At 71.5% G+C, this 115343-nt stretch carries 99 protein-coding genes and 1 riboswitch (2 of these 100 running past the window's edge); of the genes, 30 read left to right on the forward strand and 69 right to left on the reverse strand.

Going from position 1 to position 115343, the window contains the following annotated elements:
* From HA039_RS34365 to HA039_RS09575, 11 genes are all read right to left on the reverse strand, one after another.
* A protein-coding gene (locus HA039_RS34365; RefSeq protein ID WP_167026663.1) for a chitinase crosses the window boundary here: on the reverse strand, window positions 1-1297 show its 5' portion. It extends 143 nt beyond the left edge of the window; 1297 of the gene's 1440 nt are visible here — the first part of the coding sequence; the start codon lies at window positions 1295-1297; its stop codon lies off the left edge, out of view.
* Window positions 1298-1574: 277 nt separating this feature from the next.
* Window positions 1575-2915, reverse strand: a complete 1341-nt coding sequence (locus HA039_RS09530) for an arsenic transporter (RefSeq protein WP_425086325.1) — start codon at window positions 2913-2915, stop codon at window positions 1575-1577.
* Window positions 2916-2965: 50 nt separating this feature from the next.
* Window positions 2966-4474: an Asp-tRNA(Asn)/Glu-tRNA(Gln) amidotransferase subunit GatB gene (gene gatB, locus HA039_RS09535; RefSeq protein ID WP_167026666.1), complete on the reverse strand. Its 1509-nt coding sequence runs from the start codon at window positions 4472-4474 to the stop codon at window positions 2966-2968.
* A 16-nt stretch (window positions 4475-4490) separates the two neighbouring features.
* A complete protein-coding gene (locus HA039_RS09540; RefSeq protein ID WP_161308315.1) occupies window positions 4491-4733 on the reverse strand; it encodes a hypothetical protein in 243 nt (80 codons plus the stop codon).
* Window positions 4730-6259, reverse strand: coding sequence for an Asp-tRNA(Asn)/Glu-tRNA(Gln) amidotransferase subunit GatA (gene gatA, locus HA039_RS09545; protein ID WP_167026669.1), 1530 nt, complete (start codon window positions 6257-6259; stop codon window positions 4730-4732). Before gatA ends, HA039_RS09540 begins: the two co-directional genes overlap by 4 nt.
* Before the next feature lie 6 nt (window positions 6260-6265).
* A complete protein-coding gene (gene gatC / locus HA039_RS09550) occupies window positions 6266-6562 on the reverse strand; it encodes an Asp-tRNA(Asn)/Glu-tRNA(Gln) amidotransferase subunit GatC (RefSeq protein ID WP_150487524.1) in 297 nt (98 codons plus the stop codon).
* Between the two features lie 199 nt (window positions 6563-6761).
* The gene (locus tag HA039_RS09555) at window positions 6762-8873 is read right to left on the reverse strand and encodes a putative bifunctional diguanylate cyclase/phosphodiesterase (protein WP_167026672.1); all 2112 of its coding nucleotides are present in this window, start codon (window positions 8871-8873) and stop codon (window positions 6762-6764) included.
* Window positions 8874-9163: 290 nt separating this feature from the next.
* Complete coding sequence (gene ligA / locus HA039_RS09560; RefSeq protein WP_167026675.1) at window positions 9164-11449, reverse strand: NAD-dependent DNA ligase LigA; 2286 nt, start codon at window positions 11447-11449, stop codon at window positions 9164-9166.
* A 22-nt stretch (window positions 11450-11471) separates the two neighbouring features.
* Window positions 11472-12497 (reverse strand): methionine synthase, encoded by a 1026-nt coding sequence (locus HA039_RS09565; RefSeq protein ID WP_167026678.1) that lies wholly within the window; start codon window positions 12495-12497, stop codon window positions 11472-11474.
* Complete coding sequence (locus HA039_RS09570) at window positions 12494-13192, reverse strand: SDR family oxidoreductase (RefSeq protein ID WP_167026681.1); 699 nt, start codon at window positions 13190-13192, stop codon at window positions 12494-12496. The genes HA039_RS09565 and HA039_RS09570 overlap by 4 nt, the downstream gene beginning before the upstream one ends.
* A gap of 55 nt (window positions 13193-13247) precedes the next feature.
* Window positions 13248-13787: an LOG family protein gene (locus HA039_RS09575; RefSeq protein WP_167026684.1), complete on the reverse strand. Its 540-nt coding sequence runs from the start codon at window positions 13785-13787 to the stop codon at window positions 13248-13250.
* A 152-nt stretch (window positions 13788-13939) separates the two neighbouring features.
* Between HA039_RS09575 and HA039_RS09580 the strand changes: the two genes are divergently transcribed.
* Both HA039_RS09580 and HA039_RS09585 read left to right on the forward strand, forming a co-directional pair.
* A complete protein-coding gene (locus tag HA039_RS09580; RefSeq protein WP_167036482.1) occupies window positions 13940-14269 on the forward strand; it encodes a DUF427 domain-containing protein in 330 nt (109 codons plus the stop codon).
* A gap of 68 nt (window positions 14270-14337) precedes the next feature.
* Entirely contained in the window at window positions 14338-15123 is a 786-nt protein-coding gene (locus HA039_RS09585) for an alpha/beta fold hydrolase (RefSeq protein ID WP_167026688.1), read from the forward strand.
* Between the two features lie 41 nt (window positions 15124-15164).
* Here the strand turns inward: HA039_RS09585 and HA039_RS09590 are convergent, their stop codons facing one another.
* Both HA039_RS09590 and mnmA read right to left on the reverse strand, forming a co-directional pair.
* A complete protein-coding gene (locus HA039_RS09590; protein ID WP_167026692.1) occupies window positions 15165-16097 on the reverse strand; it encodes an acetamidase/formamidase family protein in 933 nt (310 codons plus the stop codon).
* Window positions 16098-16217: 120 nt separating this feature from the next.
* On the reverse strand, window positions 16218-17351 hold the full coding sequence (gene mnmA, locus HA039_RS09595; RefSeq protein ID WP_167026695.1) for a tRNA 2-thiouridine(34) synthase MnmA: 1134 nt from the start codon (window positions 17349-17351) through the stop codon (window positions 16218-16220).
* 61 nt (window positions 17352-17412) lie between these two features.
* On the opposite strand from mnmA, the gene HA039_RS09600 reads away from it, so the two are divergent.
* Window positions 17413-18162, forward strand: coding sequence for an N-acetylmuramoyl-L-alanine amidase (locus HA039_RS09600; RefSeq protein WP_167026698.1), 750 nt, complete (start codon window positions 17413-17415; stop codon window positions 18160-18162).
* On the opposite strand, the gene HA039_RS34590 is transcribed toward HA039_RS09600, so the two are convergent.
* A complete protein-coding gene (locus HA039_RS34590) occupies window positions 18159-18947 on the reverse strand; it encodes a helix-turn-helix domain-containing protein (RefSeq protein WP_167026701.1) in 789 nt (262 codons plus the stop codon). The genes HA039_RS09600 and HA039_RS34590 overlap by 4 nt on opposite strands.
* Before the next feature lie 236 nt (window positions 18948-19183).
* Between HA039_RS34590 and HA039_RS09610 the strand changes: the two genes are divergently transcribed.
* Both HA039_RS09610 and HA039_RS09615 read left to right on the forward strand, forming a co-directional pair.
* The gene (locus HA039_RS09610; protein ID WP_167026704.1) at window positions 19184-19855 is read left to right on the forward strand and encodes a DUF4097 family beta strand repeat-containing protein; all 672 of its coding nucleotides are present in this window, start codon (window positions 19184-19186) and stop codon (window positions 19853-19855) included.
* A gap of 32 nt (window positions 19856-19887) precedes the next feature.
* On the forward strand, window positions 19888-20670 hold the full coding sequence (locus HA039_RS09615) for an alpha/beta fold hydrolase (protein ID WP_243869299.1): 783 nt from the start codon (window positions 19888-19890) through the stop codon (window positions 20668-20670).
* 40 nt (window positions 20671-20710) lie between these two features.
* On the opposite strand, the gene HA039_RS09620 is transcribed toward HA039_RS09615, so the two are convergent.
* The 10 genes from HA039_RS09620 to HA039_RS09665 all read right to left on the reverse strand — a co-directional run bounded on the left by HA039_RS09620 (window position 20711) and on the right by HA039_RS09665 (window position 32288).
* Window positions 20711-21874 (reverse strand): cysteine desulfurase family protein, encoded by a 1164-nt coding sequence (locus tag HA039_RS09620; RefSeq protein ID WP_167026707.1) that lies wholly within the window; start codon window positions 21872-21874, stop codon window positions 20711-20713.
* A gap of 455 nt (window positions 21875-22329) precedes the next feature.
* Complete coding sequence (locus HA039_RS09625; RefSeq protein ID WP_167026710.1) at window positions 22330-22968, reverse strand: trimeric intracellular cation channel family protein; 639 nt, start codon at window positions 22966-22968, stop codon at window positions 22330-22332.
* A 67-nt stretch (window positions 22969-23035) separates the two neighbouring features.
* The gene (locus tag HA039_RS09630) at window positions 23036-24256 is read right to left on the reverse strand and encodes an ABC transporter ATP-binding protein (protein WP_167026713.1); all 1221 of its coding nucleotides are present in this window, start codon (window positions 24254-24256) and stop codon (window positions 23036-23038) included.
* A gap of 14 nt (window positions 24257-24270) precedes the next feature.
* Window positions 24271-25371: an ABC transporter ATP-binding protein gene (locus tag HA039_RS09635; protein ID WP_167026716.1), complete on the reverse strand. Its 1101-nt coding sequence runs from the start codon at window positions 25369-25371 to the stop codon at window positions 24271-24273.
* A complete protein-coding gene (locus HA039_RS09640) occupies window positions 25368-26366 on the reverse strand; it encodes an ABC transporter permease (RefSeq protein ID WP_167026719.1) in 999 nt (332 codons plus the stop codon). Before HA039_RS09640 ends, HA039_RS09635 begins: the two co-directional genes overlap by 4 nt.
* Window positions 26367-26482: 116 nt before the next feature.
* The gene (locus tag HA039_RS09645) at window positions 26483-28261 is read right to left on the reverse strand and encodes an ABC transporter substrate-binding protein (RefSeq protein WP_167026722.1); all 1779 of its coding nucleotides are present in this window, start codon (window positions 28259-28261) and stop codon (window positions 26483-26485) included.
* A gap of 64 nt (window positions 28262-28325) precedes the next feature.
* Window positions 28326-29327 carry an ABC transporter permease gene (locus HA039_RS09650; protein ID WP_167026725.1) on the reverse strand — a complete coding sequence of 334 codons (1002 nt, stop codon included), beginning with the start codon at window positions 29325-29327 and terminating at the stop codon, window positions 28326-28328.
* A 468-nt stretch (window positions 29328-29795) separates the two neighbouring features.
* On the reverse strand, window positions 29796-30581 hold the full coding sequence (locus HA039_RS09655; RefSeq protein WP_167026728.1) for an enhanced serine sensitivity protein SseB C-terminal domain-containing protein: 786 nt from the start codon (window positions 30579-30581) through the stop codon (window positions 29796-29798).
* 227 nt (window positions 30582-30808) lie between these two features.
* The gene (locus tag HA039_RS09660) at window positions 30809-31543 is read right to left on the reverse strand and encodes an enhanced serine sensitivity protein SseB (protein WP_167026731.1); all 735 of its coding nucleotides are present in this window, start codon (window positions 31541-31543) and stop codon (window positions 30809-30811) included.
* A 40-nt stretch (window positions 31544-31583) separates the two neighbouring features.
* Window positions 31584-32288: an AAA family ATPase gene (locus HA039_RS09665; protein WP_425086409.1), complete on the reverse strand. Its 705-nt coding sequence runs from the start codon at window positions 32286-32288 to the stop codon at window positions 31584-31586.
* A gap of 249 nt (window positions 32289-32537) precedes the next feature.
* Window positions 32538-32636: riboswitch (glycine riboswitch) on the forward strand.
* 171 nt (window positions 32637-32807) lie between these two features.
* Between HA039_RS09665 and gcvT the strand changes: the two genes are divergently transcribed.
* The 5 genes from gcvT (at window position 32808) to HA039_RS09690 (ending at window position 38485) form a co-directional block, all read left to right on the forward strand.
* Complete coding sequence (gcvT, locus tag HA039_RS09670) at window positions 32808-33944, forward strand: glycine cleavage system aminomethyltransferase GcvT (RefSeq protein WP_167026737.1); 1137 nt, start codon at window positions 32808-32810, stop codon at window positions 33942-33944.
* A gap of 187 nt (window positions 33945-34131) precedes the next feature.
* Window positions 34132-34509 carry a glycine cleavage system protein GcvH gene (gcvH, locus tag HA039_RS09675; protein WP_167026740.1) on the forward strand — a complete coding sequence of 126 codons (378 nt, stop codon included), beginning with the start codon at window positions 34132-34134 and terminating at the stop codon, window positions 34507-34509.
* A gap of 17 nt (window positions 34510-34526) precedes the next feature.
* Window positions 34527-35795, forward strand: a complete 1269-nt coding sequence (gene glyA, locus HA039_RS09680; protein ID WP_167026743.1) for a serine hydroxymethyltransferase — start codon at window positions 34527-34529, stop codon at window positions 35793-35795.
* A 192-nt stretch (window positions 35796-35987) separates the two neighbouring features.
* Window positions 35988-37370, forward strand: coding sequence for an L-serine ammonia-lyase (locus HA039_RS09685; RefSeq protein WP_167026746.1), 1383 nt, complete (start codon window positions 35988-35990; stop codon window positions 37368-37370).
* A gap of 80 nt (window positions 37371-37450) precedes the next feature.
* Complete coding sequence (locus HA039_RS09690; protein WP_167026749.1) at window positions 37451-38485, forward strand: Gfo/Idh/MocA family protein; 1035 nt, start codon at window positions 37451-37453, stop codon at window positions 38483-38485.
* A gap of 112 nt (window positions 38486-38597) precedes the next feature.
* On the opposite strand, the gene HA039_RS09695 is transcribed toward HA039_RS09690, so the two are convergent.
* Window positions 38598-39851: a cytochrome P450 family protein gene (locus tag HA039_RS09695; RefSeq protein ID WP_243869302.1), complete on the reverse strand. Its 1254-nt coding sequence runs from the start codon at window positions 39849-39851 to the stop codon at window positions 38598-38600.
* 146 nt (window positions 39852-39997) lie between these two features.
* Window positions 39998-41017 (reverse strand): NADPH:quinone reductase, encoded by a 1020-nt coding sequence (locus HA039_RS09700; protein WP_167026752.1) that lies wholly within the window; start codon window positions 41015-41017, stop codon window positions 39998-40000.
* 123 nt (window positions 41018-41140) lie between these two features.
* Between HA039_RS09700 and HA039_RS09705 the strand changes: the two genes are divergently transcribed.
* Window positions 41141-41725: a CGNR zinc finger domain-containing protein gene (locus HA039_RS09705; RefSeq protein WP_167026755.1), complete on the forward strand. Its 585-nt coding sequence runs from the start codon at window positions 41141-41143 to the stop codon at window positions 41723-41725.
* 114 nt (window positions 41726-41839) lie between these two features.
* Here the strand turns inward: HA039_RS09705 and HA039_RS09710 are convergent, their stop codons facing one another.
* From HA039_RS09710 to HA039_RS09720, 3 genes are all read right to left on the reverse strand, one after another.
* Window positions 41840-42469, reverse strand: coding sequence for a response regulator (locus tag HA039_RS09710; protein ID WP_243870042.1), 630 nt, complete (start codon window positions 42467-42469; stop codon window positions 41840-41842).
* 62 nt (window positions 42470-42531) lie between these two features.
* Window positions 42532-43638 carry a histidine kinase gene (locus tag HA039_RS09715; protein WP_167036491.1) on the reverse strand — a complete coding sequence of 369 codons (1107 nt, stop codon included), beginning with the start codon at window positions 43636-43638 and terminating at the stop codon, window positions 42532-42534.
* 101 nt (window positions 43639-43739) lie between these two features.
* Complete coding sequence (locus HA039_RS09720; protein WP_167026761.1) at window positions 43740-44273, reverse strand: hypothetical protein; 534 nt, start codon at window positions 44271-44273, stop codon at window positions 43740-43742.
* Between the two features lie 201 nt (window positions 44274-44474).
* On the opposite strand from HA039_RS09720, the gene HA039_RS09725 reads away from it, so the two are divergent.
* Entirely contained in the window at window positions 44475-46175 is a 1701-nt protein-coding gene (locus tag HA039_RS09725; protein ID WP_243869304.1) for an amidohydrolase, read from the forward strand.
* A gap of 45 nt (window positions 46176-46220) precedes the next feature.
* Here the strand turns inward: HA039_RS09725 and HA039_RS09730 are convergent, their stop codons facing one another.
* Window positions 46221-47330, reverse strand: coding sequence for a hypothetical protein (locus HA039_RS09730; protein WP_243869306.1), 1110 nt, complete (start codon window positions 47328-47330; stop codon window positions 46221-46223).
* Between the two features lie 129 nt (window positions 47331-47459).
* On the opposite strand from HA039_RS09730, the gene HA039_RS09735 reads away from it, so the two are divergent.
* Window positions 47460-47843, forward strand: a complete 384-nt coding sequence (locus tag HA039_RS09735; RefSeq protein WP_243869308.1) for a BlaI/MecI/CopY family transcriptional regulator — start codon at window positions 47460-47462, stop codon at window positions 47841-47843.
* Between the two features lie 210 nt (window positions 47844-48053).
* Window positions 48054-49616, forward strand: coding sequence for an MFS transporter (locus HA039_RS09740; RefSeq protein WP_167026767.1), 1563 nt, complete (start codon window positions 48054-48056; stop codon window positions 49614-49616).
* A gap of 73 nt (window positions 49617-49689) precedes the next feature.
* Here the strand turns inward: HA039_RS09740 and HA039_RS09745 are convergent, their stop codons facing one another.
* From HA039_RS09745 to HA039_RS09770, 6 genes are all read right to left on the reverse strand, one after another.
* The gene (locus tag HA039_RS09745; protein ID WP_167026770.1) at window positions 49690-50181 is read right to left on the reverse strand and encodes a winged helix-turn-helix domain-containing protein; all 492 of its coding nucleotides are present in this window, start codon (window positions 50179-50181) and stop codon (window positions 49690-49692) included.
* Between the two features lie 122 nt (window positions 50182-50303).
* The gene (locus HA039_RS09750) at window positions 50304-51740 is read right to left on the reverse strand and encodes an amidase (protein ID WP_167026773.1); all 1437 of its coding nucleotides are present in this window, start codon (window positions 51738-51740) and stop codon (window positions 50304-50306) included.
* Between the two features lie 48 nt (window positions 51741-51788).
* Window positions 51789-52736: a ThiF family adenylyltransferase gene (locus tag HA039_RS09755; RefSeq protein WP_243869310.1), complete on the reverse strand. Its 948-nt coding sequence runs from the start codon at window positions 52734-52736 to the stop codon at window positions 51789-51791.
* Window positions 52720-53748 (reverse strand): hypothetical protein, encoded by a 1029-nt coding sequence (locus HA039_RS09760; RefSeq protein ID WP_167026776.1) that lies wholly within the window; start codon window positions 53746-53748, stop codon window positions 52720-52722. The genes HA039_RS09755 and HA039_RS09760 overlap by 17 nt, the downstream gene beginning before the upstream one ends.
* Window positions 53745-54962, reverse strand: a complete 1218-nt coding sequence (locus HA039_RS09765) for an acyl-CoA dehydrogenase family protein (RefSeq protein WP_167026779.1) — start codon at window positions 54960-54962, stop codon at window positions 53745-53747. Before HA039_RS09765 ends, HA039_RS09760 begins: the two co-directional genes overlap by 4 nt.
* 79 nt (window positions 54963-55041) lie before the next feature.
* A complete protein-coding gene (locus HA039_RS09770; RefSeq protein WP_167026782.1) occupies window positions 55042-55434 on the reverse strand; it encodes an SCP2 sterol-binding domain-containing protein in 393 nt (130 codons plus the stop codon).
* Window positions 55435-55913: 479 nt separating this feature from the next.
* Here HA039_RS09770 and HA039_RS09775 point away from each other — a divergent pair, with 479 nt between their 5' ends.
* A complete protein-coding gene (locus HA039_RS09775; protein ID WP_167026785.1) occupies window positions 55914-57068 on the forward strand; it encodes a PP2C family protein-serine/threonine phosphatase in 1155 nt (384 codons plus the stop codon).
* Between the two features lie 24 nt (window positions 57069-57092).
* On the opposite strand, the gene HA039_RS09780 is transcribed toward HA039_RS09775, so the two are convergent.
* The 11 genes from HA039_RS09780 to HA039_RS09830 form a co-directional block, all read right to left on the reverse strand.
* Entirely contained in the window at window positions 57093-57875 is a 783-nt protein-coding gene (locus tag HA039_RS09780; protein ID WP_167026788.1) for an SAM-dependent methyltransferase, read from the reverse strand.
* A gap of 136 nt (window positions 57876-58011) precedes the next feature.
* Window positions 58012-58743: a class F sortase gene (locus HA039_RS09785; RefSeq protein WP_167026791.1), complete on the reverse strand. Its 732-nt coding sequence runs from the start codon at window positions 58741-58743 to the stop codon at window positions 58012-58014.
* 125 nt (window positions 58744-58868) lie between these two features.
* Window positions 58869-59300 carry a hypothetical protein gene (locus HA039_RS09790; protein WP_167026794.1) on the reverse strand — a complete coding sequence of 144 codons (432 nt, stop codon included), beginning with the start codon at window positions 59298-59300 and terminating at the stop codon, window positions 58869-58871.
* A 160-nt stretch (window positions 59301-59460) separates the two neighbouring features.
* The gene (locus HA039_RS09795) at window positions 59461-60531 is read right to left on the reverse strand and encodes a L,D-transpeptidase (RefSeq protein WP_167026797.1); all 1071 of its coding nucleotides are present in this window, start codon (window positions 60529-60531) and stop codon (window positions 59461-59463) included.
* Window positions 60532-60710: 179 nt separating this feature from the next.
* A complete protein-coding gene (locus tag HA039_RS09800) occupies window positions 60711-61523 on the reverse strand; it encodes an MIP/aquaporin family protein (RefSeq protein WP_167026800.1) in 813 nt (270 codons plus the stop codon).
* Window positions 61524-61678: 155 nt separating this feature from the next.
* Window positions 61679-61894, reverse strand: coding sequence for an EF-hand domain-containing protein (locus HA039_RS09805; protein ID WP_161309364.1), 216 nt, complete (start codon window positions 61892-61894; stop codon window positions 61679-61681).
* A gap of 101 nt (window positions 61895-61995) precedes the next feature.
* A complete protein-coding gene (locus HA039_RS09810; RefSeq protein ID WP_167026803.1) occupies window positions 61996-62640 on the reverse strand; it encodes an ADP-ribosyltransferase in 645 nt (214 codons plus the stop codon).
* Between the two features lie 160 nt (window positions 62641-62800).
* Window positions 62801-63325 carry an ATP-binding protein gene (locus HA039_RS09815; RefSeq protein ID WP_208298576.1) on the reverse strand — a complete coding sequence of 175 codons (525 nt, stop codon included), beginning with the start codon at window positions 63323-63325 and terminating at the stop codon, window positions 62801-62803.
* Window positions 63326-63568: 243 nt separating this feature from the next.
* Complete coding sequence (locus HA039_RS09820) at window positions 63569-64339, reverse strand: enoyl-CoA hydratase/isomerase family protein (RefSeq protein WP_167026809.1); 771 nt, start codon at window positions 64337-64339, stop codon at window positions 63569-63571.
* 125 nt (window positions 64340-64464) lie between these two features.
* Entirely contained in the window at window positions 64465-65742 is a 1278-nt protein-coding gene (locus tag HA039_RS09825) for a L,D-transpeptidase (protein WP_243870044.1), read from the reverse strand.
* Window positions 65743-65886: 144 nt separating this feature from the next.
* Window positions 65887-67107 (reverse strand): L,D-transpeptidase, encoded by a 1221-nt coding sequence (locus tag HA039_RS09830; RefSeq protein ID WP_167026815.1) that lies wholly within the window; start codon window positions 67105-67107, stop codon window positions 65887-65889.
* A 367-nt stretch (window positions 67108-67474) separates the two neighbouring features.
* Here HA039_RS09830 and glgX point away from each other — a divergent pair, with 367 nt between their 5' ends.
* A complete protein-coding gene (gene glgX, locus HA039_RS09835; RefSeq protein WP_167036503.1) occupies window positions 67475-69658 on the forward strand; it encodes a glycogen debranching protein GlgX in 2184 nt (727 codons plus the stop codon).
* Here glgX and HA039_RS09840 read toward each other — a convergent pair.
* From HA039_RS09840 to HA039_RS09855, 4 genes are read right to left on the reverse strand one after another with little or no spacing between them, the layout of a single operon-like run.
* On the reverse strand, window positions 69655-70302 hold the full coding sequence (locus HA039_RS09840; RefSeq protein WP_167026818.1) for a response regulator: 648 nt from the start codon (window positions 70300-70302) through the stop codon (window positions 69655-69657). The genes glgX and HA039_RS09840 overlap by 4 nt on opposite strands.
* Window positions 70295-71593, reverse strand: a complete 1299-nt coding sequence (locus HA039_RS09845) for a sensor histidine kinase (protein ID WP_167026821.1) — start codon at window positions 71591-71593, stop codon at window positions 70295-70297. The genes HA039_RS09840 and HA039_RS09845 overlap by 8 nt, the downstream gene beginning before the upstream one ends.
* A 38-nt stretch (window positions 71594-71631) precedes the next feature.
* Entirely contained in the window at window positions 71632-72387 is a 756-nt protein-coding gene (locus tag HA039_RS09850) for an ABC transporter permease (protein WP_167026825.1), read from the reverse strand.
* 1 nt (window position 72388) lies between these two features.
* Window positions 72389-73324 carry an ABC transporter ATP-binding protein gene (locus HA039_RS09855; RefSeq protein ID WP_167026827.1) on the reverse strand — a complete coding sequence of 312 codons (936 nt, stop codon included), beginning with the start codon at window positions 73322-73324 and terminating at the stop codon, window positions 72389-72391.
* Between the two features lie 145 nt (window positions 73325-73469).
* Here HA039_RS09855 and HA039_RS09860 point away from each other — a divergent pair, with 145 nt between their 5' ends.
* Window positions 73470-75371, forward strand: a complete 1902-nt coding sequence (locus HA039_RS09860) for an ABC transporter ATP-binding protein (RefSeq protein ID WP_167026829.1) — start codon at window positions 73470-73472, stop codon at window positions 75369-75371.
* Entirely contained in the window at window positions 75368-77260 is a 1893-nt protein-coding gene (locus tag HA039_RS09865) for an ABC transporter ATP-binding protein (protein ID WP_167026831.1), read from the forward strand. Before HA039_RS09860 ends, HA039_RS09865 begins: the two co-directional genes overlap by 4 nt.
* 255 nt (window positions 77261-77515) lie before the next feature.
* Here HA039_RS09865 and HA039_RS09870 read toward each other — a convergent pair whose 3' ends face one another.
* The gene (locus HA039_RS09870) at window positions 77516-79345 is read right to left on the reverse strand and encodes an FG-GAP-like repeat-containing protein (protein ID WP_167026833.1); all 1830 of its coding nucleotides are present in this window, start codon (window positions 79343-79345) and stop codon (window positions 77516-77518) included.
* Window positions 79346-79412: 67 nt separating this feature from the next.
* Entirely contained in the window at window positions 79413-80141 is a 729-nt protein-coding gene (locus HA039_RS09875) for a hypothetical protein (protein ID WP_167026835.1), read from the reverse strand.
* A 371-nt stretch (window positions 80142-80512) separates the two neighbouring features.
* Here HA039_RS09875 and HA039_RS09880 point away from each other — a divergent pair, with 371 nt between their 5' ends.
* Window positions 80513-81607, forward strand: a complete 1095-nt coding sequence (locus HA039_RS09880) for a hypothetical protein (protein ID WP_167026836.1) — start codon at window positions 80513-80515, stop codon at window positions 81605-81607.
* Window positions 81608-81645: 38 nt separating this feature from the next.
* Window positions 81646-82146 (forward strand): hypothetical protein, encoded by a 501-nt coding sequence (locus HA039_RS09885; protein ID WP_167036506.1) that lies wholly within the window; start codon window positions 81646-81648, stop codon window positions 82144-82146.
* 52 nt (window positions 82147-82198) lie between these two features.
* Here the strand turns inward: HA039_RS09885 and HA039_RS09890 are convergent, their stop codons facing one another.
* A complete protein-coding gene (locus tag HA039_RS09890; RefSeq protein ID WP_167026838.1) occupies window positions 82199-83722 on the reverse strand; it encodes an NHL domain-containing protein in 1524 nt (507 codons plus the stop codon).
* A gap of 812 nt (window positions 83723-84534) precedes the next feature.
* On the opposite strand from HA039_RS09890, the gene HA039_RS09895 reads away from it, so the two are divergent.
* Together HA039_RS09895 and HA039_RS09900 are read left to right on the forward strand one after the other, a co-directional pair.
* Window positions 84535-86568 (forward strand): M4 family metallopeptidase, encoded by a 2034-nt coding sequence (locus HA039_RS09895; protein ID WP_167026840.1) that lies wholly within the window; start codon window positions 84535-84537, stop codon window positions 86566-86568.
* 112 nt (window positions 86569-86680) lie between these two features.
* The gene (locus HA039_RS09900; protein ID WP_167026842.1) at window positions 86681-87298 is read left to right on the forward strand and encodes a dihydrofolate reductase family protein; all 618 of its coding nucleotides are present in this window, start codon (window positions 86681-86683) and stop codon (window positions 87296-87298) included.
* Between the two features lie 83 nt (window positions 87299-87381).
* Here HA039_RS09900 and HA039_RS09905 read toward each other — a convergent pair whose 3' ends face one another.
* Both HA039_RS09905 and glgP read right to left on the reverse strand, forming a co-directional pair.
* Window positions 87382-88623, reverse strand: a complete 1242-nt coding sequence (locus HA039_RS09905; protein ID WP_167026844.1) for an alginate lyase family protein — start codon at window positions 88621-88623, stop codon at window positions 87382-87384.
* Window positions 88624-88834: 211 nt separating this feature from the next.
* Window positions 88835-91540, reverse strand: a complete 2706-nt coding sequence (gene glgP, locus HA039_RS09910; protein ID WP_167026846.1) for an alpha-glucan family phosphorylase — start codon at window positions 91538-91540, stop codon at window positions 88835-88837.
* A 460-nt stretch (window positions 91541-92000) separates the two neighbouring features.
* Here glgP and HA039_RS09915 point away from each other — a divergent pair, with 460 nt between their 5' ends.
* The 4 genes from HA039_RS09915 (at window position 92001) to glgB (ending at window position 100156) form a co-directional block, all read left to right on the forward strand.
* Complete coding sequence (locus HA039_RS09915) at window positions 92001-93989, forward strand: alpha-1,4-glucan--maltose-1-phosphate maltosyltransferase (RefSeq protein WP_167036509.1); 1989 nt, start codon at window positions 92001-92003, stop codon at window positions 93987-93989.
* Window positions 93986-95710, forward strand: coding sequence for a maltose alpha-D-glucosyltransferase (treS, locus tag HA039_RS09920; protein ID WP_167026848.1), 1725 nt, complete (start codon window positions 93986-93988; stop codon window positions 95708-95710). Before HA039_RS09915 ends, treS begins: the two co-directional genes overlap by 4 nt.
* A 201-nt stretch (window positions 95711-95911) precedes the next feature.
* Window positions 95912-97396, forward strand: a complete 1485-nt coding sequence (locus HA039_RS09925) for a maltokinase N-terminal cap-like domain-containing protein (RefSeq protein WP_167026850.1) — start codon at window positions 95912-95914, stop codon at window positions 97394-97396.
* Window positions 97397-97726: 330 nt separating this feature from the next.
* Window positions 97727-100156: a 1,4-alpha-glucan branching enzyme gene (gene glgB / locus HA039_RS09930; RefSeq protein ID WP_243869312.1), complete on the forward strand. Its 2430-nt coding sequence runs from the start codon at window positions 97727-97729 to the stop codon at window positions 100154-100156.
* A 217-nt stretch (window positions 100157-100373) separates the two neighbouring features.
* Here the strand turns inward: glgB and HA039_RS09935 are convergent, their stop codons facing one another.
* The 5 genes from HA039_RS09935 to HA039_RS09955 form a co-directional block, all read right to left on the reverse strand.
* Window positions 100374-102509, reverse strand: a complete 2136-nt coding sequence (locus tag HA039_RS09935) for a SpoIIE family protein phosphatase (protein WP_243869314.1) — start codon at window positions 102507-102509, stop codon at window positions 100374-100376.
* Between the two features lie 136 nt (window positions 102510-102645).
* Complete coding sequence (locus HA039_RS09940) at window positions 102646-105045, reverse strand: HelD family protein (protein WP_167026852.1); 2400 nt, start codon at window positions 105043-105045, stop codon at window positions 102646-102648.
* Window positions 105046-105191: 146 nt separating this feature from the next.
* The gene (gene trxA / locus HA039_RS09945; RefSeq protein WP_167026854.1) at window positions 105192-105524 is read right to left on the reverse strand and encodes a thioredoxin; all 333 of its coding nucleotides are present in this window, start codon (window positions 105522-105524) and stop codon (window positions 105192-105194) included.
* Window positions 105521-105973: a MerR family transcriptional regulator gene (locus tag HA039_RS09950; protein WP_167026856.1), complete on the reverse strand. Its 453-nt coding sequence runs from the start codon at window positions 105971-105973 to the stop codon at window positions 105521-105523. Before HA039_RS09950 ends, trxA begins: the two co-directional genes overlap by 4 nt.
* 104 nt (window positions 105974-106077) lie before the next feature.
* Window positions 106078-107025 carry a helix-turn-helix transcriptional regulator gene (locus HA039_RS09955; RefSeq protein WP_167026858.1) on the reverse strand — a complete coding sequence of 316 codons (948 nt, stop codon included), beginning with the start codon at window positions 107023-107025 and terminating at the stop codon, window positions 106078-106080.
* 170 nt (window positions 107026-107195) lie between these two features.
* Here HA039_RS09955 and HA039_RS09960 point away from each other — a divergent pair, with 170 nt between their 5' ends.
* Window positions 107196-108206, forward strand: coding sequence for an aldo/keto reductase (locus HA039_RS09960; RefSeq protein ID WP_167026860.1), 1011 nt, complete (start codon window positions 107196-107198; stop codon window positions 108204-108206).
* A 38-nt stretch (window positions 108207-108244) separates the two neighbouring features.
* Here the strand turns inward: HA039_RS09960 and HA039_RS09965 are convergent, their stop codons facing one another.
* From HA039_RS09965 to HA039_RS09975, 3 genes are all read right to left on the reverse strand, one after another.
* Window positions 108245-109099, reverse strand: a complete 855-nt coding sequence (locus tag HA039_RS09965; protein ID WP_167026861.1) for a class I SAM-dependent methyltransferase — start codon at window positions 109097-109099, stop codon at window positions 108245-108247.
* Window positions 109100-109189: 90 nt separating this feature from the next.
* Complete coding sequence (locus HA039_RS09970; RefSeq protein ID WP_167026863.1) at window positions 109190-109822, reverse strand: helix-turn-helix transcriptional regulator; 633 nt, start codon at window positions 109820-109822, stop codon at window positions 109190-109192.
* Window positions 109823-109941: 119 nt separating this feature from the next.
* Window positions 109942-110427, reverse strand: coding sequence for a MarR family winged helix-turn-helix transcriptional regulator (locus tag HA039_RS09975; RefSeq protein ID WP_167026865.1), 486 nt, complete (start codon window positions 110425-110427; stop codon window positions 109942-109944).
* 59 nt (window positions 110428-110486) lie between these two features.
* On the opposite strand from HA039_RS09975, the gene HA039_RS09980 reads away from it, so the two are divergent.
* Window positions 110487-110855: a VOC family protein gene (locus HA039_RS09980; RefSeq protein WP_167026869.1), complete on the forward strand. Its 369-nt coding sequence runs from the start codon at window positions 110487-110489 to the stop codon at window positions 110853-110855.
* Window positions 110856-110950: 95 nt separating this feature from the next.
* Window positions 110951-111295, forward strand: coding sequence for a hypothetical protein (locus tag HA039_RS09985; RefSeq protein ID WP_167026872.1), 345 nt, complete (start codon window positions 110951-110953; stop codon window positions 111293-111295).
* A gap of 54 nt (window positions 111296-111349) precedes the next feature.
* Here HA039_RS09985 and HA039_RS33905 read toward each other — a convergent pair whose 3' ends face one another.
* Complete coding sequence (locus HA039_RS33905) at window positions 111350-111739, reverse strand: DUF6221 family protein (protein ID WP_243870046.1); 390 nt, start codon at window positions 111737-111739, stop codon at window positions 111350-111352.
* Window positions 111667-112599 carry an aminoglycoside phosphotransferase family protein gene (locus HA039_RS09990; protein WP_167026875.1) on the reverse strand — a complete coding sequence of 311 codons (933 nt, stop codon included), beginning with the start codon at window positions 112597-112599 and terminating at the stop codon, window positions 111667-111669. The genes HA039_RS33905 and HA039_RS09990 overlap by 73 nt, the downstream gene beginning before the upstream one ends.
* Window positions 112600-112813: 214 nt before the next feature.
* Between HA039_RS09990 and HA039_RS09995 the strand changes: the two genes are divergently transcribed.
* Complete coding sequence (locus HA039_RS09995) at window positions 112814-113557, forward strand: dienelactone hydrolase family protein (protein WP_167026879.1); 744 nt, start codon at window positions 112814-112816, stop codon at window positions 113555-113557.
* 73 nt (window positions 113558-113630) lie between these two features.
* On the opposite strand, the gene HA039_RS10000 is transcribed toward HA039_RS09995, so the two are convergent.
* From HA039_RS10000 to HA039_RS10010, 3 genes are all read right to left on the reverse strand, one after another.
* Complete coding sequence (locus HA039_RS10000) at window positions 113631-114284, reverse strand: alpha/beta hydrolase (RefSeq protein WP_167026882.1); 654 nt, start codon at window positions 114282-114284, stop codon at window positions 113631-113633.
* A gap of 74 nt (window positions 114285-114358) precedes the next feature.
* Window positions 114359-114676, reverse strand: a complete 318-nt coding sequence (locus HA039_RS10005) for a DUF6234 family protein (RefSeq protein ID WP_167026885.1) — start codon at window positions 114674-114676, stop codon at window positions 114359-114361.
* A gap of 70 nt (window positions 114677-114746) precedes the next feature.
* Window positions 114747-115343 carry the 3' portion of a UDP-N-acetylmuramoyl-tripeptide--D-alanyl-D-alanine ligase gene (locus tag HA039_RS10010; RefSeq protein WP_167026888.1) on the reverse strand. The gene runs 795 nt beyond the window's last position, so the window shows 597 of its 1392 coding nt (coding positions 796-1392); its start codon lies off the right edge, out of view; it ends in the stop codon at window positions 114747-114749.

Below are 115343 nucleotides of genomic sequence, written 5' to 3' on the forward strand. Positions count from 1 at the left end.
GCCACTGCTGGGCGCCGGTGCCGTTGCAGTCGTACAGCTGCGCCTTGGTGCCGTTGGCCGTACCCGCCGCGGCCAGGTCGAGGCACTTGCCGAGCGCGCGGACCGTACCGTCCGTGCCCACCGTCCACCGCTGGGCGGTGGAGCCGTTGCAGTCGTAGAGCTGCACCGCGGTGCCGTTGGCGTTGCTCGCCGCGTTCACGTCGACGCACTTGCCGCCGAGACCGGTGATCTGGCCGGTCCCGCCGGTGGGCGGCGGGGTGGTCCCGCCGGAGCCCGTGACGCCGTTGACGATGGAGGAGAACTGCCAGGCGCTCTGCGAGGTGCCGCTGCACGTGTCGGACAGCGTGCCGGTGCTCGCGCAGGCCTTGTCACGGCCGAGCGCCCAGAAGGCCAGCTCCTGGATGCCCTTGGCCTTGGCGAAGGCCGTGAGGGTGTTGGCGTTGGCCGTGGTGAACACCTCGGCCGTGGTGTCGTTCACCCCGATCATCGGGGTGTTGCCCTCCATCGCCCACAGCTGCGCGTCGGTCTTGGTGGTCCAGATCCGGCCGAGCTGGGCGTGCAGCGCGGTGGCCGCGTCCGTGGCCGCCTTGCCCATGTCCATGGCGGGCCCGTAGTCCATCGTCATGAGGTTGACGAGGTTGACGGTGAGGTTGTTGTTCTTCGCGTTGGTCAGCAGGTCCAGCTGGTCCTGGGGCAGACCCGTGGGGTCGGTCGCCAGGGTGAACTGCACGTCCAGCTTCCGGCCCGCCGCCGCGTACTCCTGCTGGAGCTGGGCGAGGGCCTTGTTGCGGCGGTCGTTGGCCGCGGCGTCGTCGATGACGCCGTCACCCTCGATGTCGAAGTCGACCCGGGTCAGGTTGAGGCCGTCGATGACGCGCTTGTACTGGGTCTTGAGGGCGGCCACCGTGGAGCAGGCCTGGCCCAGTTCGGTACCGGAGGCCCCGCCGAAGGAGGCGATGACGTCTCCGCCCGCGGCACGGTCGGCGTTGATCGCCGCGGTCCAGCCGGCGTCGGTGATGGGGGTGTCACCGTTGTACGTGGCGTTGCAGCCGCCGCCGTCGATGACAAAGGCGAGGGTGAAGTACTTGAGCCCGGTGGCGTTGCGGGCGTTGGTCATCGCCGACGGCGAGGCGTAGGTCTCGATGTAGGGCGCCGCGTACTGGGCGGGGAAGCCGGGGCCCGGGTTGGCGGCGGCGACGGCGGCGGAGGCGCCGCCGGTGGAGGCGACGACCGCGGTGGCCGCGAGGGCGAGGACGGCCGGAACCGCGGCCAGCGCTCTCGTACAGGATCGGAACACGGGTACTCCTGTCATGGACGCATCAATTCACACGTGGGGGTGGAGCGCAGACAAGTAGCGGGACGAGCGAACGGGGATCGGCCGTCGGGGTTCAGAGGAACGAACGGAGACCGTTCACATGAACCGGCCGGTGTGGAACGAGTAAAGGACTAGACCAACGGGGCGTCAATGGGCTGCCCACCGACCACATGAGTTGCAGACCTGGTTTTTGACGGCTGTTTACCGTCGCGGGTCGGTCGGGCGGTCGGTCGCCGGGTCGGTCGCGTCGGTCGTGGGGTCAGCTTTCGAACGCGAGCAGCGACAGCCAGAGCCCCACCGTCGAGACCACGAGGGTGGCCGGCACGGTCAGCAGACCCAGCCGGGTGAACAGGCCCAACTCCGCTTCCGTGCGGTGCTCGTGCATGATCCGCCGCCACAGCAGGGTCGCCAGGGAGCCGACGTACGTGAGGTTCGGGCCGAGGTTCACGCCGATCAGCGCGGCCAGCACCGGGCCGGGCCCGGCGGGTCCGACGACCGGCAACAGGGCCAGGATCGCGGGGAGGTTGTTGATCAGGTTGGACAGGACGGCGGCGACGGCGGCGATCGCCAGCAGCGCGGCCAGCGACGAACCGTCCGGGAGCAGGCGCTCGATCCCGGTGTTGAGGCCGTTGTCCACCACGGCCTTGACCACCACCCCGAGCGCGAGGACGAAGAGGCAGAAGAGCGGCGAGGCGGCGCGGACCAGGCCGGGCACGGTCGTACGGCGCTGGACCAGGGCGCGGACGGCGAGGACCACCGCGCCGGCGAACGCCGCCCAGACGGGCTCGATCCCGGCGAACGAGGTGACGACGAACCCGGCGAGGGTCAGGGCGAGCACGACGAGGGTGAACACGGGGACGCCGGGGGTCTTCTCCCGGGTATCGCCCGCGGCCTCCGGCTCCGTGCCCGCCCCGGCGTCCGCGTCGAGGTCTTTCGCGAAGAACCGGCGGAAGACGACGTACTCCACGCCCACCGCCGCGATCCAGGGCAGGGTCATCAGCAGCGCGAACCGCGTGAACGACAGGCCGCTCGCCGTCAGCGCCAGCAGATTGGTGAGGTTGGAGACCGGCAGCAACAGCGAGGCCGAGTTCGCGAGATGGGCGCAGGCGTAGACGTGCGGCCGGGGCCGGGCGCCCAGCTTGGCGGCCGTCGCGAAGACCACCGGCGTCAGCAGTACGACCGTCGCGTCCAGGCTGAGGATCGCGGTGATGACGGCGGCGACGGCGAACACCCCGCCCAGCAGCCGCCGCGGCCGGCGCCCGCACACCCGCGCCACCAGCTCCCCCGCCGCCGTGAACAGCCCCTCGTCGGCGCACAGCTGGGCCAGGACGAGCACCGCCGCCAGGAAGCCGACCACCGGCAGCAGGCTGTGCGTCTGCTGCCACGCCTCGTGCGGCGACACGGCGCCGACCGCGACGAGGAGCAGCGCGGCGGGTACGGCGGCCACCGCCTCCGGCCACCCCCGGGGGCGTACGACGGCGAACGCCAGCACGGCCAGCAGCAGCGCGACGGAGACCGTTTCCGCGACGACGACGTTCAGGGCGCACTCCTGGAGGCAGCGGGCAAAGATCGGGGGTGGCGCACCCGTCGGGTGCGCCACCCCCGGTGGCATACGTACGGCAAGGGGTCAGCCCCCGCCCGGACCGAGGATCAGCCCTCGGCTCCCAGCTTCTCCAGGATCAGCTCGCGCACACGTGCCGCGTCCGCCTGGCCGCGCGTGGCCTTCATCACCGCGCCGACCAGCGCGCCCGCCGCGGCGACCTTGCCCGCCCTGATCTTGTCGGCGATCGCCGCGTTGCCCGCGATCGCCTCGTCCACGGCCAGGCCGAGCGCGCCCTCGTCGGAGACGACCTTGAGGCCGCGCTTCTCGACGACGGTGTCCGGGTCGCCCTCGCCGGCGAGCACGCCGTCCAGGACCTGCCGGGCCAGCTTGTCGTTGAGGTCGCCGGACGTGACCAGCGCCGCCACCCGCGCGACCTGCTCCGGGGTGATGGGCAGCTCGTCCAGCGCACGGCCCGATTCGTTGGCGTGCCGGGCCAGCTCGCCCATCCACCACTTGCGGGCCTGGTCGGCCGGGGCGCCCACGGCGATCGTCGCGACGATCGGCTCGATCGCGCCGGCGTTCAGCATCGACTGCATGTCGTGCTCGGTGACCCCCCACTCCTCGCGGAGCCGGTTGCGGCGCGCACGCGGCATCTCGGGCAGCCCGGCGCGCAGTTCCTCCACCCAGTCACGGGCGGGGGCGACCGGCACGAGGTCGGGCTCCGGGAAGTACCGGTAGTCCTCCGCGTTGTCCTTGATGCGGCCGGCCGTGGTCGACCCGTCCTCCTCGTGGAAGTGGCGGGTCTCCTGGACGACGGTGCCGCCCGAGTTCAGCACCGCGGCGTGGCGCTGGATCTCGTAGTGGGCGGCGCGCTCCACGCTGCGCAGCGAGTTGACGTTCTTCGTCTCGGAGCGGGTGCCGAACTCCTCGCGGCCGTGCGGGCGCAGCGACAGGTTCACGTCGCACCGCATCTGGCCCATCTCCATGCGCGCCTCGGAGACCCCGAGCGCCTTGATGAGCTCGCGCAGCTCGGCGACGTACGCCTTGGCGACCTCGGGGGCCCGGGAACCCGCGCCCTCGATCGGCTTGGTGACGATCTCGATGAGCGGGATGCCGGCGCGGTTGTAGTCGAGCAGGGAGTGGGACGCGCCGTGGATACGGCCGGTGGCGCCGCCGACGTGCAGCGACTTGCCGGTGTCCTCCTCCATGTGGGCGCGCTCGATCTGCACCCGGAAGATCTCGCCGTCGTCGAGCTGGACGTCCAGATGGCCGTTGAAGGCGATCGGCTCGTCGTATTGCGAGGTCTGGAAGTTCTTGGGCATGTCCGGATAGAAGTAGTTCTTCCGGGCGAAGCGGCACCACTCGGCGATCTCGCAGTTGAGCGCGAGGCCGATCTTGATCGCCGACTCGACCCCGATCGCGTTGACGACGGGGAGCGAGCCGGGCAGACCCAGGCAGGTGGGGCACGTCTGCGAGTTGGGGTCGGCCCCCAGCTCGGTCGAGCAGCCGCAGAACATCTTGGTCCTGGTGCCGAGCTCGACATGGACCTCCAGGCCCATGACGGGGTCGTACGTAGCGAGGGCGTCCTCGTACGGCACGAGTTCAGTGACGGTCACGGTGAAACATTCCCTCTCAGCCCAGCAGGACGTCGTCGTCGCCCAGGCGCTTCAGCTCGCGGTACAGGATCGCCAGGCCGGTCACGATGGCCGCGGCGGAGATGGCGGCGTCGACGAGGCGCAGCGTGTCCTGCTCGGTACGGGCCCTCTTGACCTGCTTGGCGACGCTGAGGGCGCTGAAGGCCGTGGTGGCCATGGACAGGTAGGTGCCGGACTTGGACTTCTTGAAGCCCTTGGCCTTGCTGATCGCGTTACTCATAGTGACGGTGCCTCCTCCAGCAGCGGGTGCCCCCACCTTTCCACGAAGGCGGCCTCGACGGCGGCTCCGACCTTGTACAGCCGGTCGTCCTTCATGGCGGGGGCGATGATCTGGAGCCCGACCGGCAGGCCGTCCTCCGGCGCGAGGCCGCAGGGCAGGGACATGGCGGCGTTGCCCGCCATGTTGGTCGGGATGGTGCACAGGTCCGCGAGGTACATCGCCATCGGGTCGTCGGCGCGCTCGCCGATCGGGAAGGCGGTGGTCGGGGTCGTCGGGGAGACGATCACGTCGACCTGCTCGAAGGCCTTCTCGAAGTCGCGGGTGATGAGGGTGCGGACCTTCTGGGCCGAGCCGTAGTACGCGTCGTAGTAGCCGGAGCTGAGCGCGTACGTACCGAGGATGACGCGGCGCTTGACCTCGTCGCCGAAGCCCGCCTCGCGGGTGAGGGCGGTGACGTCCTCGGCGGAGCGCGTGCCGTCGTCGCCGACCCGCAGGCCGTAGCGCATGGCGTCGAACCGCGCGAGGTTCGAGGAGCACTCGGAGGGCGCGATCAGGTAGTACGCCGACAGCGCGAGGTCGAAGGACGGGCAGTCCAGCTCGACGACGGTGGCGCCGAGCTTGGTGAGCAGCTCCACGGCCTCCTCGAAGCGCTGGACGACGCCGGCCTGGTAGCCCTCGCCGGAGAACTGATTGACGACGCCCACGCGCATCCCGGCGACCGACCCGTTGCGGGCCGCCTCGACCACCGAGGGGACCGGCGCGTCGATGGACGTGGAGTCCATCGGGTCGTGCCCGGCGATCACCTCGTGGAGCAGGGCCGCGTCCAGGACCGTACGGGCGCAGGGGCCGCCCTGGTCGAGGGAGGACGAGAAGGCGACCATGCCGTACCGCGAGACCCCGCCGTACGTCGGCTTGACGCCGACCGTGCCGGTGAGGGCGGCGGGCTGGCGGATCGAGCCGCCGGTGTCCGTGCCGATGGCGAGCGGCGCCTCGTACGCGGCGAGCGCGGCGGACGAGCCGCCGCCGGAGCCGCCGGGGACCCTGGTGAGGTCCCACGGGTTGCCGGTGGGGCCGTAGGCGCTGTTCTCGGTGGAGGACCCCATGGCGAACTCGTCCATGTTGGTCTTGCCGAGGATGACCACGCCCGCGTCCTTGAGCCGCTTGGTGACCGTCGCGTCGTACGGCGGGATCCAGCCTTCGAGGATCTTGGAGCCGACCGTGGTCGGCACGCCCTCGGTGGTGAAGATGTCCTTGAGCGCGAGCGGGACCCCGGCGAGCGGGCCCAGCTCCTCGCCGGCCGCGCGCCGCGCGTCCACCGCGCGGGCCTGGGCGAGCGCGCCCTCCCGGTCGACGTGCAGGAAGGCGTGGACCTTCTCGTCCACCGCCTCGATGCGGGCGAGGTGCGCCTCGGTGACCTCGACGGCCGTGAGCTCGCCCGAGGCGACCTTCGCGGCGATCGCGGCCGCGGTGAGCCTGATGATGTCGGTCTTGATGGTCGTGCCGCCATCCGTGTTGCTGTCCGTCATGGCTGTTTAGTCCTCCCCCAGGATCTGCGGCACCTTGAAACGCTGCTGCTCCTGGGCCGGGGCGCCGGAGAGCGCCTGCGCGGGGGTGAGCGACGGACGGACCTCGTCCGCGCGCATGACGTTCGTCAGCGGCAGCGGATGGGAGGTCGGCGGTACGTCTTGGTCGGCGACCTCGGACACGCGGGCTACCGCGCCGATGATGTCGTCGAGCTGTCCGGCGAAGTGTTCGAGCTCTTCGGCCTTCAGCTCCAGACGCGCCAGCCGTGCGAGGTGAGCGACCTCCTCGCGCGTGATGCCAGGCATGCGGCGATCCTCAGGGGTGAGTGAGAGTGGTTTCGGCCCCAATCCTATGGGTCGGAGCCCCCTCCCCACGAAACGGTTTGCGGCTGACCCGTCCGGGTGAGCGGCGCGGGCGCCTCCGGACCGGTGACGGGACGGCCGGATCCGCCGCGGAACAGCCCGGTCCGTCACGGGGCGGCCGGGTCCGTCGCGGGGCGATCCGTTACGGGACGGCCTGGCCGGACTGTTCGCGCCGCGCCGCCGCCTCCAGCTCCGCCGGGCGCTGCCAGCCGCGCTCGCCGCGCGCCCGCAGCCAGGCCGTCGTCTCGTGCGGCGGCATCGCGGCGGCCACCAGCCAGCCCTGGACAGCGTCGCAGCCCAGGTCCCGCAGCCGCTCCCAGGTCTCGTCGTCCTCCACGCCCTCGGCGACGACCACCAGGCCCAGCGAGTGCGCCAGGTCGACCGTGCAGCGCACGATCTCCGCGTCCTCGTTGTCGACGGCGAGCCGGGCCACGAACGACCGGTCGATCTTCAGTTCGCTCACCGGCAGGCGCCGCAGGTGCACCAGCGAGGAGTACCCCGTACCGAAGTCGTCCAGGGACATCTTCACGCCGTGCCCGGTGAGGCCCGCGAGGGTGTCGGCGGCGCGCTGGGGGTCCTCCAGCAGGACGTGCTCCGTTATCTCCAGCTGGAGGGAGCCCGGCGGGACGCCGTGCCGGGCGAGGCGGGCGGCGACGGACCCCGCGAAGCCCGGGGTGTGGACGTCGCGCGGCGAGACGTTGACGGCCACCGGGGTCATCAGGCCCTGGGCCCGCCAGCGGGCGACCTGGGCGAGGGCCGTGTCGAGGACGTACTCGGTCAGGTGGGGCATCAGCCCCGAGGACTCGGCGATGGCGATGAACTCGTCGGGAGGGACCCGCCCGCGCTCGGGGTGCACCCAGCGCACCAGCGCCTCCAGCCCCGCCACCTGGCCGTCGAAGCGGACCTTCGGCTGGTAGTGCAGCTCCACCTCGCCGGCGTCCAGGGCCCGGCGCAGGTCACCCAGCAGGCCGAGCCGGTCGGGGGTGTTGGAGTCCCGCTTGGACTCGTACACCTCGACGCCCGTGCGGTCCCGCTTCGCCTGGTACATCGCGACGTCCGCGCGGCGCAGCAGCCCTTCCGCGTCGAGCGCGTGCTCGGGGTAGACGGCGACCCCGGCGCTGGCCTCCAGGACGAGCGTGAGGCCGTCGAGGTCCAGCGGCGAGGACAGCTCGGCCACCAGGTGGCGGGCCACGCGCTGCGCGCTGGTCGTGGAGTCGCACGTCGGGAGCAGCACGGCGAACTCGTCGCCGCCGAGCCTGGCCGCCTCCGCGCCCTGCGGCAGGGCGAGGCGCAGCCGGTCCGCTATCTGCAACAGGAGCCGGTCACCGGCGAGATGGCCCAGGGTGTCGTTGACGGAGCGGAAGCGGTCGAGGTCTATCAGGACGAGCGCGGACCGGGCGCCCAGGGACTCGGCCTCCTCCAGCGCGGACCAGGTGCGCTCCAGCAGCCACTGGCGGTTGGGCAGGCCGGTGAGCGGGTCGCGCAGCTGCTCCTCGGCCCGTGCCCGGGCGATCCACAGGGTGGAGTCGAGGGCGATGAGCGGGATGGAGAAGAGCGGCAGGAGCACCGGCAGGGCGATCGCGACCACGCAGATCAGCGGGGCGATGCCGAGCAGGGCCGCGGCGACCAGTCCCTGGCGCATCAGGGCCGTACGGGCGAGGTGGGGCAGGCCGCCGCCCTGCGGGGTGAGCGCGTACCAGAGCAGGACGCGCATGACGACGAGGTGCGCGCAGGCGGCGAGCACGATCTCGGCGACGCCGCCGATCCCCCAGTCGGGCGGCTGCCAGGGGTCGGCGACGGTGGGTACGTCCCCGAAGAGCGCGAGGACGAGGGCGGCGGAGCCTATGCCGAGGATGTCGGCGGCGCCGTTCAGGACGCCCTGGCGCCAGCGGTGGCGGCGGGCGACCCCGACGAGCACCACGACGGCGAGGCTGACCAGTCCGGCCGGCACCCACCCGTACAGCAGCAGGACGGCGAGGGTCAGGGCGGCGCCGGAGCCGGTGCCGCCCCACCAGCGGTCACGGCCGAGCGCGACGAGGTGCCCGACGATGATGCCGGTGAGGACGGCCAGCGCCCAGCCTTCGGTGCCGCCGGGGAAGAGCGCGCGGTCCTGCTGGACCGTGCGGACGATGCCGGTGGCCAGCACGACCGCGGCGAGTCCCACGACAGCGGCGGGGAATCTCTCCGTCATCCCCGCAAATGCCGCGAAACCGCGCGGGGGTGAGACCGGGGCGGCGCTCTCGGTCGGTTTCATTCCCGTCCCTCTCACAGCCGGCGGAGCCGATGCCACGCGATGGCACGTCGTCATGCCACCACGGCCGGTATCCCTCCACGCGGCCGTGCACGACAGGCGCACGTCTCAACAGTAGGCCGCCAAGTGCCCTGACGGGCAGCGCTCTACAGCTGTTGCCCGAATGCAACCCGCCCATCCGTATCCCACGGATATGTGCCGAACGGGTGAGCTTGAGCCCCCGATCCGGCCGCTACGGCCCGCCGCTCCGCGGGTCCTGACCGGGCGTCCGGGTCGGAGGCCTGCTCAGCGGCCTACTCGGCCGCCTTCGCGGGGTCCTCCTCGGCCGCCTGCCCGGCCGCCTTCGCCGGGGCTTCCTCCGCCACGGTGGCCTCCGGGGTCCCGGCGGGGTCCTCGGGGGTCACCGCGGCCTCCGTGGCGGCCTCCGGGCCCTGTTCGAGCAGAATGCCGAATCCCGCCTCGTCCAGGACCGGCACCTTGAGCTGCATGGCCTTGTCGTACTTGGACCCGGGATTCTCGCCCGCCACCACGAACGCCGTCTTCTTCGACACGGCGCCGGCGACCTTCGCGCCGAGGGCCTGGAGCGCCTCCTTCGCCCCGTCGCGGGTGAACCGCTCCAGGGTGCCGGTGACCACGACCGTGAGGCCGGCCAGCGGCCGCGGGCCCTCGTCCTCGCCGCCGCCCTCGTCCTCCGTACGGACGCCCGCCGCCCGCCACTTGCGCAGGATCTCGCGGTGCCAGTCGACCTCGAACCACTCCTTGACGGAGGCGGCGATGGTCGGCCCGACGCCCTCGACGGCGGCCAGCTCCTCCTGGGAGGCCTGCTCGATCCGGTCGAGGGAGCGGAACTCGCGGGCCAGCGCCTCGGAGGCGACCGGGCCGACATGACGGATCGACAGACCCGTGATGATCCGGGCCAGCGGGCGCTGCCGGGCGGCGGCGATGTGCTCCAGCATCGCCAGGGTGTTGGTCTTCGGCTCGCCCTTCTGGTTGGCGAAGACCGTGACGATCTTGTCCTCGCCGGTCTTCGCGTCGCGCTTGGGCAACCCGCTGTCCTGGTCCAGGACATACGCCTTGATGGGCAGCAGCTGATCGACGGTCAGGTCGAACAGGTCGCCCTCGTCCAGCAGCGGCGGCGTGGCGGGCTCCAGCGGCCTCGTCAGGGCGGCGGCGGCCACATAGCCGAAGTTCTCGATGTCCAGGCTCTTGCGGCTGCCGAGGTAGAACAGCCGCTCGCGCAACTGGGCGGGGCAGGAGCGGGCGTTGGGGCAGCGGAGGTCGATGTCGCCCTCCTTCATCGCGCGCAGCGCCGTACCGCACTCGGGGCACTCGGCGGGCATCTCGAACTCGTACGCGTCCTCGGGGCGCAGGTCCACCACCGGGCCGAGGATCTCCGGGATGACGTCCCCCGCCTTGCGCAGGACCACCGTGTCGCCGATCCAGACGCCCTTGGACTTCACGACTTCCTGGTTGTGCAGCGTGGCGAACTCGACCTCGGAGCCCGCGACCGTGACCGGCTCCACCTGCGCGTACGGCGTGACGCGGCCCGTGCGGCCCACGCCCACCCGGATGTTGAGCAGCTTGGTGTTGACCTCCTCCGGCGCGTACTTCCACGCGATCGCCCAGCGCGGGGCGCGCGAGGTGGAGCCCAGGCGGCCCTGGAGGGAGATCTCGTCGAGCTTGACGACCACGCCGTCGATCTCGTGCTCCACGGAGTGGCGCCGCTCGCCGAAGGTGGTGATGAACTCCCGGACCTGCTCCAGGCCGTCGACCACCCGGTTGTGCCGGGCCGTGGGCAGGCCCCACTCCCTCAGCAGCTCGTAGGCGTGCGAGAGGCGGTCGATGTCGAAGCCCTCGCGCGCGCCGATGCCGTGCACGACCATGTGCAGCGGGCGGGTGGCGGTGATCTTGGGGTCCTTCTGGCGCAGCGAACCCGCCGCCGCGTTACGGGGGTTGGCGAAGGGCTTGTCCCCGGCCTCCACCAGCCGTGCGTTCAGCTCCTGGAACGCGTCCATCGGGAAGTAGACCTCGCCGCGGATCTCGACCAGGGCGGGGATCCGGTCCCCCGCCAGCCGGTGCGGGATCTCCTGGATCGTGCGGACGTTGGGCGTGATGTCCTCGCCCGTCCGCCCGTCGCCGCGGGTGGCGGCGCGGGTCAGCCTGCCGTGCTCGTAGGTGAGGTTGACCGCGAGGCCGTCCACCTTGAGCTCGCACAGGAAGTGGTAGTCGGTGGTGCCGACGTCCTTGGCGACCCGGTCGGCCCAGGCGGCCAGCTCCTCGTCGTCGAACGCGTTGTCCAGCGACAGCATGCGCTCGCGGTGCTGGACGGCCGTGAAGTCCGTCTCGTACGCCCCCGAGACCTTCTGGGTGGGCGAGTCCGGCGTCCGCAGCTCGGGATACTCGTCCTCCAGCGCCTCCAGGGTGCGCAGCAGCCGGTCGAACTCGGCGTCGCTGACGACCGGCTGGTCCTTCACGTAGTACCGGAAGCGGTGCTCCTCGATCTGCTCAGCGAGCTGCGCGTGCTTCTCGCGCGCCTGCGCGGGCACCGATGCGGGCTGTGCGTGGTTTTCGCCGGCCACCGTCTTGGTCCTCCCGTTACCGTCACTCTGGGTTGTCCGCGAGCGATCTCGCCGCCCGGACGCAGTGGGCGAGCGCCTCGCGTGCGTACGCGGGAGAGGCCCCCGCGAGACCGCACGACGGGGTGACCACCAGGGACTCGGCGAGAGTCCCCGGATTCAGCCCCAGCCTGCGCCACAGCGTCCTGACACCCATGACGCTACCGGCAGGGTCTGACAATGCGGTGTCGGTGCCCGGCACCACCCCGGCGAAGAGTCGCGTCCCGGCCTCCACCGCCTCGCCGATCGTCTCCTCGTCACGCTCCGTGAGGAGGCCGAAATCGAAGGAGACGCCGGCCGCGCCAGCCCGGCGCAGCAGGGCGAAGGGCACGTCGGGCGCGCACGAGTGCACGACGACCGCGCCCTCCGCGACCCCGGCGACCCGCCGGAGCGCGTCCTCGACCAGCTGCCGGTCGACCGCGCGGTGCGTGCGGTAGCCGCTGGCCGACCGGACGTGGCCGCGCAGGACGGCGGTGAGGGACGGCTCGTCGAGCTGGAGGACCACCCGCGCGCCGGGGATGCGGCGGCGTACGTCCGCGAGGTGCGCGGTGAGCCCCTCGACCAGGGACGCCGTGAGGTCCCGGCAGGCGCCGGGGTCGCTGAGGGCCGACTCGCCGTTGCGCAGCTCCAGGGAGGCGGCCAGGGTCCACGGTCCGACGGCCTGGACCTTGAGCGCGCCCTCGTACCCCTGGGTGAACTCCTCCAGCGCGTCGAGGTCCTCGCCCAGCCAGGACCGGGCCCGCCTGGTGTCCCGGCCCGGCCGGTCGCCGACGCGCCAGCCGCTGGGCTCCACGCGCGCGTAGACCTCGGCGAGCAGGCCGACCGTCCGGCCGATCATGTCGGCGCCGGGTCCGCGGGCGGGCAGTTCCGCCAGGTACGGGAAGTCCTCGAAGGTCCCGGTGACCTGACGGGCCGTCTCCCGGGCGTCCCCGCCGGGCATGGACCCGACCCCGGTCGCGGGCCCCCACGGCAGGGCGGCTCGCGGGTCGGTGCCGGGGCGCTCGTCGCTCATCGGCCGGGCCTGACGGTCATGTCGTGGATCTCCGCGTCGCGCGGCAGGTCGAGCGCGGTGAGGAACGCCGTCGCCACCGACTCCGGGTCGATCACGGTCGACGCGTCGTACTCCTTGCCCTCGTGCTGGTGGATCTTGATCTGCATCGGGGTCGCCGTACGCCCCGGGTATACGGAGGTCACCCGGACCCCGTTCGGCCGCTCCTCCTCGCGCAGCGCGTCGGCGAGCGCCTTGAGCCCGTGCTTCGACGCTGCGTACGCGGCCCACTCGGCGTTCGCCTTGAGCCCGGAGCCCGAGTTGACGAAGATCACCTGCCCCTTGGCGGCCCGCAGCTGGGGCAGGAAGAGGCGGGTCAGTTCGGCCGGGGCGATCAGGTTCACGTTGAGCTGGTGGTGCCAGCCCTTGGGCGAGAAGTCGCCGACGGGGCCGAGGTCGACCACCCCGGCGAAGTGCAGGAGCGAGTCCAGGCGGTCCGGCAGGACCTGGTGGGACATGGCCCAGGCGAGCCGGTCGGGCACGGCGAGGTCGCCGACGAGCGCGCGGGAGCCGGGGTAGAGCGCGGTGAGCTCCTTGCCGCGCCCCGCGTCACGGGCGATGAGCAGCAGGTCGTCGCCGCGCTCGTGGAGCCTGCGGGCGACCACCGCTCCTATGCCGGAGCCGGAACCGGTGATCAGATGGGTAGCCATGGGGGTCATCGTCGCATCACCCGGACACCGCCCCGTACCCCCGCCGCCCGCCGCCTCCCCGGGCTCACCGCACCCCGAGTGATTCCTCCAGGTACGCGAGGGCGCCGACCCCGTCCTCGGCGAAGAAGACCAGGTCGAGGAGGGGCAGCGGCAGGAAGCCGTCCGCCTCCATGCGCTGGAGCTGCTGCTTGAGGCCGTCGTAGAAGCCCGCCGTGTTGAGCAGGACCACCGGCTTGGTGTGCAGGCCGTGCTTCTTGAGCTCGATGATCTCGGTCGCCTCGTCCAGCGTGCCCGCCCCGCCGACCATGATCACGACGGCGTCGGCCTTGTCGAGGAGCAGCGCCTTGCGCTCCGGGAGGTCGCGGGCGAAGACCATCTCGTCGGCGTCGGCCCGGGCCGAGCCCGCCAGGAACTCCACGGAGACGCCGACCAGCCGGCCGCCGGCCCGCGCGACCCCGTCGGCGACGACCCCCATCAGCCCGGTGTCCGAGCCGCCCCACACCAGCGTGTGGCCGCCCTTGCCGATCAGTTCGGCGAACTCGCGGGCGGGGCGTATGTAGCGCTCGTCGAGGTCGGCGGCGGAGAGGAAGACGCAGATGTTCATCGGGCCACCGTAAAGGCCGGGATGTCGGGAAGACCACGCGGCGGTCCGGTGCTGAAGGGTGTGGGGTGAGCGCGTCCCGGCGCACGACCGGGCCGTACCACCCCGCTCCCGAGCCGCACACCGAGCCGCACCTCCCGAGGGGACTGACGATCATGGCCGCAGGCCACACCATCACCATCGAGCAGGGCACCACGCACGTACGGGTGATCAGGGACGGGCAGGTGGTCGCCGAGAGCCGCCGTCCGCTGCTCCTGCGCGAGACGGGCCTGCCGGTCCGGTACTACATCCCGCCGCAGGACGTCAGGACCGAGTTGCTGACCCCGTCCGACACCAGCACCCACTGTCCGTGGAAGGGCGACGCGTCGTACTGGTCGCTGCCCGACGCGCCGGACCTGGTCTGGGGATACGAGGAGCCGAAGGCGGAGGTCGCGCAGATCAAGGGGCACTTCTGCTTCTACGACACCGAGGTCCTGGCGGTCTGAACGGGCCCGCGAAAAGAATCTTCGCCCGTGAGCGATGAGTTGTGCGGGGCCCGCCGGTCTCCCCCGGTATGAACATTGCGTGCAAGGCGAAGTCGGGGGACGGCACCCTCATCGCGTACCGGCGGACCGGCGGCGGACCGCCCCTGATCCTGGTGAGCGGAACCCTCGGCACCGCCGAGACGGAGACCCGGCTCGCCGAGCTGCTCGCGCCGCGCTTCGAGGTGTTCGTGTACGACCGCCGGGGGCGCGGCGCGAGCGGTGACACCGGCCCGTACGAGGTGCGGCGCGAGATCGAGGACCTGGCGAGCCTCCTCGCGGAGGCGGGCGGGAGCGCTTCCGTGTACGGGGTGTCGGCGGGGGCGATCCTCGTGCTGGAGGCGGCGGCGGCCGGGCTGCCGATCACGCAGTTCGCGCTGTACGAGCCCCCGTACCCCACCGACCCGTCGGTCCTGCCGGACCGCACGGCCTTCACCGAGCGGCTGACGAGCCTGCTGGCGCAGGGGCGGCGGGACGGCGCGGTCGAGCTGTTCCTGTCGATGGTGGGCACGCCGCGCGACCTGATCGCGGGAATGCGCCGCTCGCCGCTCTGGCCGGGCCTGACGGCGCTCGCGCACACCCTGGCGTACGACAACGCCCTGGTGGGCCTGGAGCCGGTCCCGCAGGAGCGGCTGGCGGCGATCGGGACGCGGGGGATGGTGGTGGACGGCGGGGCCAGTACGAGAGCGTTACGCACGGCCGCGAAGGCAGTGGCCACGGCCCTGCCCCGCGGCCGTCACCGCACCCTGACGGGCCAGACGCACGAGGTGGCGCCGCATGTACTGGCGCCGGTGCTGACGGAGTTCTTCACAGCGTGACGCCGACCACCGCCCGCGCCCGCGCCGCCGAGCCCCTCGTCCTAACGGTCCGTGCCCACCGCGCCGGTCGGCAGCAGTGCGTGCACGCCCCACACCTGGTTGGCGACCTGCGTGACCCGCAGGTCGACCGTCGCGCTGGCCAGCGCCAGCGCCGTGGCGCGGTCCAGCCCGAAGAGGGAGCCCATCCAGGTCAGCATGGCGTCGAGCGCCTGCGCCGACGCCTCGTTGAGGTCCGCGTCGAAGCCGAAGGTGATCCGTCCCGCCGGGGTCACCGCGTGCACGGTCGGTACGGGCGGAGCCGTCTCCACGTCGAGCGTCAGCCGGGTGGTCATGCCGCACTCCACCGCCGTACCGGACACCTCGCCGTCCCCCTGGGCCGCGTGGCCGTCCCCGACGCACAGCAGCGCGTCGTCCACGGTGACCGGCAGGTACAGCGTGGATCCCGCGACCAGCTCCCGGCAGTCGATGTTGCCGCCGCCCGCCACCCGGGGCGGCACGGTCGGGTGCTCGCCCGGTTCGGCGGGCGGCAGGCCGATGACGCCGAGGAAGGGCGCCAGCGACACGGTGTGGCCGTACTGGTTCGTGCCCGTGCCCGCGTCGGCGTCCAGCTCCCACAGCAGCCAGGACGGGTCGGTGTCCGTGAGCCCGAGACGCCGGTTCAGCGGGGTGTCCGCCGCGGCGGACACCGTCCAGCCCCACGGGTCGGGACGCAGCGACTCGACCCGCACCGCGAGCGCGGTCCCGGGGCGGGCGCCGCGCACGGCGATCGGGCCGACGAGGCAGTGCCCGGGCCGGCCGGGGAACATCCTGGGGCGCGGCTCCCCGGGGGTGCGCTGCCGCTCCAGGTGGCCCGAGGCGTCGAGCGAGTGGACGACGACGGTGTCCCCGGGGTCGACGGTCAGCACCGGGGGCAGGTCGCGCGAGAAGACGTGGGTGACCGTGCCGGGCACGGACTCCAGCCGGTGTTCGGCCACGATGGGTGAGCCCTTCCTGAGGAGGTCGGCATCCCGTCCCCGGGATGCCGGTCCGGTGCCGGCCCGCCGCCGGTCCGCTGCCGGTCCGAGGACGCCGGCAGGAGGACGCCTGGGCCGCTGTCAGCCCGCCAGCGCGTCCGTACGGCGCCGCTCGGTCGTCGCGATCGTCGCCGAGCCGACCACGCGGGTGCCGTCGTAGAGCACGATCGCCTGGCCCGGGGCCACCCCGCGGACCGGGGCGTCGAAGGTGACGCGCAGGGTGCCGTCGGACAGCTCCGCCTCGACGGGGGTCTCGTCGCCGTGGGCGCGCAGCTGCGCGGTGTACGTGCCCCGTCCCTCCGGAGCCGTACCGCCGCACCAGCGGGGCTTGATCGCGGTCAGGGCGGTGACGTCCAGCGCGGCGGCCGGGCCGACGGTGACGGTGTTGTCCACCGGCGAGATGTCCAGGACGTAGCGCGGCTTGCCGTCGGCGGCCGGGTGGCCGATCCGCAGCCCCTTGCGCTGGCCGATCGTGAAGCCGAACGCGCCCTCGTGGCTGCCGATCCTGGCGCCGGACTCGTCGACGATGTCGCCCTCGGCCTTGCCGAGGCGCTTCGCCAGGAAGCCCTGGGTGTCGCCGTCCGCGATGAAGCAGATGTCGTGGCTGTCGGGCTTCTTCGCCACGGCCAGGCCCCGCCGCTCCGCCTCCGCGCGGATCTCGTCCTTCGTGGTGAGGGTGTCGCCCAGCGGGAACATCGCGTGGGCGAGCTGGCGCTCGTCGAGGACCCCGAGGACGTACGACTGGTCCTTGGCCATGTCGCTCGCGCGGTGCAGCTCGCGCGCCCCGTCGGGGCCGGTGACGACCGTCGCGTAGTGGCCGGTGCAGACGGCGTCGAAGCCGAGGGCGAGCGCCTTGTCCAGGAGCGCCGCGAACTTGATCTTCTCGTTGCAGCGCAGGCACGGGTTGGGCGTGCGGCCCGCCTCGTACTCGGCGACGAAGTCGTCCACGACGTCCTCGCGGAAGCGTTCCGCCAGGTCCCACACGTAGAACGGGATGCCGATGACGTCGGCGGCGCGGCGGGCGTCGCGGGAGTCCTCGATCGTGCAACAGCCCCGCGCGCCCGTGCGGAACGACTGCGGGTTCGCGGAGAGCGCCAGGTGGACGCCGGTCACGTCGTGTCCCGCCTCGGCGGCGCGGGCGGCGGCGACGGCGGAGTCCACACCGCCGGACATGGCGGCGAGCACGCGGAGGGGACGCTGGGTTGTCTGAGTCATAGCCTCACCAGAGTACGTGGACCCGGGAACCACCGTCGCGTGAGTATGCGTTGACGATCACATGGGCGAGAAAAAGGGGAGCCGGCGGGCCGACAGGGCCGGCCGGGGGGACGGTGGCCGGCTCGGCCGGCGGGCGGTGCTGCTCGGCGGCGCGGCGGCGGTCGTCGGCGGCGGGGTGCTCGCGCGGGACAGGCTGGCGCCGTACTGGTGGCGGGTGCCCGGCATCGAGAAGCCGCGCAAGGAGGGCGAGCTGGACTACGCGGCGGCGGAGTGGGTCGCGGCCTCCTCGGCGAACTGGCGGCGGGCGGACCGCCCGGACGACTACACCGTGGACCGGGTGGTGATCCATGTCGTCCAGGGCAGTTACGCGACGGCGCTGAAGGTCTTCCGTGATCCGGGGCACGCGGCCGCCGCGCACTACGTGGTGCGCAAGGACGGCCATGTGGCGCAGATGATCCGCGAGTTGGACGTGGGCTTCCACGCGGGGAACCGTACGTACAACGAACGGTCCATCGGCATCGAGCACGAGGGGTTCGTGGACGACAAGAGGTCGTTCACGACGGCGATGTACCGCTCGTCGGCGCGGCTGACGGCGGGGATATGCGCGCGGTACGGCATACCGGTGGACCGCACGCACATCATGGGCCACGTGGAGGTGCCGGGCACGGACCACACGGACCCGGGCCCGCACTGGGACTGGGCGCGGTACTTGAAGCTGGTACGGGAGGCGAGGGACCACCCGGAGCCGGTCCCCGCCCCCTCCCCCACGCCGTCCTCGACCCCCTCCACCGCGAAACCGCGGGAGGCCTAGGGGTTTGCCCGGCGGGCGTCCTCGTCGCCCTGGTCGTCCTGGTCGTCCTGGTCGTCCTGGTCGTCCTGGTCCGTGTCGGCCTTCGAGTGCAGGATCTCGCGGGCCTGCTCCGCGGCGCGGGTGATGCTCTCGGCGACGAAGTCGAGGAAGCGGGCGATGTTCTCCAGCCGGACGCCCGCCCCGGTCCCGGCACCGAGGACGGCGACGCCGTCCCGTGCCGTGCCGACGATCTGCGCGGTGGAGCGGGCGCTGGCCATCATCGACTGGTACCAGACGTCGTCGTCCACGACGTAACGCTCGCGGCGGCGTTCGTCCCGCTCCCGCCGGATGAGGCCCTGCTCCTCCAGGAACGCGACCGCCTTCGAGACCGACGCCGGGCTGACCTGGAGGCGCTGGACGAGCTCGGACGCGGTGAGGCTGCCCGCGTCGGTGAGGGTCAGGCAGGCCAGCACCCGTGACATCATCCGGGGCGCGCCGGACGCCATGAGGACGGTGGTGAACACCTCCTCGTACGCGCGCACGACCTCGTCGTCCCGCCCCTGCCCCTGCGGGGGCGCCCCCACGCGCGGGGAGGCGGTCCGCGGGCGCCGGTGGGCGCGGTGTTCGGTCGCGCGGTGGGCCAGGTCGGCGCGGTACGCGGTGGGGCCGCCGTTCCGCATCACCTCGCGGGTGACCGTCGAGGTCGGACGGTCGAGACGCCTGGCGATCTCCGCGTAGGCGAGGCCGTCGGCCAGGCCCTGGGCGATCCCCCGGCGTTCCTCGTGCGTGAGCCTGCCTCCCGGCATGGGCGTTCCCCTTTGTCGTCCTCGGTCTTGTCGCCTCGGTGGTCGCACCATAGCGTTCACCTCCATTCCATTGCAACGAACGTCGACCTGCGTTGCATTAACCGGCAACTCCATTGCAACAACTTCCTAGCCCTGAGCTGCATAGATGCGATCCGAGCGCAACAACACCGTTGAGCATTCCATGAATGCAACGTAGCGTTTCTCTCATCGGAAACAACAACCCGAAGGAAGAAACCATGCAGAAGTTCACCACCCCCGCCCCGGTCTCCGCCGTCCTCGACCTCCCCGCCGGCCGCGTCCGGTTCATCGCCGCCGACCGGGCCGACACCACGGTCGAGATCCTGCCCGCGGACCCCTCGAAGAGCCGCGACGTGAAGGCGGCGGAGCGGATCTCGGTCGCGTACGGCGACGGCGTCCTCCGGATCGAGGCCGCGCCGGCGGAGACCCGGAGCCTCCGCGACCCCGGAGCCGTCGAGGTCACGGTCCAACTGCCCGCCGGCTCCCGCGTCGAGGCCAAGGCGGCGAGCGCCGAGTTCCGGGGCGTCGGGCAGCTCGGCGACGTCACCTTCGAGGGCGCGCACGGCTCGGTCAAGCTCGACGAGACGGCCGCCGCCCGCCTCACCCTCCTCGCCGGCGACATCGCGGTCGGCCGCCTGGGCGGCCCGGCGGAGATCAGCACCCAGAAGGGCGACATCCGGATCACCGAGGCCCTGCGCGGCACCCTCGAACTGCGCACCGAGGCCGGCGACGTGACGGTCGGCACGCCGCGCGGGGTCTCCGGCTCCCTGGACGCCCGTACCGCCTACGGCCGGATCCACAACGCGCTCAGGAACACCGAGGGCGCGGACGCGGCCGTGCACATCCACGCGACGACGTCGTACGGCGACATCACCGCGCGCGGCCTCTAGACCACTCCCTCCCGACCGGAAGAAGGCACACCGTGACAGAACGGAACTCCCCCTGGACCGGCATGGTGGCGATCGACGACACCGCCCTCGCCGTGACCGACACCGGCGGCGCGGGACAGGCCGTCGTCTACCTCAACGGCTCCTACGCCGACCAGTCCCACTGGCGGCGCGTCATCGCCGAACTCGGCGGCGGCTACCGGCACATCACCTACGACGAGCGCGCCCGGGGCAAGTCGGAACGGGCCACGGACTACTCGTTCGAGGCGTGCCTCCGCGACCTCGACGCGGTCCTCACCGCCCGGGGCGTGGAGCGGCCGATCCTGGTGGGCTGGTCGTACGGCGCGATGATCGCGATGCACTGGGCCTCGCGCCACCCGGAGCGCACCCGGGCGGCGGTGTCCGTGGACGGCGCCCTGCCGCACGAGTGGCTCGACGACGCCGCCCGGGAGCAGATACGCAAGCTGTTCCGGCGGTTGAGCCCGCTGTTCCCGGTCGCCCGGCCGCTCGGCCTGGCCGCGCGGATGAGCGCGGAGCGGCACGCGGAGATCAACATCGAGATCAACGAACTCTGCGCGCCCGCCGTCCTCGATCCGGTGCTCGACGGCATCACCGTCCCCGCCCGGTACGTGCTCGCCAGCGGCGGGAACCTGGGCGGGGAGGCGGAGTTGATGGAGCGTATCCGCGCCGACCTGGGCCCGGTGCTCACCCGCAACCCGAACATCCAGGTCAGCGCGAAGGTCGCGAGCAACCACTCCAAGATCCTGCGCAAGGACTTCCGGGCCGTGGCGGACGCGGTACGCGATCTGGCGCGATGACGCGTGCGGCGCGGGCGGGCGCCCCCGGGCCCGGCCCGGCTCAGCTCAGCCCGGCGTTCCTGGCCCGGTCGACGGCGGGGCCGATCGCCGCCGCGAGCGCGTCGACGTCCTCGCGGGTCGACGTGTGGCCGAGCGAGAAGCGCAACGTGCCGCGCGCCAGGTCGGGGTCGCAGCCGGTGGCCAGCAGGACGTGGCTGGGCTGGGCGACCCCCGCCGTGCACGCCGAGCCCGTCGAGCAGGCGATGCCCTGGGCGTCGAGCAGGAGGAGCAGCGAGTCGCCCTCACAACCGGGGAAGCTGAAGTGCGCGTTGGCGGGGAGGCGGTCGACGGGGTCGCCGCCGAGGACCGCGTCGGGGACGGACTTCCGTACCGCGTCGACCAGTTCGTCCCGCAGACCGCCGATCTCCCGCGCGAAGGCCGCGCGCCCCTCGGCGGCGAGCCGGCCCGCGACGGCGAACGCGGCGACGGCCGGCACGTCGAGGGTGCCGGAGCGCACGTGGCGTTCCTGACCGCCGCCGTGCAGGACGGGGACGGGGGTGTACTCGCGGCCCAGCAGGAGCGCGCCGATGCCGTACGGGCCACCGATCTTGTGGCCGGAGACGGTCATCGCGGCGAGCCCCGAGGCGCCGAAGTCGACCTCGGCCTGGCCGAAGGCCTGGACGGCGTCGGAGTGCAGCGGGATGCCGAACTCGGCGGCGACCTCGGCCAGTTCGGGTACGTGGGTGAGGGTGCCGATCTCGTTGTTGGCCCACATGACGGTGGCGAGGGCCACGTCGTCGGGGTTGCGGGCGATCGCCTCGCGCAGCGTCCCGGGGTGGACCCTGCCGTACGGGTCGACCGGCAGGTACTCGACGTTCGCGCCCTCGTGCGCGCCGAGCCAGTCGACGGCGTCGAGGACGGCGTGGTGCTCCACGGGGCTGGCCAGCACGCGCGTCCTGGCCGGGTCCGCGTCGCGGCGGGACCAGTACAGGCCCTTCACGGCGAGGTTGTCGGCCTCCGTGCCGCCCGAGGTGAAGACCACCTCGCTGGGCCGCGCGCCGAGGGCCTCCGCGAGCGCCTCGCGAGCCTCCTCGACGGTACGGCGGGCCCGGCGGCCGGGGGCGTGGAGCGAGGAGGCGTTGCCGGCGAGGCCGAGCTGAGCGGTCATCGCCTCGATCGCCTCAGGCAGCATCGGGGTGGTGGCGGCGTGGTCGAGGTAAGCCATGATGCCCCCGATTCTACGAGCTGCGGGGGCGGGGGGCCGCGCGGGTCATTGCTTTGTCCTCAATCGCCGAACGGGCTTCGGGGCCGTCGGGCCGCGCGGGTGGGTGCCCGCGTTGCGGTCACCGTTGTCCTCAATCGCCGGACGGGCTTGATGGTGCCCGCTGCGGGCCGGATGCGCCGGCGCGGCTTGTCGCCGGGGTCGGGTCCAAACAATCGGGCCCATCCGGCTTTTCAAGCCCGTCCGGCGATTGAGGACGTCTTTGACCCGCACGGGACATCGGGCGCAACAATTCCAGCCCGTCCGGCGATTGAGGACATCTTTGACCGCAACGGTCACGCCCGACCGCAACCCCCTCAAGCCCGTCCGGCGATTGAGGACGTCCTTGACCCGCACGGGCAACGGGCCCGAGCCAACCCCAGCCCGTCCGGCGATTGAGGACGAGTGGGTGCGGGCCGTCAGTGGCGGTTCCAGGCTCGGGGGGCGCGCCAGTGGAAGCGCATCGCCAGCAGCCGCAGCGCGAACGCCGTCACCACGGCCACCCCACTCGTCACCCCGTTCAGCGCGTCGAACCGTATGCACACCGCCACCACCCCCGCCCCCACGATCGCCGGCACCGCGTACAGATCGCGGTCCCAGCGCAGCAGCGACGGCACCTCGTTGGCCAGGACGTCACGCAGCACCCCGCCGCCGACCGCCGTCGCCAACCCCAGGGCCGCGGACGCGGTCAGCCCGAGCCCGTGGTCGTACGCCTTGGTGGTACCCGTCACACAGAAGAGCCCCAGCCCCGCCGCGTCGAAGACGTTGACCGCGCCCTGGATCCGCTCGACCTGGGGATGCAGGAAGAACACCAGCGCGGTCGCCACCAGCGGGGTGGAGAAGTAGCCGAGATCGGTGAAGGCTGCCGGCGGCACCGCCCCGATGACCACGTCACGCAACAACCCGCCGCCCAGAGCGGTGACCTCGGCGAGCACCGCCATGCCGAAGACGTCGAAGTTCTTCCGGACGGCGAGCAGGGCGCCGGATATCGCGAAGACGAAGATACCGGCGAGGTCCAGGGCGTGCTGGACGGAGGGGGTGAAGAGGTCGTGGAGCACCCGGTCATTGTGCCGGGCACCCCGGGCCGGGGTACCAGGAGCCTCCCGGCCCGCCTCTTCTCCGCCCTTACTCCTTGGAGGCGTCCGGCTTCTCGGAAGCCGCCTCCACCTCGGGGTCAGCCGAAGAAGCCACGTCCTCGGACGCCACCGCGGAAACCTCCGGCTCCGCCGCCGCCTTCGGCGTCACGTCGACCAGCTCGATCGCGTCCCGGGCCGCCGACAGCAGCACCGTGTCCTGCGGCGCCTGGTCGGGCGCGTTCTCCGGGTGGTGGCACGCCACCTGCTGGCCCGGCTTCAGCATCTGCATCGGCGGGTCGACCGTCTTGCAGATCTCCGTGGCCTTCCAGCACCGCGTGTGGAAGCGGCACCCGGTCGGCGGCGAGATCGGCGACGGCACGTCGCCCTTGAGCAGGATGCGGTCGCTCTTCACGCCACGCCGCCGGGGGTCCGGGACGGGCACGGCGGACATCAGCGCGTTCGTGTACGGGTGCATCGGAGCCGAGTACAGCGACTCACGGTCCGCCAGTTCCACGATCTTGCCCAGATACATGACCGCGATCCGGTCCGAGACGTGCCGGATGACCGACAGGTCGTGGGCGATGATCACGTACGTCAGGCCCAGCTCGTCCTGGAGGTCGTCCAGCAGGTTGACCACCTGCGCCTGGATCGACACGTCGAGCGCGGAGACCGGCTCGTCGGCGACGACGAGCTTGGGGTTGAGCGCGAGCGCGCGGGCGATGCCGATGCGCTGGCGCTGGCCGCCGGAGAACTCGTGCGGGTACCGGTTGTAGTGCTCGGGGCTGAGCCCCACCAGTTCCAGCAGGCTCTGGACCTTCTGCTTGACGCCGCCCTCGGGGTTGACGCCCTGGAGCTTGAACGGCGCGGACACGATCGTGCCGATCGTGTGCCGCGGGTTCAGCGACGAGTAGGGGTCCTGGAAGATCATCTGGACGTCGCGCCGCATCGGGCGCATCCCGCGGACACCGAGGTGCGAGATGTCACGGCCCTGGAACTCGACCTGGCCGCCGGTCGGCTCCAGCAGGCGCGTGATGAGCCGGCCCATGGTCGACTTGCCGCAGCCCGACTCGCCCACCACGCCCAGCGTCTCTCCGGCGCGCACGTCGAAGTCGATGCCGTCCACGGCCTTGACCGAGCCGACCTGGCGCTGGAGCAGGCCCTTCCTGATGGGGAAGTGCTTCTGGAGCCCGGTGACCTTGAGCAGGGTCTCGCCCGGGGCGGGGTCCTTGCTCAGGACGCCGGAGCCGGCGCTCTGGGCGGGAATCGTCACGTCTTTGTCCTCGCTCACAGCTTGGGCGCAATCTCTTCGGTCCAGATGCGGTCCCGGTCCTGCTCCGACATGTGGCAGGCGGCCCAGTGCCCGCTCTCGACCTGGGTCAACTCGGGCCGCGTGGTGCGGGTGATGTTGCCCTTGGGTACGTCGGCGTACGGGCAGCGCGGGTTGAAGGCGCAGCCCGTCGGCATGTTGATCAGGGAGGGCGGGGAGCCCTTGACCGGGATGAGGCGCTCGGTCTGTTCCCTGTCGATGCGCGGCATGGAACCGAGCAGACCCCAGGTGTAGGGGTGCCGGGGCTGGTAGAAGACCTGCTCCGCGGGCCCGCGCTCGATGCACCGGCCGCCGTACATCACGAGGATGTCGTCGGCCAGTTCGGCGACGACGCCCAGGTCGTGCGTGATGATGATGACCGCGGAGCCGAACTCCTTCTGGAGGTCGCGGATCAGGTCCAGGATCTGGGCCTGGACCGTCACGTCGAGAGCCGTGGTCGGCTCGTCGGCGATCAGCAGGTCGGGGTTGTTGACCAGGGACATCGCGATCATCGCGCGCTGCCGCATACCGCCCGAGAACTCGTGCGGGTAGGAGTCCACGCGCTTGTCGGGCTGCGGGATGCCGACGCGGTCGAGCATCTCGATGGCACGGCGGCGCGCGGCCTTCTTGTCCACGTTGTGGTGGACCTGGTAGGCCTCGATGATCTGCTTGCCGATGGTGTAGTACGGGTGCAGGGCCGACAGCGGGTCCTGGAAGATCATCGCCATGTCCCGGCCGCGGAGCTTGCGCACCCGGTCCGGTGAGGCGGAGAGCAGTTCCTCGCCGTTCAGCCAGATCTCTCCGGAGACCTGTGCCTTGCGCTTGCCGTACTGACCGGTGGTGTGCAGCCCCATGATGCCCATCGAGGTGACGGACTTCCCGGAGCCGGACTCGCCGACGATGCCGAGGGTCTTGCCCTTCTCCAGCTGGAAGCTGAGGCCGTCGACCGACTTGACGATGCCGTCGTCCGTGGGGAAGTGGACGCGGAGGTCTCGTACGTCGAGAAAGGCCTCGGAGGGGCGGGAGCCTGTGGCGACGGGCTCGCCGGGGGCGGAGCCCGTCTTGCTCAGGTCGGTCATGCGAGCCTCACTCGAGGGTCGATCACGGCGTACAGGATGTCCACGAGCAGGTTCGCGAGGATGACCGCGACCGACGTGATCAGCGTGACACCGAGAATCACCGGCAGGTCTCCGGTCTTGATTCCCTCCAGCACGGCCTGGCCGAGGCCGGGGAGGCTGAAGGTCGTCTCGGTCAGGATCGCGCCGCCGATGAGGGCGCCGAGGTCCATGCCGAGCAGGGTCAGGATCGGCGTCATCGTGGAGCGCATGGCGTGCTTGCCGATGACGACCGGTTCGGTCAGGCCCTTGGCCCTGGCGGTACGGATGTAGTCCTCACCCATCACCTCCAGCATGGTGGCTCTGGTGATGCGGGCGTACATCGCCGCGTACAGGAACGCGAGCGTGACCCAGGGCAGGATCATGCCGCCGAACCAGCCGGTGAAGCTCTGGTCCAGTGGTACGTACTTGGCGTCGAGCCAGCCCAGGCTGTAGTGGAACACCGCCAGGGAGAGCAGACCGGTGAAGTAGATGGGGAGCGAGACGCCGCTCAGCGCGACGATCATCGCGCCGCGGTCCCAGAAGGAACCACGCTTGAGCGCCGACAGGACACCCGCCGCGAGACCGAAGACCAGCCACAGGACGGCCGCACCCAGAGCCAGCGCCAGGGTCACCGGCAGAGCTGAGGTGAGCTGCGGCCAGATGGCCTGCTCCGTGCGGAACGAGTAACCGAAGCAGGGAGCCGCACACTTGGTGACGTCACCGCCGGACGAATACGTGCGTCCGACAAAAATGCCCTTGAAGAACTCCCAGAGCTGGACGAAGATCGGGTCGCCCAGTTGGAGCTTCTGCCGGACGGCCTCGACGGCCGCGGCGTCGGACACCTTGCCCACGTACATCGTGGCCGGGTCGACGCCCGCCCACTTGGGGACAAGGAAAAAGATGCAGAAGACCACCAACATGATGACCACCAGCATCACTGCGACGGCCATGAGCCGCCTGATGAGGTATGCGAGCACTGCTCTCGGCCCTGCGGCGGGACCGCGGGCCACCGGAGTTCGTCCGATGGCCCGCGGTCACGCCACGCCGGCCTTCACCTGCCTTTCGTGCCGTACGGCGGGTGTACCGAAGGTGGTTACTTCACAACACCGAGGTTGACGAAGTCGTAGTTACCGGCGTAGCCGTCCGTGGTGTACACGTTGGTCAGCCGGGTGGAACGCCAGTTGATGAACTTCTCGAACGTGAAGGGCAGGTAGTACGCGCCCTCGCTCACCTGGTGGTTGATCTCGGTCGCGATGGAGACCTTCTTCGCGGGGTCGAGCTCGGTGGTGAACTTGTCGAAGTTCGCGTCGATCTTCGGGTCCTTGATCAGGGCGAAGTTGTTGTTACCGCTGGGCAGGATGAACTTGCTGTCCCACAGCGGCACGCCGTAGCCCTGGACCGACGGGAAGTCGGGGCCCCAGCCCATGATGATGATGCCGTAGTTCTTGTTCTTGACGATCGTCGGGTTGCCGATGATGCCCGAGGTCTGCGCGCCGTCGTACTGGTCGAGCTCGGTGGTGATGCCGATCTTCTTCAGCGACGCCTGGAGCGACTGGGCGCTGGCGACCTCGACGGGCTTGTTGTTACGCACCGCGATGGTGGTCTTGAAGCCGTTGGGCTGACCGCAGGCCTTGAGCTCTTCCTTGGCCTTCGCGATGTTGGCCGCGCCGTCGTTGGCGAGGACGCCGTACGGGTCGTACTTCTGGCCTTCGGCGCCGGGGATCGACGGGGGCAGCATGTTGGTGCCGATGTCGCCACCCGCGAGCGGGCCGCCACGCGCGGTCTGGAGCGACTTGTGGTCGGCCCCGTAGATGACCGCCTTGCGGCAGTGGATGTTGTCGAACGGCTTCACGCTCTGCGGGAACGCGGCGTACCGGATGTAACCCGAGACCGGGTTGTCCAGGTTGCCCTTGTCCTCCTTCAGCGCCTTGATGCGCGCCTGCACACCGAGGCCCGTCTGCGAGAAGTCGAGGTCGTACTCACCGGCGAGGAGGCGGTTGTCCATCTCGTCCGGGTTGGAGAAGATCGTGATCGAGATCTTGTCCGGGAGCGCCTTGCGGATCGGGTCCGAGGACTGCTTCCAGGCGGTGTTGCGGACCAGCACCGTGCCCTTGTTGGGGGTGTAGGACTGGAACTTGTACGGGCCCGAGGAGAACGGGTGCAGGCCGTACTTGGACTTGGTGTCCTTGTCCTTGCGGACCGGGGACGAGGAGGTCAGGGCGAGCATCTCCTGGAAGTCCGAGTTCGGCTTCGGCAGGTGGAAGACGATCGTCTTCGGGTCCGGCGTCTCGATGGCCTTCAGGCCGTCCTTCGACGTGTCCTTGTACGGGCCCTTGTACTTGCCGTCCGGGTCGAGGACGTCGCGCAGGTAGACGGGGCCGCCGGGCAGCACGTCCTGCGCCCACTGGCGCTCGATGCCGTACTTGACGTCCTCGGAGGTGATGGCCTTGCCATCCTCCCAGGTGATCCCGTCACGCAGGGTGTACGAGTAGGTCTTCCCGTCGGGGGAGACCTTCGCGAGACCCGTCGCCAGGTCCGGGGTGACCTCGGCGCCCGGCTTGCCGGCCTCCGCCTTGTTGGTCACCAGCTGGCGGCTGTAGTACCGCATGAAGTTCCACACGACGCCGTAGTAGGCGCGCGTGGTGTCCCACGAGTCCGTGTCCTGGACGCTCGCGAACTTGAGCTCGCCGCCCTTCTTGTCGGACGCGTTGGCGACCTTGTTGTTGGCCGCGTCGAAGCCCGCGGCGCCGCTCTTGCCGCCCTCGTCCTTCGTGTTGCCGCCGCCGCACGCCGCGGTGCCCAGCAGGGCCGCGGTCACGAACGCGGCGGCGATGACCTGCTTGCGCCGGCCTCTGGTGCGTAGGGATGTCACGATCTCGGATCCTCCGTGTGAGTAACTGCCCGTGTGGAAGGAACGGGCTTCGGTGTACCGCAGTTCAGCGCGAACCCTTGGGGTCGAGCGCGTCACGCACGCCGTCCCCCAGGAGGTTGAAGGACAGCACGGTGATGAAGATCGCCAGACCCGGGATGATCATGTACATCGGGTCGGCGTCGTAGTAGCTCACCGCGGAGGACAGCATCTGCCCCCAGGAAGCGGTGGGGGGCTTCACCCCTACGCCCAGGAAGCTCAGGGCCGCCTCGGTGAGGATGTTCGTGGGGATCATCATCGTGGTGTAGACGATGATCGGCGCGACGATGTTGGGCAGCAGCTCCTTGAACAGGATGTACGTCTGCCCGGCGCCGAGGCTGCGGGCCGCCTCGACGTACTCCCGCTCGCGCAGGGAGAGCGTCTGGCCGCGGACGACACGGCCGACGTACGGCCAGCCGAAGAAGCCGATCACCAGGATCATCACCAGGATCCGCACACCACTGCCGCTCAGGCCCAGCATGTCGTTCGGCATGACGGAGACGAGCGCGATGATGAACAGCAGCTGCGGGAACGAGAGCAGCATGTCCATCACGCGGCTGATCAGCGAGTCGAACCAGCCGCCGAAGTAGCCGGCGAGGACACCGAGGACGGTGCCGAAGACCACCGCGACGACGGCGGAGAGGAAGCCGACGAGCAGCGAGACCTGGGCGCCGTAGACGATCCGGGCGAAGATGTCGCGGCCGTTGACCGGCTCGACGCCGAACCAGTGGTCCGCGCTGATGCCGCCGAGGGAGCCCGTCGGCGTCGAGAAGAGGGGGTCGATCAGGTCTTCGTGGTAGTCGTCCGGCGACTGGCCCGCGAGGTGGGTGATCAGTGGCGCGAGGATCGCGACCAGGATCAGCAGAAGCACGACGGTTCCGCCGGCGAGTGCCAGCTTGTCCCGCTTCAGGCGCCCCCAGGCGATCCGGCTGAGGGAGCGCCCCTGGACCGACTTCCCCGCGACGGCGGCAACTTCTTCAGTCGCGCTCGGGGCCGTTTCGGTGGTCGGCTCGTGCAATGGTGCCGTCATCGTGGCAGAAACCCTCTCTCAACCGGCGGTGACCGGCCCGCACTTGCCGCTGTAGCGGCCCGTTCCTTAAGCAGCGCGAGCAGTGGTCTGACTCCGTCACGCGGGCCGAGCTACTCGCACACAGGCCCGAAAGGCCATGCATGCGGGGAGTCTTCATTGCCGCCATGATCAGCCGCCAGCCCCCCAGGGCAATGGATGCTCAACCGTGATGCTGTTAGAGGTGTTCCGTTATCCGGACTGCGGGTAACCATGGACGGACGACTGTCATTGACCGTCAAATGGCCACCAAGCGCGCCAACACCCCACCTTCCGGCGGAGAGTGGACATTTCGCTCTCAAGCCCACGACCCGGGCGGCTCTACGCGCGTCAAGGCCGACCGCCTGCCCGTGATGACCGTTTTGCCCGACACGAGTAGATGTAGTGTGCACGCTCCGTGCGGAGCGGTCCGTCTCAGTGAGCGAGGCACGCTCAGTAAGCGCGGGACGCCGGCGGCGGATATCCGTACCCCGTCGCCGGGGCGGGCGACGCGTGCGCCTCACGGTCGTAGAAAGGCCGCGTGTTCGCGCGCAGCCACATCGTCACGGGGTCGTACTCGTCGGACATCGCGACCGTCGAGACGGGCAGCCCGTCCGGGACCGCCCCGACCGACTGGCGCATCATCGTGCGGACGGAGTCGACGGAGCCGGGGCTGGTGTCGTACAGGTCCAGGCCGATGGCCAGGTACGGGGCCCCGAGCGCCGGCTGGACCCAGGCGCGGCGCAGCGCGCGGACCGCGGGGGTGCGGTGCGCGTTCTGCGTGAGCTGCGCGTAGAACTGCGGGATCTCGATGGCCGGTTCGGACAGCCGCAGCGGTCCCGCCGGCATGCGGTCGAGGCCGGTGGCGATCCGGCGCAGGTCGAGCCAGGGGATGCCGACGCCGCCGCCGGGGGCGTGCGGGTTGAGCCAGATCCCCCAGCGGTCCGGGTACAGGACGCGGGCGATGTCGCGGCCCGTGACCACTTCGTGCGTACGGGTCCAGCCGCTGACCGCCAGCTCCTGGGCGGAGGTCACGCAGGGCGCGTACCCCAGCCCCTCCACCTGCATGTTCCCGTACTGGGCGTCGGGCGAGCCCGCGCTCCCCTGCCAGAGCAGCATCCAGACCCGGTCCTCCGCGAGGGCCTGGAGCAGCGCCTCGTACGCGTCGTAGCGTCCTGGCGTCACCTGGCGGAGCAGCTGCTCGGCCCGGCCGGCCGCCGCGGTACCTGACGCGCTCACCCTGGGTCCCGCCCCTCTTCGATCCACCATTCGACCGTCTCCCCCCGGACTCGGCCCCGTCATCAAACCAGCTTAGGTGCCGCCCATGACAGCGCTCCGACCGCATGGCGGCGTGCCCCGGGGGCGTACGGCCCGGGGCCCGGCCGCCCCCGGCGCCCGCGCGCCCGCCTTCCGCGCCGCGCCCACCAGCGTGGGCGGGCGCGGCTAACCGGCGTGGGTGGACGCGCCTACCCGCGTTGGTAGAACGGACGCACCCGTGCCAGCATCCAGGCACCGACCGGGTCCTGTGTCATGTCCAGGAGGACCAGGTTGACCGGCCAGGGCACCTGGACCCGGCCGAGGGCGCGGCCCAGGGCATCCATCGGCGCGTTGCGGTCCTGGGCCTCCCAGGAGGCGAGCTGGACGCCCACGAAGAGCACCGGCGGCTCGCCCTCGACGCTGGCGAGGGCCCGGCGGGCGGAGACCACGACCCCGGACGCCTCGAACTCCGCGGCGGCGGCGGCGAGGAAGTCGACCGGGTCCTCCTGCCAGTCCGGCTGGAAGAGCCTGACCCGGCCGCCGCTGGCGGGGCCGTCGAGCGGCGTGCGGCCCACCCGGCACAGCTCGGCGACGGCGAGCGGGGGCAGCGGCATGCCGACGGCGCCGCCCGGGTTCACGACGATGCCGAGCTGCGGGGGCAGTCCGCGGGCGAACTCGCGGGCGGGGGCCACGGTGAAGGGCATGTGCGCGCCGACGCAGCCCATGAACTGCTCCTCGGAGCTGAACACCGGGACATAGGGCGCCCCCTCGATGTCCATCGTCGGCAGGTCGAGACTCTGGCTGTCGGGGCCGCCGCCCTGCGGCAGCGGCACCCAGACCTGACTGCGTCCCAGCACCTCGACGAGCCGCCCGCCCGCGGCGTCGTTCCCGAGCGAGGCCGCCAGCACCTCTTCGAGCTCGTTGCCGGGCCATGCTGTGTTCACGCGCTCCACCCCTCCGTTCACCTCTGCCTGCGGCAGAACCCTAGGCGGTAGCCGCGGTGAACGCGATGGCGGACAGAGTCCCGGCCGCCGGGCGGTCCAGGAGGGTCGCCGAGGCGCAGCCCCTCGGGAGGCGGCCCGACTCGGCGTCCCCGATGAGGTGGCCGACCGCGCGCCGGTGGCGGGCGAACGCGTACCCCGAGACGCCCCGGCCGCGCTCGCGCTGGCCCGCGCGGGCCACGTCCGGGGTGACGTCGAGCAGGACGAGGTGGAGGCCGCGGCCGCGCCGGCGGGCGTCGCGGGCCAGCCAGCGCCGTACCCAGGTCTGCGTACCGCAGTCGTGCACGACCACGCTCTCGCCGGACCGCAGCGCCCGCCACAGCCCGGTGTAGTGGGCGACGCGCACCAGCGGGCGGTACACCGCGTACGGCAGGCGGCGGGGCAGCCGGCGCGCCCAGCGGTCCCGGGCGTCCTGCGAGTCGATGCCGCCGCCCGCGGCCGTCCGCCGGATCAGCGTGGACTTGCCGCTGCCGGGCAGGCCCGAAACGACCACGACGTCCCCCGCGGCGAAGAAGAGGGTGGCCGGCACCCTGCCGTCGCGGCCGCGCAGATCGCGGACGACCGGCGCGGGCCGGACGGGCAGGTCCCTGGCGGCCGCCGCGGCCGGCTGGACGGGCACTCCTGTCCCCGACAACGCCGCCCCCGACAACGCGGCCGCCCCCGGCTTCGCACCCCCCGGGCCGGCCATCCCCGCCGCGGCCGTCCCTGTCGATGTCACATACGCACCGGACCCCTGCGACGTCATCGCCGTCCCCCTGTCAGGTCAGACACCCTGGCCTTCGACCCCTGCCAGACCCTTGCCCGTAAAGTGTAAAGAATTGGTAATGCCGCGCAAGCCTTTCACGGTGTGTGGCGGGTCGTCGCCACGTCCGGGGCCGATCCCCCACGCGCCCCCGATGCGTGCGATGATGACGGCGCCAACTGCATACAGGCCGTTTGAATCCGCGCGGGAGAGTCCCGGTTCACCGTGTGCGCCGGGCGCCGAAGGAGCAAGTTCTCCCCTTGAATCTCTCAGGCCCCGTACCGCGTGGATGAGGCAGATCTGAAAAGCGGGCCGCCCGTCGCGGTCCCACCCAAGGTGCAAGTCACGACCGTGAGCACGTACGGAGAGTCGTCCGTGGTTCCGTGCGGTCGTGGTGAACCTCTCAGGTTCCGATGACAGATGGGGAGGACCGTCCTCGTCGTCATGCCCTGGGAGTCACCACCGATGAACTCTGCCCCGAGCAGCACCCCCCGCCTCACCGCCCTCGACGCGGTGCACCGCGCGCTGGGCGCGACCATGACCGACTTCGCGGGCTGGGACATGCCCCTGCGGTACGGGAGCGAGCGCGACGAGCACCTCGCCGTCCGTACGAGGGCCGGCCTGTTCGACCTCTCGCACATGGGCGAGATCACCGTCACCGGCCCGAAGGCCGCCGACCTGCTGGACCACGCGCTGGTGGGCAACATCGGCGCGGTCGCCGTGGGCCGCGCCCGCTACACGATGATCTGCCAGGAGGACGGCGGGATCCTCGACGACCTGATCGTCTACCGCCTCGGCGAGGACGAATACATGATCGTCGCCAACGCCTCGAACGCGCAGACGGTCCTGGACGCGCTGACCACCCGCGCGTCGGGCTTCGACGCGGAGGTACGGGACGACCGGGACGCGTACGCGCTGCTCGCGGTCCAGGGCCCGGAGTCCCCCGGCATCCTGCGCTCGCTCACGGACGCCGACCTGGACGGCCTGAAGTACTACGCGGGCCTGCCCGGCACGGTCGCCGGCGTCCCCGCGCTCATCGCCCGCACCGGCTACACCGGCGAGGACGGCTTCGAGCTGTTCGTCGACCCCGCGCACGCGGAGGCCCTCTGGCAGGCGCTGACCGAGGCCGGCGCGGCGGTCGGCCTGGTGCCCTGCGGGCTGTCCTGCCGGGACACCCTCCGCCTGGAGGCGGGCATGCCGCTGTACGGGAACGAGCTGTCCACCGCCCTCACGCCCTTCGACGCGGGCCTGGGCCGGGTCGTCAAGTTCGACAAGACGTCCAACGGAGGCGACTTCGTCGGGCGCAAGGCCCTGGAGGCCGCCGCCGAGCGCGCCGCGGCCGCCCCGCCGCGCAAGCTGGTGGGCCTGGTCGCCGAGGGCCGCCGCGTCCCGCGCGCCGGGTACGCCGTGGTGGCGGGCGGGCAGGTCGTCGGCGAGGTCACCTCGGGCGCCCCCTCCCCCACGCTGGGCAAGCCGATCGCCATCGCGTACGTCGACGCCTCGCTCGCCGAGCCGGGGACGGCGGGTGTCGGGGTCGACATCCGCGGGTCCCACGAGCCGTACGAGGTCGTGGCGCTCCCGTTCTACAAGCGTCAGAAGTGATACGGACGTCTCGGACATCACAGTCCCGCGACGCCACCGCCCGTCACACCCGCCCCACCCGTCACACGCGTCACCCCATGCACCGCCCGGCCCGCGCGGCCCGGCGGCCCGACCACCCCTCCCGGCCCGTCTCGATCCTCAAGACGGCCGTCCCGACCACTCCCCCTCGTACAGGAGAATTCAGCCCATGAGCAACCCCCAGCAGCTGCGCTACAGCAAGGAGCACGAGTGGCTGACGGCCGCCGAGGACGGTGTGTCGACAGTCGGCATCACGGAGTTCGCGGCGAACGCCCTCGGTGACGTCGTGTACGTCCAGCTTCCCGGCGTCGGTGACACGGTCACCGCCGGCGACACCTGCGGTGAGCTGGAGTCGACGAAGTCGGTCAGCGACCTGTACTCCCCGGTCACCGGTGAGGTCACGGAGATCAACCAGGACGCCGTGGACGACCCCTCGCTGGTGAACTCCGCCCCCTTCGCGGGTGGCTGGCTGTTCAAGGTGCGCGTCTCGGAGGAGCCGAAGGACCTGCTCACCGCGGACGAGTACGCGGAATTTTCCGGCAACTAGACACCCCAGGGACTGTGATGTCTTCGAAGTCGCTTCTGAACACCCCGCTCCACGAGCTCGACCCGGACGTCGCCGCCGCCGTCGACGCCGAACTCCACCGTCAGCAGTCCACGCTCGAAATGATCGCCTCGGAGAACTTCGCTCCGGTCGCCGTCATGGAGGCCCAGGGCTCCGTCCTGACCAACAAGTACGCCGAGGGCTACCCCGGGCGCCGCTACTACGGCGGCTGCGAGCACGTCGACGTGATCGAGCAGATCGCGATCGACCGCGTGAAGGAGCTCTTCGGGGCCGAGCACGCCAACGTACAGCCGCACTCCGGCGCCCAGGCGAACGCGGCCGCGATGTTCGCGCTGCTCTCCCCCGGCGACACGATCATGGGTCTCAACCTCGCCCACGGCGGGCACCTGACCCACGGCATGAAGATCAACTTCTCGGGCAAGCTCTACGACGTCGTCGCGTACCACGTCGACACCGAGACCGGTCAGGTCGACATGGCCGAGGTCGAGCGCCTCGCCAAGGAGTCCCGCCCGAAGCTGATCGTGGCGGGCTGGTCCGCGTACCCCCGCCAGCTGGACTTCGCGGCCTTCCGCCGGATCGCGGACGAGGTCGGCGCGTACCTGATGGTCGACATGGCGCACTTCGCCGGCCTGGTCGCCGCGGGCCTGCACCCGAACCCGGTGCCGCACGCCCACGTCGTCACGACCACCACGCACAAGACCCTCGGCGGCCCGCGCGGCGGAGTGATCCTCTCCACGCAGGAGCTGGCGAAGAAGATCAACTCCGCGGTCTTCCCCGGTCAGCAGGGCGGCCCGCTGGAGCACGTCATCGCGGGCAAGGCGGTCTCCTTCAAGGTGGCGGCCTCGGACGAGTTCAAGGAGCGCCAGCGGCGCACCCTGGACGGCGCCCGGATCCTCGCCGAGCGCCTCGTGCGGGCGGACGTCACCGAGCACGGTGTCTCCGTCCTGTCCGGCGGCACGGACGTGCACCTGGTCCTGGTCGACCTGCGGAACTCGGAGCTGGACGGCCAGCAGGCCGAGGACCGGCTCCACGGCATCGGCATCACGGTCAACCGCAACGCCGTCCCGAACGACCCGCGCCCCCCGATGGTCACCTCGGGCCTGCGGATCGGCACCCCGGCGCTCGCGACCCGCGGTTTCACCACCGAGGACTTCGCCGAGGTCGCGGAGATCATCGCCGCGGCGCTCAAGCCGGACTTCGACCGCGAGGCCCTGGCGGCGCGGGTCACCGCGCTCGCCGCGAAGCACCCGCTCTACCCCGGCCTGTAGGCACCGGGCCCCACCCGGGCCTCCGCCCCGCACCGGAACGTCATCGTCCGTACGGCTCTCCGTACCGCCCGCGTTCCCGGGGCACCGCGCACACTGGACCGTGAGCGCGGTGCCCCGGCACCCCGTACACCCGTGATCTCTGCACCACCCCGGCAGACAACGGCGTCTACCAACCAGCTAGGAGTCCCTCCCGTGGCCATCTCGGTCTTCGACCTCTTCTCGATCGGCATCGGCCCGTCCAGCTCCCACACGGTCGGCCCCATGCGCGCGGCGCGCATGTTCGCCCGCCGGCTCAAGAACGAGGGGCTCCTCGCCCACACCGCGAAGGTACGGGCGGAGCTGTACGGCTCGCTCGGCGCGACCGGGCACGGGCACGGCACCCCCAAGGCCGTCCTCCTCGGCCTGGAGGGCAACTCGCCGCGCACGGTCGACGTGGAGCGCGCGGACGCCGAGGCGGAACGTATCCGCACCGGCAAGCGCCTCAACCTGCTGGGCATGCACGAGATCGACTTCGACGCGGACGAGGACCTGGTCCTGCACCGCCGCGAGGTGCTGCCGTACCACGCGAACGGCATGACCGTCCTCGCGTACGACGCCGACGGCGGCCTGCTCCTGGAGAAGACGTACTACTCGGTGGGCGGCGGCTTCGTCGTGGACGACGACGCGATCGGCGAGGACCGCATCAAGCTGGACGACACGGTCCTCACCCACCCCTTCCGCACCGGCGACGAGCTGCTGCGGCTGGCCGGCGAGACGGGCCTGTCGATCTCCGCGCTGATGATGGAGAACGAGAAGGCCTGGCGCACGGAGGACGAGATCCGGGCCGGGCTGCTGGAGATCTGGCGGGCCATGCAGGCCTGCGTCTCGCGCGGCATGTCCCGCGAGGGCATCCTGCCCGGCGGCCTCAAGGTCCGCAGACGGGCCGCGAACACCGCGCGCCAGCTGCGCGCCGACGGTGACCCGCAGGCCCACGCGATGGAGTGGATCACGCTCTACGCGATGGCCGTGAACGAGGAGAACGCCGCCGGCGGCCGTGTGGTCACCGCCCCCACCAACGGCGCGGCGGGCATCATCCCGGCCGTCCTGCACTACTACATGAACTTCGCGGCCGGCGGCGCCACCGAGGCGGAGAAGGACGAGAGCGTCGTCCGCTTCCTCCTCGCGGCGGGCGCCATCGGCATGCTCTTCAAGGAGAACGCGTCCATCTCGGGTGCCGAGGTCGGCTGCCAGGGCGAGGTCGGCTCGGCCTGCTCGATGGCCGCGGGCGCGCTGGCCGAGGTCCTGGGCGGCAGCCCGGAACAGGTCGAGAACGCGGCCGAGATCGGCATGGAGCACAACCTCGGCCTGACCTGCGACCCGGTCGGCGGCCTGGTCCAGATCCCCTGCATCGAACGCAACGGCATGGCGGCGGTCAAGGCCGTCACGGCGGCGAAGATGGCCCTGCGCGGCGACGGCCGGCACCAGGTCTCCCTGGACAAGGTCATCAAGACGATGAAGGAGACGGGCGCCGACATGTCCGTCAAGTACAAGGAAACAGCCCGCGGCGGGCTCGCGGTGAACATCATCGAGTGCTGAGGCCGTGTGCGGAACTCCGGGGCATGGCCGCGAGCACGAACGGAATCCGAGAACGGCATGACGGGAATCGCGTACATCCCATGACTACCCACCTCCGCGTCGGCGTGCTCGGAGCCGCCGCCGTCGCGCCGAACGCGCTCGTCCGACCCGCACGGCAGACCCCGGGCGTCACGGTGACCGCTGTCGCGGCGCGGGATCAGGCCCGCGCCGAGAAGTTCGCCCGGAAGCACGGCATTCCTGTCGTCCATTCCGGTTACGAGGAACTGCTCGCCGATCCGGAAGTGGACGCGGTCTACGTGCCACTGCCCAACGGTCTCCACGCACAGTGGACCTTGAAGGCTCTCGAAGCCGGCAAACACGTCCTGTGCGAGAAGCCGTTCACCGCCAACCGCGCCGAGGCCGAACGCGTCGCTGACGCCGCCGACGCCGCGTTCGAGCGCGACGGCCTGGTCGTGATGGAAGCCTTTCACTACCGCCACCACCCCCTTGCCGCACGCATGCGGGAGATCGTGGAGAGCGGCGAGATAGGCGAGTTGCGTCACGTTGAGGCTCAAGTGTGCTTTCCTCTGCCGCTGTTCAGCGACATTCGCTACGACTACGCGCTGGCCGGTGGCGCGACCATGGACGCGGGATGCTACGCGGTCCACGTGGCGCGGCTGCTGGGCGGGGACACCCCCGCGGTGACCGACGCCCGGATGCTCACACTGCGCACGGACCCGCGCGTGGACCGCGCGATGACCGCCGGCCTTGCCTTCCCAGGTGGAGCCACCGGGCGGGTTCGTGCCTCCATGTGGTCACGTCGGGTTCTGTCGATCCGGGCGAGGGCGATCGGAACGGCGGGCGAACTGAACGTGATCAACTTCGTGATGCCCCAGGTCTATCACCGCCTCACCGTGCACGGACCAGGCGGCGAGGGCCGACGCTTCCTGCGCCGGGAGCGCGTCGCTCGGAATGTGTCGAGCTACGCGTGCCAACTCTCGGCGTTCACCGCGGCGATCGTGGACGGCGGACCGGTCATCACATCGCCGAGGGACGCTGTGGTGACGATGGGAGTTCTGGACGACATCTACCGCGCCGCGGGAGTGCCGCTACGCGGGGAGCCCACGGACGGTTGATGTCCCCCTCCCGGCACCGGAGGGATTCCACCCGGCAAGGGGCGCGGCTCGTCCAGGTCCGGTGACCCGACCCAGGCTGCGCGGGTCCGGCTTGCGGGATCGAGCCGCGTGGTCAGTCGCGCGGCTCGACCGCGCCGTAACGGACCGGGAGGGCGATCGGGCCGCGCATCATGCCGGCGGGGATCCAGTCGATCTCCTCGGGACCGACTGCCAGTTCCAGGTCGGGTACGCGTCGCAGCAGCACGTCCAGCGCGGTGGTCGCCTCCAGCCGTGCCAGCGGCGCCCCGAGGCAGTGGTGAATGCCGTGACCGAACGACATGTGACGGGCCGCCGGTCGTGACACGTCCAGCACTCCGGAGTCCTCGCCCTCACCCATGGGCGCGTCACGGCTGGCGGACGACAGCGCGACGACCACCACGCTCCCACGGGGGAGAATCCTGCCCCCCAACTCAAGATCCCGCGCGGCGTAGCGATGGGTCGCGGTCTCGACCGAGGTGTCGTAGCGCAGCAGCTCCTCCACCGCGCCCGGAAGCAGGCCCGGCGTGCCACGCAGTAGCCGCGCCTGTTCCGGATGGCGCAGCAGGGCGAGAACGGAGTTGCCCAGGAAGTTCACCGTGGTTTCGTGCCCGGCGACGATCAGTAGCAGACAGGTGCCGATGAGTTCGGCTTCGCTCAAATGCCCTTCCTCGTCGTCGTGAACCGTCACCAGCCCGGAGATGAGGTCGTCCTGGGGATGTGTCCGCTTGTCCGCGACGAGACGAGCCAACAGCCCGTGAAGCCCGGCCAGGGCCGAGCGGTTGTCGGCCGACAGGTTGAGGGCGTCGCTGGACCAGCGGCGGAACTCGTGGCGGTCCTCCTCCGGTACGCCCAGCAGCTCGGCGATGACGGTCACGGGGAGCGGGGCGGTGAAGGACTCGACGAGATCGGCGCTGTTGTCCGCGGCCAGGTGGTCGACGAGGTCGTCGGCGATGGTCCGGATACGCGGTCCCAGGTCCGCCGCTCGGCGTGGGGTGAAGGACGCGGAGACGAGCTTGCGCAGCCGGGTGTGCTCCTGCCCGTCGGCCTCCAGCATCTGGCCTCCGAGGCCCACCCCGGGCTGGTTGAGGACGTATCCGACAGACGCCAGTGCGTCGGCCGCCGGGGAAGGATCCTTCAGGAGTGCGGGGTGGGTCAGGGCCTGACGTGCCAGGTGGTAGTCGACCACGAGCCACCCGTCGAGACCCGACGACAATTTCGCGCGGTGTATCGGTCCGATCTCGCGCAGTTCGGCGTAGCGCCGGGGCGCGGCGGCCTTGAATGCCGCGTCGATGTGCACAACGGCGCCTTCGCCGGCTTCCGGCGGATCCATCGGCATCGTGGGGGTCATGCCTGATCATCTCCTACGTTTCGTACGACGCCGTGGGGGCGGCGATCAAAGGCCACCCTCGCACGGCCCCCGAGCCGAGGGGCCGTTGTGGTGGATCGCCGGCAGCCGACGCCCTCGGCCCGTGAGTTCGTTCGGACGTCGCTGACTCAGATGTCGCTGACGTCGACGAGGATCTTGCCGACCGTGCCGGATTCCGCCGCCGCGTGTGCCTCGGCGGTCCGGTCGAGTGGGAAGTGGTGCAGGGGTAGGCCGGCTTCCTCGCCGGCGCGGAATGCTCCGGCGGTCGCGGCGGCCGTGATGTCCTCTGCCGCGGCGCGCAGGTGAGCGGGGTCCAGAGCGGGGATGACCACCCATTCGACGCGGGCGTTGGCCCAGAGCAGCGCCGTGACGCCGACGCCCAGGTCGTCGCCGCCGTCGTTGGAGTAACTGGCGATGGTGCCGCGGGGCTTGACGAGCTTCAGGTCGGCGGCGAAGTTCGCGGCGGGGGCGACCTCGACCACGATGTCGACCCCGTCCGGGGCGAAGGCGCGGACGGGGTCGACGATGTCGCCGCGGGTGTAGTCGACGGTGTGGTGGGCGCCGGCCGCCGTGGCGAGTGCGGCCTTGGTGTCGCTGCTGACGGTGGCGACGACCTGGGCGCCCGCCCAGACGGCGAGCTGGATCGCGGCGTTGCCGACCGCTCCCGCGCCACCCTGGACGAGCACGGTCCGGCCGGTCAGCGAGCCGGGCGCCAGCCGGGACGGTCCGCCGTCGGAGCGGGTGAGAGCGCTGTGGGCGGTCACGGCGGGCACGCCGAGGGTGCCGAGGTCGAAGGAGAGACCGTCGGCGAGCGGGAAGACCCGGTAGGCGGGCAGCACGGTGTACTCCTGGGCGGTGCCCGTCGGCCGGCCGGCCGACGCGATCGTCGCCCAGACCCGGTCCCCGACGGCGAGGCCGTCGACGCCCTCGCCCAGCGCGTCGACGTAGCCGGCGCCGTCACTGTTCGGTACGACCTCGGGGAACGACATCGGCCCCATGACTCCCTCGCGGTTCTTCCAGTCGCTCGGGTTCACCCCCGACCGCACGATCCTGACCCGCACCTCACCCGGACCGGGCTCGCCCGGCTCGCGCTCGACGAGGCTGAGGACGTCGATGGAACCCTGCTCGGAGTAGACAACAGCGCGCATGGTGCTTTCCCTCTTGTTCGGAACGTAAGTGTCTTAACCCTCATGACCATTACATTGGAGCACGGCCGACCCGATCACGTAAAGGTCTTTACGAAATAGACCATGTCGCCGTACGCTGTCGGCATGGCTGGTGAAGAAGCGGCGGCGAAGGCGAGGGGACGGGTGCCCGACACCGCGCGATCGGTTGTCGAACTGCTCAACTCCCGCCCGTACGCTCCCCTCGCCCTTCCCGACCGGCTCGACGAAGGCGACACCGCCCGCCGGATTCTGGAGCCTTTCGGCCTGCCCGGCGGCGTCACCCCCTCCCCCGGGCAGCTCGACCTCGTGCGGACGGTCCGAGCGGACCTCATGGCCATCGTCACCGCGGTGGACGCCGAGAGCGCGGAACGCGGCTGGCAGGACCTCACCACACACAGCGCCGAGGTCACGCTCCGCCGGACGTTCTCCGTCAACGGGACACGGTTGACGCGAGTGAGCGGTGACCCCCTGGTCTGCGGCATCGCCACCACCGTGGCGGGACTCGTCGGCGACGGTTCGTGGTCGCGGATCCGGGTCTGCGGAAGCGACCGGTGCAGCGCCGTGTTCTACGACAACACGCGCAGCAGGACCCAGCGCTGGCACTCGTACGACTCGTGCGGGAACCGAGCCAACGTAGCGGCCCACCGCGCCCGGAGAAGTGCCCCGGGGGCCGCATCCGACGGCCGGTGACAAGCCCGGCGCCGACACGGGTCTCCCGGGGTGCGACGTTCCGCGGCGGTGCTCATGACGCGTTCCGGGTCGTCGAGGGCCGACTCCCCGCGGGGCCGGAGGGCGGGCCGGGGGTCAGGCCAGGCCGGCGGCGATGGCTCGGCGTACCGCGTCGGGGCGGTCGCGGATGTCGGCCTTGGCGAAGAGGTTGTTGATGTGGGTCTTGACGGTCGCCTCGCTCACGAAGAGCTTCTCGGCGATCGCGCGGTTGGGCAGGCCCTGGCCGATCAGGGTGAGCACCTCGCGTTCGCGGGGGGTGAGGTCCGCGGGCAGGGGCTGTGCGGACGCCGTCGGCCTGGCGCGGACGGTGGCCAGCAGCCGGTCCTGGACCTCGCGGTCCAGGACGGACTGGCCCGCGGCGGCGGCACGGATCGCGCGGACGATGTCCTGGCGTCCGGCGTTCTTCGTCAGATAGCCGCGGGCGCCCGCGCCGAGGGCGGCCAGGATCGAGTCGTCGTCGGCGAACGTGGTGAGCACGACGACCGCGACCCCGGGGTGTTCGTCGCTCAGCCTGCGGGTGGTCTCGATCCCGTCGAGGACGGGCATGCGCAGGTCCATCAGCACGACGTCCACCGGACCGGCGGCGACCGCGTCCAGGACGCCGTTGCCGTCCGCGGCCGCCGCGACGACGTCGATGTCCTCGGCCAGGCCCAGCACCGCGGCGAGCGGTTCGCGGACGGCGGCCTGGTCGTCGGCGACGACCACACGCAACGGCCGGGAGCTCTCGGCGGGTCCACTCGTCGTGGGGTCGCTTTTCACGGGGTCGCTCATCGCGGGATCACTGCCTCCACTTGCCAGCCGCCTTCGTCCGGCCCCTCGGTGACCGGTCCCGCGGTGAGGGTGCCGCCCAGCAGGGCGACGCGTTCGCGCATGCCGATCAGCCCCATTCCGCTGCCCACCCCGGGGTTCACCGTACGGGTGGCGGGCCGGTTGCGGATCGTCAGCACCGTCGAGGAGGCCGCGAAGGCCAGCTCCACCCGTACCGCACCGCCCGGAGCGTGCCGCGCGGCGTTGGTCAGGGACTCCTGGGCGATCCGCAGCAGGTTCTGGGTCGCCCGGGCCGGTACCTCCTCGGGGGTGCCCGAGACGGTCAGGGTGTCGCGGTGGCCGGACGACTCGAGCATCGCGGTGAGGGTCTCCACCAGCGGCAGCGAGTCCTCGCGGAGCGCGTGCACGGTCCACTGCGCCTGCTTCAGGCTCTCCTTGACGAGGCTGTGGGCCTTGTCGTTCGCCGCCCTGACCTTCTCCAGGTCGCCGGTGTCGAGCAGCGCGTCGGCCAGTTCCAGCTGCATGTTGATCCCGGCCAGCGTGTGCGCCAGGACGTCGTGCACGTCCCGGGCGATCCGGCCGCGTTCGGTGAGCACGGCGGCCTGGGCCTCGGCCCGGGCGGCGCGCTCCGCGCTCTCGGCCGCCGACAGCGCGGCGTTCACGGCCTGGTGCTGGGCGCGGTTGAGCATCCCGATCACGACGGGCACGCCGGCGGTGAGACCGACGGCCCAGGGCAGCAGGTGGTGACCGGGTCCGATCTGGAAGTACAGGACGCCGCCGCAGAGCAGGCCGCAGATCAGCGCCAGGGTGACGGCCTGTCTGGGCGGCAGCCGGTAGCCGATGTGACCGGAGAGGAAGAAGGCGAAGAGGTAACCCGTTCCGCTGCGGCTCGCGCCGATCAGCGCGGCGGCGGCGAGGACGCCCAGCGAGAGCCAGAGGAGGACGGCGGGCGGCGGGATCCTGCCCGGGGGCAGGCCCCGGGCGAGCAGCGCCGCGCAGTTCAGTACGAAGAGGGCCGCGACCAGCAGCCCCTGTCCGCTGACGCCCATCGGCCGGATCGTCAGGGCCCCACAGACGATGACCGCCAGGGTCAGGCCCCACTGCACCCGGGGGTCCCGCCCCGGGATCGGCCGGGGCTCGGCCGACGGGGGCGGGACCTGTCCGGAAGAGGGGGCCTTCTCGGCGGGGGGCACGGCCAGACGATAGCTCACGGCCGGACCGCGACACGATTCGCGGCGGGGGCGGCCTTGCCCGCGGTCACCATGCGGCTGCGGACGAAGATCGTGGCCACCCGGGTGACGACCTCGGTGACCGCCATCAGGACGAAGGCCGCCACCCACGCCTGGTCGCTGGTGATGTCGTGGGCGACGCTGAACCGGGCGACGTGGTCGGCGCCGCCGCCGTACTGCGTCCACAGCTGGAAGCCCATCCGGGCGCCCATGCCGAGCACCCACAGGATCGCGGAGACCGCGCCCGCCTTGATCAGCAGGTGCTCGCCCACGGTCCTGAGGCGGGTGTAGACGCCGCCGGCGATGCCGAGTGCGGCGCCCACGGCCACGAGCGTTCCGATCAGTATCAGGTCGTTGCCGCCGGTGGGGACGGAGTCCAGGTACGAGTAGGCGACGTAGGCCACGATCCCCAGCGGGATCAGGAAGGTCTTGCGGTCCAGCTTGTCCTCGCGCAGTTGCCGGAAGACGACGAGGAGGAGGGCGATGTCGGTGATCCACTCGGTTGTTGTCATGCCCCTAAGCCTGCTGTCACAGGGCCCGCGACACCTGGACCCACGGGTGGATACCCGGGTGGACACCGGAGTGGATACCGGGGTGGAGAAGCACACCGGCCGGACGGGACGACCTGTTGAGTTGATCACCACCTGACTATGGTTGGCGTCAGTCAGATGTCTGGCTACGTTGCGTTCGGTACCGATCGAGAGGGCCTACACGTGCTCAGCAGTTACGACGCGGGACGACGGCGGTTGTTACGGGCGTTCGGCCTGACCGCGGTGGCGGGGCCGGCGGCGATGAGGGCGGCCGATCCCGTCCTGGGGGCCTCGTTCGGCTACGACGAGCAGATCGGCGTGCATTCCGCCGCGTACGAGGCGCCGGCGGGGCTCGCGGCGGACAGCGAGGCCAAGGCGACCGCCCTCGCGTGGATCGGTGTGCACAGCGCCGACATCCAGCAGCTCAGCGACGAGATATGGACGCACGCGGAGCTTTCGCTCCAGGAGTGGAACTCGTCGCTGGCCGTCGCGGACTTCCTCCAGCGGAACGGCTTCTCGGTGCGATGGGGCGCGGGAGGGTTCCCCGCCGCGTTCGTGGCCACGTACGGCTCCGGCGGCCCGGTGATCGGTTTCAACGCCGAGTACGACGCCCTGCCGGGCCTCTCGCAGAAGGCCGGCGAGGGGTCCCACTCCCCGCTCGTCTACCGGTACGACGCCTACGGGCCCACCTACGGTCCGGGACACGGGGACGGCCACAACAACCTCGGCGCGGGCTCCGCGGCCGCGGCGGTCGCGGTGAGCAAGGCGATCGCGGCCCAGGGCCTCAGGGCGACGGTGCGGGTCTTCGGAACCACGGGTGAGGAACAGCTCGTGGGCAAGGCCTACATGGTCAAGGACGGGGTGTACGACGGGCTCGACGCCTTCATGGACTGGCACCCGTTCCCCTTCACCACGGCGTTCTGGAACACGACCAGCGCCCTCGCCTCGGCGACCTTCACCTTCCTGGGGGCTTCCGGGCACGGGGCGAACCCGCTCGGGAACAAGAGCGGACTCGACGGCGCCACCATGATGGCGACGATGTCGGAGTTCCTGAGGGAGAAGAACGTCGCGCCGTCGGGGCGGTTCCACTACGCCATCGTCAACGGCGGCGGCGCTCCCAACGTGACACCCGACATGTGCTCGATCTGGTACTTCATCAGGGAGGGCAGCCCCGCCCGGGTGCAGACCCTCTACGACAAGATCGTGGAGTGCGCCAAGGGCGCCGCCGCGGCCAGCCAGACCACGCTGGTGCACAAGTTCCACTCCGGGACCTGGAACGCGCTCGGCAACAAGGCCGGGGCGGAGCTGATGAACGACAACATGCAGAAGATCGGGCCGCCGGCCTTCACCGACGCGGACCACGCGCTGGCCAGGCGGTTGCAGAAGTCGCTCGGCAAGCCGGAGGCCGGGATGCCGACCACGATCATCCCGCTCACCCCGCCCCCTCCCGGGTACGGCGGCGGCCCTTCCACGGACACGGCGGACGTCAGCTGGCACACCCCGGCCCTCAGCGCCCTCGTGGCCACCATCCCCATCGGCCTGCCCAACCACAACTGGGCCGTGACGGCCACGGCGGCCCACCACATCGGCCACCAGGGCACGCTGTCGGCCGCGCGCTACCTGGCGGCCTCGGCGATCGACCTCATCACCCAGCCCGACACGCTCGCCGCGATCCAGGACGAGTTCACGCAGCGGACCGCCGGGGTCGAGTGGAAGAGCATGATCCCCGACGGCACCCAGCCGCCGCTGTACGAACCCCCCGCGGACTTCCTCGCGCGCACCGGCCAGCACTGGCCGCCGCCCGGAGTCGTCTGGCCCGTGCCCGAAGTGGTGGCGCGCGAGCAGCTCGGCACCACAGGGCCCGCCCTGCCGCCGGTCACCTGAGCGCGGGCACCGAGGACACGAGCGGCGGGCGGGCCCGGCCCGGTCTCACGACCGGGTGGCCCGTCCGCACGTCGTCCCGTCCGTCCGGCCCAGGTGCGCGTCGATCGAGGTGCTGCGGTCGTACGGGTCGACCGCGGGGCCCTCACCGGTGGCGGCGCGTTCCGCGGTGAACTCGGGAACGTACGAGCCGGTGTAGGCGTCGCAGCCGCCGTTCGCGGTGTCGACCTTGTACGAGACGAGGGAGAACGTGCCCGGGTCGACGCGTACCTTCGCCGGGTCGTCCCAGCTCATCACCACCTCGCGGCGCACGATCGTACGGGCCACCTCGTCGTCGCCGGCCCCGGCCCGTACCAGCGGATAGACGTAGGTGACATCGGTGCTCACCTCGACGGCGCCCCGCTCCCCCTCCCGGTAGGTGATACGGCCCCGGGTCTTGACCACGTCACCGGCCGGCCGCACCTTCGTGGCGTCGAAGCGGCTGAACAGCAGCAGGGGGTCGTCCTCGCGCGTCGGCGCGGTGAACGCGTTCGCCAAGTAGTCCCGCATGCCCTTCTGTTGCGAGTTGACCGAGGCGATCGCCTTCGCCGGGCGCTCCCCGCGCAGCACCGCGGGGTCCAGGTTCGCCGCGACCAGGAAGTCCCGGCTCCGCTCCAGCGCCCGCGCGACCTCCGCCGTACTCATCCAGCCCGTCGCCCGGGCCGCGGGCAGGGTCAGGCCGGTCGCCCCGTCGCTCCACCGCTGTGCGGGCGACCCCCTGAACGGATCGTCCAGGGTGGGGAGTCCGGCCGCCCGCTCCGTCGGCGGCGGCTGGTCCGGGCGGACCGTCTCGGCGGCGAGGGGCGCGGCCCCGGCGTCCCCGTTCCCCCACCACCCGGTCACCCGGCCGGGCAGCAGGGCCGCGGCCAGCACGGCCACCGCGACGAGGAGTCCGAACACGTACCAGCCCCTGCCCGCGCGGCGCCGGGCCGGTGTGTGGGTCCGCCATCCGGCCGGCGGCCCCGGCTGCTCCCTCAGGCGCCGGGTCACCATCCGGGCCCGCGCCGACGGCTCCTTGGGCGCCCCCGGTGTCCCCGCCGCGGCCTCGCGCAGGAACCGCTCCCACTCCTCGTCCGGTATGGACCCCTCACCCACGATGTGCTCCCCGTTCCTTCCCACGCCCCAGGTCCCTCCCCGGGGTCGGCCGGTCACGCGAGATCATCACACGGGGCACTGACAGCGGTACGACTCCGCACCCCGGCCGGGAATCCCTACTACTCCGCCGACCGGGGACGTAGAATTCGTCTCGTGACGTCCGTCAAAGCGCAGAACTGCATCGTCTTCGGGCCGTTGGAGGGCGAGATCATGGACGTGCTCTGGGGCACGCCCGCGCCGTTGACGGTCCGGGAGGTGCTCGGGCGGCTCAACCACGCCCGCGAGACGCCCCTCGCGTACACGACGGTGATGACGGTGATGAACCGGCTGTCGGACAAAAGCGCGGCCGTGCGGGTCAAGGCCGGCCGCTGCTACAGCTATTCGGCCGCCGTGTCGGACGAGGCGGCGATGGCCGTGCGCGAGGTCATCCGCGACTTCGGGGTGGACGCCGTGGCGCACTTCGTCACCGAGGCGCAGAACTCCCCCGATCTCCTGGACCGCCTGCGGCGGTTGATGGCGGAAGGCCCGGGTTCCTGACGTCCCGTCCCCGGCCGGGCGGCGTCGAATCTGTCAGAACTCTTTCGATCGACCCCTGTGGGGGTCCCACTCCAACTACTATTCCCGCGTAGTAGTTGCGTGGCGTCCGTCCGCGCGCGATGAGTCATCGACAGCTGTGGAGGAAGTCCCATGAGTTCGCTACCCGTTGACACCGGAGGAGCCGGCCCTCAGGTCAACCGAGGTCTGGTGATGGCTGTCCTGGGCGGCTGCTTCCTCGTCGTGATGATGGACAACACCATCCTCAACGTCGCGCTCCAGACGCTCCAGACCGATCTGGGGGCGTCCAACGCGGAACTCCAGTGGGCACTCGACTCGTACATCCTCTTCTACGCGGCGCTGATGTTCTCCGCCGGCATCCTGGCCGACGCCTTCGGCCGCCGCCGCGTCCTGCTGATCGGCCTGGTCGTCTTCGCGGTGGCGTCGGGCTTCGCCGCCTGGTCCAGCACGCCGGAACAGCTCATCCTCTGGCGGGCCGTCATGGGGATCGGCGGCGCGGTCGTGCCGCCCGCGACGCTCGCGGTCATCAACGACATCTTCCCGCGCGAGGAGCGCGGCAAGGCGATCGGCATCTGGTCCGCGCTCGGCGGGCTGTCCATCGCGCTGGGCCCGATCATCGGCGGCTTCCTCCTCAACCACTTCTGGTGGGGTTCCGTCTTCCTGATCAACGTGCCCGTCGTGGTGGGCTGCGCGGTGCTGCTCCTGTTGATCCTCCCCGAGTCCCGGGCGGCCTCGAAGCCTCAACTCGACCTTCCTGGCGTCCTGTTGTCGATCGTCGGCATCGGCGCGCTGATCTACGGCGTGATCCGCGGCGGCGACACCAACCACTGGACGAGCCCCGAGGTCCTCGGCTCCATCATCGGCGGCGTGGTGCTGCTCGCCCTGTTCATCCGCTTCGAGTCCCGCGCCGCGCTGCCCGCGCTCGACGTCAAGCTCCTGCGCAACAAGGCCTTCGCGGCCGGGACCGCCTCGCTGGCCCTGTCCTTCTTCGCCCTCACCGGCGGCACGTTCCTGATGGTGTTCTACATCCAGGGCGTGCGCGGCTACAGCCCCCTGGAGCTGGGCCTCATCCTCCTCCCGGTCGCGGTCGGCACGGTGGTCTCGGCCACCCAGAGCAACGGCCTGGCCGCGAAGTTCGGCGCCAAGGCAACGGTGACCGCCGGACTGCTCCTGCTCGCGCTGGCCTTCACCTGGCAGGCGTGGGTCAAGGCCGACACCGCGCTGTGGCTGTTCGAGATCAACCTCGGGCTGTCCGGCCTGGGGCTCGGACTGGTGATGGGCACCTCGACGACGGTCACGATGGCGGTGGTCGCGCCGGAGAAGGCCGGCGTCGGCGCGGCGGTCAACAACACACTGCGCCAGGTCGGCGCCGCGCTCGGGGTGGCCGTCCTCGGCTCGGTGCTCTCGGTGCGCTACCGCGACGAGCTGGGCAGCGCGACCGACGTCCTGCCGGCTCCCGTACGGGACGCCGCGTCCGAGTCGCTGGGCGGCACGCTCACCGTGGCCCAGCGGATCCAGGAGAGCGGTGCGGCCGGGTCGGCCCCGGTCAAGGAGGCGCTGCCCCAACTCCTGAGTGCTGCACAGGACTCGTACATGTCCGCGATGCACTTCTCCTTCGCGATCGCCGCGGGGGCGCTCGCCGTGGCCGCCGTGGTGGCCGCGGTCTGGCTGCCCGGCCGTACCGTCGCGGGAGCGGCCCGGACGGCGGACGGCCCCGCCGAGCCGGCCCGCGAGGAAGGCGCCCGGGCCACCTGAGCCGGGCACACCTGGGCCCGGGAAGACCTGGGCCCAGGCACCGTGGCCGGCCCGGACGACCGGCCCGTCGGGATCAGGCGTCGATCCGGTTCAGCAGATAACCGCGGCCGTGAATCGTTTCCAGCGAGAGCCCGACGGCCAGGAGTTTGCGCCTGAGCCGCATGATGTGCAGATCTAACGCGTTCCTGCTGGCCGAGCGATTCGCCGAGGAGAGCCTGGCCGCCAGTTCCTGACGGCCGGCCACCTTGGACAACCGCTCCACGAGGAAACGCACCACGACGGTCTCCGTGGCGGTCAAGGGGGTGAGGGTGCTGCCGAACCGCAGTATTCCGTCCTCGTCCACCAAAGGCTGCGGAAAGTGACCGACCTTGGCCCGCAGGGACGATATCCGTGCCTTCAGTTCCAGCGGGTCGACGGGCAGCCGGATCCAGTCCTCTCCCGCCCCCTTCAACTCGGGAACGGAGACACCGGGGGCGACCAGAAGAACACAGGGAATTCCCTCACGTCGCAGGCCGGCCAGCTTCGTCAGCTCGGTCGGCCAGCGGACAACCTGCACGTCCTGCATGGCACCTACTTTTCTGTATCTGTATTTCTCCGGAGCTCGTGAAAGGACAAGGCCCGCACATGAATACGTATGCGGGCCTTGCCTGTTCAGCATTGCGCAGGAAAGTCGCTCTGCTTATGCGGTCACCACATCGCCGGGTGACGCGGAGTCACCTCGGCCGTCGTGGCCTGGAGTTGGGCCGCGAGAGAGACCAGGGTGGGCTCGTCCGCGTACCGGCCGCCGAGCATCACGCCGGTCGGGAGCCCGTCCGGGTTCCGGCTCAACGGGACGCTCACCGCGGGAAGTCCGGTGAGGTTGTAGACGGTGGTGTACGGCATGAAGGCGGTCATCCGGGCGAATTCGGCCGCCGGATCGGAGTCCTCCCGCAACTCGCCGGTGAGCGTGGGGGGTTCTGCGAGCGTCGGCGTGAGGATCACGTCGTAGGCGCCGAACAGAAGATCGGTGAGCATCTGTCCGACTCCGCGGAACGTACGAAGGGCTTGATCGTACTGCCGCGCGGTGACCGCGTTCGCAACGTCACGCAGATACGCGGTGAACGGCATCAACTCCCTTTCCTCGTACGGTTCCAGCTCGTAGCTCGCGGCCTCCACCGACCACACGTGGGTGAACGCCTCGACGATCCCGCCGTCGGCGGGCATCTCCACTTCCTCGACGGTATGGCCCAGTTCGGCCAGTGTCACGGCGGCGGCCCCGTACGCCGCGGCGCAATCCGGGTGGAGCACGGCGTCCGGCACCATGGGCGCGCGCAGGCCGGCGATCCGCAGCCGTCCGGGCTCCCGGCGGGCGTGGTCGAGCAGGGTCCCGCCGCCCGGATAGCCGGGAGCCGTGTACACGTCGCCCGGCATGCGTCCGGCCATCGCGTCGACGAGCGCCGCGGCGTCGGCGACCGTACGGGCCAGCGCCCCGTGGGTGGACAGGCCGGTGATGTCGGGCCGCGACGGGCCGTTGCTGATGCGGCCCCTGCTGGGCTTGATCCCGACGAGGCCGCAGGCGGAGGCCGGGATGCGGACGGATCCGCCGGCGTCGGTGCCGTGGGCCAGCGGGGCGAGGCCGGCGGCGACGGCCGCGGCGGACCCGCCGCTGGACCCGCCCGGGGACCGCTCCGGGTCCCACGGGTTGCGGGTCGGCGCGCCGAGCCCGTTCTCCGTGTAGCAGGGCAGGGCGAACTCGGGGAGGTTGGTCTTCCCGAGCAGGACCGTGCCGGCCTCGCGCAGCCGGGTGACGACGTGGTCGTCCAGGTCCCCGATCCGGTCGGTGAAGGCCCGGGAGCCCGAGGTGTACCGCACGTCGGCGACCTGGACGAGGTCCTTCACGGCCAGCGGGACGCCGTGCAGCGGGGACAGCCGTGTGCCGTCCCGCCTGGCGTCGGCCGTGTCCCGGTCGGCCGCGGACGCCTGTTCCCTGGCGAGGTCCGCGGTGACGGTGAGGTAAGCGCCGAGCGCCTTGTCCTCGCGGTCGATGCGGTCGAGATAGTGGTCCGTCAGCGCGACGGAGGACAGCTCGCCCCCGGCGATGGCGGCTCCCTGTTCGAGAGCGGTCAGATCATGGAGTTCGGCCATGGAGTAGTGCTCCGCGGTAGTGGGGGGTGGGTGGCACGTGAGCCCTGGTCAGGCCTGGGCGCCCCGGGAGAGCTTGAGGAGCTTCGGCGCCAGTGAGGCAAGTTCGCCGACCCAGCGCAGCCGTGTCGCCAACTGCCCCCAGTTGGAACGGATCTCCTGGTGGACGTCGATGTAGACCTCGGGCCGCACCTGCTCCCCGGCGAGGAGCTTCACCACCATGTGGGAGGTGATGGCGCCGAACGTCAGTGCCACATAGGTGACCTGGGGGAAGCTGTAGTCGGGACGGCCCAGGTTGTCCTTGACCTCGGTGAGCATCTCGACGGGGACGTACCGCAGCGGGATCGCCTTGAGGAGCAGCTGCCACGAGGTGAGTTCCTCGATGTCGGACTGGCTGATCGCTCCGTCGAACGGCTTGCGCACGGTCCGGTAGTCGTAGCACCGCACGTACTGCGCGCCCGCGATGTCCCAGCCCGTGACGAGCGGCAGCTTGCGTGCCACGGCGGTGCGGTGGAGCAGGTGCTTGGCCCGCCAGCCCGACATGGTGGTCACGTCGATGCCGTCGACGATGACCTGGCAGTCGGCCGTCAGCTGCTCGATGGTGTCCTCGCCGACGCCCTGGGTGAAGACGGCGGTCTTGGCATGGGGATTGATGCCGAGGATCCGCTCGGAGGCGACGAGGGCCTTGTTGCGGTCGGTGTCGGCCGCGGTGGCGCTCTGCCGGTTGAGGTTGTTCACCTCGTACTCGCCCGGGTCGGCCAGCAGGAAGTTCCGGGCGCCCAGGCGGACCAGGGGTTCCACGGCGGCGCCGCCGATCGACCCGCAGCCGGCGACCAGGACGGTCGACGTGCGCAGGGCGTCCTGCTCGGCCGCGCTGACCACGCCCCGGTTGCGGGTGGTCAGTTCGGCGTAGAACTCGTCGGGGCTCAGGCCGCCGACGGTGGCGGCCGGCGGGGTCGCGCCGGCCGTGTCCTCGGTGAGGTCATCCTCGGTGATCACTTGTGCCGCCCTTTCCGAGCTGCTCCGCGTGCTGTCGTGCCTGTCGCCGGGACGCCACCTTGCACGCGTTCATGCGGGTGACCATGTCCTTGAGCGAGACGAGGCCGGGCTGTTCGTCGAGGTGGCCCCGGATGAGGTCCATGTACGCCCCCAGGTCGGGGGGTACGGGGGCCACGAAGGGGACGGCCACGACGTCCTGGTGGTAGATCGGGGCCATGAGGTCGGACTCCGGGAGGTTCGGGGTCGTCCCGCGCGGCACCTGGAGGTCGAAGCCGGTGAGCCTGAAGTGCCTCAGCGCCACGTGCTCCTTGGCGTCGCCGAACACCACCCGTACCTGGTCGCCGATGTCCACCATGGTCTGCCCGAGGCCGAGCAGCAGGTGCCAGGGCACGCGCTCCGCGGTCCCGCCGGGGGCCATGTGGAGGTCCCGTACGAAGCGCTTGATCTCGAAGACCTGGTGGGTCCCGAGTCCCGGCGCGGCGAACTGCCCGAGCAGGTCGATGCGGTGGGCGGTCTCGGTCGAGAACCGGTAGCGCCTCGGGTGGTCCAGCGGCAGGGGCACCTGGTCGGCCGTGCAGGCGAGGCTGATGTAGCCGCGGATCCGGCCGGTCCTGGTGCACAGGCTGATGGTGTGGATGTTCTGCACGCCCGGCGGGTGGGTGACCGTCTCGCGGAAGACCGCCCGCTGGTAGACGAGCCGCGAGGAGATCCAGCCGAGGCGCAGGTACTGGACGAGGCGGAAGCCCATGATCCCGTTGAGGTAGCGCAGCGGGAGCTGGTCGTCCGTGACGGTGAGGGTGATCAGGTGGTCCCGCTCGTCGTGCCGGTAGTAGAGCGGGGCGCCCTTGAGGTGCTGCGGGAGGTCGCGGAAGTCCATCGTGGAGTGCAGGTGGACGATGTCCCTGACGAACCGGTTCTGCGGGTCCTTCAGGAGTTCCGGGGCCTCCCAGGCGGGGCCGGTGGCCGACCCCTCGTGTCTGGTTCCGGCGTCTGCTGTCGCGGCTAGGGTCATGCGCGTTCCTCGTCGTAGAGACTCTCGGTGATCGCGAGCGCCAGCACCTCGGGCGTGCCCTCGTAGATCCGGGCGCCGTAGGCGTCGCGCAGGCGCTTCTCCAGCCCGAAGGACTTGAGGTAGCCGCGGGCTCCGGCCAGGGACATGGCCAGGTCGGCGACGTCGATGGCGACACGGTCGGCGAAGTACTTCGCGACGGCCGGCTCGTACTGCGGGGCGGGCAGTTCGTTGTCCACCTTGTGGGCGGCGCGCAGGTAGAGCAGCCGGGCGGCGTCGACCTTGGAGGTCATCTCGGCGAGCTTGGCGGCGGTGAACTGGTGCTCGCGCAGCGGGCGTCCGCCCTGGACGCGGGTGTCGCACCAGTCGATCGCCAGGGCGAGCGCGCCCCGGGCCACGCCGGTGGAGATGCCGGCGACGGAGGCGCGCGCCATGTTGCTCTGCGCGATGTTGATCGCCATGCCGTCGCCCTCGTCGCCGATCATGTTCTCGGCCGGAATACGGACGTTCTCGAAGGTCAGCTCGCTGCCGAGGCACAGGCGGTAGCCCAGCTTGTCGGCGACGGGGCCGCGCACCACGCCGGGCAGGTCGAGCGGCACCATGAAGGAGGTCAGGCCGGTCGCGCCGGGGAATCCCTCCATGTTGGCGAAGACCGAGGCGAAGTTGGCGACCTGGGCGTTCGTGATGAACCGCTTGCGGCCGTTGAGGACGTAGTGGTCGCCGTCCCGGCGGGCGGTCATGACGTCACGGGCGTGGACAGCGTTGTCAGGAATGATGAGGTCGCAGCCGGCCTCCTCCTCGGTGACCGCGTTGCAGGCCAGGACGGGGGCGTCGCCCGAGAACAGCGGCAGGAAGCGGGCCTGCAGCCGGGGGTCGCCGGAGAGCAGGACGGGGGCCTGGCCGAGCATGGCGGCGCCGAATATGAGGGCGGTGCCGGCACAGACCGTGGCGACCTCCTCCAGGGCGACGGCCGCGCCGAGCATGCCGAAGCCGAGCCCGCCGTAGTCCCGCGGGATGGCGACGCGCGTCAGGCCGATGGAGTGACCCTGCGTGACCATGTCCCAGTCGAAATCGTCCGCGGGGGCCGCGTCGAGGTCCTGGACACGGGGTGCCACCACGTCCTGGGCGAACTCACGGACGCGCAGCCGGAATTTCTCCAGCTCGCCGGGGAGCACGTCGAAGTTGAGTTCCAGCGTGTTGTCGTACGCATCGGACATTGAAAAGCCTCCAAAGCTGCCGTACTGAAGTGCGGTGTGCGGGTTGTGCCGGAGCGGCGGAATGCGTGACCGTTACGAGTCAGACCGGCAGGCCGGCCTTGGCCGCGATTTCCGGGTACTCGTCGAATGCGGGACGCAGGATGGGAACGAGCTCCAGGACCCGGGAGACCTTTCCCCGAATTCGCACCTTCCCGGTGGCTATGGCGGTGGGCATCATCAGCTTGCCGAGCCAGAGCGAGTGGGCCGTGTCACTCGACATCTTGATCTTGATGGTCGCGTCCTCGGGAGCGTCCTGGCCCACCACCAACTTGTCGGCGGAAACATGGATGTTGCAGTCCGGTCCGGTCTGGGTCAGACGAATGCTCAGGTCGTGCGCGCGCAGCTGGGACGTGAATGCCTCGTCCTCCAGCAGAATGCCGAAAAGGCGGCCGAATACTTCTTCCGCCGCCGCCGATGATTCGAAAACTGCCATGTCGAATTCCCTTTCCTGTGGCGGCCCTCCTGCCCGGGCCGCTCGACCTCCGGCAACGCTACTAGAGGCTTCCACGGACGACGAACACGACAGAAAGAAGGCCAAAGGAAATCCAACAGAAGGTTGAAAGATTTGGCCGGGGCGGCTGGTCGGAGAACTTATCCCACGATTCATCTGCTAGCACTCCGCACGTCGCCCAGACCAAATGGACAAAGGACACACGCCGAATTAATGAGAAAGTAACATCCGCTGCGGAGCGCCGGTTGGACTCTCTATCGGAGATCCCCTCCACCGCGCCGGGCCGATTTGTTTCCCCCTCTTTTACCTTCCCTTTGGTGCGGCATGGGGTGCCACCGTCGTCCACCGCGCCCGGCCGGACGGCGTGGCATTCGGCCCCCGCGCCGTGCCGTCGGTGACACTGACCGGGTGCGCGACCATGCGATTTGCCCGCCGGGGGCCGTCCGGGCCCGGTGCCACTCGTGACGTGGGGGCCGATTCGCCGTGCGCGGGCCCGGCTGACCGCCGAGATCCGTGACCTGGACGAGCCGTCCCCGGCCTACGGCGTCTGGGCGTGCGTCCTGTCGGTCGTCCTGTCGCTGGGGCTGCTCGTCACCGACGTGGTCGTGAGCAACGACATCCGGCTCGCCGGCCTGTCCGGGCTGGGACTGCTCGCCACCGCGATGCTCGGCACCCGCCGCCAGGCGCAGATCGCCGCGACGGCCGTCGCGGCCGTCAGCATCGCCGAGGCCGTCCGTACCCCGCTGGGCCGCCCCGTCCTTGAAGCGCTGTCCCTGATCACCACCGCGCTGTTCATCCTCGCCACCCTGCTGATCTCCCGGGTCCGCATCCAGCGGGAGCGGCTCCTCGCGGAGACCCGCGCGGTGGCCAACGCCGTGCAGAACACCCTCCTGCAACCGTTCCCGCTGACCGCCGGAGCGCTCACGGCGGACGGGTTCTACCTCGCGGCCCAGCAGGGTGCCCGGGTCGGCGGCGACATCTACGAGGTGGTGGACTCGCCGTACGGGGTACGGATCCTCATCGGCGACGTCCAGGGCCACGGGCTCGCCGCGCTGGGGGCCGCGCACGCCGTCCTCACCGCGTACCGGGAGGCCGCCTTCCACCAGCCGGACGTCGTGCGGCTGACGGAACAGATGGAGGCGGCCCTGCTGCGCTACAACGCGGCCGCCTCGGTCGACGGCGCCGACATGGAGCGCTTCGTCACCGCCACGGTCATCCAGGCGCGGCCCGACGGCCGGACCACGACCGTGGTGTGCGGGCACGTGCCCCACTACGTCGTGACGGGCGGCCGGGTGTCGGAGGTCGCGATGAACGAGCCGGGTCTCCCGCTGGGCCTCGGCCCCCTGGTCGGCGTGCCGCGCACCCCGCTCGGCTCGACCATGTCGCCGGACTGCGTGCTCGTGCTGTGCACGGACGGGGTGACGGAGGCGCGCGACCGCCAGGGGGTGTTCTTCCCGCTGCCCGAGACACTCCAAGAGCTCGCCGGACTACCGCCCGACGCGCTGCTGGAGCGCCTGCGCACGGCTCTCCTCCAGCACTCCGAGGGGGAGCTGCTCGCCGACGACGCGGCGGTGCTCGTGGTGACCGCGGCCCCCGTGGGCGCCCCGCCGGAGTGATCCCCCGGTCCCCCGGTCCCGGGATCAGCGGACGCGGGCGATCCCCGAGTACAGGAGGTCCGTGCCCGTGGCGTCGCGTGGCGCCGGCGTGTCCTTGTACCAGTGGGTGACCAGGCCGGGCTCCACGAGGTCCAGCCCCTCGAAGAACCGCTCGACCTCCGCGCGGGTGCGGGGGCGCAGGTTGATGCCGCTGGACCGGTACTCGGAGATCCGGTTCTGCTCCGGGGTGAGGAAGTCCCCGGTCAGGTGGGAGAGCACCAGGCAGCTGCCGGGCGCCAGGGCCTCGACGAGCGTGCGGGTGATGCCGTACGGGTCGTCCTCGTCGGGCACGAAGTGCATGAGCGCGATCAGCGACAGCGCCACCGGCCGCCGGAAGTCGAGCAGGGTACGGGCGTGGTCGAGGATCTCGTCGGGGCGCCGCACGTCGGCCTCGATGTAGTCGGTCAGCCCCTCGGGGGTGCTGATGAGCAGCGCCTCCGCGTGCCGCAGCACGATGGGGTCGTTGTCCGTGTAGACGATCCGGGCCCGGGGGTTCACCTCCTGGACGATCTGGTGGAGGTTCGGCTCGGTCGGGATGCCCGTACCGATGTCGAGGAACTGGTCGACGCCGCTGCGGGCCACCCAGCCGACCGCCCGGTGCATGAACGCGCGGTTCTGCCGGGCGCCTTCGCGCGCCTCGGGGGTCAACTGCCCGGCCAGCGCCTGGTCCACGGCGTAGTTGTCCTTGCCGCCGAGCAGGTAGTCGTAGATCCGGGCCGGGTGCGGCTTGCTCGTGTCGACCTGGGACTTCGGTGTGCCGGGCGTCATGGCGGGCTCCAAGGGGTGTCGGACCGGGGTACGGGGCCGGGGCCCGTGCCGACCGGTCCCCCACCGCGGGCCACCACCCGCCCCGGGGCATCCTGCCACACCAACGGCCTTGCGTCCGGGGCGGGTTGGGGCGAGGTCAGCTCCGGGTCGCGTACACGATGAGGTTGTCGACCGGGTGCCCCTGGGCGTCGAACGCGCCGTCGCAGGTGATCAGGCGCAGGGCCCGCGCCGCGGTGGGCCCGTAGACCTTCTGCGAGGGGAAGGCCTTCTTGTCGACCGTCTCGGTGCCGGTGACGGTGAAGTGGGCGGTCGCGCCACCGGTGTCGCGTACGGCGATGTCCGCGCCCTTGCGGATCTTCTTGAGGTCGTGGAAGACGGCCCGCCCGAGGTGGGTGCTGTTGTGGCCGATGATCACGGCGGCGCCGGGCTGTCCGGGGACGGCTCCGCCCGTGTACCAGCCGGCCGTCATGCCCCGGTCCGCCGGGGGCACCTCGACCGTGCCGTCCTGGTTGAGGCCGAGGGCCATCAGGGAGCTGTCGACGCCGAGGGACGGGATGGTGACGCGGGCCGGGTCGGCGGCGGGCGGCGCGGACGGGCGCGTACCGCCGGATCCGTCCGCGGCCGGGGAGCCGGCCGAACCGTCCGACGCGGCCGAGGCGGACGGCGGGGCGTCGGCGCGGGCGCCGGAGCCGTCGCCCGGGCCGGACGAGCAGCCGGCGGCGAGGAGGGCGAGGCCGGCGAGGACGCCCGCCGGGGCGGCCGCGAGACGGGCGCGCGCGGGGCGCCCTGTCCCGGTCCGCCGGGCGGGCCGGCGCGGGCCCTGCCGGAGGTCCTGCGGAACACGGGTCAGGGAGGGGACACGAGGCATGGAAGGGCTCCTGGGGCGGCGTGCGGGTCCCGTCCCGCCCTTCGCGTCGTCACGAGGCCGGCGGGAAGGGCGGAACGGCCCGAGGGGCCCCCGTCCGGTGTGGACGGAGGCCCCCCGGGGGACGGTCAGCTGGCGCGGTGGGCGGTGACGGTGGTGCTACGGCGGCGGATCACGTACGCGCCCGCGCCGGCGAGCAGCGCGAGGCCGGCGGCCGAACCGGCGAGCGCGGCGGTGTCGCTGCCGCCCGACGCGGGCCGTTCGCCGGCCGCGACGCCGCCGCGCGGCACCGCCGAGACGCGCGCGCCGCCCCGCGCGGGGGCCGGGGCCGGGGTGGTGGCGGCCTCGGCCGCCGCCCTCGTGCGGTCCTGCGGGGCGGGCTGCGCCGCCCGGGTCGGGGCCTGGGCGTCGCGCGCCGGGGCCGGACGGCCGGCGGCGGTCCGGTCGGGCTTCGCCGACGCCGGCGCGTCGGACGCGAAGGCGGCGGCGGACGGCGCGACGACGGCGCAGAGTGTCGCGGCGATCAGCACGACGGAACGCGCGGAAGGACGGTGAGTCATGGGAGTGGCTCCATTCCAGCGGGAAATCGGTGGAGCCCGGGGTCCCGTCGGGCGGGATCCCGGGCTCGCTCCCAGGCTGGCGTGAAGTTATGAGGAACCTGTCAGGGCGCTGTGGTCATCACATCAGCGCACCGCGCGGGCAGGCCCCGGACGGCAGGTCCTACAGGGCGACCGAGGTCGCGTGCGCGCCGGTCGCGCTCTGCGCCAGCCACTGGGACCAGGTCAGGTTGAAGTCGGCGTATCCGTTGTCGCCCGCCGCGTTGCCGCGCGGGGAGCCCGTGATGGTGACCGGGTCGCCCTGCTTCACGTAGTCGTAGAACCACTTGGCGTCGGCCAGCGACAGGTGCACGCAGCCGTGCGAGCCGCTGCTGTGGCCGGGGTAGGGGTCGCCGGTGGAGTAGTGGATGTACGTCCCCGAGCTGGTCAGCTGGACGTCCCAGGGCAGCGTCAGGTCGTAGTAGTCGGGGCTCTTCTTGTCGCACGTGATGTTCACGCTGCACGACGTCATCCGGACCGTCTTCGCCTTGCCCATCACGGCCATCGTGCCGTCCCAGGAGGGCCAGCTCTTGCTGCCCGCGTCGATGGGGAGGGTGCGGACGACCTTGCCGTCGCGGCTCACCTTCATCGTGTGGCCGGGGGCGGAGACCGTGACCTGCGTGTCGCTGCCGACGGTGAAGCTGTGGTGGTACGCGTGGGTCCCGTAGCGGCCGTGGCCGTCGGTGACGCCGGTCAGCTCGGCGTCCAGGGTCACCTTCGTCCCGCTCGGCCAGTACGACGCGGGCCGCCAGTCCACGCGCTGGTCGCCGAACCAGTGCCAGGCCCCGTTCACCGGGACGGACGTGGTCAGCTTCAGATGCTTCTCGATGCCGGCGCGGGCCGACGTCGCGACGGGGTCGGTGAAGTTGACCGAGACGGGCATCGCCACGCCGACGGTCGTGCCGGTCTGCGGGGTGATGGTGTTCAGCAGCATCGGCGGTCCGGCCGGCCGGGACGGCTTGGGGCTCGCCGTGTGCGCGGTACGGGTGGTGGTCCCCGCGCCGGCGCCCGAGGCGGCGCCGGTGGCGGCACCCGAGGCGGAGGCGCCCGCCCCGCAGGCGGTCGCGCCCAGCAGCACCGCGGTGGTGGCCAGCACGATGCCTATGCCACCGCCCTTGATCCGGCCCGTGCCGAAGCGCCTCGCCGTACCCCTGCCCCTGCTGCTGCCGACGCTCCCGCGCGTGCGCGTGCCCATTCCGTGCTCCACTCCGTCAATTGCCCCAGGACCTGACATCCGCCCCGTTCGCCGTCCCCGTACCCATAGAGACACGGACCATGGGAAAGCGGTTGCATGGCGCACGTAAAGCAACGGCCAAAACGGCGGGTGCGGACCCGTGAGGGCCCGCACCCGCCGTCGGTGAGGAATCAGGTCGGTCAGACGTCCGCGATGGGCGCGCGACCCTGCTCCTGCTTCTTCTGGACGGGCAGGAACGTGGCGATCACGTACTTGTAGAACGCCGCGCCGACGAGTCCGCCGATGAGCGGGGCGACGATCGGGATCCACCAGTAGAAGTTGCCGTACTGGTCCCGCCAGGCCGTGTCGTACCCCGTGATGTAGCTCGCGAGGCGGGGGCCGAAGTCACGGGCCGGGTTGATCGCGTACCCGGCGTCCGCGCCCCACGCCATCCCGAGGGCGACCACGAGCAGACCCGTGATCAGCGCGCCGAGGTTGGCGCCGGGGGGCGTGTTCAGCAGGTCGGTGATGGCGAAGATGACCAGCACCAGCAGCGCCGTACCGATCACCTGGTCACGGAACGCGCCCCACTCGCTGACCGGCAGCGTCCCGTTGCCGGGGAGGGTGGAGAAGACCGTCTGGGTCTTGAACGTGTGACCCGGGTCGAACTTCGCCAGGATCTCGGTGTAGTTCCACCGCACCAGCAGCGCCGCGCAGAACGCGCCGAGCGTCTGGGCCACGGCGTACGGCGCCACCTTGCGCCACGAGAAGCCGCGGAAGACCGCGAGGGACAGGGTCACCGCGGGGTTGAGATGGGCCCCGCTGACCCGGGCCGCCACGTACACACCGAGCATGACGCCGAAGCCCCACGCCCAGGCGATGCTGTCGTGGTCGCCCAGCCCCGGTGCCTGGACCTGCGCCACCACACCGCATCCGAACATGATGAGGATGAAGGTGCCGGCGAACTCCGCGGCCATCTCCCCGAGGAGGGTGTTCCTCAATCCTTTTGCCATGAGCGCCTGCCTCCACTAGTTCCGAGCCGCGGTCATGACCAAATAAGCATGAAACGGTCATATCGGCAGGATGGTGGAGGCATATGAGTGACGGGCGATCAGGGGCGGATACGGGTGAGGCCCGGCCGGAGCCGGGCCTCACGCGCGGAGCGGGGTCACTCGCCCTTGCGGGCGGCCCAGAACTCGTCGAAGGTCAGCAGGCCGTCGCCGTTGGCGTCGTGGGCGTTGATGACGGCCTGCGCCACGGTCTCGGTGACGTGGAAGTCACCGAGCTGGGCCATGGCGCTCTTGTACTCCACCGCCGTGATGAGCCCGTCGCCGTCGGCGTCGAACCGGTCGAATGCCTTGCGCGCGTCGTCGATGTCCGCCACTGTGTCCGCCCCTTCGTTCATGCTGTGTTGACGGACCCAGATTATCCGCCCGCACTCACCCGAACGGCGGCAGCCCGCCCGGCGGGGGCGACGCGCCGCGGTCAGCCGCGCCAGGGGCGGTAGTGCGGGTTGTCCACGCAGTCCGCCATGATCTCGACCTTCTTCTTCCGGTCCACCGGACACGCGCCGACGATGTGCTCGCGGGCGATGCCGCCGATGAAGGCGACCTCCTCCTGGGACGCCCACTTGTGGGTGTCCCCGATGGTCTTGTTGACGTCGATCCCGCCCGGGGCGTCGACGTAGTAGTTGTAGCCGCTCTTCCACTGCTTGTAGAGGTCGTGGTCGAAGGTGGTGGAGACGTACGGGGAGTCCTGGTTGACGAGCACGTACTTCTCGATGTCGTACTGCCCGTCCAGCGGCGCCTTGGGGTGGAAGCCCTGTTCGAAGACGACCTCGGGCGCCCGGCCGTCGGCGCGGTAGAGCTGACGGCAGTCGGCGCGCCAGGCGGGCTCGGGGGTGATGCGGCTCAGGTCGACCCGGCGGTCCGCGGCGGCGAACAGCGGGTCGTAGAGGACGGGGCAGGACGCGGGGGCGGCCAGGGCGGCGGGCGCGGCGGCGGTCACGGCCGCGGGGGCGGCGGTACGGGGGGCGGCGGGGGCCGCCTCGGTGACGGTGGCGGGGACCAGTACGGCGGAGACGGACAGGACGAGCGCGGCGGCCCGGCGCCGCAGACGAGAGGTGATCATGGGGAGCACCCTCCCGCCCGTACGGGGGAAGTAGGGGGACCGTCACCCGTACGGCGGCGTGTCTCTGGCGAACTCCAGCCATCGAATGGCGAGTTGTGGCCACGGAAAGCCACTCGGGTGGCCCAAGGGGGACGTTCGTGGGGGGGCGGCCGACAGAAAGTCAGGGCGCCTGGCGGTCGGCGACGCGCATCTCGAACCAGGTCGTCTTGCCCCGGGGCAGCAGGTCCACGCCCCAGCGGTCGGACAGTTTGTCCACCAGGAAGAGTCCGCGCCCGCTGGTGTCCATCGCCTGAACCGGCATCAGACAGGGCAGTCCGCGCGACGGGTCGCGCACCTCGATCCGGATCCAGCCTCGGCGACGGACCATGCGTAACCCGAACACCCGGGCGCCCGTGTGGCGCACCGCGTTGCCGACGAGTTCGGAGACGAGGAGGACGGCGTGCTCGGCCGTCTGCGGGGACAGCGACCACTGGCGCAGCACCACGCTGTGGGTGAGCCGGCGGGCGGCCGCGGCGGACTCGGGGCGGGAGGGGAGCCGCACCTCGCCGTCCGTCGGATTGCCGTACAACTCCAGGGCTTTGAGCGCCTGTTCGTCCTCGGCGGCCGGAATCCGACGCGCAGCGGTCGCACTGCCGCGCTGCCGCGGCTGCTCCACACCCTCCAGGCCCGCCATGTCTCCCATCATGGCTGCCCCGAGGGGTCCCCGGGGGCGTTCCTCGGGATTCCACCCCCCGGAATGAGTCATTCCAGGGAGGGCGTCCGGCATATGCCAAGGGCACCAGACGCCCTCCCGCAGCCCCTCTGACCTGCGATGACAACGCGCATTCAGATGATCACCATCAGCGATCACGGCAATTTCCTTAAGGTTCTCTTAAGGTTGCGATAAGCCGTGCGCGCGGTTGACGAGAGCCGGGAGCAGAAGGGCCGATCAGAGGAAGGTCGCCTTGCCGGGACCGTCCTCCACGAACGAGCGCATCCCGCGCTCCCGGTCCTCCGTCGCGAACAGGCTTGCGAACCAGGTGCGTTCGATCGCGAGGCCCGTCTCCAGGTCCGTCTCCAGACCCGCGTCGACGCTCTCCTTGGCGGCGCGCAGCGCCAGAGCGGGCCCCTGGGCGAGCTTCGCCGCCCACGCGTGCGCCTGCTCGTACACCTCGGCGGCGGGGACCACCCGGTCGACCAAGCCGATCGCCAGGGCCTCGTCGGCCCGTACCTGACGGCCCGTGAAGATGAGGTCCTTGGCGCGGGAGGGGCCGATCAGCCGGGCCAGCCGCTGGGTGCCGCCGGCGCCCGGGATCAGGCCCAGCAGGATCTCGGGCTGGCCGAGCTTCGCGTTGTCGGCGGCGATCCGGTAGTCCGCGCAGAGCGTCAACTCGCAGCCCCCGCCGAGCGCGTAGCCGGTGACGGCCGCGACGACGGGCTTGGGGATGCGGGCGACGGCGGTGAACGCCTCCTGGAGGGCCCGGGAGCGCAGCACCATCGCCGCGTGGTCCATGTCCCGCATCTCCTTGATGTCGGCGCCGGCCGCGAAGACCTTCTCGCCGCCGTACAGGATCACGGCCCGTACGTCGTCACGGCGGCCGGCCTCGCCGGCCAGCTCGCGCAGCCGGTCCTGGATCGAGGCGTTCAGCGCGTTCATCGGGGGACGGTCGAGCCGGATCGTGCCGACGCCGTCGGAGACTTCGAGGTTCACGGTAGCCATGGGAGGCAGGTTAACGGGGATTAACGGAGGCGGGCCCGGTGCACTTGGTCACAGTGCGCCGGGCCCGGCCGTTCAAGGGGTCGTACGAGTGGTGCGTACGGGTGGTGCGTACGGTGGAGGCGGACCTACTTCGTCCACTCCGCCCAGGACATGTTCCAGCCGTTGAGGCCGTTGTCCGGGGCGATCTGCTTGTCCTTGGAGTTCTTGACGATCACCACGTCGCCGATGATCGACTCGTTGAAGAACCACGCCGACGGCGTGCCGTTCTTGCCGCCGCCTCGCAGGTCCCGCAGCCCCACGCAGCCGTGGCTGACGTTGGCGGAGCCGAACGTCCCCGAGGACGCCCAGTAGTTGCCGTGCACGAAGGTGCCCGAGGTGGACAGCCGGATCGCGTGCGGCACGTCCTTGATGTCGTACTCGCCGCCGAAGCCGACGGTCGCGCCGTTCATGCGCGTGACCTCGTACTTCTCGCTCATCACCATCTGGCCGTTGTACGTGGTGGTCGACGGCGCGCCCGCGGTGATCGGGATGTTCTTGATCTGCTTGCCGTCCCGCACGACCTTCATCGTGTGGGCCTTCGCGTCGACCGTCGAGACCTGGCTGCGGCCGATGGTGAACGAGAACGTCTTGGCCTGCTCGCCGTAGACGCCCGGGCGCCCCTCGACCCCGTCGAGGTTGAGCTTGACGGTCACCTTCGTGCCCGCGGCCCAGTACCTCTCGGGCCGGAAGTCCAGCCGGTCGTTGCCGAACCAGTGGCCCTCGACGGGTACGGACGGCTCCGCCGTCACCGTGATGGCCTTCTCCACGGCGTCGGGCTCGGTGATGCCCCGGGAGAAGTTGATCGAGACCGGCATGCCGACGCCGACGGTCGAACCGTTCTCCGGCGTGTACTGGCCGATGAAGGTGTTCTGCGGCACGAGCGTCGTGAAGGTGGTGTCCTTGGCGGACTCCCGGCCGTCGGCGTCCTTGGCTATCGCGTGCACCTTGTACTTGGTCGAACCCGCGAGGTGCTGGGTCGGCTCCCAGTCGGCGCCGTTCGGGGTCGTCTTCCCCTCGACCACGTTGCCCTTGTCGTCCTTGACGACGACCGAGGTCAACTTGCCCTTGTCGGCCGAGACCTTGAGGACCCCGGTCGTGGCGACGGACTTGGAGCCGTCCTTGGGGGCGACCGTCACGACCGCGACGGACGCGGCGTTCCGTACCGCCGCCGCGTCCTTGGTGCCGCCCTTCTCACCGGGGGCGCTCTTGTCGGCGCTGTCGCCGCCGCCCCCGCACGCGGTGACCACCAGGAGCAATCCTCCCAGCGCGAGCGCCGTCAGCCCGCGCTTCCCGCGTCCCCGTCCCCGGCCCTGTGGCCCGGGCACGGCTCCCACCGAAGTCCCCGATATCGGCACGCCGTTCACCATGGTCGTCTCCCCTCGCACGGCCTGGCCCCGCCACGGCCCGCACTCTCGCGCGCCGATCGCACGCGCCCAGCGTCAGACAATCACATCGCGTGCATGGGGAAGATCTCGCGATTGTCACCGTTCCGTCCCAACGGGCGCAGGTCAGTGGAGTGCGGAGCCCGCTTTCCACGCGGGCCAGTCCATGTTCCAACCGCCGAGTCCGTTGTCGGGGGCGACGATCCGGTCGCGTGAGCGGACCACCTCGACCACGTCACCGATCAGGGTCCGGTCGAAGAACCAGCCGGCCGGCGTGTCCTCGCCGCCGCCCTTGACGTCCAGCAGCCCGACACACCCGTGGCTGACGTTGGCGGAGCCGAACGTGGCGGGCGCGGCCCAGTAGTTGCCGTGCAGGAAGGTGCCGGAGGTCGTCAGCCGGATCGCGTGCGGCACGTCCTTGATGTCGTACTCCCCGCCGAAGCCCACCGTCCTGCCGTCCATGCGGGTGACGTCGTGCAGCTCCGTGACCACCATCTTCCCGTTGTACGTGGGGGTCTTGGCGGCGCCCGCCGTGATCGGCAGCGTCGAGATCAGCTCGCCGTCGCGCCGTACCTCCATCGTGTGCTTCTCCGCGTCCACGAGGGAGATCTGCGAGCGGCCCACGGTGAAGCCGGTCGTCCGCTCCTGGATGCCGAGGACGCCCGGCGCGGCCTCGACGTCCCGGAGCCGGACCGCGACGGTCACCTCGGTGCCCGGCGCCCAGTACCCCCGCGGCCGGAAGTCGAGCCGCTCGTCGCCGAACCAGTGGCCGACGACCTCGACCGGCGGGTCCGAGGTGACCTCGATGGCCCGCTCGACGGCCGCGCGGTCGCGGATCGTCCGGTTGAAGTCGAAGGAGACGATCATCCCGGCGCCCACGGTGGAGCGGTTCTCGGGCGAGAAGTAGCCGATGAAGCGGTCCTTGGGGACGGCCGTCGTGAAGGTGGTGTGCCGGGCGGAGCGCCGGCCCGCGCCGTCGACGGCGACCGCGTCGACGCTGTACTTGGCCGACGGCGCGACCCGCGCGCCGCTCGCCGGCCGCCAGGACCGGCGGTCCGGGGACGTACGGCCCGGCAGCTCGGTGCGCCGCCCGTCCTCGATCCGCGCCACCGTGACGCGCTCGATGCGGCCGTCCGGCACCCGCACCTCGATCCGCCCGGACACCCGGACGGACTTCGCGCCGTCCTCGGGGGTGATCCGGATCGTGTCGCCCGGGGCCCCCGACTTCCCTTCGAGCAGGCCCCCGCTCCCGGTGCATCCCGCGAGCCCGGCGAGGGCCGCCACCAGTCCCGCTCCTGCCAGGGCGACGGCCGCGCCGGTCCTTGCCCGCTTCAGTACGTGTCTCACGCACCGCCCAACGACCACCCCCCTCCGGGGGAAACGTGAGGGCGGGGTCCCATGAGGGAAGAAGAGAGGGAGGACCACGCGAGGAGAGCCACGGCCGGGACGCCGTGGGCACCGATCCGCGAGGCCGGACGAGTCGCGGGAGGCCGGTCAGGTGGCGAGCGCAGCCGAGCAGAAGGCAGTGCAGGAGTCGGTGCGGGAGAGGGAGAGAGCGGGGGCCGGGTCGGGGACACCGGGATGGGCGCCCGACGCCGACGGGGGTGCGTCCGGGGACGCGAACGGGGGCGTGGACGGGGTCGGGGGCTACGGGGGCGGCGGGAGTGGCGGGTCGCTCGTTGTGGTGGGCGGTGAGGCGCGGCCCCGGACCGGGATGCGGCACCGGGACGTGTGGCCGGGGGCGCCCACGCCGCTCGGGGCGCGCTACCGCGTCGGGCCCGACGGCGTCGCGGGCACCAACTTCGCGCTCTGGGCCGGGGGCGCGGAGGCCGTCGAGGTGTGCCTCTTCGACGACGGCCCGCGCGGTCCGGGGACGGTCGAGACGCGGCTGCCGCTGGCCGAGCTGACCCATGAGATCTGGCACGGCTTCGTGCCCGGCGTCCGGCCGGGCCAGCGGTACGGCTTCCGGGTCCACGGCCGCTGGGATCCCTGGACCGGCGCCCGCTGGAACCCGGCGAAGCTGCTCCTCGACCCGTACGCCCGCGCGGTCGACGGCGACTTCCGGCTGCCGCCCGAGGTCTACGGCCACGTACGCGACTGGCCGCAGCAGCAGGTCGCCGACACCGTCCGCGACGAACGCGACTCCGCCCCGTACGTCCCCAAGGGGGTCGTCGTCCACGACGACGCGCCCGACGACGAGTGGGCCGACGACCGGCGCCCGAAGACGCCCTGGGCCGACTCGGTCATCTACGAGCTGCACGTGAAGGGCTTCACCAAGCTCCACCCCGGCATCCCGGAGGAGCTGCGCGGTACGTACGCGGGCCTCGCCCACCCCGCCGCGATCGACCACCTCCAGCGGCTCGGCGTGACCGCCGTCGAGCTGCTCCCGGTGCACCAGTTCGCCCACGAGGACCACCTGCTGCGCCGGGGCCTGCACAACTACTGGGGCTACAACTCGATCGGCTACTTCGCCCCGCACGCGGGCTACGCGGCGGGCGGCACCCGGGGCCAACAGGTCGAGGAGTTCAAGGCGATGGTGCGCGCCCTGCACGCGGCGGGCATCGAGGTCATCCTCGACGTCGTCTACAACCACACCGCCGAGGCCGGCGAGCAGGGCCCGACGCTGTCCCTGCGCGGCATCGACAACCGCGGCTACTACCGCCTCCAGTCCGACCCCCGCCGCTACGCCGACTACACCGGCTGCGGCAACACCCTCCACGTGGTGCAGCCTCAGGTCCTGCGCCTGATCACCGACTCGCTGCGCTACTGGGTGACGGAGATGGGCGTCGACGGCTTCCGCTTCGACCTGGCGGCGGCGCTGGCCCGCTCGATGCATGACGTCGACATGCTGTCGCCGTTCCTCGCGGTGATCGCCCAGGACCCGGTGCTGCGCCGGGTGAAGCTGATCGCCGAGCCGTGGGACGTCGGCAACGGCGGCTACCAGGTGGGGGCCTTCCCGCCGCTGTGGACGGAGTGGAACGACCGCTACCGCGATGCCGTACGGGACTTCTGGCGCGGCGCGCTGCCCGACGTACGGGACCTGGGCTACCGGCTGTCGGGGTCCAGCGACCTGTACGCGTGGGGCGGCCGGCGGCCGTACGCCTCGGTCAACTTCATCACCGCGCACGACGGCTTCACGCTGCGCGACCTGGTGTCGTACGAGCACAAGCACAACGAGGCCAACGGCGAGGGCAACCGGGACGGGACGAACGACAACCGCTCCTGGAACTGCGGGGTGGAGGGCGAGAGCGACGACCCGGCGGTGAACGCCCTGCGGCGGCGGCAGTTGCGCAACCTGCTGACGACGCTCCTCGTCTCGACGGGGGTGCCCATGCTGGTGGCGGGCGACGAGATGGGCCGGACGCAAGGGGGCAGCAACAACGCGTACTGCCAGGACAACGCGGTGAGCTGGCTCGACTGGTCGCTGCTGGACCAGCCGGGCGCGCACGGCCTGTACCGGCTGACGCGCCGCCTGCTGGCCCTGCGGCACGCGCATCCGGTCCTGCGCCGGCGCGCGTTCTTCTCCGGCCGGCCGCAGGCGCCGGACGGGCTGCGGGACCTCGCGTGGTTCACCCCGCGCGGGGCGGAGATGACACCCGATGACTGGTACGCGCCGGCCTCGACGCTCGGGCTCTTCCTGTCCGGGCGGGACATCCCGGGGCGGGACGCGCGCGGCGAGAAGATCACGGACGACAGCTTCCTCACGGTCCTGCACGCGGGCCCGGACCCGGTGGAGTTCGTCCTCCCGGGACCGCCGTGGGCGGAGGCGTACGAACTGGTGGTGGACACCTCGCTGGAGGACCAGGTGGAGGAGCCGGGCACGGTCCACGAGGCGGGCGCGGCGGTGACGCTGCCGGGGAGGTCGGTGCTGCTGTTCCGGGTACGGGCCGCTCCCTAGCCGAGGATGCCCCGGTCGTACGCCACCGCGACCGCCGCCGCCCGGTCCTTGACGCCGAGCTTCGCGTAGAGGTGCGTCAGATGGGTCTTCACCGTCGCCTCGCTGATGAAGAGTTCGGCGGCGATCCCCCGGTTCGGGGTGCCCTTGGCGACCAGCGCCAGGACCTCGCGCTCGCGGGCGGACAGCGGTTCCTCGCGGGCGGCGGCCGGGGTCCTGACCCGGGAGACCAGCCGGGAGGCGACCGCGGGTGAGAGGACCGTGCGCCCGTCGGCCGCCGCCCGCACGGCGGTGAACAGCTCCTCGCGGGGCGCGTCCTTGAGCAGGTAGCCGGTGGCGCCCGCCTCGATCGCGGGCAGGGTGTCGCTGTCCGTGTCGTACGTGGTGAGGACCAGGACCTTGGACCGGGCGCCGCGGCGGGTGAGTTCGGCGATCGCGTCGACCCCGCCGCCGCCCGGCATCCGCAGGTCCATCAGGACGACGTCGGGGTCGAGACGGGTGGCCAGATCCACGCCCGCCACCCCGTCCGCCGCCTCGCCGAGCACCTCGAAGCCGGGAGCGGAGTCGAACATGCCGCGCAGGCCGTCCCGTACGACGGGATGGTCGTCGACGACGATGAGGGTGATGGTGCGCTGCGGGTCAGCCATGGCGGACCAACGGTACGCGAGCGGACACCGCCGTCCCCTCGCCCTCCCCCGATTCGACGGTCACCGCGCCCGCGACCCGCTCGGCGCGGGCGCGCATCCCGTCCAGCCCGAAGCCGCCCGTCCCGGAGCGCGGGGCGAGCGCCGCCGGGTCGAAGCCGAGGCCGTCGTCGCGTACGTCGAGGCACACCTCGTCCCCCATGTACGAGAGGGTGACGCCGACCCGGCCGGCCCGGGCGTGGCGCGCGGTGTTGGCCAGTGCCTCCTGGGCGATACGGAGGAGGGTGGACGCCACCTCGTCGTGGAGCGGCTCCTCCGTGCCGGTCACGGTGAACCCGGCCCGTACCCCGGTGCGTTCGGCCCAGGCGACGACGGTCTTCCTGAGCGCCTCGGGCAGCGCGTCGGCATCCAGCTCGGCCGGGCTCAGGTTCTGCACCGACCTGCGGGCCTCGCCGAGGCTGTGCCGGGCGAGGGCGGTGGCCCGCGCCACGTGCGCGCGAACGAGGTCGGGGTCCCGCGTGCCGGTGACGACCTGGAGCTGGGCGATGATCCCGGTCAGCCCCTGCGCGATGGTGTCGTGGATCTCGGCGGCGAGGCGGCGGCGCTCGTCGGCGACGCCGGCCTCCCGGGCCTGGACGAGGAGCTGGGCGTGGAGTCCGGCGTTCTCCGCGAGGGCCAGCTCCAGCCGGGCGTTGGCGCGTTCCAGCTCGGCGATGGTGGCCGCCTTCTCCTCGGCGACCTCGGCCTCCTTGGAGCCGAGGTGCGCGAAGAGGAGGGCGAGCGAGCTGTTGATGACGAAGAGCCCGCCGAAGAGCACCCAGCCGAGGGGTCCCTGGGGCGGCAGTCCGCCGGACTGCGAGCCCGCCAGGGTCAGGGCGGTGATGAGCAGCCCCGCCTTCACCGCGCGCCTGGGCAGGAGGTGGGAGACGTCGAAGTAGCCGGTCGCGGCGAAGACGGCGAAGAGCGGGTTGAGCCAGGTCAGCACGAACGCGAGCGTGGTGCGCGCGGTGTAGTAGACCGGGGCGGACAGTGTGCGGTCCGGCCGGTGCCTGGCCCGGCCCCACCACAGTTGGAGTCCGAACGCGGCGAGGACGAGCACCCCCGCCGCGTACAGCTCGCCGCGTGTCATCGCGAAGACCTCGGCGACGGCGGCGGAGATCAGGGTGGAGACGGTCAGCAGGACGTACGCGCCCCAGCGGTAGAACTGCTCCCACCGCGATGCCAGGAAGGCCCCGGCGGGCGTGGTGTCCCGGGTGGTGGCCGCCGGGGCGGTGGCGGCTTCCGTGCCTGTCATGGCCCCAGTGTGCCCGCCCCCGGAGGCGGCCCCGTGGCTCACTCCCACCGGAACCAGCGGACCGCTCCGGCGGTCAGCGCGACCGTCCACAGCGCCAGGACCCCCAGGTGCGCCCAGCTTGGCCAGTCGCCGCGCACGGCCTGGTCGAGGGCCGCCGAGCCGGCGCCGAAGGGGGTGTACGTGACGAGGTGCCGCAGGAGGCCGGGCATCGTCTGGACCGGCACCCACACCCCGGCGGTGAACATGGCCGGGAAGAAGACGGCCGACCCGATGGCCTGCGCGGCCTTCCCCGTACGGGAGACGGCGCAGACCAGCGCGCCCAGGGCGAGGGCGGCCGCCGCCGCGAGGACCAGGGCGAGGACGTACCCGGCGGGCTGTCCCGGCAGCCGTACGCCGAAGGCGGCGCGGCCCACGGCGACGACCAGGACGGCGGAGCACAGGGCGCTCGCGCCGAGGACCGCCAGCTGGGCGGCGAGCAGGGCGGCGGGGCGTACGGGCGTGGTCGACAGCCGCCGCAGGATGCCCCGCTCGCGGTAGCCGGTGAGGACGGGGGGCATGGCCTGGAGCCCGGCCATGATCAGCGCGAGCAGGACGGCGACGGGCACGTACAGGTCGATCACGCGGCGGCCCCCGAGGGCGGCGTCCGGGTCGCGGAAGGACGGGATCAGCCCGAGGACCGTCATCAGGACGGTCGGGAAGGCGACGACCCAGAAGAGGAAGGCGGGCTCGCGGGCGAAGAGGCGGGCCTCGGTCCTGAGGACGGCGAGGGAGGCGGACGTGGCGGTTCCGGACATGTCAGGCCTTCTCTTCTTCGGTGAGGGTGCCGGCGGGCCCGCCCGGCGCGGTGAGGTCGAGGAACGCGTCGTCCAGCGTCGCGTCGGTGATCCGCAGCTGACGGGCCGTGACGTGGTGGCGGGCCAGCAGGGAGACGACCGCGTCGACCGTCTCGTCCGTACCGTTGATGACGATCCGGCCGTCCGTCGTCTCCACGGAGGCGGCCTGGGGCAGCCCCGCCAGCTCGCCGTCGTCCAGCGGGCGGGACGGGACGAAGGAGATGACGGTGGAAGCGGTGGAGCGGCTGATCAGCCCGGCCGGGGTGTCCAGGGCCGCGACCCGGCCCCGGTCGATGACGGCGACCCGGTCGCAGAGCCGCTGGGCCTCCTCCATGAAATGGGTGACGAGCAGCACCGTCACCCCGGAGTCCCTGATCTCCTCGATCAGGCTCCAGGTGTCGCGCCGGGCGCGTGGGTCGAGACCGGTGGTCAGCTCGTCGAGGACGACGACCCGCGGGGAGCCGATGAGGGCGAGCGCGATGAACAGCCGCTGCTTCTGGCCGCCCGACAGCTTCGCGAAGCGCGTCCGGAGCACGGCTTCGAGGCCGAGGCGCTCCGCGAGGGGCCGCCAGGCGGCGGGCGCGCGGTGGAACGCGGCGTACAGCTCCAGCGCCTCGCGCACGGTCAGTTTGGGCTGGAGTTCGCTCTCCTGGAGCTGGGCCCCGAGGATCCGGGTCACCTTTTCGTGGTCGGACACCGGGTCGAGCCCGGCCACCCGGACCGTACCGGCGTCCGGGGTCCTGAGCCCCTCCACGCACTCGACGGTGGTCGTCTTGCCGGCGCCGTTGGACCCGAGGATGCCGAAGATCTCCCCCTCGCCGACCGAGAAGGACACCCCGTCGACGGCGGTCCTGCCGCCGTAGGCCTTGCGCAGGCCGTTCACTTCGATGATCGCCATGGCAACCAGGGTCCCGGGCGGCGGCTCCGTACGGCATCGGCCATCACGCTCGAACCGGCATCAGCCGATCGGTTGATGCCGGGTCCGCCGGATGTCGCGAAAACCACATGAGGGATGTCAGTGGTGAACCGTAGGCTCGCCCCTGATGCCCGAAAAACATGCAGCCACCAAGGAACGGTCCACCGCGCAGTCCCTGCTGCGGCTGTGGCCCTATGTGCGACCCGTCCGCCACCGCCTCGGCAGCGCGGCGCTGGTCGCGATCGTCGCGTCCTGCCTCGGCCTGGTCATCCCCCTCGTCCTCAAGTGGATGGTGGACGGCCCGGTCACCCACCGGGACACCGGCGGCATCTGGCTGGGAGCGCTCTACCTGCTGCTCCTGGGCATCGCCGAGGCCGTGCTGTTCGGGTTCCGGCGGTGGCTGGTGGCGCGTCCGCTGGCCGGGGTCGAGGCGTCGATGCGCGCGGACCTCTACCGGCACCTGCAACGGCTCCCGGTGGCCTTCCACGACCGCTGGCCGTCGGGGCAGTTGCTCTCGCGCGGCACGACGGACCTGATGCTGCTGCGGATGTTCTTCGCCTTCCCGCTGACGTTCCTGCTGGTCAACGCGGTCACGATCCTCGCGGGCTTCGTGATCCTGCTGCTCCAGGACTGGTCGCTGGGGCTGGTGCTGCTCGCTCCCGTCGTGCCGCTGGTGATCCTCTGCTCGCTCTTCGAGTCGCGGTACACGGCGGTCGCGCGGCAGGCCCAGGACCAGGTCGGCGATCTGACGACGGTGGTCGAGGAGGGCGTCCTCGGCATCCGGATCATCAAGGGCTTCGGCCGCCACCGCAGCCAGTCCCGCGCCTTCCACGCGCTCGCCGGGAAGCTGCGGACCACCGAGCTGGCCAAGGCCCGGCTGCTGGCGGCCATCTGGGCGCTGATCATGACGCTCCCGGAGCTGGCCATCGGCGCCGCGCTGGTGCTGGGCACGATCCAGGTGGCGGACGGCGACCTCTCGGCGGGCACGCTGGTGGCGTTCCTGTCGACGGCGCTGGCGCTGCGGTGGCCGGTGGAGTCGATCGGGTTCCTGCTGGCGATGAGCCAGGAGTCGGCGACGGCCACCGAGCGCTTCTTCGAGGTGATGGACGTGCCCGAGGAGGTCGAGGACGACGCCGACGCGGCCGGGTCGGGCAGCGCGGCACCGGACAGCGCGGGCGGGCTGCGCTTCGAGGGGGTCTCGTTCCGCTATCCCGACGCCGAGGCGGACTCGGTGCCCGTGCTGGACCGGATCGACCTGCACATCAGGCCGGGCGAGACCATGGCGCTGGTCGGGGCGACCGGTTCCGGCAAGACGACGCTGACCACGCTCGTACCGCGGCTGCACGAGGTGACGGCGGGGCGGATCACGCTCGACGGCCAGGACGTCGGGCTGATGCCGCGCGCGCGGCTGCGGGAGCTGGTGTCGGTGGCGTTCGAGGAGCCGACGCTGTTCTCGGCGAGCGTCGGGGAGAACGTGCTGATGGGCGCCGAGGGGGCGGGCGAGGAGGCCCTCGGGCGGGCGCTGGACGTGGCCCAGGCCGGGTTCGTGAAGGATCTGCCGGAGGGCGCGGCGACCCAGGTCGGCGAGCAGGGGCACAGCCTCTCCGGCGGCCAGCGCCAACGGCTCGCGCTGGCGCGGGCGGTGGTGGGACGGCCGCGCTTCCTGGTGCTGGACGACCCGCTCTCGGCGCTGGACGTGCACACGGAGGCGCTGGTGGAGGCGGCCCTGCGGCGGGTGCTCGGCGGGACGACCGCGCTGGTCGTGGCGCACCGGCCGTCGACGGTCCTGCTGGCGGACCGGGTGGCGCTGATCTCGGGGGGCCGGATCACGGCGGTCGGCACCCATCAGGAGCTGCTGCGGACCAGCGAGGAGTACGCGTGGCTGATGTCGGGCGCGGAGGCGTCCGGGGCCGGGGAGGCGGGCCCGGCCGGGGACGCCGGTATGCCGACCGCCGCCGAGGTCGTGGAGGCCGCCGAGTCCATCGAGGCCGCCGCGGCCACCGACACCGCTGAGGAGAACGCCCGATGAGTACGTCCACCACGGCCGGTACGGGCCCGGGCGGCGGGACGCCCCCGGACGCCACCGCCCCGGAGGCGCCGCTCGCCGCCGCGGAGGCACCGGCGCCGGGCGACCCCTTCGACCGCGACGCCCTGCCCGCTCCCCCGCGCGCCACCGGCACCCTGCTGCGCTCGCTGCTGCGCGCCCACCGCCCCCGGGTGATCGTGGCCGCGCTGCTCCTGCTGCTCCAGCAGGCCGCGTCCCAGGCGGGCCCGCTGCTCGTCGCGTACGCGATCGACCGGGGGGTGCCGGCGTTCCGGGACGGCGACCACGGTCCGGTGGTCGCGGTGGGCGCCGGGTACCTGATCTGCGCGCTGGGCTCGGGCGGCTTCCAGTGGGCGTTCATCCTGGCCTCCGCGCGGATCAACCAGGACGTGCTGCTCGACCTGCGCGGCCGGATCTTCCGCCACGCCCAGGCGCTGAGCGTGGACTTCCACGAGCGCTACACCTCGGGGCGGCTGATCTCCCGGTCGACCACGGACGTGGAGTCGCTGCGGGAGCTGCTGAGCGAGGGCCTCCAGGAACTCATCGCGGTGGTGCTGGCGTTCGTCTACATCTCGGCGATGCTGCTCTACCTGGACCTGGGGCTCGGCGCGGTGGCCGTGCTGTCGTTCGTGCCGCTGTATCTGCTGGTACGGCTCTACCAGAGGCGGGCGGGCGAGATCTTCGGCGTCCGCTCGACCGCGATCGCCGCCGTCATCGTGAAGTTCGCGGAGACGATGAACGGCATCAGGCCGGTGCAGGCGTTCCGGCGCGAGCGCGCCAACGACGAGGACTTCGAGCGGCTCAACGACCGCCACCGGCTCAGCAACGGCGACGCCCTGCTGGAGATGGCCCGTTACGTGGTCGGCTCCCGGCTCGTCGCGAACGTGGCCGTCGCGGGGATCGTGCTCTGGGGCGCCTACCGGGTGGCGGACGGCACGCTGGCGCTCGGGGTGCTGGCGGCGGCGGTGCTCTACCTGCGGCGGCTGTACGACCCGATCGACCGCCTCGGGATGTTCCTCAACTCGTACCAGTCGGCGGCGGCCTCCCTGGAGAAGATCGCGGGGCTGCTGGCCCAGACGCCGTCGGTGCCCGAGGCGTCGTCGCCGCGCCCGCTGCCGCCCCTCGCGGGCGACCTGCCCGGCCGCGAGGTCGTCTTCGACGGGGTGAGCTTCTCGTACCGTACGGGCGGCGAGGTGCTGCCGCGCTTCGACCTGACGCTCCCGGCCGGGCAGACGGTCGCGGTCGTCGGCTCGACGGGCGCGGGCAAGTCCACGCTCGCCAAGCTGCTGGCGCGCTTCTACGACCCGACGCGGGGCCGTGTCCTGCTCGACGGGGTCGACCTGCGCGAGCTGGACACGCCCGAACTGCGGCGCGGGATCGTGATGGTGACGCAGGAGGCGTTCCTGTTCTCCGGCACGGTCGCGGAGAACATCGCGATCGGCCGCCCCGACGCCTCGCGCGAGGAGATCGAGGCGGCGGCGAAGTCCATCGGGGCGCACGAGTTCATCACGACGCTGCCGGACGGGTACGACACGGACGTCCGCAAGCGGGGCGGCCGCATCTCCGCCGGGCAGCGCCAACTGGTCGCCTTCGCGCGGGCGTTGCTCGCCGACCCGGCGGTGCTGATCCTCGACGAGGCGACCAGCTCGCTGGACGTCCCGGGCGAGCGGGCGGTGCAGCGCGCGATGGACACGGTCCTGCACGGCCGTACGGCGGTGGTCATCGCCCACCGCCTCTCGACGGTCGAGATCGCGGACCGGGTGCTGGTCATGGAGCGGGGCCGCGTGGTCGAGGACGGCCGCCCGGCGGACCTGATCGCGGGCACGGGCCGCTTCGCGGGCCTCCACCGCGCGTGGCGCGACAGCCTGGCGTGACCGGAAGAGGTCTAGGTTCCGCGGTTCCACGAGCACTTCCGCGTGATCATGGGCAGCGGTAACGTTCAGTAGCGATCAGTTGTGAGTGTCAGCGATCTTCCGGTTGTCGCACTACTCGGGCGACTACGCGTGCCGCGACGGGGCGGCGAGCCCGCGTCCGCGGCTCGCCGCCCGCTGGTGAACCGTCATGGTCACGCGCTTGCAGTCGCTCATCGGTCGCGCACACGTTCCGTGATGGTGCAGGTGCCTCCGGCGTCACCGGGTCCTGAAGCGGCGGTGGAGGTTGCGGGCGACGTGAACGCCCGGGCCGCCGAAGCCGACGATGTCGACGCGGCCGTCACCGGTGATGTCGGTGAGGAACCGGGGGTGACGGTCGACCCGCCAGGCGCCCGCGTCGTCGTTGTATCCGAACCCGCGGCACACCAGCTGAGCCTGCTCGAAGCTGCCGTCACCGTTGTTGTGCGATACCCAGACACCTTCGTTGCCGAAGCCGATGATGTCAGGGGTCCCGTCGCCGTTGACGTCGGCCAGGAGCCGGAGGTGCCTTTCGCCTGTCCACCCCTGAGCTTGCCCGTAGTCGTTCAGGACGAGCTGGGAGGGTTCGAACGTGCCATCGCCGCGTCCGCGTGCGACGGTGACGCCCTGCGGGCCGAAGCCGACGATGTCCGGTACCCCGCCGCTGGTGGTGGCGACCACGAACCGGGGGTGCTCCCTGACCGAGCGCCATCCCTGGGCGGCCCCGAAATCGTCGAGGACGTAAAGAGGTTCGGCGAATGTTCCTTCTTCGTCCTGGAGGGAGAGCCAGAGGCCGTCGTCGTGGCAGCCGACGATGTCGAGCCTGCCGTCACCGGTGGTGTCGGCGAGAAAGCGCGGATGCTTGTCGACGAGCCAACCGCCGGCCCCCTCGCTGTGGCCGAACGCCCGGAGGACGGGCTCGTCGGCGAGCGGTGCGAACTTTCCTTCCTCGTCCTGGAGGGAGACCCAGAGGCCGTCGTCGTGGCAGCCGACGATGTCGAGCCTGCCGTCACCGGTGGTGTCGGCGAGAAAGCGCGGATGCTTGTCGACGAGCCAACCGCCGGCCTGCTTGCCATGGCCGAACGCCTTGAGGACGAGTTCGCCGCCTTCGGGTGTGAACGCCCCGCCCTCGTCCTGTGCGGATACCCGGACTCCGCCGGTACACAGGGCGATCACGTCGGGCTTGCCGTTGCCCGTCAGATCCACGACTGCCCACAAATCCGCCGAGTTCGGAGTGGCCACCCCCTGGTGCAGCGGGCGTTCGTCGTCGAACGTCCCGTCGCCTCGGCTGGACGAGGTCACGGCTCCCTTCGTGGATCTGATCCCCACGATGTCGGCTCGCCCTGTTCCCTTGGTGTCGGCGAGGAACCGCGCACCGACACCGGCCCAGCGGTCGGGTTCCCCGATGGGGGAAGGAGTGACCGCGTCGTTCTTCCAGACGGCGGTGTCCTGGTCGCTTCCGTACTTCTCCAGGACCAGTAGTACGTCGCTGAAGGAGGGCGTCGCGTCGGGTGACGGCCGCAGGGCGTTCTTGTGGTGGGTCAGCCGCCAGGACTGGCGGCTGTTCCAGTGGCTCAGCGGCGCCCAGTCCAGCACGAGGTCGCTGGTGCGCTCGGGCTCGGCCGGGACGAATCGCCACCGCTGGCTCTCCGCGAGGTCGTCGTACTCGCCGAGGACGATCCGGGTGTCGTCCTTCCCCGGTGCGTCGAGGTCGAGAACGGCGCCGTCGGCCGCGCCTTCGATGACGTAGAGGGCCGCCTCGCCCGCGACCGGGACCAGGCGCCACTGCTGGCCCTTCTTGCCCGAGGCGTCCGACTGGCGGACGCCCTGGCCCACGGCGGCCGGGGTGTCGAGCACTTTGCTGCCGGCCGTGTTGCGGATGACGTATGCCGGGTCGTCCTGGGAGCCCGGCACGGGGGTGAACTGCCACAGCTCCGGGCGCGGGCCGTCCCTGGGGTAGTCGCGGACGACGAGCATCCCGTCCGCGGCCGGCGCGGCCTTCGCGCCGAGGGGCTGGCCTGTGGCGGCGTTGACGATCTCCAGCTTCAGTTCTTGCGTGGGCACGGGCATCGTGGTGCCTCTTCCGGGCGGTTGGTGCGACGGCTCGGGACGGGTGTGGCTCGACGGTGGGGGCGGATCACGTGAAGACGTGGTGGTAGGGGACGTCCCACTCGTTGGGCAGCCGCGGGTAGAAGGTGTTGATGACCGTCCCGGTGAAGTCCCCGCCCCAGTTGTAGGTGAGGCGCGCTTCGCTGTCCTTCGCCACGGTGTGGTCCTTGAACCCGAGGATGGCGTCGGGGTGGGTGATCGGAACGAAGGTGATCCCGCCCCACGGCGTCACGGTGACGATCCACAGCTGGGTGTCCTCCGTCGCACCGTTCTTGCCGCGCCACTTGTCGGCCACCTTGGCGGGCAGGCCCACCTGCAGAGTGTCGGCCGTGCTCTGCGGGGCGTCCTGGTGGACGGTGATGCGCCTGCGCTGCGGCTTCGGGGTTCCGTCGTCGCCGCGACCGGCGTCCGTACCTGCCGTGCCTGCCGTGCCGGCGGGCGGGGGTGTCACCTGGCCCGCGGCGCTTTCGATGAAGTACAGCGGGCGCTGGCCGAAGAAGCCGCCGGGGGTGATGTGCCAGAGGTGGCCCTGCGCGTCCTTGGTGGCCGGGTCGAGCGCGGTGGCCAGTTTGACGCCCTTGTCGTGGCTGCTCGCAGCCAGTTCCGCGGGTCGCAGGTATCCGCCGTTGAAGGCGTGGACAAGCATGACCGGCCGGTTTTCGACGAGGGCGGCCACGATGGCGTTGTCGTAGCTGTTCACCGCCACCGGGCCGCCGACCACCAAATTCGCCATTGCCGTGCGTTCTTGGGTGTACATCGCGGAAACCTCACCTGTTCTCGATGTGGGGAACAACGCCTAAGTCGCTCAGTGAAATGGTTTATCACGCGGCATTCCGCCCGCCCGATCATGCGCGGGAGAGAGCGGCTCCATAACCGAATATGCGACCGAAGCAAATGTGATCAAAGTGGCAAAATTCGAGGTCGCAGCGCTGCGGCGGAAGGCCATAGGGGTCTCGATCGGGTGATCGAGGGCGACAGGGAATCTTGACCACCCATTTGAGTGCGATCCGCAGAAGTGCCTACTCGGCCACGGAAGCCGCTGTTAGCTTCATTTGCCGGAGCGCGTGCAGATTCCCTTTTCGCCATTTCGCCGAGTGCGGTTTCAGCCAGATCAGTCGAGGACAGAAATTGCCTTCCAACGCGTACAACCTGGAACGGGCCAAGCGCCAGCCGCTGACGAAGAAGAACCTGCGGGAACTCAATATCGAGCAGACCTGGCAGTCCATCCTGGAGCACCCCAAGCTGGTCTACGTCGACGAGTACGGGGTGCGGCACAAGCCTGTCGGGTTCTCCGTGAACAAGTCGAGCTTCGGGTCCTTCCCCGGCACCGCGTACCAACTGGGCTGGCTCGCCTACATGAACCTCGGCGAGCCGCTGATCGAGGAGCGGCGCAACATCACCCAGCCGCCGCCCGACACGTTCTCCTCGCGCACCTACGTCAACCGCAGCGGGTCCGACATGAACTTCACCGACTCGGTCGACTTCAACGTGTCGAACGGGGCGACCTGGTCGCTCTCGGGCGACACGAAGCTCACCTTCGGCGGCAACGTCAGCGCCCAGCTCCAGCTGCAGTTGCAGAACAAGCTCGGCCTGAACCTGCAGGGGCAGCTCGGGACGCAGCTCAAGAACGAGATGGCGAACAAGAACGCCAACACGATGACCAGCAAGAACAGCAAGGACAGCGTGGGAGCGGACAACGCCAACACCGTCGACGTCTCGGTGAGTAACGGGATGACGAACTCCGCCTCGGCCTCGATGACCGGCTCGGTGGATTTCACCACCACGGGCAGCGCCTCCGGCACCGCGGGTCTCAACGCCGCGCTGGCCCAAGGCATCGCGGCCTCAGTCGGAGGTTCCCTGACCACCAGCTGGGCCTCGAAGTCCCAGATCTCCGGCACCGTCCCGCCGAACTCTCGCGTGGAGACCATCGTCACGCAGCGCCGTGCCCTCAAGCAGTACACCTACGAGATCCCGGTGACCTTCTCCGGGCTCCTCGCGGTGAAGTACGACGTGCCGGTGACCGTCCTGTCGCCGCCGCAGCCGGACGCCTACCCCCGGCGTGACCAGCTGGTCGCCCGCGACATGAGCGACCTCGACCTGGACGGCGGCGGCTTCCGCATGAAGGGGCTGGCCGAGGTGGTCTCCGCCCTGGAGGTTCACCACACGATGTTCGACGGCGAGAGCCTCACCGACAGCGAACGAGACCTGTACAAGAAGCCGTGACCGGCGGGCTGCCGCCACGACGACCAGAGGTGACGACCATGGTGTTCAAAAACGTCTTCGACTCCGCCGGAACGGGCGCGGGGCTCTTCTCGGTGACCACTGACCGCGACAAGCCGCGACCGGGAGCGGGCGTCGACTTCGAGGACGCTGACGACGACACGTACGACGACACGACCACAAGCCTGTTCACCAGCGGAATCCACGGTGCGTCCCACCGGGCGAAGATCGTGCAGGAGCAGGCGCCCGAAGCCCGGGTCATCCTTGGCTTCCTCGCTTCCTTCATCCAGACCACCCAGGCATCCGCCGGCACGCAGGCCGCCTACGCCCAGGACCCCGGCTCGGTGTCCACGGCGGCGGCCGCCGGCATGGAGAAGTCCAGCGAGACCGTGACCCGGCACAGCGACCTGCAGAAGGACGAGGGCCTGCAGGCACCGAAGAGGGACGACTTCAAAGCACCGGACGCCCCGGCATCGCCCAAGGCGGATCAGCCCCCCAAAGCGCCCAAGGCCACCGCCGAGAAGCCGTCCGACTCCAAGTAGGTTCACAGGTCCGATTGGTCAGGGGCGGTACCGCCCCTGACCAATCGTGCGTTCACACAGGGAGCAGCTGCCACTGCCGGTCGCGGTGGTCGCCCTGCGCCCCGTACTGCTTGACCACGGCAGGGGCGTTGGTCTCGACGCGCAGCAGCAGACCGCTGTTGTGGTTCGCGATCTCGTAAACCCGCGGGGTGTCGGCCAGCGACCCCACCGGGATCAGCCGCCACTGCTGGTGGTCCGCACCGTTGCCCTCGTAGGCCCGCTGCACGACGACCGCCCCGTCTGCCGTTCCCCCTCCGACGACTTCGAGGACCTTGCCGCTGCGCAGGTTCTCGATCCGGTACAGGATGTCGCCGCCGTCCTGACCTGTCGCGATCAGCCGCCACTGCTGGTGAGCCCTGGGGGAGGAAAGGGACTGGTGGATCTCGGCGCCGTCCTTTGTGGACTCACGCAAGACCCCCATCCGCAGCCTACTGCGCACGTTGGCCCAGGAGACCACGGTGCCCGACTCGGGAAGCCCGGCCATCCTCTGCGACGCGATCTTCCGGATCCGGTTGTTGAGGTGGTCGGCGATGTAGAGGGTGTCGACACAGTCCACAGCGAGCCCGAACGGGTAGTTCAGCTGGGCGGCTGCGGCCGGGCCGTCGTCGCCGCCGAAACCCGCGGTGCCCTTGCCGGCGAGCGTAGCGATCTGCCCGTCCGGCGTCACCTTCCGGACGCGGTGGTTGTTGTAGTCGGAGATGTAGAGGGTGCCGGCGCTGTCCACCACCACCCCCAGTGGCAGGTTCAGCTGTGCAGAGGTCGCCGGGCCGCCGTCACCGCTGAATCCCGCGGTGCCCTTACCGACGACCGTGCTGATGGTCCCGTCGGACGCGACCTTGCGGACGCGGTGGTTGTTCCCATCGGTGATGTACAGGATGTCCGCGTCATCCACCGCCAAGGCGTACGGGCGGTTCAACTGCGCGGAAACCGCCGGGCCGTCGTCTCCCTTGTATCCCGCTACGCCGGTCCCCGCGACCGTACTGATCTTTCCGTCTGCGCTGACCTTCCGCACCCGGTTGTTGCTGTGGTCGGAGATGTAGAGAGCGCCGGAGCTGTCCACCGCCACCCCCAACGGATAGTTCAACTGCGCCTTGGAGGCCGGACCTCCGTCACCGCTGAACCCCGCGACGCCCGTTCCGGCCACTGTGTCGATCTTCCCCTCAGGGGTGATCACCCGAACCCGGTGGTTCGCGGCATCAGTGACGTACACACTGCCCCCCGCGTCCACCGCCACCTCGCGCGGGCAGTTCAGCAGCGCCGAGGCAGCAGGACCGCCGTCACCCCGGTAGCCGGCCCCGGCACCGGCGACCGTGCTGACTTTGCCGTCGGTACTGATCTTCCGGACCCGGTGGTTGTTGTAGTCGGAGAAGTAGAGGCTGCCGGTGCTGTCCAGCGCGATGCCGTACGGACGATTCAGCTGAGCCGCGACGGCCGGCTCGTTGTCTCCCTTGAACCCCGCTACCCCCGTCCCCGCGACCGTGTTGATCCGGGGTGCCGACTCCTCGCTGCCGGTGGCTGCCGCTTGTGGAGTGCCCACTGTCGTCCCTTCGCTGTTCACCGACCGCCCGCTACAGCCGGTTGCGTATTGATCTCAGCAAGTGACAGGGGTCGCCGGTCAGGAAAGTCACTGATGGGTGCATTCACGCTTCCCGTTGACGGCGCTCAGCCCCCAGCGGTGTGACGAACGGGCGCGACAAGCCGCGCGGCCGGCTACCTGCGCCGGACAATTGCACGCTGCCTGACATGCTGCGCGTCCGGATGAGAAACGAATCCCGGCCGACGCATGGGTGCGGCCGGTATCCGGCCGACCCGTTGGGGGTCCGAGGACACCCGGGACCTGGACCGTGACGCGCTGCTCGCACACGGCCGCCTCGTCAACGCCAAACGACCACCCCGGTCGTCTCGGACGCGGCGCTCTCGCCGCGGAGGGCGGAGGGCGGAGGACCCGGGTCGGCGTTCGTCCGGTGTCCGGTGCGGGGCACGGAATGCGCCACAGTTCGAGGCCGCCGTTCGTGCGTTCGCCTTCCCGTGGACAACACTGCGTTCATCGATGACACATTCGAGTTTGACGCGGACGGGGTCCGGCAGGTCGGGGCGGCGGGAACCCGCGACGGCATCGCGGTGATCACCGGCGAAACGTCCGCTTAACGAACAGGGCCTCTCGGGCAGCGGACCGTTTCCGGCCAACTTCTTGACGCGGTCCTGACAGACGGGTGCCACGGCTGCAACTCTTCCCCCGTTCTCCGCACCACCCGCACAGCACCACGTCGTACCGCAGCACCCGCTCCGCTCGCTCTGCCCGGGCTGCTCACCGTGCGGCCCGGTACCCCCATCGCAGAAGGAGTTCGCGTGAGACCCACGCCCAGCCGTCGTGCCACCGCGACCGGCGCTCTGATCGCCGCAGCAGCTCTTCTCTCCGTCGGTGTGCAGGCCGGCACCGCCACCGCACAGCCCGACAGCGCCCCCAAGGCACCGGTCGCCGGCAAGGCGGACCCCGGTGCGCTGCCGCGCGATCTCTCCCCCGCCCAGCGCGCCGCGCTGATAAAGGCGGCCGACGCTTCCAAGGCGGACACCGCCAAGGAGCTCGGCCTGGGCGCACAGGAGAAGCTCGCGGTCCGCGACGTCGTCCAGGACGCCGACGGCACCACGCACACCCGCTACGAGCGCACCTACGCGGGCCTGCCGGTCCTCGGCGGTGACCTCGTCGTCCAGGAGACGAAGGCGGGGAAGACCGAGTCGGTCACGAAGGCGTCGAAGGCCGTTCTGAAGAACGTCGACACCTCCGCGGACGTCACGCCGGCCATCGCCGAGAAGCAGGCCCTCGGCCTCGCCGCGGCGGACGGTTCGAAGAAGACCGAGGCCGACCGCGCCCCGCGCAAGGTCGTCTGGGCCGCCCAGGGCACGCCGACCCTGGCGTACGAGACGGTCGTCGGCGGGCTCCAGCACGACGGGACCCCGAACGAGCTGCACGTCGTCACGGACGCCACCACCGGCAAGAAGATCTTCGAGTGGCAGGCCGTCGAGAACGGCGTGGGCAACACCCAGTACAACGGTCAGGTCACCCTCGGCTCCACCCAGTCGGGCTCGACCTGGAACCTGACCGACGCCGCGCGCGGCAACCACCGCACGTACAACCTCAACCGGGGTACGTCGGGTACCGGCACCCTCTTCTCGGGTCCGGACGACGTCTGGGGCAACGGCGTCGCCTCCAACGCGGAGACCGCCGCGGCCGACGCCGCCTACGGCGCGGCGGAGACGTGGGACTACTTCAAGAACGTGCACGGCCGCAACGGCATCCGCGGTGACGGAGTCGGCGCGTACTCCCGCGTGCACTACGGCAACAACTACGTCAACGCGTTCTGGCAGGACGCCTGCTTCTGCATGACGTACGGCGACGGCTCGGGCAACGCGAAGCCCCTCACGTCCCTCGACGTGGCGGCCCACGAGATGTCCCACGGCGTCACCGCCAACACCGCCGGCCTGATCTACAGCGGTGAGTCGGGCGGCCTCAACGAGGCCACCTCCGACATCTTCGCCGCCGCCGTCGAGTTCTACTCGAACACGGCCGCGGACCCGGGTGACTACCTGGTCGGCGAGAAGATCGACATCAACGGCAACGGCACCCCGCTGCGCTACATGGACAAGCCGAGCAAGGACGGCGCGTCCAAGGACGCGTGGTACTCGGGCCTCGGCGGCATCGACGTCCACTACTCCTCGGGCCCGGCGAACCACTTCTTCTACCTGCTCTCCGAGGGCAGCGGCGTCAAGACCGTCAACGGCGTCACCTACGACTCGCCGACCTCGGACGGCCTGCCGGTGACCGGCATCGGCCGGGCCAAGGCCGAGCAGATCTGGTTCAAGGCGCTCTCCACGAAGTTCACCAGCTCCACGAACTACGCGGCCGCCCGTACCGGCACCCTCGCCGTCGCCAGTGACCTCTACGGCGGCACGAGCAGCGTCGAGTACAAGGCCGTCCAGGACGCCTGGGCCGCCATCAACGTCGGCACCCGCTCGGGCACGCCGCCGCCGGACCCGAGCAAGGTCTTCGAGTCCACCACCCAGGTCGCCATCCCGGACAACGGTGCCGCGGTCACCTCGACGGTCAACGTCACCGGCATCACGGGCAACGCCCCGACCAACCTCCAGGTCAGCGTGGACATCACGCACACCTGGCGCGGTGACCTGGTCATCGACCTGGTGGCCCCGGACGGTACGGCCTACCGCGTCAAGGCGGCCAGCAGCGGCGACTCGGCGGACAACGTGGTCGAGACGTACACCGTGAACGCCTCCTCGGAGGTCGCCAACGGTGCCTGGAAGCTCCGCGTCCAGGACGTCGCGTCGGCGGACACCGGCCGGATCAACAGCTTCAAGCTCCAGTTCTGACGCACCACCGATGAGCAGAAGTGCCGCCCGGAGTGTGACCACTCCGGGCGGCACTTCTGTGACACGCCCCGCGGAGCGATGAGTCCGGGCGCCTGACGGGGTCTCCTCGGGTATGACTCGAATCATCGCCGACATCTCGGTCTCCCTCGACGGCTTCGTCACCGGACCCGACCCCGGCCCGGACAACGGCCTGGGCACCGGTGGCGAGGCGCTGCACACCTGGGCGTTCTCCGACGACCCCGAGGACCGCCGGATCCTGAGCGAGGGCACCGCCCGTTCGGGCGCCGTCGTCCTCGGCCGTCACCTCTTCGACGTGGTCGACGGGCCGCAGGGCTGGGACAACAGCGTCGGCTACGGCGCCGGCGAGGTCGGCAGGCCGGCGTTCGTCGTCGTGACGAGCGCACCGCCCGCGTCGCTGCGGACCACCGAACTCGACTGGACGTTCGTCACCACCGGCCTGCCCGACGCCGTCGCCACCGCGCGCGAGAAGGCCGAGGCGGCGGCCGCCGCGCGCGGCAAGGACCTCGACGTCGTCCTGATGGGGGGCAGTGCCACGATCGCCTCGGCGCTCGACGCCGGGCTCGTCGACATGCTGGTGCTGCACCTGTCGCCCGTCGTCCTCGGCGGCGGGACCCCGCTGTTCACGCGCGCGGCGCCGCGCACGCTCGTCCAGCGCGGCGTGCTCGCGACCTCCACCGCGACGCACCTGACCTACGACGTCCTGGGGTGACCGGCCCCCGTACCGGCGCGTGACAAGCAGAGGCGCGGCCTTGCCGTCCGTTCGGCAAGACCGCGCCCACGTACTCGGAAGGGTCAGTTGGGGTTGCCCGCGTTCGTCAGGGTCTCCCACGCCACAAACAGGTTGTTCGTGCCCGACGGGCGCTGGCGCTCGGTGAGCGTCTGGGTGTTGGCCATCGCGACGCCGTGGAGCGTGTTCAGGGTGTTGAAGCCGACCTCGGTGATCGGGCCGAGGCCCCGGACCACACTGCCGCCGCACAGGTTGGACGGTACGGGCTGCGCCTGGATCTCGTAGCGGGACTGGAAGCCCAGCGCCTGCCGCAGCCGCTCACCGACCTGCGGGTACAGGTCCTGCCCCTGGAGGCGCGCGGTCTCCAGGACGTGCGAGATGGACGAGATGCCGTACCCGGTGTGGACGAAGTCGCGGCAGGTCTCCTGGGTGAGGCCGGTCATCGCCGAGCCGAACGTGCTCTGGCCCTGCCAGTAGTTGACGATCTTCGCCGTGGTGTTGAGGTTCTGGCTCGGGACCGTCTTCGGCAGGGCGCCGTCCGAGGCCAGGTAGATGTAGGCCGGCACCCGGGTCAGGTAGCGGCTGATCGAACTGTCGTAGGCGCTCTTGTCGTTGAGGTAGACGGCGATGCTGGTGGACGCCTCCACCATCGTCAGCTCCCAGTTGCCGTTGGAGTTGGAACCGGCGAGGAGCTTCGGCAGGTAGACGTTGCGCAGCATCGTGTCGAAGCGGCCCGAGTTGGCCCAGTTGCCGCGTACGTACTTGATGATCTCCGCGGCCTTGGGCCAGGAGGAGCCGGCCCAGCCGGTCTGGAGCGGCGCGTTGGAGTTGGTGTGGTCCTTGATCGTGGCGGACCAGGCGTCCATGAGCTGGATCGCCTTCTGCGCGTAGGCGTCGTCGCGCGTGATGTACCAGATCAGCGCGTCGGTGTACGCGGCGATCGCGTCCTCACGCTCGTCCGTGCAGCCGTTGTTGGGGTTGGAGAAGGAGCCGCACTCGACGGTCGCGCGGGGCTTGGCCGTGCGGGACAGGGACGCGTACTTGCTGGCGACCATCTGGTCGTACGCGGCCTTCCAGGGCTGCGCCCCTGCCTGCACCTTGCTGCGGACGAAGTCGAGTTGGGCGGTGTTGAGGTTCACGCCGGGGTGCGTGAAGGCCGCGGGGGCGGCGGCGACGGCCGGGGCGGCGACCGCGGCCGTCACCTCCTCCGGGGTCTTCGCGGAGGCGGGAGCCATGAAGACGGCGGCGGTGAGGCCGGCCAGGGCGGCGGAGAGTCCGAGAACTCTCGCGATGGGTCCGGGGCGCATGTGGGGGGCCTTCCGGGTCAGGGGAGGTCCTCAACTCGATTCACCCATATGAACGTCGGGTGAAGTTGTGAACCGTTGTTGGAACGAGGAACTTAGGACCAACACATGGACACGTCAAGGTCTGGACCAGTGCCCGGAAACGCGATCAGGGCCGGACTCCCCGGGAGTCCGGCCCTGACCTGCGGTTGTTCGACACGCACGGTTCGGCGCGTCAGCGCATCAGCACCCCCGCGCCGTCCCCCGCCGCCTCCGCGGGCAGGGCGACCAGCCCCAGCTCCGCACTCGTCGCGAGCAGCGGGTGGGCCGGCAGCACCCGGACCGTGTAGCCGTAGGGGCCGGTACGGTCCAGGGCGAGCGGCCCCTCGTACACCCAGCGGCCCTCGGGATCGGGGCCGCCGGCCGGCTTGAGCGGGAAGGTCTGCGCGTCGGCGATCGTGTCGTCGGAGCCGACCCGGCCGGCGACCGCCTGCACCTCCACCTCGTCGGGGCGCAGGTCGCCGAGGCCGACCCGGACCCGCAGGGCGAGGGTCGAGCCCAGCTCCGCCGTGCCGTCGGCCGCCTTCTCCGACGCGGCCGTGGCGGACGGGACCGTCTCGACGTGGTCCACCGTCACCCGCGGCCACAGCGACCGCGCCCGGCCCTTCCACTCGGCCAGCTCGGCCGCGGTGGCGGGGTCCAGGGCCCGGTGGGCGCGGGCGGCGGGCGCGTACAGCCGCTCCACGTAGTCACGGACCATCCGGGACGCGAGGACCTTCGGGCCCAGCGTGACGAGGGTGCGGCGGACCATCTCGATCCACCGGCCGGGCAGCCCCTCCCCGTCCCCGCCGCCGTTCCCGGCGCCGTTGCGGCCGTCCCGGCCCTCCCGGCCGTCCCGGTCGTAGAAGCGCGGCGCGACCCGGTCCTCGATCAGCTCGTAGAGGGCGCCCGCCTCCAGGTCGTCCCTGCGGTTCTCGTCGGCGGTCACCCCGTCCGCCGTCGGGATGGCCCAGCCGAAGTCCGGCTCGAACCATTCGTCCCACCAGCCGTCCAGCACCGACAGGTTGAGGCAGCCGTTGAGCGCGGCCTTCATCCCGCTGGTCCCGCACGCCTCCAGCGGCCGCAGCGGGTTGTTCAGCCAGACGTCGCAGCCCGGGTAGAGCTTCTTCGCCATCCCCATGCCGTAGTCGGGCAGGAACACGATCCGGTGGCGCACCCGCGGGTCGTCGGCGAACCGCACCAGCTCCTGCACCAGCCGCTTGCCGCCGTCGTCCGCCGGGTGGGCCTTGCCCGCGACGACGATCTGGACGGGCCGCTCGGGGTGGAGCAGCATCGCCCTGAGCCGGTCGCGGTCGCGCAGCATCAGGGTGAGTCGCTTGTACGAGGGAACGCGGCGGGCGAAGCCGATCGTCAGGACGTCCGGGTCCAACACCCCGTCGATCCAGCCCAGTTCGGCCTCGGCCGCGCCCCGCTGGAGCCAGGACGCGCGCAGCCGCTCCCGTACCTCCTCGACCAACTGCCCGCGCAGGGACCGGCGTACGGCCCAGATGTCCGCGTCCGGGATGTCCTCCACCGAGTCCCAGCGCGGCGAACCGCCCACGGACAGGGCGTGTTCGGCCCGTTCGGTGCCGACCTGCCCGGCGCCGAGCCGGGCGACCTCGGGCGCGACCCAGGTCGGCGCGTGCACGCCGTTGGTCACGGAGCCGATGGGCACCTCCTCCGGGTCGAAGCCCGGCCACAGCCCGGAGAACATCTCGCGGCTGACGGCGCCGTGCAGGGTGGAGACCCCGTTGGCCCGCTGGGCGAGGCGCAGCCCCATGACGGCCATGTTGAACAGGTGGGGCTGGCCGCCCGGGTAGGTCTCCAGGCCGAGGCCGAGGATCCGCTCGGCGTCCACCCCGGGCAGCTCGCCGTCATCGCCGAAGTGGTGGGCGACGAGCGAGCGGTCGAAGCGGTCGATGCCGGCGGGCACGGGGGTGTGCGTGGTGAAGACCGTGCCGGCCCGGACGGCCTCCAGGGCCGCGTCGAAGCCGAGCCCTTCCCCGGCGAGTTCACGGATGCGTTCGAGCCCGAGGAAGCCGGCGTGGCCCTCGTTGGTGTGGAACACCTCGGGCGCGGCGTGGCCGGTGAGCCGGCAGTACGTCCGCACGGCGCGCACCCCGCCGATGCCGAGGAGCATCTCCTGGAGGAGCCGGTGCTCGCTGCCGCCGCCGTAGAGCCGGTCGGTGACGTCGCGCTCACCGGGCCCGTTCTCCTCGACGTCCGAGTCGAGCATCAGCAGCGGGACCCGCCCGACCCGCGCCTGCCAGACGCAGGCGTGCAGGGTGCGGCGTCCCGGCAGGGTCAGGGTCACCAGCGCGGGGCTGCCGTCCTCCTCGCGCAGGAGGGTCAGCGGCAGTTCGTTGGGGTCGAGGACGGGGTACCGCTCCTGCTGCCAGCCGTCCCGGGACAGGGACTGGCGGAAGTATCCGTGCCGGTAGAGCAGGCCTACGCCGATCAGCGGTACGCCGAGGTCGCTGGCGGCCTTGAGGTGGTCGCCGGCGAGGATGCCGAGGCCGCCGGAGTACTGCGGCAGGGCGGCGGTGACGCCGAACTCGGGCGAGAAGTAGCCGATGGCGGCGGGCAGCTCCCCGCCGCCGCCATCGCTCTCCTGGTACCAGCGGGGGCTGTGCAGGTAGGCGTCGAGGTCGGCGGCTGCCGTGTTCAGTGTGTGCAGGAAGGTGCGGTCCTCGGCCAGCTCGGCGAGGCGGGCCGCGGAGACGCCCCCGAGGAATCGCACGGGGTCGCCGTCGGCCGCGCGCCAGCCGGCGGGGTCGACGGACTCGAAGAGCTCTCGGGTCTCGGTGTGCCAGGACCAGCGCAGGTTGCGCGCCAGGTCGCCGAGTGGTCGCAGCGGGTCGGGCAGGACGGGGCGGACGGTGAACCGACGGATTGCCTTCACGTGCTCCACCTTCGCAGGGGACGTACGAGCCAGAGGGGACACACGACGATGTGCGTCCCGCCGTCCCCCCGACGGTAGTCGCACGCCCCCCACTCCAACCACGGCGCATTGACGCGTGCGCCCCCCTGGGGAGGGGAGGAGAGGGTAGTCGTTCATCTGCTGATGACGCAGGAGATACACGCGAACGGATTGTCCGGCGGAAAATATTGGGAAGGCTCATGCGGTACGTACGGCACACGATCCAGCGCTATTCGAGTGAACGCGGACGGGAGCCGACATGCCCGCAGCCTCTCAGTCGCCGACCGAGCAGCTACAAAGAACGGTAAAGCATCCCAAAAGACCACAAACCTCCCGGAGCACCGCCAGGTCCTCACCCCCTTCCCCCGATCCGAGCGCCCCACCCGCACCACCCGCCCTGCCTGTCACGCCCGCACAGCACCCAGGTGATTCAGTGAAACCGCTGATTGGTCGCATTCCCGTCCTGGACGTACACCCGCTCGTCGACTGCGGCAAACGCCCCGCGAAGGCGGTGAGCGGTGAAACCTTCCAGGTCACCGCCACCGTCTTCCGCGAGGGCCATGACGCGGTGGCGGCCAATGTCGTCCTCACGGATCCATCGGGCCGCCCCGGCCCCTGGACCCCCATGCACGAGCTCGCCCCCGGCACCGACCGCTGGGGCGCCGAGGTCACCCCCACCGAGGAAGGCCGCTGGACCTACACCGTGGAGGCCTGGAGCGACCCCGTCGCGACCTGGCGCCACACCGCCGGGATCAAGATCCCGGCCGGCATCGACACCGAACTGGTCCTCGCCGAGGGGGCCGCGCTCTACGAGCGCGCCGCCGTCGGCGTACCGAAGAAGGACGGCCGGGAGGCCGTGCTCGCCGCCGTCGACGCGCTGCGCGACCGGGACCGCCCCGCCGGGGCCCGGCTGGCCGCCGCCCTCTCGCAGGACGCCACCGCCGCGCTCGGCCGCCACCCGCTGCGCGAGCTGGTCAGCTCCTCGCGCCCGCTGCGCCTGCTGGTCGAGCGCCGGCGGGCCCTGTTCGGGTCCTGGTACGAGCTGTTCCCGCGCTCCGAGGGCGCCGTGGTGAAGGAGGGCGAGCCGCCCGTCAGCGGCACCTTCCGCACCGCCGCCGAGCGGCTGCCCGCCGTCGCCGCGATGGGCTTCGACGTCGTCTACCTGCCGCCCGTCCACCCGATCGGCACGACGCACCGCAAGGGCCCCAACAACACCCTGACGCCGGGCCCCGAGGACGTCGGCGTGCCGTGGGCCATCGGCTCGTCCGAGGGCGGCCACGACGCGATCCACCCCGACCTCGGCACGATCGAGGACTTCGACCACTTCGTGGAGACCGCGCGCACGCTGCGCATGGAGGTCGCGCTCGACTTCGCGCTCCAGTGCTCCCCCGACCACCCCTGGGTCGCGAAGAAGCCGGAGTGGTTCCACCACCGCGCGGACGGCTCGATCGCCTACGCCGAGAACCCGCCGAAGAAGTACCAGGACATCTACCCGATCGCCTTCGACAGCGACATGCGAGGCCTGGTCCGCGAGACCGTGCGCGTGCTGCGGTACTGGATGTCCCACGGGGTACGGATCTTCCGCGTCGACAACCCGCACACCAAGCCGGTGCTCTTCTGGGAGAAGGTCATCGGCAACATCAACCGCACCGACCCCGATGTCGTCTTCCTCGCCGAGGCGTTCACCCGCCCCGCGATGATGCGCACGCTCGCGGCGGTCGGCTTCCAGCAGTCGTATACGTATTTCACCTGGCGCAACAGCAAGCGGGAGCTGACGGAGTACCTGACGGAGCTGTCCCGCGAGACCGCCGCCTACATGCGGCCGAACTTCTTCGTGAACACGCCGGACATCCTCCACGCCTACCTCCAGGAGGGCGGCAGGCCGGCCTTCGAGGTGCGCGCCGTGCTCGCCGCGACGATGGTCCCGTCGTGGGGTGTGTACGCGGGATATGAACTCTGCGAGAACACCCCCGCCAAGCCCGGCAGCGAGGAGTACCTTGATTCGGAGAAGTACCAGCTGAGGCCCCGGGACTGGGAGGCGGCCGAGCGTGAGGGCCGTACCATCGCCCCGCTGATCACCACGCTCAACCGGATCAGACGACGGCACCCCGCGCTGCAACAGCTGCGCGACATCCACTTCCACGAGGCCGACAACGAAGCGGTCATCGCGTACAGCAAGCGGGCGGGCTCGAACATCGTTCTGGTGGTCGTCAACCTCGACCCTCACCACACCCAGGAGGCGACGGTCTCGTTGGACATGGAGCGGCTCGGCCTCGAATGGCACGAGACCGTCCCGGTGCGCGACGAGCTCACCGGCGAGACCTATCACTGGGGCAGGGCCAACTACGTGCGCCTAGAGCCGGGCGTCACGCCCGCGCACGTCGTGGTCCTGCGACCGTCCCCGCCGATCGGAGGGTCACCCACATCATGATCGTCAACGAGCCCGTCCACGACACGTTCGAGGACACCCCGGCCCAGGACCGTCATCCCGACTGGTTCAAAAGGGCCGTCTTCTACGAGGTCCTGGTGCGTTCGTTCCAGGACAGCAACGGAGACGGCATCGGTGACCTCAAGGGCATCACCGCCAAGCTGGACTACCTCCAATGGCTCGGTGTCGACTGCCTCTGGCTGCCGCCGTTCTTCAAGTCGCCACTGCGCGACGGCGGCTACGACGTCTCCGACTACACCGCCGTCCTCCCCGAGTTCGGCGACCTCGCCGACTTCGTGGAGTTCGTCGACGCCACGCACCAGCGTGGCATGCGCGTGGTCATCGACTTCGTCATGAACCACACCAGCGACCAGCACGAATGGTTCCAGGAGTCCCGCAGGGACCCCGACGGGCCGTACGGCGACTACTACGTCTGGGCCGACGACGACAAGCAGTACCAGGACGCCCGGATCATCTTCGTCGACACGGAGACCTCCAACTGGACCTTCGACCCGGTGCGCAAGCAGTACTACTGGCACCGCTTCTTCTCGCACCAGCCGGACCTCAACTACGAGAACCCGGCGGTGCAGGAGGAGATCATCTCCGCGCTCCGCTTCTGGCTGGACCTCGGCATCGACGGCTTCCGCCTGGACGCCGTGCCGTACCTGTACCAGAAGGAGGGCACCAACTGCGAGAACCTCCCCGCGACCCACGCCTTCCTCAAGCGGGTGCGCAAGGAGATCGACGCGCACTACCCGGACACGGTGCTGCTCGCCGAGGCCAACCAGTGGCCCGAGGACGTCGTCGACTACTTCGGCGACTACGCCAAGGGCGGCGACGAGTGCCACATGGCGTTCCACTTCCCCGTGATGCCGCGCATCTTCATGGCGGTACGGCGCGAGTCCCGCTACCCCGTCTCCGAGATCCTGGCGAAGACCCCGGCGATCCCCGAGAACTGCCAGTGGGGCATCTTCCTCCGCAACCACGACGAGCTGACCCTCGAAATGGTCACGGACGAAGAGCGCGACTACATGTACGCGGAGTACGCCAAGGACCCCCGGATGCGCGCCAACATCGGCATCCGGCGCCGCCTGGCGCCCCTGCTGGACAACGACCGCAACCAGATCGAGCTGTTCACCGCCCTGCTGCTGTCGCTGCCGGGCTCCCCGATCCTCTACTACGGGGACGAGATCGGGATGGGCGACAACATCTGGCTCGGTGACCGGGACGCCGTACGGACCCCGATGCAGTGGACCCCCGACCGGAACGCGGGATTCTCCTCCAGCGACCCCGGCCGGCTCTACCTCCCGACGATCATGGACCCGGTGTACGGGTACCAGGTCACCAACGTGGAAGCGTCGATGGCCTCGCCGTCCTCGCTGCTGCACTGGACCCGCCGGATGATCGAGATCCGCAAGCAGAACCCGGCCTTCGGGCTCGGCTCGTACACGGAGCTGTCGTCGTCGAACCCGGCGGTGCTGGCGTTCCTGCGGGAGGCGCCCTCCCCGGACGGCAAGGGCGACGACCTCGTCCTGTGCGTCCACAACTTCTCGCGGTTCGCCCAGCCCACCGAGCTCGACCTCAAGGAGTTCAACGGGCGGCACCCGGTGGAGCTGATCGGCGGGGTGCGCTTCCCCGCCATCGGCGAGCTGCCGTACCTGCTCACCCTGGCGGGCCACGGCTTCTACTGGTTCCGGCTCAGGAAGGATGTCGCGTCGAGCTGACGCGACCGGATGACGTGCGGGGCGGTTTCCACCGCCCCGCACGGGGCACGTTCCCCACGTCCGACGCGTACGGAATTCACGCCGTATCGAGTCCGTACGGATCATCGTCACCCGACACGTCCCGCACAGCCGGACAGCAGATGCCGCAATCCGGGACACTCTGCGCATCCTGTGGTGTGCCCGGGGAAAGGACGCGAGGCCATGACGAAGGCTGCATCCACCCGGATCACGCCGTACGGCGCTCCCGACCGCGCCGTGTCGGCCAACGACGCCGCGGCGCTCCTCGGGTCGCTGGCGCCGCTGCTCCACGACTGGCTCCCCCGCCAGCGCTGGTTCGCGGGCAAGGGACGCGCGGTGACCGGCTTCGTGCCGGTGACCGTCACCGAGCTGCGACCGACGCACGCCGGGGATCCGGCCCTGCTCCACCTGCTGGTACGGGTCGAACAGGGCGCCGCCGGGGTCTCCGCCTCGGCCGGCGACTGCTACCAGCTGCTGCTCGGCGTCCGGGAGGCCCTGCCCCCGCACCTGGCGTCGGCGCGGCTCGGCCGGGCGACCCAGGGGCCGCTGGCGGGCCTCACGGTGTACGAGGGCCTGCACGACCCGAGCCTGGCGGAACTGCTGCTGGAACGATTGCGCAACGCAGGGTCATGGGGACCGCTACGGTTCGGCCGCGCGCGGCCCATCCCGGCCGGCCTGACCGGGAAGCTGCTCGACGCCGAGCAGTCCAATTCGTCCCTCGTCTACGGGGACGCCGTGCACGGAAACGCCGCACACGGGGACGCCGAACGCGGGGACGCCGAACGCGGGGACGCCTACATCCTCAAGATCCTCCGCCGGGTCTTCCCCGGCCCCCACCCGGACCTGGAACTGCCGCTGGCCCTCGCCGCGGAGGGCTGCGACCGGGTGCCGGCGCCGGTGGCGTGGTTCGAGGCGGACGATCCGACGGGCGGCGACGAGACGCTCACGCTCGGTGTGCTCCAGCCGTACCTGCGCGGGTCGCGGGACGGCTGGCAGCTGGCGCTGGCCGCGCTGGGGGCGGACCGGGAGTTCACGTCGGAGGCCCGCTCGCTGGGGCGCGCCACCGCGGAGGTGCACCTCGCGCTGGCCTCCGCCCTGCCGACCGTGACGCTGGGGCGCCGCCAGACCGGGCAGCTCGCGCACGGGATGCTCGGCCGCCTGGACACGGCGGCGCAGGCGGTGCCCGCGCTGATCCCGTACGTACCGGGCCTGCGGGCCGCCTTCGACGCGCTCGCGGGTCTCGACGAGGCGGCGCGCGGGCGGCCGGCCCAGCGGGTCCACGGTGACCTGCACCTGGGCCAGGCGCTCCGTACCCCCGACGGCCGCTGGTCGGTGATCGACTTCGAGGGCGAGCCGGCCATACCGCTGGCCGAGCGCCGCCGCCCGCAGCCACCGGTCCGCGACGTGGCGGGGATGCTGCGCTCGTTCGACTACGCGGCGCGGTCCCACGAGCCGTGGCGGGCGGACTGGGCGACACGGTGCCGCGCGGCGTTCTGCGAGGGGTACGCGCAGGCGTCGGGCACGGATCCGCGCTCGGAGCCGGAGCTGCTGCGGGCGTACGAGACGGACAAGGCGGTGTACGAGGTGCTGTACGAGGCCCGCCACCGCCCGGCCTGGCTCCCGGTCCCGATGGCCGCCATCCGCCGCCTGGCGGGCGAACACCAGTGACCCCCGGGCCCACGACCGCACCGCACCCGGGCCGTCCTCAAGCCCCGGACGGGCCCGATCTCCCCGGCTGCCCGGCGAACCCCCCTCGGCCCCGATCCCGATCCAGCCCGACCGGGCCACCATCGAACCTGTCCGGGCCGCCACCATCAAGCCCGTCCGGCGATTGAGGACAACGCAAGGCCGCAGGCCGAGCACCCCACCGGCCCCCGCACATCCCCACCACGGGACGCCCCATCCAGCCCGTCCGGCGCTTGAGGACACCGCAAGGCCGCAGGCCGAGCCACCCACACCGCAACGACAGACCCCCCGCTCCCCCAGGAGGCACCGCCCGTGACCGCCCGTCCGTCGTCGCCCGACACCCCGCCGAGCACGCCGCCCCCGCCCGAGCGCCCCACCGCGTCCGTCCCGGCCCCCGCGACCGGCGAGGAGGCCCAGGCCGGCACGAAGAAGGCCAAGAAGGCCAAAAAGGCCAAGGAGACCACGGTGTCCAAGCGACCGGAACAAGCACCCACCCCGGCGAAGCCCTCCCCCACCCCCTCCCCCACCCCCGCCGTCCCACCCCTCCACCCCACCGACCGCGAGCGCCTCCTCAGCGGCTCGCACCACGACCCGCACGGCCTCCTCGGCGCCCATCCCGTCAACGGCGGCGACGGCGGCATCGCCGTCCGCACCCTGCGCCCGTACGCGCACGCCGTCACCGTCGTCACCGACGACGCGCGGATCCCGCTGGACGACGACGGCGACGGCTTCTTCTCCGGGGTCCTCCCCCTCACCGCCGTCCCCGCGTACTCGCTCCTCATCCGCTACGGGGACGCGGACGGCGTCGACGACGTCGAGGTCCACGACCCGTACCGCTTCCTCCCCGCCCTCGGCGACCTCGACCTGCACCTGATCGGCGAGGGCCGCCACGAGGAGCTGTGGAAGGCGCTCGGCGCCCGCCCCATGACCCACCAGGGCGTCACCGGCACCCGCTTCACCGTCTGGGCCCCCAACGCCCGCGGCGTCCGCGTCTCCGGCGACTTCAACTACTGGGACGGCACCAGCCTCCCCATGCGCTCGCTCGGCGCCACCGGCGTGTGGGAGCTGTTCGTGCCGGGCATCGGCGAGGGCGCGCTGTACAAGTTCGACATCACCCGCCCGGACGGTACGCACACCATGCGCGCCGACCCGATGGCCCGCCGCACCGAGGTACCGCCCGCGACCGCGTCCGTGGTGACCGAGTCGCACCACGTCTGGCAGGACGAGGAGTGGATGGCGCACCGGGGCGACCGCGCCGTGCACGAGGCGCCGTTCTCGGTGTACGAGATCCATCTCGCCTCCTGGCGGCCCGGCCTGACGTACCGTCAGCTCGCCGTCCAACTGCCCGCGTACGTCAAGGATCTCGGCTTCACGCACGTCGAGCTGATGCCCGTCGCCGAGCACCCCTTCGGCGGCTCCTGGGGCTACCAGGTCACCGGCTTCTACGCCCCGACCTCCCGCCTCGGCACCCCCGACGACTTCCGCTTCCTGGTGGACGCGCTGCACCGCGCGGGCATCGGTGTGATCGTGGACTGGGTGCCGGCCCACTTCCCCAAGGACGAATGGGCGCTGGCGCGCTTCGACGGGCGGCCGCTGTACGAGTCCGAGGACCCGCAGCGCGCCGAGCACCCCGACTGGGGGACGCTGGAGTTCGACTACGGCCGCACGGAGGTCCGTAACTTCCTGGTCGCGAACGCGGTGTTCTGGTGCGAGGAGTTCCACATCGACGGCCTGCGGGTCGACGCGGTGGCCTCGATGCTCTACCTGGACTACTCCCGCGAGGCGGGCCAGTGGTCCCCCAACGAGCACGGCGGCCGGGAGAACCTGGACGCGGTGGCGTTCCTCCAGGAGATGAACGCGACCGTCTACCGGCGCTGCCCCGGCGTGGTGACGATCGCCGAGGAGTCCACGGCGTGGAACGGGGTCACCCGCGCGACGCACCTGGTCGGCCCCGACGGCTTCGGCGGGCTCGGGTTCGGGCTGAAGTGGAACATGGGGTGGATGCACGACTCGCTGGACTACGTGGCCAAGGAGCCGGTGCACCGCAAGTACCACCACGGGGAGATGACGTTCTCCATGGTGTACGCGTACAGCGAGAACTACGTCCTGCCCATCTCGCACGACGAGGTCGTGCACGGGAAGCGGGCGCTGGTCTCCAAGATGCCCGGGGACTGGTGGCAGCAGCGGGCCAACGAACGCGCCTACCTGGGCTTCATGTGGGCGCACCCGGGCAAGCAACTGCTCTTCATGGGGCAGGAGTTCGCGCAGGGCGCGGAGTGGTCGGAGGGGCACGGCCCGGACTGGTGGCTGCTGGACCCGTCGTACGAGGCGGCGCCGGACCACCAGGGGGTACGGGACCTGGTGCGCGACCTGAACGCGGTCTACGGCGCGACGCCGCCGCTGTGGGAGCGGGACACCTCCCCGGAGGGCTTCTCATGGGTGGACGGCGGGGCGGCGGAGGACAACGTGTTCGCGTTCCTGCGCTACGACGCGGCCGGGTCGCCGCTGCTGGCGGTGTCGCACTTCGCGCCGGTGGTGCGGCACGACTACCGGCTCGGGGTGCCGGAGAAGTACGCGGCGTGGACGGAGGTCCTGAACACGGACGCGGCGCGGTACGGGGGCAGTGACGTCCTGAACCCGGAGCCGGTGAAGCCGGAGTCCACCCCGTCCCACGGCCACCCGTCCTCCCTCCACCTGACCCTCCCCCCGCTGGCCACGATCTGGCTCCGCCCGACCCCCTGACCCCGGGGACCGGGTGTCCTCAATCGCCGGACGGGCTGAGTTCTGTGCCGCCCGTCCGGCGAGAAGGCCTCGGCTCAGCCGCACCGACCCAGCCCGTCCGGCGCTTGAGGACAAGCGGGGCCGCAGGCCCCGTGACCGTGGCGCCGGCCTCCGGATCCCCACCGCCGGCGGCAGAACCAAGCCCGGCCGGCGATTGAGGCCACCCCGCGGCGACGAGTCACCCAGCACCCCGTGCGTCCGGCTTGATCAGCAGCAGGGCAATGTCGTCGCTTCCCCGGAAGGACTGGCGGGTCCGCCCCGCCCGGCGGACCAGCGTCTCCGACAGCGCGTCCAGCGAGCGCGGATCCGCGTTCCCCAGCCGCGCCGCGAACTCGGCGATCGAAGTGTCCAGGCTCGTACCGGGCACCTCCACGAGCCCGTCCGTGTACAGCGCGAGCACCGCGCCCGGCGGCAGCGGCACGTCCACCGTCCGGTACTCCGCCTCCGGCTCGATGCCGAGGAGGATCCCGGTCGGCACGTCCAGGATCTCCGTACCCCCGTCGGGACGGCGCAGGATCGGCGGCGGGTGCCCGGCCGTCGCGAGCCGCGCCCGGTGGTGCCGCAGGTCGAGGTGCGCGTACAGGCAACTGGTGAACAGCGTCGAACGCAGGTCGATCAGCAGGCGGTTGGTGCGCGCGAGCACCTCGTCCGGCGGCGCGCCCGCGCTGGCGTGCGTGTGGACCGCGGTACGCACCTGCCCCATCAGCGCGGCGGCGTTCACGTTGTGCCCCTGGACGTCGCCGATGACGGCCGCGGCCGACGTGTCGTCCAGGCGGATCAGGTCGTAGAAGTCCCCGCCGATGTCCAGGCCGCGGGTCGCCGGCAGGTAGCGCGCCGCGACCTGGAGCCCGGGGATCCGCGGCAGGTCGTGGGGCAGCAGCGCGGCCTGGAGCCCCAGGGCGACCTGGTTCTTGGAGTCGTAGAGCCGGGCCCGCTCCAGGGCCTGCGCGATCACCCCGGCCAGCGAGATGAGGGCGGTCCGCTCGTCGGGCGGGAAGAGGTGCGGCCGGTTGTACCCGAGGACGCAGCAGCCGATCGTCCGCCCGGAGGCGAACATCGGCAGGTAGGCGAACGACGCCTTGTCCGGGCTCAGTTGGACGCTCGGTGAGGTACGTCTGAGTTCGTCGCCGTCCGTCGAGAACAACGGCGTGCCGTTCTGGATCGCCCGGACCACGGGCGTCTCCGCGCTCATGGCGAGGCCGTCGAAGACCTCCGCGATGTCCCGCCGGAAGCCGCGGCAGCCGACCACCTTGAGCCGCCCCTCGTCGGCGGTGACCAGGGCCATGGCCTGGGCGTTGATGACGGGCATGATGTGGTCGGTGACCGTGTCCGTCACGTCCCGTACCCCCACCGCGTCGGTGAGGACGGACGACAGGTGCAGCAGCTGGAAGAGCGCGCCGGGCCTGGTCCGCTCCACGGCGGTCGGCGTCAGGACCGGATCCTGCACGCCGTCCCCCTCGCCCCCGTCGCCGGGCGCCTCCCCGGGGGTGACCCGGACGCTGACCCCGGTGGCGTCGGGGTAGAGGTGGAAGGCCAGCCACTGGCCGGGGGGCCGCCGGGCGGAGAACGACGTGGGCAGCCTGCTGAAGAGCGAGCCGAGGTACGCGTTCTCGTACACCGGGTCGTTCAGCCAGGGCAGGGCGTCCCAGGGCCTGGCCCCCAGCAGGCCGTCACGGGTACCGCCCAGCAGCTGGACGGCGTGGCCGTTGAGGAAGGTGATGCGGCCTTCGAGGTCGAGGGCGCAGATGCCTTCCGGGAGGCGTTCGGTGAGGTCCGCGCCGGCCTCCGCGTGCCGGGTGGGCGGGGGGTCCATCACGCGCAGTTCGGTGGACCGGACGGGATGCCCCGCCTCGGCGGCCCGCTGCAGGAGGCACGCGATCCGTTCCGCGCCCTCTTCGAGCGCCCGCGTCTCCCGCTCGGAGAGGGCGGGCTCGTGCGTGCCCGGCCACAGCTGGAGCAGGGAGCCCCAGCGGGTGGGGCCGGACGACACGGGGACGACGCCCAGGGCTATGGGGTACGGCAGGGCGAGTGCGGTACGGGGGAAGCGGCGGGCCATGTCCGTGTGGCTGGGCACCCACACCATGCGGCCCTCCCGCGCCGCCTCGGCCGCCGGGACCGTGGAGGCCAGTGCCACCTGGATCCAGGGCGTCGCGACCCGCCGGGACAGGCCGGTCACGAAGGCCATGCGCAGGACCTGCTCCGCGGGATCCAGCATGTACAGCGCCCCGACGTGCGCGCCCGTGCCCCGTCCCACGTCCGCCAGGACGCGTTCCACCTCCGCCTCGGTGGAGTACTTGTCCTCCTCCACGCTCACGACGTCCCGGGTGGCACGGCGCCGTCCCGCGCCCGCAGGGGGATGTCGAACCGGTCAGATCGGATATCACCCATATGTGGATGTTAGTCCCCGCCCCGGGTGCCGGACACCTGGGGCGGGGGCCCCGCGCACCCCCTCAGGCCCCGTCCGGCGCCTCCGCGTCGGCCGCGCCCGTCCCGCTCGCCGACTTCAGCCGCGACGGCACCTCCGCGTTGCGTACGATCGCCAGCCGCTGCGTCGTCCGCGTCAGCGCCACGTACAGGTCGTTCGCCCCGCGCGGGGAGCCGTCCAGGATCCCTTCCGGGTCGACCACGACCACCGTGTCGAACTCCAGCCCCTTCGCCTGCCGGGGATCGAGCACGACCACCGGCCGCGTCAGGTCGGGCGCGCCGCCCCAGGACGCGTCCGGCAGCTCGGCCCCGAGCGCCGGGACGAGCCCCGGCGGCGCGATCACCGCGAGCCGCCCCTCCCCGGGGCGCCCCTCCGCGGAGGGCCCTTCCGCGGACCCCGCCGCCGACCCCGCCGCGGACCCCGCCGATTCCGCCACCAGCTCCGCCGCCGTGCGCGCCATCAGCCCGGGTGCCACCGCCCGTACGAGCGGGGCGGTGCCCGTCGACCGTACGGACCGCGGCGGCTCGAAGAGCGGGTCCGTCAGCCGCCGTACCTCCGCCGCGACCTCCATGATCTCGGCGGGCGTGCGGTAGTTGACGCCGAGCCTCGACAGCTCCCAGCGCGTGCCCACGTACGGTTCGAGGATCCGCTGCCACGAGTCGCAGCCCGCCGCGTCCCCGGTCTGGGCCGGGTCGCCGACCAGCGTCATCGACCGGCTCGGGCAGCGGCGCATCAGCAACCGCCAGGCCATCGCGGACAGTTCCTGGGCTTCGTCCACGACGATGTGCCCGAACGCCCACGTCCGGTCGGCCGCCGCGCGCTCCGCGGCGCTGCGCGTGTCCGCCTCCTCGTGCCGCTCGGCGAACCGCTCCGCGTCGATGACGTCGTGGGCCGCCAGCACCTCCGACTCGTCCTCGTCCTCGAACTCCTGCGTCCGGGAGCCGTACGACAGCTCCAGCACACCCTGCGCGTAGGCGATCTGCTCCTGCCGTTCCAGCGCGGCCGCGGCGACCGCCGCGCTGTTGTCCTCGCCGAGCAGCTCCGCGGCCTCGTCCAGCAGCGGCACGTCCGCCGGGGTCCAGTCGATGGGCGCGTCCGCGCCGGTCCTGATCCCGGACCGGCGTACGGCCGCCGCGTCGCGCGCGTCCAGCCGCCAGGGCGCGGCCAGGAAGTCGGCGACGAGCCGCTGCGGGGTCAGCGTCGGCCACAGGGACTCGATCGCCGCGTGCACCTCACGGCTGGTGGCGACCTCCTTGCCGAGCTGTACGACGTCCGCCGGCGACAGCAGGTTGGGCCCGCCCTCCGGATCGGCGCCGATGCGCTCCGCGAGCTGCGCGGTGAGCGCGTCGATGACCCGGAAGGCGAAGGTGGGCCGCGCCAGGTTGTGCGGCAGCCCGGTCTCGCGGGCGCGCTGCCTGGCCTCGGCCGCCGTCTCGCGGTCCAGGACGAGCGTGCCGTGGTCCTCGTGCCGGATCTCCAGGGTGGGCCGGGGCAGCGACTGCCGGTCGGCGACCTCCTCGGCCAGCACCTTCGCCATCGCGAGGCGCCCCTTGACCTCGGCCGCCGCCGGGGAGTCCGTCCCGACGGCCCGTACGCCGGGGAACAGCTCCCCGGTCGTCGCCAGCAGCACCCCGGTCTCACCGAGCGAGGGCAGCACCTCGCCGATGTAGCCGAGGAAGGCCGGGTTCGGCCCCACGATCAGGACCGCGCGGCGGGCCAGCCGCTCGCGGTGGGCGTAGAGGAGGTACGCGGCCCGGTGCAGCGCGACCGCCGTCTTGCCGGTGCCGGGCCCGCCCTCCACGACCAGCACACCCCGGTACGGGGCGCGGATCACGCGGTCCTGCTCGGCCTGGATGGTCTGGACGATGTCGGCCATCCGGCCCGTACGCGCGGAGTTGAGCGCGGCGAGCAGGACGGCGTCGGCGTCCGGGTCCTCGTACCCCGTGCGCCGCGTGTCGGTGAGATCCATGATCTCGTCGTGCAGTCCGGTGACCCGGCGCCCCTGGGTGGTCAGGTGCCTGCGCCGGCGCAGGCCCATCGGCTCGAAGCCGGTGGCGAGGTAGAACGGCCGGGCCACGGGGGCGCGCCAGTCGATGAGGAGGGGGGTGCGTTCCTCGTCGTCGCGCCGTATGCCGATGCGCCCGATGTGGTGGGTGGTGTGGTCGGCGAGGTCGATCCGGCCGAAACACAGCCCGGACTCGACGGCGTTGAGGGAGGAGACCCGGCCGGACTGCTCGGCCACGGTGATGTCACGCTCGACCCGCGCCTGCCGACCGGTGCCGGACTGCCCCGCGGTCACCTCGACCGCGTCCTCGGCCTGCTCCCTCAGGGCGTCGAGACGCTCGTAGAGGAGAGTGACGAATTGTTGTTCGCCATGCAATTCCTCGGTTGACAATTGAGCCCCTGTCCAATACGCTGCATCCATTGCTTGAAACATGCCTTCGATCGCACATCGACGAAGACATGAAACAACCAATATACGCGAACGCAAGCCCCGACCGTCAATTCGGTGGGGGCTTTTTTGCTGCGTACGAACTGCGTACGAAAGGGACCGGCCGGCGCCGAAAGGCGTCAGAGCTCGTCGGCCAGCTCCTCCATCAGCCGGCGCTTCGGGCGGGCCCCGACCATCGACTTCACGGGCTCCCCGTCCCGGAACAACAGGAGCGTGGGCATGGCGAGTACGCCGTACCGCGTCGTGATCCCGGGGTTGGTGTCGACGTCGAGCTGGACGACCTTGAGGCGGCCGGCCTGCTCGGCGGCGACGGCGCTCAGGACGGGCGCGAGTTGCCGGCACGGCGGGCACCAGTCGGCGGTGAATTCCACCAGGACCGGCAGTTCCGACTCCCTTACCACCGCGTCGAAGTCCGTGTCCGTGACGGCGTCGACACCCTCGATCGTGATCATGCGTCCGTACCTCCGTGAGTGGGGTGAATGGGTGCGCGGTGAATTCCCTCGACAAACGCGTCCGTCAGGTCGCACCGGGGTTCCGGTCCGCCCGCCGACTCCGCCTCGGCCTGCGCCAGCTGCGCCCCGACCTGTGCGCGGACCGACCGGAGCCGGTCGATCAGCCCGTCCAGCTCGGTGAGCTTGCGCCGGTAGACGTCGAGCGAGGCGGGGCACGCGTCGCCCGCGGGGTGCCCGGCGCGCAGGCACTCGACGAACGGCCTCGTCTCCTCCAGGTCGAAGCCGAAGTCCTGGAGCGTCCTGATCTGCTGGATGAGCCGCAGGTCGTCCTCGTCGTACGTGCGGTAGCCGTTCACCGCCCGCCGGGCGGGCAGCAGCCCGCGGGATTCGTAGTACCTCAGGGCCCGGGTGGTGGTGCCCGCCCGCTCCGCCAGCTCGCCGATGCGCATGTCCCCGACGGTAAGCGTTGACGTGGGCGTCAAGGCAAGGAGTGCCGGGGCCACGTGTATCGGCTCCGTGTATCGGCTACGTGTCTACGTGTATCAGGGCAGCGCTACGCGTGTCCGGCCGCCGGCTCCTGGATCCAGCTCGCCAGCAGGCTCAGCGCCTGCGCCGAGGGGCTGCCCGGTTCGGCGGTGTAGATGCCGAGCATCTGGTCCGGGTCGGCGGTCGGGGTGAGCGCCTCGTAGTCCAGCGTCAGGTCGCCGACCAGTGGGTGGTGGTAGCGCTTGCTCCCGTACGTACGGCGCAGCACGTCGTGGTCGGCCCACCAGCGGCGGAAGTCCTGGTCCCCCAGCGACAGGTCCCCGATCAGCTCGGCGAGCCGGGGGTCGTGGGGGTTGCGCCCCGCGTAGAGGTGCAGCGCGGCGACCGTGCCGCGCGCGGTGGCCGCCCAGTCGGCGTACAGCTCACGGGCCGCGTCGTCGAGGAAGATGAAGCGGGCCATGTTCCGCTCGCGCTGCGGCAGCGCGTCGAAGTCCGCGAAGAGCGCGCGTGCCATCGCGTTGGACGCCAGGACGTCCAGGCGGCGGCCGATCACCTGCGCCGGGGTGCCGGTGAGGGTGTCGAGGATGCGGTACATCCCGGGCCGTACCCGCTGCGGCGGCAGGGGCCTGGCCAGCTTGCGGGTGGGCCTGGCCAGGGCGAAGAGGTGCCCGCGCTCGGTGTCGTCGAGGCGCAGGGCCCGCGCGACCGCGTCGAGCACGCTCTCCGAGACGTTGGTGCCGCGCCCCCGCTCCAGCCGTACGTAGTAGTCGACACTCACCCCGGCCAGCTGGGCGACCTCCTCGCGCCGCAGCCCCGGGACCCGCCGCGTCCCGGGGTGCGGGGGCAGGCCCGCGTCCTCGGGGGTCACGCGCGCCCGCCGGGAGCGCAGGAACTCCCGCAGCTCGCTGTTGCCCCCGCCCGCGGGGGAGCCGCCCGGGCGTGCGTCGGCCGCGCCTTGGCCGCCGGGGCCTGCGCCGCCCGGGCCTGCGCCGCCTGAGGTGGGGATGTCGGTCATCCATCCAGCGTAGAACCAGGTCACAGGCCCCGCGACGCGCCAGAGGGGTACTGCCGGACCCCCGGTGGAGCGGTACCCGTCCTGACCCCTGCGGGCGGGGTCCCCCGGTGGTTGTGTGGAGGGTGGGACACGGCGGCCGGAAGGCCGAGGAACGAGGAGCGGGGAGCGGGATGAAGCGCGGGATTCTGGGCGGTACGGGCATGTCGGTCAGCGAGGTCGCGCTGGGGACGATGATGTTCGGCGCGACGGGCAACCCCGACCACGACGAGTCGGTACGGATGATCCACCGCGCCCTGGACGCCGGGGTGAACCTCGTGGACACCGCCGACGTCTACAGCGGCGGCGAGTCCGAGGAGATCGTCGGCAAGGCCCTCAAGGGCCGCCGCGACGAGGTGGTCCTCGCGACGAAGTTCGGCTGGCCGGCGGGCGGCGACCCCAACCGCCAGGGCGGCTCGCCGCGTTGGATCGTCCGGGCGGTGGAGGACAGCCTGCGGCGGCTCGGCACCGACCACATCGACCTCTACCAGTTGCACCGCCCCGACCCGCACACGGACGTGGAGGAGACGCTCGGCGCCCTCTCGGAGCTGGTGCGTTCGGGCAAGGTCCGGGCCATCGGCTCCTCGTGCACCCCCGCCGAGCTGATCGTGGAGGCGCAGTGGGCGGCGGAGCGGCGCGGGCACCACCGGTTCCGTACCGAACAGCCCCCGTACTCCCTCCTGTTGCGCGGCATCGAGTCCGGTGTCCTGCCGACGGCCCAGCGGTACGGCATGGGCGTCCTGACCTACGGGCCGCTCGGCTCCGGGTGGTTGTCGGGCCGCGCGGACCCGTCGAAGGGCGCCCGCGCGGCGCGGGGTCCCGCGACCTTCGACCTGTCCGTCCCGGCCAACCGGGCGAAGGCGGAGGCGGTACGGAGGCTGACGGAGCTGGCGGTCGAGGCGGGGATGCCGCTGTCGCACCTGGCGACGGCGTTCGTACGGGCGCACCCGGCGGTGACGTCCGTCCTCATCGGCCCGCGCCGCCCCGAGCACCTGGACGACCTGCTGCGGGGCGCGGAGGCCGAGTTGACGGACGACGTCCTGGACCGTATCGACGAGATCGTGCCGCCGGGCACGAACATCAACCCGGACGACATCTACTACACACCCCCGGCCCTCGCCGACAAGCGCCTGCGGCGCGCGTGACGCGGGCGGTGCGTGCGACGCGTGCGACCTGAGGGGCTTCAGGCGCGGCGGGCGGCCCAGATGGCGCGTTCGGTGCGTACGGTCAGATCCTCGCGGCGCAGAAGGCTGTTCGGGCTGTTCGGGTCCAGGAGTGTGTCGAGCGCGGCGAGGTCCTCGGGGGCGAGACCGGGGGCGGCCACGGCCCGGACGCGCTGGAGGCTGGAGTGGGCGTAACGGCCGATGGCGGCGTCGCGGCCGCCCGGGATGTCGACCCGGAGGGTGCGCTCGGCCTCGACGGTGAAGCCGGCGGCCGTGAGCAGGGGCCCCCAGTCGGCGCCCCGGTGCGGAACGTGCTCGGCGTGGAAGGCGTCGGTCGCGGCATGGGCGCGCTCTTCGAGCCGGCTCTCGGGGGCGTCGGCGGGCAGGAAGCGGGGGAAGCCCGCCAGCTCGACGACGGCGAACAGGCCAGCGGGGGCGAGCAGGGCGCGGACGCTCCTGAGGGCGCGGCCGGGGTCGGCCATGTGGTGCATCGAGGCCGAGGCCCACACCAGGTCCGGTGTGCCGAGGTCGGGCCAGTGGTCGCTGTCGAGGTCGGCCGCCACGGTTCGTACGCGCCCCTCGACGCCGAGGGCGCGTGCCTTCTCGTGCAGCGAGCGCAGGTGCCCCGGCGAGGTGTCGACGGCGGTGACGTGCGCGTCGGGGAAGCGGGCGAGGAGCGCGAAGGTGCCGGCGCCGGTGCCGCATCCCAGATCCACGATCCGGCGCGGTGCGCTCCTCAGCGGCAGCCAGGCGATGAGGGACGCGGTGTGCTCGGCGAGCACCTCGGCGTCCAGGTCGAGGATCTCCGCCTGTCCGCTGTCGCCGCCGTGTTCGTGGTGGTCGGGGTGGGGGGTGTGCTGGTGGGTGTGGGCCATGGCGTGACCGTAAGCCCGTCATGCGCCGTACGCGAGACTCTTTGCGCCGTACGCAAGAAGGTGGCTCCGCACGCTGCCCGGCGCGCAAGATCACCCGCCGGACGGGCCCTGGTCGCCCGCGCCCTGGAAGCCTCCGCAGTCGGCTTCCGTACCGTCGGCGCCGGCCGCCTTCTGGTGGCCGCGGCGGGCGTCGCGGTCGAAGATGCCCATGATCTCGCACGGCCCGCCCTCGGCCCCGATGGCGTGCGGCGTCATGGTGGGGAACTCGGCGGCCTGGTTGGTGTCGACGCGAAATCGCCGGTGGCCGAGCATGAGGACGGCGGTGCCGGACAGCACGACGAGCCATTCGCGGCCGGGGTGCGCGCGCATGCGGGCGGGGTTGTCGGGCGGCGGGTCGGTCAGCCGCTGACGCATCACGCTCATGCCCGCGTCGCCCTTCATGGGCCAGCGCATCAGCCCGTGGGTGACGTCGATCATCGGGCTGATCACGACGTCGTCGGCGGCGTTCGCCACGAGCTGGTCCAGCGTGGTGTCCAGCGCGCGGGCGAGGGTGACGAGCTGGTCCAGGGCGAGGCGGCGCGGACCGTTCTCGATGCGGCTCAGCGAGGACTGGCTGAGGTTGGCGCGCCCGGCCAGCTCCTCCAGCGACCACCCCTGCGCGACGCGCAGCGCGCGGATCCGCTTGCGTACGAGGCTGTCCAGCTGCGCGTCTTCCTGCGTCATAGGCGTCACGCTATGCCGTGAACGCAACGCGGACCGAGGCATGTCGGGGGTCGCGACGCCCGTGCGCCGGCGGCCGACCCGCGCGCATCACCGCTCGCGGTCAGGACAGTCGCGCACCGTCAGGTGCCGCCGCTGCCACCACTGCCGCCAGCGCCGTCAGCGCCGTCGCGCAGGGAGCGGGCCATGCTCCGCAGGATCCGGAACGCGTCCGACCGCTCGGCCTCGGTCAGGCCGGCCAGCATCCTCAACTCGACGGCCCTGACCGCCGCGGACGCCGTCTCCAGGCTCCGCCGCCCCGAAGCCGTGAGCCGCGCCGGGAGAACCTTCCCGACAGGAGCCGCCGCGGGGCGGGTCACGTAGCCGTCCCGCTCCAGGGTCTGGAGCAGCACGTTCATCGACTGCCGGGTCACGAACGCGCCGCGCGCGAGCTCGGAGTTGGACAAGCCCGGGCGCTGGGCGAGCAGTTCGAGGCAGGAGTAGTGCGTCACCGTCATCCCGAGGGGTCGCAGCACCTCCTCCATGGCCGTACGCAGGGCGCTCGAAGCCTCTTTCAGCAGGTAGCCGAGGGAGGTGTCCAGGTCGACGCCGGGACCGCTTTGACTCATGTCAGTATTCTGACATACCGTGGTTCGTGTCAGGAATCTGACACGAGAGGAGCACCACCATGCCCGTCACCGGCCCCGACTTCATCTCGCTCCAGGCGCGCGACCTCGACGCGTCGCAGGCGTTCTACGAGCAGTACCTCGGCCTCGTCCGCTCACCGGCGGGCCCGCCGCACGCCGTCGTCTTCAAGACCGCGCCGATCGCGTTCGCCCTCCGCGCGGTCGTCCCCGGCACGGATCTCGCATCGGCCCCCCGGCCCGGCATCGGCGCGGCGATCTGGCTCCACGCCACCGACGTCCAGGCCATCCACGACGCCCTCGGCGCCGACGGCCACACCATCGTCTCCGCCCCGGCCGACGGCCCCTTCGGCCGCACGTTCACCTTCGCCGACCCCGACGGCTACCACGTCACACTGCACGACCGCACCTGACGACCCCCAAGGCGAGAACGCGTCCCTCCACGGGGCCCATGCGGGCCTAGAGCTGTCCGGCCGATCACCGATCATGGCGTCGTAGGCTCCAGGACATGCACAGCACCCTGACGGAGCACGCCCGGTGTCTCTACGGAGACGAGTACCGACCCACGCCGGAGTGCGCCCAGGAACACCGGGAGCACTACTTCGTCGAGGAGCTGACCTTCGCGGACGCGGACAAGATCCTCGCCATGCTGCGTAAGCTCAGTCCGCAGGTGGTTGACGGCCACTTGCCGGTCTGGGTCCGGAATCTGGCCTATCGGCTGGTGCTGTTGCAGCGACCGGACGAGCCCGCGCTGATGCGCCAGGCCGCCGAGAACCTGTGGCTGCACGGACCGGACTGGGACAACATCGCGGCAGACCTGACAAAGCGGGCGGACGCCCTGGAAGCCGGCTGACCACACGGCGACGGGTCGGTCACCCTGGTGGTGACGATCCTGACGGCTCCACTTTCAGGTGTCATCGCGGTCGTCCCACGGAAGTTCCGGGTCGCCCACGGCCGGACTGAGAACGTGCCGGGCCAGGACGCGTCGCTTGGCCTCGACCCTTCGCAGGACGCGGGCCGGGCCGCGCAGAGCCACGTGCAGGGTTCGGCCTCCTCGTCCAGCCGTGCCTTGAGGAACGCCACCAGGGACGCGCCGGCTCGCCCGGCTGTTCGGGGTCTCGAAGCAGGTGCGGCGCGCCGACCCCCGGTGCCGTTCACAGCAGCTACGGGTGCGTGACCGGTACGGCTCCGCGGGCGGGCGGACCCGGAGGCGGGGACCGGGTCCTAGGCGCGAGTGGGGCGGTCCGGGCCGGGGGTCAGTACGCGGGCAAGGGCCGCCCTGCCCGCGGGGCCCCAGGCCGGTTTGCCGCCCGGGAGGCCCTGTTCGCCGTTCTGGCCCATGAGGACGAGGAACAGGCTCTTCATGGCGGCCAGCCCCCGGGCACGCCGGATCGTCGCCTCGTCCGCCCGCCCGTACGCCGCGAAGAACCGTGGGCCCACCCCCGCCGGAAGCAGCAGCCAAGCGGCCGCCAGGTCCCACGCCGGATCGCCGGCGAACAGGGCGTCGAAGTCGATCACCCCCGAGAGCGTCCCGTCGGAGACGACGACGTTCGCGGGGTGGAGGTCACCGTGCACCCAGACCAACGGGCCCTCCCACGCGGGGGCCGCGACGGCGTCGTCCCAAACGGCCCGCACAGCCGGGGCGTCGGCGGCGGGACCGAGCCCGCCGGGGGCGATGGATCGCAGGAAGTGCTCGAAGCCGTCGGTGCAGTCCTTGGGGTGCCCGCCACGGTCCGAACTGGCCGGCGCGTCGGCGGGCGCCTCCGCGTGCAGCGCCCGGAGGAAGCCCGCCAGCGCGTCGGCCGCGTGGTCGCCACGGCTGATCGAGGCGGTGTCCAGCGGCTCACCGTGAACCCACGCCGTCACGCTCCACGGCCGCGGAAAGCGCGCGGACGGTACGCCGACGCGCACCGGCGTCGGAACCGGCAGCGGAAGTCGGGGCGCCAGGACGGGCAACCACCGGCATTCCTTGCGCAGCAGGTCCGACACGCTCTCCATGCGCGGCATGCGCACGGCCAGCTCGTCCCCGAGCCGCCACATCTGGTTCCCCCACCCACCCGCCACCTCGCGGACGGGCAGCCCCGCGAGGTCGGGATGCTGCTCCCTGAGAAGCTCGCGCACCAGCCCAGCCGTGATCTCGATCCCGGAGTCGCTCATGCGACAACGTTACGCAAGACACCCAGCCGGACCCAGGTGGTACTCGAATCCCAGGTACACCGCGCCGGCCGCCCCCCAGCACAGCGCGCTCGCGCTCGCGCTCACCACGGCTATCAGCACTCTCAGTTCCCTGTTCCCCATGGCCGGGAGCGTAGATCGAATGTTCGGCTAACCGTCGTCGTTCCGCCGCGTGTGTGGGCTACGTTGTGCGGCGATGCTTACCAAGACAGTGTTGATACCCACCGCAGATGGCCAGGCCGACGCTTTCGCCGCGTTCCCCGACGGGGGCGGTGCGCACCCGGGGGTGCTGATGTACCCCGACGCGTTCGGCATACGGCCCGTCGTGCGGGACATGGCCCGCGAACTGGCCCGGCACGGGTACTACGTACTCGTCCCCAACTTCTTCTACCGGCACGGTCCGACCCCGGTTGTCGAGCTTCCCGAGCACATCGGGGGCGAGAACCGGTCCGCGATCTTCGCGCGGATCATGCCCATGATCGAGACGCACACGGCCGAACGTGTCCTGAGCGACGCCGAGGCCTGTCTCGGGTTCCTCGCCGACCAGCCCGAGGTCGCGGCCGGGCCGGTCGGGGTGACCGGCTACTGCATCGGCGGGCTGCTGGCGACGCGGACCGCCGCGGCGTACCCGGACCGGGTGGCCGCCGTCGCCGCGTTCCACGCTCCCGTACACGCCGACGGGCCGGACAGCTTCGCGAAACTCACCGCCCAGGTCCACTTCGGCCACGCCGAGGGCGACCTCACGCCGGAGACCCTCGGCGAACTCAACCGGGCCCTGGACGCCGCGGGGGTCGCGCACACCTCCGAGATCTACCCCGGCACCCTGCACGGCTTCACCATGGCGGACACCGATTCCTTCAACGCGGCCGCCCTGCAACAGCATTGGGACCGCCTGCTCACCCTCCTCGGCCGCACCCTGACCTCATCTCAGGCGTCCTGAGAGAAGGCAGGCTGCCAATGCAGGCTGCGGGCACGGGCGTTGGTGTCCGGTACGTCCTCCAGGGGGGCGGCGGTCAGGGGGTGAACGCCCACTTCACCATCAGGGGGAGTTCCTCCTGCCAGAACGCGTCGCCGTGGCCGCCGATCCGCTCGGTCATCACGACGTCCCCGCCCGCGTCACGCAGCGCGGCCGCCCATCGCCTCGCGTTCTCGCGGAAGAAGGGTTCCGACGTGCCAGCGACGAAGTACGCGCGCGGAAGCGGGGGCAGCAGGGGGGCCGAGGGGCGGTAGCCGGCGCCCGGCGAGGCGCAGAGGACCGCGCCGTGGAGTGCCGGGTGGCGGAGTCCGACGGCGAGCGCCAGTTCCCCGCCGGCGGAGACACCGAACACCGCGGTGCGCGCGGCGGGCGGTGCGAGTCCGAAGCGCGAGCGCGCCCATCGGCGGACGTCGTGGACGAAGAACTCCTCGTGCCGCGCGAACCGTTCGGGGTCGAGGTCCGGTGAGTACTCACGGAGCCGTACGTCCTCGTCGGCCGGCCGGTGCGCACCGACGAGCATCGTCGGCGGCACGTCGGCCGCCGCCTCCAGAGCCGCGGCCCACTGCGGGACCAGGTGGCCGTCACCGGCGAACACGACCGCCTCGGGCTCGGGCGGCGGGACGTACGCCGTGACCTTGCGGCCGGCGTCGTACCCGAGTGTCTCGGTGACGAGTTCTCCGGCGATGGACATGGTCAATCTCTTCTCGGCAGCGGGAGCGGGAGCGGGAGCGGGAGCGGCAGCCTGACGGTTGGACCAGAGAGGTTCTAGGGGCCCCACACGCCGATCGCGCTGAACAGCAACAGGCATGCCCCGGCCAGTAGTTGTGTCCACACGCTCACGCGGAGGCCGAGCTTGCGCAGGCCGAACGCGGAGACCAGGACCGCTCCGGCGAAGACCGCCACGGATGCGTAGATCGGGGTCGTCGAGGCGTGTGGGGTCGGTTCGTAGACGTTGACGTCGGAATGCGCCAGCCCGGTCAGAAGCGCCACGAACGCCAGGATCGTGTCCAGGAGCAGGAGCACCACCGCGCAGATGACGTCCTCACCTGCCGTAAGGCGGCGCGTAGTTGATGGGTCGCTCATGGCGGCATCCTCTCCGTCCGGGGAGGGGCGGGGCCTGAGTACGGGTACTCAGGCCCCGGTCCCGTAGCCGCTACGGAAGCGTGCCGTCCTCGGCCAACCGCTCGGCCGTGTGCTCCAGTTCGACGCTGTGGGAGCCCTTCACCAGGACGACGTCCCCCGGGCGGACCAGGTCGCGGGCCAGGGTCAGGGCCTCGTCGCGGTCGTGGGCGTGGGCCAGGGTCAGGGTGGGGTTGTCCTGTGCGGCCGCGCTCGCCAGCGTGCGGGCGTCGTCGGTGCCGACCGCGATCAGTACGTCGATCCCGGCGGCGGCGACCAGCCGGCCCACCCCCCGGTGCTCGTCCTCGCCGTCGGCGCCCAACTCTTTCATCTCGCCCAGGATCGCGACGGTCCTGCGCCCCTCCGACATGGCCGCCAGGGCCGTGAACGCGGCCCTCATCGAGTCGGGGTTCGCGTTGAACGCGTCGTTGACGATCCGTACCCCGTCCGCCCGGTCCGTGACCTCCATGCGCCCCGAGGCCACCAGCACCGCACGGGACAGCGCGCCCGCCACCTTCTCCGCCCCCATGCCCAGGCCGATCGCGACGGCCGCCGCGGCCAGCGCGTTCGACACGTGGTGCACGCCGTGCAGGGACAGGTCGACCCGCGCCCGCGCGCCCTCGGCGGCGAG

Origin of the sequence: Streptomyces liangshanensis, assembly GCF_011694815.1 — a bacterium.
GTDB lineage: Bacteria > Actinomycetota > Actinomycetes > Streptomycetales > Streptomycetaceae > Streptomyces > Streptomyces liangshanensis.

Bases quoted from the DNA above. Each gene is read 5' to 3' on its own strand.
- HA039_RS09540 (WP_161308315.1), bottom strand. From the start codon at position 4,733: ATGAGTAACGCGATCAGCAAGGCCAAGGGCTTCAAGAAGTCCAAGTCC.
- gatA (WP_167026669.1), bottom strand. From the start codon at position 6,259: ATGACGGACAGCAACACGGATGGCGGCACGACCATCAAGACCGACATC.
- gatC (WP_150487524.1), bottom strand. From the start codon at position 6,562: ATGCCTGGCATCACGCGCGAGGAGGTCGCTCACCTCGCACGGCTGGCG.
- HA039_RS09555 (WP_167026672.1), bottom strand. From the start codon at position 8,873: ATGAAACCGACCGAGAGCGCCGCCCCGGTCTCACCCCCGCGCGGTTTC.
- HA039_RS09565 (WP_167026678.1), bottom strand. From the start codon at position 12,497: ATGAGCGACGAGCGCCCCGGCACCGACCCGCGAGCCGCCCTGCCGTGG.
- HA039_RS09570 (WP_167026681.1), bottom strand. From the start codon at position 13,192: ATGACCCCCATGGCTACCCATCTGATCACCGGTTCCGGCTCCGGCATA.
- HA039_RS09575 (WP_167026684.1), bottom strand. From the start codon at position 13,787: ATGAACATCTGCGTCTTCCTCTCCGCCGCCGACCTCGACGAGCGCTAC.
- HA039_RS09580 (WP_167036482.1), top strand. From the start codon at position 13,940: ATGGCCGCAGGCCACACCATCACCATCGAGCAGGGCACCACGCACGTA.
- HA039_RS09585 (WP_167026688.1), top strand. From the start codon at position 14,338: ATGAACATTGCGTGCAAGGCGAAGTCGGGGGACGGCACCCTCATCGCG.
- mnmA (WP_167026695.1), bottom strand. From the start codon at position 17,351: ATGACTCAGACAACCCAGCGTCCCCTCCGCGTGCTCGCCGCCATGTCC.
- HA039_RS09600 (WP_167026698.1), top strand. From the start codon at position 17,413: ATGGGCGAGAAAAAGGGGAGCCGGCGGGCCGACAGGGCCGGCCGGGGG.
- HA039_RS34590 (WP_167026701.1), bottom strand. From the start codon at position 18,947: ATGCCGGGAGGCAGGCTCACGCACGAGGAACGCCGGGGGATCGCCCAG.
- HA039_RS09610 (WP_167026704.1), top strand. From the start codon at position 19,184: ATGCAGAAGTTCACCACCCCCGCCCCGGTCTCCGCCGTCCTCGACCTC.
- HA039_RS09620 (WP_167026707.1), bottom strand. From the start codon at position 21,874: ATGGCTTACCTCGACCACGCCGCCACCACCCCGATGCTGCCTGAGGCG.
- HA039_RS09635 (WP_167026716.1), bottom strand. From the start codon at position 25,371: ATGACCGACCTGAGCAAGACGGGCTCCGCCCCCGGCGAGCCCGTCGCC.
- HA039_RS09650 (WP_167026725.1), bottom strand. From the start codon at position 29,327: ATGACGGCACCATTGCACGAGCCGACCACCGAAACGGCCCCGAGCGCG.
- HA039_RS09665 (WP_425086409.1), bottom strand. From the start codon at position 32,288: ATGGCCGGCCCGGGGGGTGCGAAGCCGGGGGCGGCCGCGTTGTCGGGG.
- gcvT (WP_167026737.1), top strand. From the start codon at position 32,808: ATGAACTCTGCCCCGAGCAGCACCCCCCGCCTCACCGCCCTCGACGCG.
- gcvH (WP_167026740.1), top strand. From the start codon at position 34,132: ATGAGCAACCCCCAGCAGCTGCGCTACAGCAAGGAGCACGAGTGGCTG.
- glyA (WP_167026743.1), top strand. From the start codon at position 34,527: ATGTCTTCGAAGTCGCTTCTGAACACCCCGCTCCACGAGCTCGACCCG.
- HA039_RS09690 (WP_167026749.1), top strand. From the start codon at position 37,451: ATGACTACCCACCTCCGCGTCGGCGTGCTCGGAGCCGCCGCCGTCGCG.
- HA039_RS09695 (WP_243869302.1), bottom strand. From the start codon at position 39,851: ATGACCCCCACGATGCCGATGGATCCGCCGGAAGCCGGCGAAGGCGCC.
- HA039_RS09700 (WP_167026752.1), bottom strand. From the start codon at position 41,017: ATGCGCGCTGTTGTCTACTCCGAGCAGGGTTCCATCGACGTCCTCAGC.
- HA039_RS09705 (WP_167026755.1), top strand. From the start codon at position 41,141: ATGGCTGGTGAAGAAGCGGCGGCGAAGGCGAGGGGACGGGTGCCCGAC.
- HA039_RS09720 (WP_167026761.1), bottom strand. From the start codon at position 44,273: ATGACAACAACCGAGTGGATCACCGACATCGCCCTCCTCCTCGTCGTC.
- HA039_RS09740 (WP_167026767.1), top strand. From the start codon at position 48,054: ATGGCTGTCCTGGGCGGCTGCTTCCTCGTCGTGATGATGGACAACACC.
- HA039_RS09745 (WP_167026770.1), bottom strand. From the start codon at position 50,181: ATGCAGGACGTGCAGGTTGTCCGCTGGCCGACCGAGCTGACGAAGCTG.
- HA039_RS09750 (WP_167026773.1), bottom strand. From the start codon at position 51,740: ATGGCCGAACTCCATGATCTGACCGCTCTCGAACAGGGAGCCGCCATC.
- HA039_RS09760 (WP_167026776.1), bottom strand. From the start codon at position 53,748: ATGACCCTAGCCGCGACAGCAGACGCCGGAACCAGACACGAGGGGTCG.
- HA039_RS09765 (WP_167026779.1), bottom strand. From the start codon at position 54,962: ATGTCCGATGCGTACGACAACACGCTGGAACTCAACTTCGACGTGCTC.
- HA039_RS09770 (WP_167026782.1), bottom strand. From the start codon at position 55,434: ATGGCAGTTTTCGAATCATCGGCGGCGGCGGAAGAAGTATTCGGCCGC.
- HA039_RS09780 (WP_167026788.1), bottom strand. From the start codon at position 57,875: ATGACGCCCGGCACACCGAAGTCCCAGGTCGACACGAGCAAGCCGCAC.
- HA039_RS09785 (WP_167026791.1), bottom strand. From the start codon at position 58,743: ATGCCTCGTGTCCCCTCCCTGACCCGTGTTCCGCAGGACCTCCGGCAG.
- HA039_RS09790 (WP_167026794.1), bottom strand. From the start codon at position 59,300: ATGACTCACCGTCCTTCCGCGCGTTCCGTCGTGCTGATCGCCGCGACA.
- HA039_RS09795 (WP_167026797.1), bottom strand. From the start codon at position 60,531: ATGGGCACGCGCACGCGCGGGAGCGTCGGCAGCAGCAGGGGCAGGGGT.
- HA039_RS09800 (WP_167026800.1), bottom strand. From the start codon at position 61,523: ATGGCAAAAGGATTGAGGAACACCCTCCTCGGGGAGATGGCCGCGGAG.
- HA039_RS09810 (WP_167026803.1), bottom strand. From the start codon at position 62,640: ATGATCACCTCTCGTCTGCGGCGCCGGGCCGCCGCGCTCGTCCTGTCC.
- HA039_RS09815 (WP_208298576.1), bottom strand. From the start codon at position 63,325: ATGATGGGAGACATGGCGGGCCTGGAGGGTGTGGAGCAGCCGCGGCAG.
- HA039_RS09820 (WP_167026809.1), bottom strand. From the start codon at position 64,339: ATGGCTACCGTGAACCTCGAAGTCTCCGACGGCGTCGGCACGATCCGG.
- glgX (WP_167036503.1), top strand. From the start codon at position 67,475: ATGCGGCACCGGGACGTGTGGCCGGGGGCGCCCACGCCGCTCGGGGCG.
- HA039_RS09840 (WP_167026818.1), bottom strand. From the start codon at position 70,302: ATGGCTGACCCGCAGCGCACCATCACCCTCATCGTCGTCGACGACCAT.
- HA039_RS09845 (WP_167026821.1), bottom strand. From the start codon at position 71,593: ATGACAGGCACGGAAGCCGCCACCGCCCCGGCGGCCACCACCCGGGAC.
- HA039_RS09850 (WP_167026825.1), bottom strand. From the start codon at position 72,387: ATGTCCGGAACCGCCACGTCCGCCTCCCTCGCCGTCCTCAGGACCGAG.
- HA039_RS09855 (WP_167026827.1), bottom strand. From the start codon at position 73,324: ATGGCGATCATCGAAGTGAACGGCCTGCGCAAGGCCTACGGCGGCAGG.
- HA039_RS09860 (WP_167026829.1), top strand. From the start codon at position 73,470: ATGCCCGAAAAACATGCAGCCACCAAGGAACGGTCCACCGCGCAGTCC.
- HA039_RS09865 (WP_167026831.1), top strand. From the start codon at position 75,368: ATGAGTACGTCCACCACGGCCGGTACGGGCCCGGGCGGCGGGACGCCC.
- HA039_RS09870 (WP_167026833.1), bottom strand. From the start codon at position 79,345: ATGCCCGTGCCCACGCAAGAACTGAAGCTGGAGATCGTCAACGCCGCC.
- HA039_RS09875 (WP_167026835.1), bottom strand. From the start codon at position 80,141: ATGTACACCCAAGAACGCACGGCAATGGCGAATTTGGTGGTCGGCGGC.
- HA039_RS09885 (WP_167036506.1), top strand. From the start codon at position 81,646: ATGGTGTTCAAAAACGTCTTCGACTCCGCCGGAACGGGCGCGGGGCTC.
- HA039_RS09900 (WP_167026842.1), top strand. From the start codon at position 86,681: ATGACTCGAATCATCGCCGACATCTCGGTCTCCCTCGACGGCTTCGTC.
- HA039_RS09905 (WP_167026844.1), bottom strand. From the start codon at position 88,623: ATGCGCCCCGGACCCATCGCGAGAGTTCTCGGACTCTCCGCCGCCCTG.
- treS (WP_167026848.1), top strand. From the start codon at position 93,986: ATGATCGTCAACGAGCCCGTCCACGACACGTTCGAGGACACCCCGGCC.
- HA039_RS09925 (WP_167026850.1), top strand. From the start codon at position 95,912: ATGACGAAGGCTGCATCCACCCGGATCACGCCGTACGGCGCTCCCGAC.
- HA039_RS09940 (WP_167026852.1), bottom strand. From the start codon at position 105,045: ATGGATGCAGCGTATTGGACAGGGGCTCAATTGTCAACCGAGGAATTG.
- trxA (WP_167026854.1), bottom strand. From the start codon at position 105,524: ATGATCACGATCGAGGGTGTCGACGCCGTCACGGACACGGACTTCGAC.
- HA039_RS09950 (WP_167026856.1), bottom strand. From the start codon at position 105,973: ATGCGCATCGGCGAGCTGGCGGAGCGGGCGGGCACCACCACCCGGGCC.
- HA039_RS09955 (WP_167026858.1), bottom strand. From the start codon at position 107,025: ATGACCGACATCCCCACCTCAGGCGGCGCAGGCCCGGGCGGCGCAGGC.
- HA039_RS09960 (WP_167026860.1), top strand. From the start codon at position 107,196: ATGAAGCGCGGGATTCTGGGCGGTACGGGCATGTCGGTCAGCGAGGTC.
- HA039_RS09965 (WP_167026861.1), bottom strand. From the start codon at position 109,099: ATGGCCCACACCCACCAGCACACCCCCCACCCCGACCACCACGAACAC.
- HA039_RS09970 (WP_167026863.1), bottom strand. From the start codon at position 109,822: ATGACGCAGGAAGACGCGCAGCTGGACAGCCTCGTACGCAAGCGGATC.
- HA039_RS09975 (WP_167026865.1), bottom strand. From the start codon at position 110,427: ATGAGTCAAAGCGGTCCCGGCGTCGACCTGGACACCTCCCTCGGCTAC.
- HA039_RS09980 (WP_167026869.1), top strand. From the start codon at position 110,487: ATGCCCGTCACCGGCCCCGACTTCATCTCGCTCCAGGCGCGCGACCTC.
- HA039_RS09985 (WP_167026872.1), top strand. From the start codon at position 110,951: ATGCACAGCACCCTGACGGAGCACGCCCGGTGTCTCTACGGAGACGAG.
- HA039_RS09990 (WP_167026875.1), bottom strand. From the start codon at position 112,599: ATGAGCGACTCCGGGATCGAGATCACGGCTGGGCTGGTGCGCGAGCTT.
- HA039_RS09995 (WP_167026879.1), top strand. From the start codon at position 112,814: ATGCTTACCAAGACAGTGTTGATACCCACCGCAGATGGCCAGGCCGAC.
- HA039_RS10000 (WP_167026882.1), bottom strand. From the start codon at position 114,284: ATGTCCATCGCCGGAGAACTCGTCACCGAGACACTCGGGTACGACGCC.
- HA039_RS10005 (WP_167026885.1), bottom strand. From the start codon at position 114,676: ATGAGCGACCCATCAACTACGCGCCGCCTTACGGCAGGTGAGGACGTC.